56 protein-coding genes (2 of these 56 cut by a window edge) are annotated in these 115,343 nt (G+C 48.4%); 1 reads left to right on the forward strand and 55 read right to left on the reverse strand.

Features of this window, described 5'->3' with window-relative positions; genetic code table 11:
* The 8 genes from ACOMHB_RS05680 to ACOMHB_RS05715 form a co-directional block, all read right to left on the reverse strand.
* Nucleotides 1–1,923, reverse strand: the 5' portion of a protein-coding gene (locus ACOMHB_RS05680; RefSeq protein ID WP_448215826.1) for a hypothetical protein. 162 nt of this gene lie to the left of the window's left edge; only the first 1,923 of its 2,085 coding nucleotides appear in the window; it begins with the start codon at nucleotides 1,921–1,923; its stop codon lies off the left edge, out of view.
* 209 nt (nucleotides 1,924–2,132) lie between these two features.
* Complete coding sequence (locus ACOMHB_RS05685) at nucleotides 2,133–2,441, reverse strand: hypothetical protein (RefSeq protein ID WP_448215827.1); 309 nt, start codon at nucleotides 2,439–2,441, stop codon at nucleotides 2,133–2,135.
* Between the two features lie 52 nt (nucleotides 2,442–2,493).
* Nucleotides 2,494–4,590 (reverse strand): hypothetical protein, encoded by a 2,097-nt coding sequence (locus ACOMHB_RS05690; RefSeq protein WP_448215828.1) that lies wholly within the window; start codon nucleotides 4,588–4,590, stop codon nucleotides 2,494–2,496.
* Between the two features lie 262 nt (nucleotides 4,591–4,852).
* Nucleotides 4,853–6,547, reverse strand: coding sequence for a hypothetical protein (locus ACOMHB_RS05695; RefSeq protein ID WP_448215829.1), 1,695 nt, complete (start codon nucleotides 6,545–6,547; stop codon nucleotides 4,853–4,855).
* 111 nt (nucleotides 6,548–6,658) lie between these two features.
* Nucleotides 6,659–8,890 (reverse strand): C2H2-type zinc finger protein, encoded by a 2,232-nt coding sequence (locus tag ACOMHB_RS05700; RefSeq protein ID WP_448215830.1) that lies wholly within the window; start codon nucleotides 8,888–8,890, stop codon nucleotides 6,659–6,661.
* A 157-nt stretch (nucleotides 8,891–9,047) separates the two neighbouring features.
* The gene (locus tag ACOMHB_RS05705) at nucleotides 9,048–10,436 is read right to left on the reverse strand and encodes a hypothetical protein (protein WP_448215831.1); all 1,389 of its coding nucleotides are present in this window, start codon (nucleotides 10,434–10,436) and stop codon (nucleotides 9,048–9,050) included.
* Nucleotides 10,437–10,789: 353 nt separating this feature from the next.
* Nucleotides 10,790–12,490 (reverse strand): hypothetical protein, encoded by a 1,701-nt coding sequence (locus ACOMHB_RS05710; protein WP_448215832.1) that lies wholly within the window; start codon nucleotides 12,488–12,490, stop codon nucleotides 10,790–10,792.
* A 122-nt stretch (nucleotides 12,491–12,612) separates the two neighbouring features.
* Nucleotides 12,613–13,158, reverse strand: a complete 546-nt coding sequence (locus ACOMHB_RS05715; RefSeq protein ID WP_448215833.1) for a hypothetical protein — start codon at nucleotides 13,156–13,158, stop codon at nucleotides 12,613–12,615.
* Between the two features lie 121 nt (nucleotides 13,159–13,279).
* Between ACOMHB_RS05715 and ACOMHB_RS05720 the strand changes: the two genes are divergently transcribed.
* A complete protein-coding gene (locus ACOMHB_RS05720; RefSeq protein WP_448218589.1) occupies nucleotides 13,280–14,365 on the forward strand; it encodes an IS630 family transposase in 1,086 nt (361 codons plus the stop codon).
* On the opposite strand, the gene ACOMHB_RS05725 is transcribed toward ACOMHB_RS05720, so the two are convergent.
* The 47 genes from ACOMHB_RS05725 to ACOMHB_RS05955 all read right to left on the reverse strand — a co-directional run.
* Nucleotides 14,362–14,637, reverse strand: a complete 276-nt coding sequence (locus ACOMHB_RS05725) for a hypothetical protein (RefSeq protein WP_448215834.1) — start codon at nucleotides 14,635–14,637, stop codon at nucleotides 14,362–14,364. The two genes, ACOMHB_RS05720 and ACOMHB_RS05725, sit on opposite strands and share 4 nt — an antisense overlap.
* 21 nt (nucleotides 14,638–14,658) lie before the next feature.
* Nucleotides 14,659–16,428, reverse strand: coding sequence for a hypothetical protein (locus tag ACOMHB_RS05730; protein WP_448215835.1), 1,770 nt, complete (start codon nucleotides 16,426–16,428; stop codon nucleotides 14,659–14,661).
* Between the two features lie 160 nt (nucleotides 16,429–16,588).
* Nucleotides 16,589–18,712, reverse strand: a complete 2,124-nt coding sequence (locus ACOMHB_RS05735) for a hypothetical protein (protein WP_448215836.1) — start codon at nucleotides 18,710–18,712, stop codon at nucleotides 16,589–16,591.
* 217 nt (nucleotides 18,713–18,929) lie between these two features.
* Nucleotides 18,930–21,707, reverse strand: a complete 2,778-nt coding sequence (locus tag ACOMHB_RS05740; RefSeq protein WP_448215837.1) for a hypothetical protein — start codon at nucleotides 21,705–21,707, stop codon at nucleotides 18,930–18,932.
* A 584-nt stretch (nucleotides 21,708–22,291) separates the two neighbouring features.
* Nucleotides 22,292–24,331 carry a hypothetical protein gene (locus ACOMHB_RS05745; RefSeq protein WP_448215838.1) on the reverse strand — a complete coding sequence of 680 codons (2,040 nt, stop codon included), beginning with the start codon at nucleotides 24,329–24,331 and terminating at the stop codon, nucleotides 22,292–22,294.
* A gap of 218 nt (nucleotides 24,332–24,549) precedes the next feature.
* Nucleotides 24,550–26,541 carry a hypothetical protein gene (locus ACOMHB_RS05750; protein WP_448215839.1) on the reverse strand — a complete coding sequence of 664 codons (1,992 nt, stop codon included), beginning with the start codon at nucleotides 26,539–26,541 and terminating at the stop codon, nucleotides 24,550–24,552.
* 161 nt (nucleotides 26,542–26,702) lie between these two features.
* Nucleotides 26,703–28,166, reverse strand: a complete 1,464-nt coding sequence (locus ACOMHB_RS05755) for a hypothetical protein (protein WP_448215840.1) — start codon at nucleotides 28,164–28,166, stop codon at nucleotides 26,703–26,705.
* Between the two features lie 494 nt (nucleotides 28,167–28,660).
* On the reverse strand, nucleotides 28,661–29,674 hold the full coding sequence (locus ACOMHB_RS05760; RefSeq protein WP_448215063.1) for an IS110 family RNA-guided transposase: 1,014 nt from the start codon (nucleotides 29,672–29,674) through the stop codon (nucleotides 28,661–28,663).
* A gap of 242 nt (nucleotides 29,675–29,916) precedes the next feature.
* The gene (locus ACOMHB_RS05765; RefSeq protein WP_448215841.1) at nucleotides 29,917–31,944 is read right to left on the reverse strand and encodes a hypothetical protein; all 2,028 of its coding nucleotides are present in this window, start codon (nucleotides 31,942–31,944) and stop codon (nucleotides 29,917–29,919) included.
* Between the two features lie 123 nt (nucleotides 31,945–32,067).
* On the reverse strand, nucleotides 32,068–34,365 hold the full coding sequence (locus tag ACOMHB_RS05770; RefSeq protein WP_448215842.1) for a hypothetical protein: 2,298 nt from the start codon (nucleotides 34,363–34,365) through the stop codon (nucleotides 32,068–32,070).
* 232 nt (nucleotides 34,366–34,597) lie between these two features.
* Nucleotides 34,598–36,661, reverse strand: coding sequence for a hypothetical protein (locus ACOMHB_RS05775; protein ID WP_448215843.1), 2,064 nt, complete (start codon nucleotides 36,659–36,661; stop codon nucleotides 34,598–34,600).
* 241 nt (nucleotides 36,662–36,902) lie between these two features.
* Nucleotides 36,903–38,510, reverse strand: a complete 1,608-nt coding sequence (locus tag ACOMHB_RS05780; RefSeq protein WP_448215844.1) for a hypothetical protein — start codon at nucleotides 38,508–38,510, stop codon at nucleotides 36,903–36,905.
* A gap of 198 nt (nucleotides 38,511–38,708) precedes the next feature.
* The gene (locus ACOMHB_RS05785) at nucleotides 38,709–40,532 is read right to left on the reverse strand and encodes a hypothetical protein (RefSeq protein WP_448215845.1); all 1,824 of its coding nucleotides are present in this window, start codon (nucleotides 40,530–40,532) and stop codon (nucleotides 38,709–38,711) included.
* A 167-nt stretch (nucleotides 40,533–40,699) separates the two neighbouring features.
* Nucleotides 40,700–42,355, reverse strand: a complete 1,656-nt coding sequence (locus ACOMHB_RS05790) for a hypothetical protein (protein ID WP_448215846.1) — start codon at nucleotides 42,353–42,355, stop codon at nucleotides 40,700–40,702.
* Nucleotides 42,356–42,561: 206 nt separating this feature from the next.
* Nucleotides 42,562–45,066 carry a hypothetical protein gene (locus tag ACOMHB_RS05795; protein WP_448215847.1) on the reverse strand — a complete coding sequence of 835 codons (2,505 nt, stop codon included), beginning with the start codon at nucleotides 45,064–45,066 and terminating at the stop codon, nucleotides 42,562–42,564.
* 125 nt (nucleotides 45,067–45,191) lie between these two features.
* Complete coding sequence (locus tag ACOMHB_RS05800) at nucleotides 45,192–47,543, reverse strand: hypothetical protein (protein WP_448215848.1); 2,352 nt, start codon at nucleotides 47,541–47,543, stop codon at nucleotides 45,192–45,194.
* Nucleotides 47,544–47,654: 111 nt separating this feature from the next.
* On the reverse strand, nucleotides 47,655–49,361 hold the full coding sequence (locus tag ACOMHB_RS05805; RefSeq protein ID WP_448215849.1) for a hypothetical protein: 1,707 nt from the start codon (nucleotides 49,359–49,361) through the stop codon (nucleotides 47,655–47,657).
* A gap of 180 nt (nucleotides 49,362–49,541) precedes the next feature.
* Nucleotides 49,542–51,845, reverse strand: a complete 2,304-nt coding sequence (locus ACOMHB_RS05810) for a pentapeptide repeat-containing protein (RefSeq protein WP_448215850.1) — start codon at nucleotides 51,843–51,845, stop codon at nucleotides 49,542–49,544.
* Nucleotides 51,846–52,025: 180 nt separating this feature from the next.
* Nucleotides 52,026–53,468 carry a hypothetical protein gene (locus ACOMHB_RS05815; protein WP_448215851.1) on the reverse strand — a complete coding sequence of 481 codons (1,443 nt, stop codon included), beginning with the start codon at nucleotides 53,466–53,468 and terminating at the stop codon, nucleotides 52,026–52,028.
* A 128-nt stretch (nucleotides 53,469–53,596) separates the two neighbouring features.
* Complete coding sequence (locus ACOMHB_RS05820; protein ID WP_448215852.1) at nucleotides 53,597–55,504, reverse strand: hypothetical protein; 1,908 nt, start codon at nucleotides 55,502–55,504, stop codon at nucleotides 53,597–53,599.
* A gap of 184 nt (nucleotides 55,505–55,688) precedes the next feature.
* Complete coding sequence (locus tag ACOMHB_RS05825) at nucleotides 55,689–57,998, reverse strand: hypothetical protein (RefSeq protein WP_448215853.1); 2,310 nt, start codon at nucleotides 57,996–57,998, stop codon at nucleotides 55,689–55,691.
* A 175-nt stretch (nucleotides 57,999–58,173) separates the two neighbouring features.
* On the reverse strand, nucleotides 58,174–59,097 hold the full coding sequence (locus ACOMHB_RS05830) for a hypothetical protein (protein ID WP_448215854.1): 924 nt from the start codon (nucleotides 59,095–59,097) through the stop codon (nucleotides 58,174–58,176).
* Nucleotides 59,098–60,175: 1,078 nt separating this feature from the next.
* Nucleotides 60,176–62,224 (reverse strand): hypothetical protein, encoded by a 2,049-nt coding sequence (locus ACOMHB_RS05835; RefSeq protein WP_448215855.1) that lies wholly within the window; start codon nucleotides 62,222–62,224, stop codon nucleotides 60,176–60,178.
* A gap of 219 nt (nucleotides 62,225–62,443) precedes the next feature.
* Nucleotides 62,444–64,432: a hypothetical protein gene (locus ACOMHB_RS05840; RefSeq protein ID WP_448215856.1), complete on the reverse strand. Its 1,989-nt coding sequence runs from the start codon at nucleotides 64,430–64,432 to the stop codon at nucleotides 62,444–62,446.
* Between the two features lie 33 nt (nucleotides 64,433–64,465).
* Complete coding sequence (locus ACOMHB_RS05845; RefSeq protein ID WP_448215857.1) at nucleotides 64,466–67,018, reverse strand: hypothetical protein; 2,553 nt, start codon at nucleotides 67,016–67,018, stop codon at nucleotides 64,466–64,468.
* 718 nt (nucleotides 67,019–67,736) lie between these two features.
* The gene (locus ACOMHB_RS05850) at nucleotides 67,737–69,836 is read right to left on the reverse strand and encodes a hypothetical protein (RefSeq protein ID WP_448215858.1); all 2,100 of its coding nucleotides are present in this window, start codon (nucleotides 69,834–69,836) and stop codon (nucleotides 67,737–67,739) included.
* 117 nt (nucleotides 69,837–69,953) lie between these two features.
* Complete coding sequence (locus ACOMHB_RS05855; protein WP_448215859.1) at nucleotides 69,954–71,822, reverse strand: hypothetical protein; 1,869 nt, start codon at nucleotides 71,820–71,822, stop codon at nucleotides 69,954–69,956.
* A gap of 159 nt (nucleotides 71,823–71,981) precedes the next feature.
* Complete coding sequence (locus tag ACOMHB_RS05860) at nucleotides 71,982–74,603, reverse strand: hypothetical protein (RefSeq protein WP_448215860.1); 2,622 nt, start codon at nucleotides 74,601–74,603, stop codon at nucleotides 71,982–71,984.
* A 161-nt stretch (nucleotides 74,604–74,764) separates the two neighbouring features.
* Nucleotides 74,765–77,245 (reverse strand): hypothetical protein, encoded by a 2,481-nt coding sequence (locus ACOMHB_RS05865; protein WP_448215861.1) that lies wholly within the window; start codon nucleotides 77,243–77,245, stop codon nucleotides 74,765–74,767.
* Entirely contained in the window at nucleotides 77,205–79,364 is a 2,160-nt protein-coding gene (locus ACOMHB_RS05870) for a hypothetical protein (protein WP_448215862.1), read from the reverse strand. The genes ACOMHB_RS05865 and ACOMHB_RS05870 overlap by 41 nt, the downstream gene beginning before the upstream one ends.
* Before the next feature lie 162 nt (nucleotides 79,365–79,526).
* Nucleotides 79,527–81,560: a hypothetical protein gene (locus tag ACOMHB_RS05875; RefSeq protein WP_448215863.1), complete on the reverse strand. Its 2,034-nt coding sequence runs from the start codon at nucleotides 81,558–81,560 to the stop codon at nucleotides 79,527–79,529.
* A gap of 322 nt (nucleotides 81,561–81,882) precedes the next feature.
* Nucleotides 81,883–84,015 (reverse strand): hypothetical protein, encoded by a 2,133-nt coding sequence (locus tag ACOMHB_RS05880; RefSeq protein WP_448215864.1) that lies wholly within the window; start codon nucleotides 84,013–84,015, stop codon nucleotides 81,883–81,885.
* 162 nt (nucleotides 84,016–84,177) lie between these two features.
* A complete protein-coding gene (locus ACOMHB_RS05885; RefSeq protein WP_448215865.1) occupies nucleotides 84,178–85,842 on the reverse strand; it encodes a hypothetical protein in 1,665 nt (554 codons plus the stop codon).
* A gap of 150 nt (nucleotides 85,843–85,992) precedes the next feature.
* Nucleotides 85,993–88,119 carry a hypothetical protein gene (locus tag ACOMHB_RS05890; protein WP_448215866.1) on the reverse strand — a complete coding sequence of 709 codons (2,127 nt, stop codon included), beginning with the start codon at nucleotides 88,117–88,119 and terminating at the stop codon, nucleotides 85,993–85,995.
* A 282-nt stretch (nucleotides 88,120–88,401) separates the two neighbouring features.
* Nucleotides 88,402–89,865, reverse strand: a complete 1,464-nt coding sequence (locus tag ACOMHB_RS05895; protein WP_448215867.1) for a hypothetical protein — start codon at nucleotides 89,863–89,865, stop codon at nucleotides 88,402–88,404.
* A gap of 147 nt (nucleotides 89,866–90,012) precedes the next feature.
* Complete coding sequence (locus tag ACOMHB_RS05900) at nucleotides 90,013–91,833, reverse strand: hypothetical protein (protein ID WP_448215868.1); 1,821 nt, start codon at nucleotides 91,831–91,833, stop codon at nucleotides 90,013–90,015.
* A 178-nt stretch (nucleotides 91,834–92,011) separates the two neighbouring features.
* A complete protein-coding gene (locus ACOMHB_RS05905) occupies nucleotides 92,012–93,886 on the reverse strand; it encodes a hypothetical protein (protein ID WP_448215869.1) in 1,875 nt (624 codons plus the stop codon).
* Between the two features lie 178 nt (nucleotides 93,887–94,064).
* On the reverse strand, nucleotides 94,065–96,149 hold the full coding sequence (locus ACOMHB_RS05910) for a hypothetical protein (RefSeq protein WP_448215870.1): 2,085 nt from the start codon (nucleotides 96,147–96,149) through the stop codon (nucleotides 94,065–94,067).
* Nucleotides 96,150–96,344: 195 nt separating this feature from the next.
* Nucleotides 96,345–98,894: a hypothetical protein gene (locus ACOMHB_RS05915; protein ID WP_448215871.1), complete on the reverse strand. Its 2,550-nt coding sequence runs from the start codon at nucleotides 98,892–98,894 to the stop codon at nucleotides 96,345–96,347.
* Between the two features lie 178 nt (nucleotides 98,895–99,072).
* A complete protein-coding gene (locus ACOMHB_RS05920; protein WP_448215872.1) occupies nucleotides 99,073–101,055 on the reverse strand; it encodes a hypothetical protein in 1,983 nt (660 codons plus the stop codon).
* A 178-nt stretch (nucleotides 101,056–101,233) separates the two neighbouring features.
* Nucleotides 101,234–103,666, reverse strand: a complete 2,433-nt coding sequence (locus tag ACOMHB_RS05925) for a hypothetical protein (protein ID WP_448215873.1) — start codon at nucleotides 103,664–103,666, stop codon at nucleotides 101,234–101,236.
* Nucleotides 103,667–103,844: 178 nt separating this feature from the next.
* Nucleotides 103,845–105,698 carry a hypothetical protein gene (locus tag ACOMHB_RS05930; protein WP_448215874.1) on the reverse strand — a complete coding sequence of 618 codons (1,854 nt, stop codon included), beginning with the start codon at nucleotides 105,696–105,698 and terminating at the stop codon, nucleotides 103,845–103,847.
* A gap of 179 nt (nucleotides 105,699–105,877) precedes the next feature.
* Entirely contained in the window at nucleotides 105,878–107,506 is a 1,629-nt protein-coding gene (locus ACOMHB_RS05935; protein WP_448215875.1) for a hypothetical protein, read from the reverse strand.
* A gap of 160 nt (nucleotides 107,507–107,666) precedes the next feature.
* Nucleotides 107,667–109,778 (reverse strand): hypothetical protein, encoded by a 2,112-nt coding sequence (locus ACOMHB_RS05940; RefSeq protein ID WP_448215876.1) that lies wholly within the window; start codon nucleotides 109,776–109,778, stop codon nucleotides 107,667–107,669.
* A 175-nt stretch (nucleotides 109,779–109,953) separates the two neighbouring features.
* Nucleotides 109,954–111,753 (reverse strand): hypothetical protein, encoded by a 1,800-nt coding sequence (locus tag ACOMHB_RS05945; RefSeq protein ID WP_448215877.1) that lies wholly within the window; start codon nucleotides 111,751–111,753, stop codon nucleotides 109,954–109,956.
* A gap of 136 nt (nucleotides 111,754–111,889) precedes the next feature.
* Nucleotides 111,890–113,917 carry a hypothetical protein gene (locus ACOMHB_RS05950; RefSeq protein ID WP_448215878.1) on the reverse strand — a complete coding sequence of 676 codons (2,028 nt, stop codon included), beginning with the start codon at nucleotides 113,915–113,917 and terminating at the stop codon, nucleotides 111,890–111,892.
* A gap of 210 nt (nucleotides 113,918–114,127) precedes the next feature.
* A protein-coding gene (locus ACOMHB_RS05955) for a hypothetical protein (RefSeq protein WP_448215879.1) crosses the window boundary here: on the reverse strand, nucleotides 114,128–115,343 show its 3' portion. It continues 887 nt past the right edge of the window; 1,216 of the gene's 2,103 nt are visible here — the last part of the coding sequence; the start codon falls outside the window, past its right edge; it ends in the stop codon at nucleotides 114,128–114,130.

The following is a 115,343-nucleotide window of genomic DNA, read 5'->3' on the forward strand; positions in this document are numbered from 1 at the left end:
TCCTCTTATGTGTTCAAGCAGGGTCAGGGCACTCTTGCAGACCTTCCCGCACGGCCTGGGCTGACCATCCTCTGCGATCACTATTGTTTCACAGGTTTTTTGCTCGCTGTGATTTCTTCTTTTATGATCCGACAGGGCCCTGGCATTGCTGAGGATCTTCCCGCATGACTGCAGCTGGCCATCCTCCCTGACCACTCTGAAGTCACAAGTTTTTTGCCCGGTGTGTTTTCTTCTTTTATGATCGGAAAGAGCTTTAGCGCTCTTGCAAACCTTTCCGCATGGCTGCGGCTGGCCATCCTCTCCGGTTACGGTCGTGTTACAGGTTTGTTGCCGACTATGCCCTCTTCTTTCGTGATCCAACAGGGATTTATAAGACCTGCAGACCTTACCGCATGGTCGTTTCTGACCATCCTCCCTGACCACGGTCATGCTACAGGTTTGTTCTCCGGTGTGTTGGCTTATTTTGTGATACGACAGGGCTTTAATATTCCTAAAGACCATCCCACATGCTCGCTGCTTGCCATTCTTACCGACCACGGTCAGATAACAGATTTTTTGCCCCCTGTGGATTCTGTTTTTATGAGATGACAGATATTTAGCATTCGTGAAAACTTTTCCGCATGGCTGTGGCATATTATCCTGACCGATTACTGTCAAGTCACATATTTCCTGCCCGGTGCGGATGTTGCCTCTGTAATTCAACAGGTTGTATTGGCAATGTTCAGCCAATGACGTGGTGAACCAGTTAGTAACCGAAGCAGTGGCTCCTTCGAGAAGATTATTTGGGTCGAGTGACCTGCTAACGATTGCAAAACCGTCAGCGCCGGAAGACAAATTCCCTGCCATATCATCATGGAGTGGTGCGAGAGTCTTGGTTGCACAGATTGCTCCAGCAACCATTGACTCTGAGGTGACCTCGATTAAGGCGACTTCGTTTGTATAGTTGCTGCTATTGTCGGGCTTGCCACTAATGTCGTGGAGCAGTGGCTCTGATAGTGGGGCAGAATCGAATGGGAGTTGGATGTCAGGGAGATAGTTTGACGTGTAGAAAAGCGAGTTTTGTTCGGGATGTATAGCGTCTTCAGAATATGAATAGTCTATGCAACCAAGACAGTTTCCATCAGCTAAATGAGGGCATGAGCTTTGTCCTGGTATTGCTCCTGTTTGGCCTGCTGCACTCTCTTTGGAATTCATCATCCATTCAGCGGGCCATCTGCTATCGGATGGTAGTCGCAATCGACAAACACCGAGGCAGGGATAGACGAAACAATTAAAATCCAAAGTATGCAGCTGTTGGTCAGGACCTCCGTTATCGCCGCCATACTTGTTATTCAGTGGGGTGGTCGAATAGCCCGCAGGGTGGCTAGTGGCTTGCGGGGCATCCTGCCTCGATGATTCTAATGGTTGGCATTTTTGTTGGTCATGTCCGGAGCCAAACGTCATCATGGCTGAAAACGGCTGTCCCCACTGTGTCAACATAGAAGTCGACTGTAGTTCAATCGGGTTAAGCAGTGGTGAATCGGGGTGCCAATAGTTTTTTATAATCCAGATCGCCGCTATAGTCGCCTCTGCGGGTATCCATGAATAAGGTGTGGTGCTCAGGGGGGTGTTTTTAGTAGTCAGGATCAGTTTGTAGGTAGCCAGCAGCTCGTTGGCAGAAAGCAACTGCCAGAAAATCGACTCAATAAGTGTTGTTTTCAGACTGTAACTGTAGTTATTGTATCGTTTAATTTCGGGTGGCAGATCTGGTTCTGCATAGTGGTTTCTGACGGCAACATTTGAAGGTTCATTTGGTAATATATGCCAGACCTGTCCGATAGAAAAGCTCTCATTTGGAGAACCTGAATCTTGTACAAACTCGACAACGAGAGGTCCTGACCACGGGCCAGTCTGGCTGATGACGGGCAACGACAATAGCAGCAACAGCGTTGCCGCAAGGAGTGAGAGATTAATAATCCTATCCTTGCATCATGGTTTTTCAGAAAGGAAGAATAGATCAAGAAAATAAACGTGTTCATCTGTCAAAGTCTTTCCGTCAGAAAAACTCTGTCAAAAACCAAAGATTGTAACGGGAAACACCACTCTTGCAGACTTTCCCCCATGGACTCTGCCCCCATCCTGTCCAACTTCAGTCAAGTCACGGATTTATTGTTGGGAGTGATATTTTTTTTGTGATACGACAGGGCTCTGGAGTTCTTACAGACAGTCCCGAATGACTTCGGTTGTTCATCCCCTCTGACCAGGAGCACGTCACAGATTTTTTTCCTGATGTGGGGTCTTCTTCTGTGATCAAACAGGGCTCTGGCATTGTTGAAGACTCTGCCGCATGACTGCTGTTGACCGTCCTCTCTCAACAAGATTAAGTCACAGATTTGTTGTCCGCTGTGGGTGCTTCTTTTGTGATCCGTCAGGACGCGAGCATTCTTGCAAAATGGGAGCATGAGTCTTGTCCGAGTGTTGCTCCTGATTGAGAGGACTGCATTGAAGCCATTACTAATCCAGATCAAAAGGCTTGTGTTTTAGATGTATTCTTTTGTGATCCGACAGGGCACCTTTGCTTTCGAAGGCCATTCCGCATGGTCGCTGCTCTCCATCCTCCCCAACTACGGTTATTTCACAGGTTTGTTGCCCTCTGTGGTATCTTCTTTTGTGAACCGCTAGAGATCTGAGATTGTTGCTTATTTTGCCGCATGGCTGCCGTTGACCATCCTTTCCCACCAAGCTTAGGTTACAGGTTTGTTGCCCGCTGTGGTCTTTTACTTTGTGATAGTACAGGGTTCTCGCATTTTTGCAGACCATTCCGCACAGTCTTTGTTGGCCATCCTCCCCGACCATGTCCAGGTCACAGGTTTTTTGTCCGCTGTGATAACCACTTTTGTGAGCCGACAGGGCATGAGCACTCCTGCAAACCAATCCGCATTGCCTTGGCTGGCCATCCTTCCCGGTCACTATTACCTCACAGGTTCGTTGCCCGCTGTGGGTGCTTCTTTTGTGAGTCGACAGGCTATTAGGGTTCTTGAAGACCTTCCTGCATTGCTGTGGCTGGCCATCTTCTCCGACTATTTTTACGTAGCAGATTTGCTGCCCGCTGTGCTCTCTTCTTTTGTGCTCTAAAAGGAACTGATAGTTCTTGCAGACTAGCCCACATGGCTGCCGCTGGTTATTTGCACCAAGCATTGTTGCCGAGCAGGTTTTTTTCCCTGAGTGGACTCTTTTTCTGTGATTCGACAAGGTTTTGGCATTCTTGAAGACCTTCGCGCATGGTTTCTGCTGGCCATCCTCCTTGACCACGTTCACATCACAGACTTTTTGTCCGGTGTGGCCTTTGCTTTTTGGATCTGAAGGGGCCTGTTCAGTGTCTGTCGAGGTAAGATGAGGTTGGCGTTGACTCAATGGGGAAGATTCAGCATTGGTTTGTTGTGTTTCTGAAGTTCCCACTGGAGGTGGCAGGTGCGGGAGCATAGAGGAAAACCCGGCTTCTTCGGGAAGACTCTGCAGACAGGATCCACTAACAACCGCAGAATGATGAGCGTTGGATGGCCAGTAGCCGGGTATTGGCAGATCATCATTGAGTGGCCCGGTCACATTAGTTGTTGAGTCTGGCCCTGCATTCATTAAGTCTATAGAGTTGAAGCTATGGGTCGGGCTGCTATCAATGTCATAGGCCTGTAAGTCAAACTGTCGACCAGAATCGAATGGGCATTCAATGTCAGAAAGATCGTCTAATGTTACGAAAGTCGAGTTTTGTTGGGTATCTATAGTATTTACAGGAACAAAACAACAGGTGCAAGTCAGACAGTATCTATTAGCGAAATGAGGGCATGAACTCTGTTTGGATATTGCTTTTGAGTGACCTGTGGAACTTTCTCCGGAATTCAGCGGCCATTCAGCGGGACCGCTGTTATCGGAAGAGGGACGGAATTGACAAACGCCATTACAGGGATAAACGAGACAATTTACACCAAAAGTGTGTAAGTGTTGTTGAGGGTCTTCGTTACCGTCGCCAGAGTCAGAGGACAGTGGATCAGTAAAATAGCTCGCAGGTTGGGTGGTGGCTTTTGGGGTCTGCTGCCCCGGTGATTCTGATGGCTGGTATTGTGGTGGGTTACGTTCGGAGCCAAACATCGTAGTGATGGTTGCAAAGGGCTGATCCTGACTCGACTCATGTTGTTCAATCGGGTTAAACATTGGTGAATCAGGGTTCCAGGCGCTTTTTAGAAGCCAAGCGACAACAATAGTCGTTTCTAAAGGTGGCCATGAATAAGGCTCTGACTTAAGAAGAGCGTCCTGAACGGTCAAGATCAGTTCGAAAGCAACCAGCAGGTCAGCAGCGTAAAGCCATTGCCATGAAATTAATTCAATAATGCTCGAATCGCCATGCCTGTGTCGTTTTTCATCTGGTGGTGAAGCTGCTCCGGTATAGCCGTCTATGTCGACAGTGTCTGACGGGTTTCCCGCTAGTGTTAGTCGGTTACGCTTTATGGAAAAGCTCTGTTTTGCCGAACCTGAATTCTTTTCAAGTTCAACAGCAAAGCATCCTGTCCACAGTTTAGCCTGACAGGCGAGAGACAGCGACAGTAGAAGCAACAAAGGTGCCGCAAAGAGTGAGTGTTTAATAATTCTATTCTTGCATTCTGACTACAGATAGGAAGGATAGATCAATAAAATAAGTGCGCTTTCCTGTCAAAGTTTTTTTACAAAAAAAAAACAAAGGTTGCACCGGTTAAAATCTCATGAAAGGGCGGGTGTCAGACTAAGGACCGCCATCGTCCCGATCGACATCAACATGTTTGCGTTTTAGATGCTCTCTTTTGATTTTCTCCAGAAATTTGGCGTTCTTGCAGAGTCTGTCTCAGGAACTCTGCAGGTTACCCTTGCGGACCAGGCTTGTGTTACAGGCTTTTTGCTTTCTATGTTTTTTTCTTTTGTGATCCGACAGGGTTTGAACACTTTTGCAGATTTTACCGCATGGCCGTCGCTGGCCATCAGAACCGATCAGGATCACGTCACAGATTTTTTGCTCGCTATGGCTTCTTCTTTTGTGATTCCAAAGAGCTCGAGCATTTTTGCAGACTCGATCGCATGGCCGATGCTTGCCATCCGCCCCTAACACGATCACGTCACAGGTTTGTCGCTCGCCATGTGTTTTTCTTTTGTGATCCGACAGGGCTCGAGCATGCTTGCAGATCTTCCCGCATGGCCTTGGCTGGCCATCTTCTCCGGTCACGGTCACGTTACAGGTTCTTTGCCCGCTGTGGACTCTGCTTTTGTGATCTGAAAAAGCTTGTGCGACACCTGTTTGGGAATGACGAGCTGTGCTTTGATTCAATTGTGACGATTCAGTGGTGTTTGGTTGTGTTTCTGAATTTCCCATTGGAGGAGGCAGTTGGGTGAATGTCAGGGAGCCCCCTGCTTCTTGAGAAAGACCGTGTGGATCGGGTGACCGATTAATGACCGGAAACTCAAGCGCGTTGGACGACAAACTTCTGTGGGATAGCACTTCATCATTGAGTAGCCCGTTAGTATTCTTTGTAAAGGCCACTCCTGCACTCATTAAGTCTGAAAAGCTGAAGCTATTGATCGGGTCGTTATCAAAGTTATACGCCTCCAGATCAAATAGAGGCCTGGAATCGAACGGAAATTCAATGTCAGAAAGATCGTCCAATGTTCCGACAGCCGAGTTTGGTTGGGAATCTTTAGCGCTCAAAAGATCAAAGTGACCTATGCAACTAAAGCAGCGCCCGTCAGCCAAATGGGGGCATGAGTTTTGTTCGGGTGTTGCTTTTATGTGAGCTCGCAAGTTTTCTATAGAATGCGACGGCCATTCATCAGGATCACTGCTATCGGATGATGGTCGGAATTCACAAGCGCCACGACAGGGATAGATGAAACAATTTAAACCTAGAGTGTGTGAATGTTGTTGTGGATCTTCGTTACCGTCGGCAGATTCAGAATACTGGAGATGAGTAAAATAGCCTGTAGGCTGGCTGGTGGCCTGTGGAGTACGATGCCTTGATGATTCAGCTGGCTGATTTTGGGGTGGATTATGTCCGGAGCCAAGTGTCATAGTGATGGTCGCAAACAGTTGATCTCTCTGTGTCAAAATAGATGTCGACTGTAGTCTAATTGGTTTAAATAACTGTGAATCATGATTCCAAAAGCTTTTTAAAAGCCAGCAGGCAGTGACAACCGCTTCCAAAGGTAGCCAAGAATAAGGGGTGGAGCTATGGGAGTCGTCTTGGGTGGTCAGGATGAGTTCGTAAGCAATCAGCAGGTTCGAGACGTAAAGCCATTGCCGCGAAATCGGCTCAATGATAGACGAACAGACACGACTTTGTCGCTTTCTATCCGATGGCGAATCTGATCCTGTATAACCGTTTGTGTCGGCAATGTCTGAGGAGGGCGGCAGTGTACCTCGGCTACGCTTTATAAAAAAGCTCTGTTTTTGAGAACCCGAATTCTGTTCAATCTTAATAGTAAAAGGTCCTGTCCAGGTTTTGGCCTGACAGACGACAGAAAACGACAGAAGCGGCAAAAGCAGTGCCAAAGAGAGAGTATGTTTAATAATTCTATCCCTGGAATCTAGTTCACTGGCAAGAAGAATAGATCACCTAACGAAAGAGCGGAGGTCAGATCATTACTTATTTACTCAATCTTTTTAAGGGCTGAGGTCATCTTCCTGCTCCTCGGCGGTATGCTTGCGTTTTCGATCTATTCTTTTATGTTGCAACAGGGTTTCAGCATTACTGCAGCCCCTGGCGCCCGGTTGCGACTGGCTGTTCCCTCTGTCTATGGTTGAGTCACAGATTTGTTGCCCTGTATGCTCTTTTCTTCTGTGAGTCGACAGAGACTGAGGTCTCCTGTAGACCTTCCCGCATGGTTGCAGCTGGCCATTCTCCCCGACTATTGTCACATCACAGATCCATTGCTGGTTATGAAATTGGCTTTTGTGAGTCGATAGACTTAGAGCACTCTTAAAAATCTTTTTGCATGGCTGAAGCTGTCCATTCTCCCCGACTATTGTCACGCGACAGGTTCTTTGCCCGCTATGATATTGGCTTTTATGAGTCGATAGTGACTGAGCATTCTTACAGATCTTCCCACATGGATGCGATTGATCATCCTCGCCGATTGTTATCATATCACAGGTCTTTTGCCCAGAATGATATTGGCATTTATGACTTGCCAGAGATTGAGCACTCTTAAAAATCTTTGCGCATGGCTGAAGCTGTCCATTATTCCCGACTACTGTCACATGACAGGTCTTTTGCATGCTGTGAGCTTTGCTTTTGTGAGATGACAGGGCGACAACACTCGTTGAGACCTTTCCGCACGGTTGTGGCTGGCCATCCTTCCCGACCACCTTCACGTGACAGACTTGTTGCCTGGGGTGGATTTTGCTCTTGTGACATGACAGGACTCGAGCATTCTTGCAGACTTTTCCGCATGGTCGTTGCTCACCATCCTCTCCGATCACTGTTGAATCACAGGTTTTTTCACCGCTATGTTCTCTGCTTTTGTGTTCCGACAGACTTTGAATACGCTTGTAGCTCTTTCCACAAAGTTGTTGCTGGCCATCCTCCCCGATCACTATTAAGTTACAGGTAGTTTGCCCGGTGACGATTATGCGATCTGAAAGGGCTGATGCTGCGGCTGTCGGGGGACGATCAGCCTGGCTTTGACTCAATTGGAATGATTCATGGGTTGTTTGTTGTGTTTCTGAAATTCCCGTCGGAAGAGGGGATTGGTTAAGTGTCAGGGAAAATCTGGCATTTTCGGCAAAACTCTGAAGATCGAGTGACCCGTTAGTGGCCGGAAATTCATAGTCGTTGAAAGAAAAATTCCTGAACGTCAGCTCTTCATCATTGGGTGCTCCTATAGCATCCGATCTATAGGCTGCTCCTGCATTCAGTAAGTCAATAGAGTTGAAGTTATTGGCCGGGTTGCTACCAAAGTCGTTCACCTCTCGATCAAATAGTGGGCCAGAATCGAATGGCAATTGAATTTCAAAAAGCTCATCCAATGTTTTCAAGGTTGAGTATGCCTGGGAGGCAGAGGCGCATGCAGGATCAAGATAGCGCATACAACTGAGGCAGTGTCCATGGGGCAGATGAGGACATGTTTGTTGAGGTGTTACTGCGTTGTCTATCGAACTATTTGGAGAATTCAGCGGCCTTTCAACTGAATCGCTGCTATCGGATGGTGGTCGGAATTGACAAACGCCATTGCAGGGATAGACGAAACAATTTAAACCTAACGTGTGTTGGTGTTGTTGAGAGCCTCCGTTGCCATCGGCAGAGCCGGAGTAAAAGATGCTGGTGAAAAAGTCTGTAGCCTGGTTACTGGTCGCAGGGGTGGGTTGACCGGATGATTCTGATGCCTGATAGGGGGGTGGGTTATGTCCAGAGCCAAACATAGTGGTGATGGTTGCAAATCGGTGATCCCCCTCTGTCAACATAAGTGCCGCCTGTTGTTCAATTGATTTAAACAGCGGTGAATCGGGATGCCAAAAGCTTTTTAAAAGCCAGCTGACAGCTATAATCGCCTCCAAAGGTAGCGATGAATAAGGAGTGCAGCTCAGAAGAGCGTCTTGAGTGGTCAGGATCAGCTCAAAAGCCATCAGCAGATTCGTGGCGTAAAACCATCGCCACGAGATCGACTCAATAATGGTCGAACCAGCATGTCTGTGTTGTTTGTCATCGGTTGACAAAGCTGATCCTGGGTAGCTTTTTGTGTCGGTAGTGTCTAGCGGGTTTCCCGACAGTGTTGGCCGGTCAGACTTTATGGAAAAGCTCTGTTTTGAACTTGCATTCAGTTCAAGCTCAACACTAAAGCGTCCTTTCCACGGATTGGCCTGACAGACGGCAGACAGCCACAGTAGCAGCAACAACGGTGCCGCAAAGAGAAAGTGTTTAATAATTCTGTCTCTGGATCCTGATATACAGAGAGGAAGGATAGATCAAGAAAATAAACATGTTTTTCTGTCAAAAACATTCTCTTTAAAGCCGATGGTTTCTGCCGGAAAAAAGCATGGAAGGTTGGGTAAATCAGAGGCCGAGGTCAGAGTCCAGACTAACAGGCTTGTGTTTTCTATGTCTTCCTTTGTGGTCCCACAGGGTTTTAGCATTCTTGCAGATCATACCGCATGGTTGTTGTTGGCCATCTTCCCCAACTACCATCACATCACAGGTTTGTTGTCCGGTGTGCACTCTGTTTTTGTGATTCGACAGGGCATTAGCATTTTTGCAGACCCTCCCGCATGGCCACTGTTTGCCATCCTTCCTGACCACTGTTTTGTCACAGGTTTTTTGCCCGCTGTGGCATTTACTTTTATGCTCCGCCAGAGAGCGGGCATTCTTGCAGACCATACCACATGGCCACTGCTGGCCATCTTTCCCGACCAGATTCACATCACAGGTTTGACGTCTGCTGTGGTATCTTCTTTTGTGATCCGACAGGGCTTGAGCATTTTTGCAGAATTTCCCGCACAGCCCTGGCTGGCCATCTGCTCCGATCAGGGTCACGTCACAGATTTTTTGCCCGGTATGGTATCTGCTTTTGTGAACCGAAAGGGCTTTAGTATTTTTGCAAACCCTTCCGCATAGCTGCGGCTGATCATACTCCCCGCCCCGGAGCTCGTTGCATACCAGGTTCCCAACGTAGCATTTGCTTTTGTGATTTGTCATGAGTTCTTGTGTCTGAGTCAATTGGTCAGAATCGAATGGGCGGTGAATTTCAGGGAGTTCATTCAATGTTTCAAGAGCTGAGTGTTGTTCGGAATATGCTTCGTTTGCCGGATCAAAACCTATGCAACTAAGGCAGTATCCATTAGTCAAATGAGGGCATGAGCTTTCAATGAAACTCAGCGGCCATTCAGCGGGTGCTCTGCTATCGTGTGATGATCGGAATTGACAAACCCCAATGCAGGGATAGACGAAACAATTTAAACCCAGAGTGTGCAGGTGTTGTTGAGGATCTCCTTTACCGTCGCCAGAGCCAGAATACACAGGGTTGGTTAATGAACCAGCCATGCGGGTGATGGGTTGTGGGGCTTTCTGGCTGGACGATACAGATGGCTGGTATTCTTGCTGGTTACTTCCAGAGCCAAACATCGCTGCGATGATCGCAAAAATCGCTTTTACAGATAGCCATGAAGAAAAGTTCGAATATAGAGGGAAGGGGTCGGTTGTCAGGGTCAGCTCGTAAGCAAGCAGTAGCTTTGTGACATGAAGCCATTGCCACGAAGTTGACTCAAAGGTGGTCGTTTTCACTTCGTAACGGCAAAGTTTTTGGCGTTTGTCATCGTGGGGCGAAGCTGATCCTGAACAGCCGTTTGTGTCGGCAATATCTGACGGGTTGTCTGGTAATGTCTGACGGTCATGCTTTATGAAAAAGCACCGGTTTGAAGAACCAGCATCCTGTTCATACTCGATCATAAAACGTCCTGTCCACGGTTCGGCCCAGACGACAGATAGTGACTGAATCAGCAAAAGCAGTCCCGCAAAGAGTAAGTATCTAATAATACTGTCCTTGCTTTCTGGCTACAGAGAGGAAAGATAGATCAAGAAAATAAGTGTGTTTTTGTGCCTCCTTCATAAATGATGGGTATCATATCCATACCACTTATTCATTTACCTTTTTGTGGAGTGGAGTCATCCTCCCGGCGTTCATCAACAGGCTTGTGCTTTCGATGTATTCTTCTGTGATTCGAGGGGTCCATAGAAAGCTGGCAGACCTCCCTGCATGGACGCAGCTGACCATCCTCTGCGAGTATTTTTACGTCACAGGTTTATTGCCTGCTGTGAGCTGTTTTCTTGTGATACGTCAGGGTACAAATATTCTTGCAGACTTTCCCGCATGGCCATTGCTGGCCATCGTCCCCAATCAGGGCTGTGTCACAGGTTTGTTGTCCGCTATGGTATCTTTTTTTGTGATCAGACAGAGCTTTGGAGCCCTTGCAGATCGCCTCGCATGGCTGCAGTCGGCCATCCTCCCTGATCATTATTTCGTCGCAGATTTGTTGCCTGCCGTGAGCTGCTCTTTTGTGATCTGACAGGGTCTTAAGACTCTTGCAGATCTTCCCACATAGCCGCTGCTGACCATCTTCCCCGACCATTCTCACGTCACAGGTTTGTTGCCCGCTGTGGTATCTTATTTTGTGATCCGACAGGGCTCCAGCATTCTTACAGACCCTCCCGCAGAGGTGCTTCTGGCCATTCACTCCGATGACTCTTGCGTCACAGGTCTTTTGCCCGGAGTGTACTTTGCTTTCGTGAACGGATAGCGATAGAGCATTCTTGCAGACTTGCCCGCATGGTTGCCGCTGGCCATCCTCTCCAACCAGGGTCATATAACAGGCTTTTGGCCCGGTGTGGGCTCTTCTTTTGTGATTCACCAGGGCTTGAATATTCTTGCAGACCATCCCGCATGGCCGCTGCTGACCATCCTCACGGACCACTGTAACTTTGCAGGTTGGTTGCTCGCTGTGATATTCGCTTTTGTAGTCCGGGGCCATTCCTTCTGAGGCAACCCCGTCTGTAACGTTGTCGTACACGTTATGCGGCTTAAGCTCAACTAGTTGGCCAGAATTATATTGGAGATGAATGGAAGTGGGATCAATCCATGTTTCGATAGGTGGTTTTTGTTGGAAATATGTTGCGCCTGCAAGATCAAAATCACCTATACAATTAAAACGGCATTCATTCACCAAATGGGTGCATGAGCTTTGTCCTTTCGAACTTTCTTCGGTACTCAATGCCCATTCAGTGGGCTCACTGCTGAAAGATAATGGTCGAAATCTGCAAACGCCACGACAGGGATAGATGAAACAATTTAAACCCAGGGTGTGTGACTGTTCTTGAGGGCCTCCATTACCGCCGCGATAGTCAATATTCACGAGACTGTTGAAAGAGCCTGTAAGGTGATTGGAGGCTTTCTGGAATTGCTGACCGGATGATGCTGATGGCTGGCATTGTTGTTGGTTATTTCCGTAGCCAAACATTGCATTGATGGTCGCAAACGGTTGATTCTGATTCGCCTCTTGCTGAGCCACTTTTGGTTCAATCGGGTTAAACATCGGTGAATTGGGGTTCCAGTAGCTTTTTAAAAGCCAACAGAAAACTATAATTGCTTCTGGAGGTAACCATGAATAAGGATTGGAGAACAGAGGAGCGTCTCTGGTGGTCAGGATAAGTTGGTTAACCGCCAGCAGATGAGTGGTATAAAGCCATTGCCACGAAATCACATTAATGATGGTTGTTTTAACTCCATAACTGCAAGATTTTTGAGGTATATCATCAGGGGGCGAATCAAATCCTGAATGGTCTGAAGTACAGATAATGTCTGACGGGTTTTCTGACAATGTGTGCTGGTCTTGTTTTAAGTAAAAGCCCTGATCTGGAGAACCAGTATCCTGTTCAAGCTCGACAATAAAACATCTTGTCCGGAGTTCAGCCTGACAGGGGAGAGACAACGTCAGAAGTAAAAACATCACTGCCGCAAAAGGTGAGTGTTTGATAATTCTATCCTTGCTTTCTGGTTTACAGAGAGGAAGGATAGATCAAGAGAATCAGCATACTTTTCTGCCAAAGATATTCTGTTCATAAACCTTTGCTAAAACCAAAGGCTACACGGGGCAAAAAGTCGCTGCGTATTGGTCAGACCATTGCCAAACATATTAAGGATCGAGGTTATTGTCCAGATCCACATCAACAGGCTTGCGTTTTCCATGAATTCTTCTGTGAACACTGTCACCTCACAGGTTTTTTCTCCGCTGTGGTATCTGCTTTTGTGAGCTGCCAGGGACATGGTATTCTTGAATACGGTTCCGCACACTCGAGGTTGGCCATCCTCCCCGACCAGGGTCAGGTTACAAATTTTTTGTCCGCTGTGGAGTTTGTTTTTGTGAGTACACAGAGATTGAACATTCTTGCAGACTGCACTACGTAGCTGCTTCTGGCGATCCCTTCTGGTCACGGTGATATTGCATATTATTAGATTTTTGTCGTGTATTATTTCTTGCCCGGACAAGGTTTGTTGGCAGTGAGTAGCTCCTTTAGCTGATGTTCCTTCGGGAACAAGGCAATCATTCCCGGGTATTGACGCATCATCGCTGAGTAACCCGATAAGAGCTTCTGTAAAGGCTGTCGCTGAACTCATTAAAAGCCAACTGAAAAATGCAACCGCTTCTGCTGCTAGTGTAGTGCGACCTAATTAACAGTACATAAAGACTCCTAACGGTCTACTATGGATGTTATTCCAACCACTGCCTGTTTTTACTATGCGAGTTGCCACAGAGATAATACTTGATGCTTCTGAAGAAATACGACTCAGAAAGATTACTTCATCAAATACTTGCCCTCTTCGCTTGGCCCGCCGTGCCCAGATTGTTCTTCTCTCTGCAGAAGGAAAAAGCAATCTTGAGATTGCGCAAATACTGAAGATCGGTCGTCATCAGGTCAGCCGCTGGCGTGACCGATATGCTCAGGAAGGCTTCTCCGGGATTGAACAGGATCGAGCTCGCAGTGGCCGTAAAAAGAAGATTGATGCTGCTGAGATTGTGAGTCTGACCACAAACACCCTTCCGGAAAATGCCACTCACTGGAGCACCCGAACTATGGCTGCTGTTAGCGGTATCAGTGAGAGAAGTGTTCGCCGGATATGGCATGCATATGGCCTCAAGCCTCACCTGGAAAAGACATTCAAGGTGTCCCGAGACCCGAAATTTGTGGAGAAGCTTGAAGATATTGTCGGACTCTATCTGTCTCCTCCTGAACATGCGTTGGTGCTGTGCTGTGATGAAAAAAGTCAGGTTCAGGCACTCGATCGAACACAGCCTGGCTTACCGTTGAAGAAAGGGCGTGCCGCAACAATGACTCATGATTATAAACGACATGGTACAACCACTCTCTTTGCAGCACTGAATGTACTTGATGGTGCTGTCATCGGTCAGTGCCAGCAGCGTCATACCCATGTGGAATGGTTGAAGTTTCTTAAACAGATAAATAGGGAAACGGCAAAAGACAAAGAGCTGCACCTGATTTGCGACAACTATGCGACTCACAAACACCCGAAGGTGCGAGAATGGCTGGAAAAACATCCTCGTTTTCATATGCACTTTACGCCAACGTCAGCATCATGGTTAAACATGGTTGAGAGATTTTTTCGGGATCTCACGAGTCAGCGTTTACGCCGTGGTGTGTTTGTCAGTGTGCCACAGCTAGTCAGTGCGATTGATGAATATATTGAAAAGCATAATCAAAATCCAAAGCCGTTTATCTGGACTGCTAAGGCAAATGATATCTTAGAAAAAGTCGTTCGGGCTAATCGCCGGTTAAGTTGCAAAAAGAACGACGCACTACACTAGCCATGAATATTGAGTGGTGCCTGAAGAGGCGTCTTCAGTGTGTAAATGCAATGTTTTCGTCGTTTTTTATCAGGTAGAAAACCTGATTCATTGTGGTCGTTGGTGACGCTAATATCTGAAGGGTTGCCCGACAATGTGCCCCGGTCAAATTTTATAGAGAAAGTGTCGCTTGGAGAACCTGCACCCTGTTCAAGCTCGACATTAAAGCGTCCTGTCCACGGTTTGGCCTGACAGACGACAGTCAGCGACAGTAGCACTCGGAAAAAAACCATGAAAGGGTGCCAGACAAGGGATTAATCGCCCTGTTTCACATTCACAGGCTTGCGTTTTCGGTGTACTCTTTTGTGATTCGAAAGTTCCAGAGCATTGTTGCAGACCTTCCCGCATGATTGCTGCTGGCCATTCTCACTGATCACGATCACTTCACAGGTTCTTTGCCCGGTGTGGTATTTTCTTCTGTGATCTGACAGGGCTTTGGAACTTCTGCAAACCGCCCCGCATGGCTGCTGCTGGCCATTTTCTCCGATCACTGACAGGTTACAGGTTTTTTGCTCGCTGTGGTCTCCTCTTTTGTGATCCGACAAGGCTTGAGCACTCTTGCAGACCTTCCCGCATGGGCGCGGCTGTCCATCCTTCCCGACTATGTTCTCTTCACAGGTTTGTTGCCCTGTATGGTATCTGCTTTTGTGAGATGCCAGGACTCGAGCATTCTTGCAGATTCTTCCGCATGGTCGTTGCTGACCATCCTTGTCGATCACTTTTTTGTCACAGGTTTGTTTGCCGGTGTGGAATCTGCCTTTGTGATTCATCAGGACTTGAGCATTCTTGCAGACCTTTCCACAGGGTTGCTGATGGCCGTCTTCAAGGACCAGGGTCGCGTCACAGGTCTTTTCGCCGGTGTGGTATTTGCTTTTGTGAGATGACAGGGCTTGAGCATTTTTACAGACATGCCCGCATGGCCGCTGCAGGCCATCTTCCATGACCAGGGTCACGTCACAGGTTGGTAGTCTGCTCTGGTCTCTGGCTCGTATTTTACCACGCATACTGAGTAGCCCATCGATTATAACAATGTCATCAGCGGTGACAGGCAAATGCCCGGACATTGGTACATTACAATTGACTGGCCCGGCAGGGTCATTATTTGCTGCCCCTGCATTCATTAAATGTCTGGCGATTATAGAATCAACATGACTTCTGCAGCTCAAGCTGGGACCATTAGCTAAACAGGCGTGTGAGTTTTGTCCTGTTTGACCTGTCGAATGGTCTAAGGGATTTGGCGGCCATTCATCGTGTTCATTGCTATCGAATGATGGTCGAAATTGACAAACGCCATGGCAGGGATGGAGGAAACAATTTAAACCTAACGTGTGTGAGTGTTGCTGAGGATCTCCTTTACCCTCGCCAGAGTGTAGAAAACTCGTGAAAGAGCCTTTAGGATGGGTGATAACTTGTGGGGCTTGCTCACCAGAAGATTCTGATGACTGATGCTGATATTGTGCCGGGTTATGTTCAGGGCCAGGCATCATAATGGTGATCGCAAACGGGCGATTTTGGCTCGCTTCCTTTTGTACAATCGGGTTAAACAGCGGTGAATCAGAGTTCCAGAGGCTTTTTAAGAGCCAACCGACAGCGATAGTTGCTTCCAGAGGTATCCAGGAATAAGAAGGTGTCGCAAAACTCCAGTAACCCTTTCTCAACCCGGAGCAGATGAGTATTTTTGTGACAGCCTGATAAAGGGTCGGGCCCAGGGGCTTGTCTTTGTTGGTCAAGATCAGTTCATAAGCAACCAACAGCTTTGTTGCGTATAGCCATTGCCACGAAATCAACTCAATAAAAGTCTTTTGTATCTCGTAACTATAAATCTTTTGTCGTTTGTTATCAGGTGGCATACCCGCTTCTGCGCAGCCGTCAGTGTTGTCAATATCTGAGGGGGTGCGCGACAATCTGCGCCGGTCAAGTTTTATAGAAAAATTATGGTTTGGAGAAGCTGCATCCTGTTCAGGCTTAACAATAAAACGTCCTGCCCAGGGTCTGGCCTGGCAGACGACAGACAACGACAGCAATAGCAGTGCAGCCGGGACTATGTGTTTGATAATTCTATCCTTGCATTCTGGTTTACAGAGAAAAAGGATAGAACATGAAAATAAGGGTGTTTTTCTGGCAAAAAGCCTCTCTTGAAAAGCAAAAGTCGCATCTGGAAAAATCTCATGAAAGCTTGCCAGACTAGTCGTTCAGGCCCGTATCCATACGCTTGCGTTTTCGATGAAGTCTTTTGTGCACCGACAAGGCGTGAGCATTCAGGCAGATCTTTCCGCATCGCCGCTGCTGATCATACATCACGGCCACGGTCTCATCACAGGCTTGTTGCCCTGTGTGGTCTCTTCTTTTGTGAGATGACAGGTCTTGGGCATTCTTGAAGAACTTTCCGCATGGCCGCAGCTTGGTGTCCTCCCCGACCACGATCGCGTCACAGGTTTTTTGCCCGCTGTGGACCTTGCTTTTATGAGACGACATAGATGGAGCATTCTTAAAGATGATTCCGCATGGTCGCAGCTGGCCATCTTCCCCAATTACGGTTACGTCACAGATTTTTTGCCCGGAGTGGAATCTACTTTTATGAGTCGACAGGGCCTGAGCATTTTTGTAGAGCTTCCCGCATGGCCGAGGCTGGCCATCATCCCCGATTACAGTCCGGTCACAGGTTTTTTGCCCGCTATGCCCTCTGCTTTTGTGACATGACAGGGCTTTGGCATTCTTGCAAATCATTCCGCATGGCTGCTGCTGGCCATCCTGCCCGGGCTCTATTACCTCACAGACTTGCTGCCCGCTGTGGTCTCTGCTTTTGTGATCACCCAGGGCACGGTTATTCTTGCAAACCTTCCCGCATGATTGCTGCTGGCCATTCTCATTGATCACGTTCACTTTGCAGGTTTGTTGTCCCTTGTGGTATCTGTTTTTGTGAGATGACAGAGCGTTGGCGTTTTTGCAGACAGTTCTACATGGTCGCTGCTGGCCAGATTTCCCGGGCACAGTCTCTTGACAGATTCGTTGTCTCGTGTCGTCTGTTCTTTTGTGATCCGTCTGGGCCTGATCACTTTTGCAGGACTTCCGGCATGATCGCATTCGGTCATTCTTTCCGATCATGGTCACATGACAGATGTTTTGCCCGCTGTTGTCTGTGGCTTGTATTGCTTCTGTCTGGAAAAGATCAGGTTGGCTCTGAACCGATTGGGATGATTCAGTGGTTATGTGTTGTGTTTCTGAATGGGTAGACGTGAAGGAAATCCCGGTTTCTCCGAGAGGATTCTGGCCACGTAGCTTGAGTAAACCGTTAACTATAACCAAATCATCAGCAGTGATAGGTAAATGTCTGCGCATTGGGATATCATCATTGACTGGCTCCATAGGGGCAGTATTTGCCACTTCAGCACTCATTGAACATCCAGGGTTGCAGCCATTCAGGTTGCCATCAAGGCCATGGAGCTGATGCTGATCAGCCTGTTGCTCAGAAGGTTGGCCAGAATCACACTGGAGATGAATGTCAGGGGGATTAATCCGTATTTCGAAAGGTCGGATTTCTTGGAAATCTTTAGCGTTTACAAAACCAGAATGATCCGAATAACCAGGGCTGTATCCATTGGCAGAATGGGGAGGTGTTTTTTGACCGGGCTTAACTCCTGCGTGATCTGACGAACCGTCCTCGGAATTCGGTGGCCATTCACTGGGCTCTGTGCTGTTGGGTGAGGGTCGGAATCCGCAAACACCATGACAGGGATAGACAAAACAATTTAAATCCAAAGTATGAAAGTATTGCTGAGGGCTCCGGTTACCCCGGCCAGAGGCAGAGTACAGAGGGCGAATTATAGAACTTGCAAGAGAGGGGGTGGCTTGTGAGGCCTGCAGGCCGGATGGTTCTGATGGTGGGTGTTGTTGTTGGTTACGCTCGGAGCCAAACAGCGCAGTGATGATCGCAAACGGGTTATTTTGACTCGCTTCTTGCGGTGCCTCTTTTAGTTCAATCAGGTTAAACAGTGTTGAGTGGGGGCGGCAATAGCTTTTTAAAAGCCAGCTGAAAGCGATAACCACTTCGACAGGTATCCATGAACACGGGGTGGAGCACGCAGAGGCGCCTCTGATAGTCAGGATCAGTTCGTAACCAGACAGCAGATGATTGGCGTAAAATAGTTGCCAGGAACTCGACTCAACAGGGGTCGTATCTACCCCGTAATGATTGTCAGCAGTGTCTGACGGATTGTCGGACAATGTATGCTGGGCACGCTTTATAGAACAGCTCCGGCTTTGAGGACCTGCATCCTGCTCAAACTCAACAATAAAAGGTCCTGTCAAAGGCTCGGCCTGACAGACGACAAACAACGACAGCACCAACAGTGGTAACGAAAAGAATGAGTGTCTAATAATTCTATCCTTGTGTTCTGGTTTACAGAGAGGAAGGATAGGTCAAGAAAGTAAGAGTGTTTTTCTGTTAAAAACCTTCTGTTAAAAACCTTCTGTTAAAAAACCAAAGCTGCACCGGAAAAAAACTCATGAAGGGACAGGTGCCAGATCAGGGGACACCTTGGTCCAAACTAACAAGCTTGCGTTTTCGATGCACTCTTTTGTGCTCCGACAAGGCTTGAGCACTCTTGCAGACCTTCCCGCATGGGCGCGGCTGACCGTCCTTCCCGACTGTGGTCTCTGCACAGGTTTTTTGCCTGGCATGGTCCCTTTTTTTGTGATCCGACAGGGCACTGGCATTCTTGCAGGTCTTCCCGCATTGTTGCTGCTGACCATCCCCCCCGACCATGATTATGCTACAGGTTTTTTGTCCGGTATGGTTTCTGCTTTTGTGATCCGAAAGGGATCTGATATTTTTGCAGACTTGCCCGCATGGCAGCGTCTGACCATCTTCTCCGACCACGGTTGCGTCGCAGACTTGTTGCCCGGTATGGTGTCTTCTTCTATGATCCGACAGAGCACTGGGATTTTTGCAGATCTTCCCGCATGGTTGCTCCTGGCCATTCTCTCCAAACACTGTTTCGTCACAGGCTGGTTGCTTGAGATGGTGTTTGATTTTGTGAGATGACAGGGCTTTAGCACTTTTGCAAACCGCCCCACATGGTTGCTGTTGGCCATCCTCTTTGACCACCGAAACCTCGCAGGTTTTCTGCCCGGAGTGGTTTCTGCTTTTGTGATATGACAGGGCTTTGGCATTCTTGCAGACTATCCCGCATGGCTGCGGCTGGCCATCTTCCTCGACCACGGTCACGTCACAGGCTTGTTGCCCGCTGTGTTGTCTGATTTTGTGATCTGAAAGGGATTGAGAGCTCTTGCAGACCTTCCCGCATGGCCGCTGATGACCATCCTCCTCGACTACTGTTATGTCACAAATCTGTTGCCCGCGGTGGTTTTTGCTTTTGTGAGATGACAGGGCTCGAGAATGTTTGCAGAGCTTCCCGCATGGCCGTTGCTGACCATCCTGTCCATACACGGTCACATTACAAGTTTGTTGCCCGCTGTGGTATTTGCTTTTGTGAGACGAAAAAACTTGAGAGTTTTTACAGACTCTGCCGCATAGCTGCTGCTGGCCATCCTCCCCGACCACGGTCAGGTCACAGACTTGTTCCCTGGAGTGGATTTTGCTCTTGTGAGATGACAGGGCTCGAGCATTGCTACAGACTGATCCGCATGGTCGCTGCTGGCCATCCTCCCCGACCACGGTCAGGTCACAGACTTGTTCCCCGGAGTGGATTTTGCTCTTGTGACATGACAGGGCTCGAGCATTCCTGCAGACTGATCCGCATGGTCGCTGCTGACCATCCTCACCAATCACGGTCACTTGACAGGTCTTTTTTAGGGTGTGGTATCTGCTTTTGTGAGCCGAAAAAATTTGAGAGTTTTTACAGACTCTGCCGCATAGCTGCTGCTGGCCATCCTCCCCGACCACGGTCAGGTCACAGACTTGTTCCCCGGAGTGGATTTTGCTCTTGTGACATGACAGGGCTCGAGCATTCCTGCAGACTGATCCGCATGGTCGCTGCTGACCATCCTCACCAATCACCGTCACTGGACAGGTTTTTTGTCCTGTATGGTATTTGCTTTTGTGAGACGAGAGGGCTCTGGCATTCTTGCAGATTGCTCCGCATGGCCGTTGTTGGTCTTCTTTCCCAGCTAGGCTCAGGTTACAGGTTCTTTGTTTGCTGTGATCTGTAGTTTGCGCCTGATCTGTCCGGGAATGGCGAGGTGGGCTTTGACCCAATTGGTATGATTCTGTTGTCGTTTGTTGTGTTTCTGAAGTCCCCATTGGGGTAAGTGTAAATGGAATTTCGTTTCTTTCGAGAAGAATGCGCTTGCCCAGATTCAGCAGAGCGTTGACTATCACCCAATCATCAGTGTTGATAGGCAAATGCTCATGCATTGACACATCATCATTGAGTGTATCGGTATGGTCAATATAGGTAGTCCCTGTACTCGAGTTTGCATGGTTGCAGCTGTCGGTCGGGTTGCTGCTCATGCCCTGGGAGTCTGGCTGGTGCGCCCGTGGCTGAAGGAGTTGGCCAGAAATGCATTGCAGTGGTATGCCAGGGGTGGGAGCCCATGTTTCGACAGGCGGATTTTGTTGGCAATTGGTAGCGTATACAGAATCAGAATGACCCACACAATCAAGGCAGTAAGCATTGGTACATTGAGGGCGTGAGTTTTGTTCGGGTGTCGCTCCTCCTTGATCTGTAAAGCTGTTTTTGTAATTCAGCGGCGATTCATCGGATACCCTACTATCGAGTGATGGCCTGAGCCTGCAAACGCCATTGCAGGGATAGACGAAACAATTTAAATCGAAACTATGTGAGTCTTGATGAGGGCTCTGGTCACCACCGCCAGAGTCAGAATACAGGCAATTAGTGAAATAGTTTTTAGTGTCTGTGATGGGTTGTGGGGCTTGCTGCCCCGATGACTTTGATGGCTGGTATTGCGATTGGTCATGTCCAGAGCCAAGCAGCATAGTGATGGCCGCAAGAGGGTGATTCTGACTCGCTTCCTGTTGCTCAATCGAGCTGAACAGTGGCGAATCGTTGCTCCAATAGTTTTGTAAAAGCCAACCGGCGGCGACAACCGCTTGTATCGGTAGCCATGAATAAGGGGTAGAACCCGGAGTGGCTTCTCTGGTGGTCAGGTTGAGTTCGAAGGCTACCAGCAGATAAGTGGCGTAAAGCAACTGCAAGGAAATTGACTCTATGTTGGTCCTTTTTAACCCGTAACTGAATGAACTGTGTCGTTTGTTATAAGACGGTAATTCTGATTCTACATAGCCTTTTGTTCCGGCAATGTCTGACAGCTTGCCCGGCATTACATGCAGGTTATGCTTTATAGAAAAGCACTTGCCTGTATAAGCTGAATCCTGTTCAAGCCCGATAATAAAATGTTTTGTTATCAGTTCAGCCTGACAGGCGACGGATAACGACAGTAGTAGTAACAGTGGTGCCCAAAAGAGTGAGTGTTTAATAATTCTATCCCTGTATTCTGGTATACAGGGAGGAAGGATAGATCAATAAAGTAAGGGGGTTTTTCTGTTAATAAACTTCTGTTGAAAGCCAGAGGTTGCAACGGGCAAAAAGTTGCTGCGAAATGGCCTGCCTTGTAAGGGGTGTATTAAAGATCCTGATCGGGATTCTACTGTGCCATTCAATAGTTCAAGAAGCGATTTTTCTTGGGAATCTGGAGCATCTTCAGATTCAAAATACCCCATGCAACCATAGCAGTATTGGTTAGCCGAAAGAGGGTATGAGCTTTGTCCCGGCGTGACTCCTGCGAGGCCTGTCGAATTTTCGCTAAAAAGAGTGAGTGTTTAATAATTCTATCCTTGCGTTCAGATACACAGAGAGGAAGGATAGATCAAGAAAATAAGTGTGTTTTTCTTTTGAAAATTTTCTGTTAAAAACCCAAGGCATCACCGGTCAAAAAATCGCTGCAAATAGCTCTGTCTTCCTGAGGAGTGAAGTCATCATCCCGGTTTATATCAACAGGCTTACGTTTTCGATGTATTCTTTTGTGGCTTGACAGGGCGTTAGCATTCTTGCAGATCTTTTCGCATGGCTGCGGCAGGCCATCTTTCCCGATCACTGTTTTGTCACAGATTTGCTGACCGCTGTGTTCTTTTCTTTTGTGTGTCGAAAGGGCTTGAGCATTCAGAAAGACCATTCCACATGGCTTCGGCAGGCCACCTTCCCCAAACAGACTCTCGCCACAGGTTTTTTGCCCGGTGTGGACCCTGCTTTTGTGAGACGACAGGACACGAGTATTCTTGCAGACTTTGCCGCATGGCTGCTTCTGGTTATTCTCCCCGATCACGGTTACGTTGCAGGTTGCTTGCCTGCAGTGATTTCTGTTTTTGTGATCCGAAAGGGCTTGTATACTCTTGCAGAGCTTGCCACATGGCTGCGGTTGACCATCCTCCCCGACCACGGTTGCGTCACAGGTTTGTTGTCCGCTGTGAGTGCTTCTTTTGTGAACCAACAGAGTTTTGGCATTCCTGCAGACTTTACCGCATGGCTGCGGTTTGCCATCTTTGCTGACCACAACTTCGTCACAGGTTTGTTGTCCACTATGAATGCATTTTTTGTGAATCTTCAAATATTGATTATTCTTGCAGATCTTCCCGCATGGCCGTAGCTGGCCATTCTTGCCGACCACAGTCAGGTCACAGATTTTTTTTTCGCTGTGTGAGTCTCTCTTGTGATACAACAGATTTCTGGCACTATTGCAGACTTTCCCGCAGGGTCTTGGCTGGTTATCCTCTCCGACCACTATCATGGCACAGGTCTTTTGCCCGGTATGGAGGTTGCCTTTGTGGTCCCACAGGGCTCGCTTATTTTTGCAGACTTTCCCACATGGTCGCAGCTGGCCATTCTTTCCGACTACGGTCACCTCACAAGTTCTTTGCCCGCTGTGGATGCTGCTTTTATGAGATGACAGTGATCGAGAGTTCTTGCAGATCGCCCCACATGGCTGCAGCTGTCCATCCTTCTTTACCACGGCCACATCACAGGTGAGTTGCCCGACAGCGTCAGTGGTATCGACAGGTTCTGAACTCATTGAGTTTGAGGCGACCCCACCTGCAGGGTTGCAGTTATTGGCCAGGTTGCCACCCATGCCATGGGCCCGGAGTAGAGGATCAAGTTGGCTCATGTAACTTAATCTGTATCTATTTGCCAAATGATGGAGTGCGTTTCGTTCGGCTGTTTCTCCTGTGTAATTCAGAGGACTTTCACCGTCATTCAGAGACCTTTCAGCGTAACTTCTGCTATCGGATGATTGTCGTAATAGACAAACGCCAAAACAGGGAAAGATGTAGCAATTTAAGCCCATAGAGTGTAAATGCCGTAGGGGGTCTTTGTTACCGTCGCCATAGTCAGTATTCAGGGTGCTGGTGAAAGAATGTATGCGGTGGCTGGTTGTCTGCGGGGCTGTCTGGGTGGATGATTTTGATGACTGGTCTTGTGGTTGGTCATGTCTGGAGCCAAACATCATGGTGATGGTTGCAAACAGGTAATCCACCTGTGTTAATATATATGCCGAATGTCGTACAACTGGTTTAAACAGCGTTGAGGCTGGGTTCCGGTAGCTTTTTATAAGCCAAACGGCAGTGATAGCTGCTTCTGTAATGGGTATCCATGAATAAGGACTGGAGTACAGAGGTGCACTTCTGGTTTTCAGTTTCAGTTCGCAATCAACCAGCAGGTGAGTGGCGTAAAGAAATTGCCACGAAATCGACCCGGTGAGGGTAGTTTTCACTCTGAAATAGAAGGGCTTGTGTCGTTTTATTTCGAATAGCCAATCCTGTTCTGTATAGCCGTTTATGTCGGCAATGTTTGAAAGATCGTCCGACAATGTAGGCTGTTCAAGCCTTATAGAAAAGTTCTGTTTTAGAAAACTTGCATCCTGTTCAAACTCAACTAAGTGACGTCTCGTCAAAGTTTTGGCCTGACCGATGACAGAAAACGACTGTAGCAGCAACAGAAGTACCGTAAAGAATGAGTGTTTAATAACTCTATCCCTGCATTCTGGTTTACAGAGAGGAAGAATAGATCAAGAAAACAGGCGTGTTTTTCTGTTATGGTGTTGTGTCATAAAACGGTTATTAATGACCAAAGTCTGCATCGGGTAAACCTCATGAAATGGTGTTTGCCAGGTCAGGGTTTGAAAACATCGTCCTGTTCAGGATTAACAGGCTTGCGCTTTCGATGTATTCCCTTGTGATCCGACAGGACTTGAGCATTCTCACAGACCTTTCCGCATCGTCGTATCTTTCCATCCTCTTTGATCACTCTCGCTACACAGGTTTTTTGCCTGGAGTGTTCTTTTTTTTTGTGAGTCATCAGCGATCCATTGTTCTTGCAAACTGCCCCGCACAACTTTGGTCGACCATCTTCCCCGGTCATGGACACATCACAGGTTTTTTGCTCGCTGTGCACTCTGCTTTTGTGAGACGAAAAGGCTTGAGCATTATTGTAGACTTTACCGCATGGCCGCTGCTGGTTATCCTTGCCGAGCACCGGCATGTTACAGGTTTTTTGCACGCTGTGTTCCCTGTTTTTGTGGACCCAAAGGGCCTGGTTATTCTTGTAGACCCTTCCGCATGGTTGCTGCTGACCATTCGCATTGACCATGGTTATGTCACAGGTTTTTTGCCCGGTATGGTATTTGCTTCTATGAGATAACAGGGCCTTAGCATTCTTGAAGATCCTCCCGCATGTTTGCAGCTGGCCATCTTCTGCGACCAAGGTTTCTCCACAGGTTTGTTGCCCGGTGTGGGTTCTTAGTTTGTGATCCGCCAGGGCTTGAGCATTCCTGCAGACTGTCCCGCATGGCTGCTGGCCATCCTCAGAGAACAGAGTTACATCACAAACTTCTTGTCCGCCGTGGTTTCTTCTTCTGTGACCGGTCAGGGAGTGAAGACTTTTGAAGATCCTCCCGCATTGTCGCTGCTGGCCGTCGTCCTCTACTATGGTTGCGTCACAGATTTCCAGTCCACTGTAGTCTACGGCTTGTGCTGCTCCTGTTTGGGAAAGGTGGGGTGGGTTTTGATCTGCCTGGGTTAGTCTTGTTGGTTGTTGTGTTTCTGAAGTCGCCACTGGAGATGTTAAATGGTTGAGCGTAAAGGAAATCCTTGTTGCTTCTGAAAGACTATGACCACGTAAATTGAGCAACCCGTTGATTATGATCAAGTCATCATCGGTGACGGACATATTCCGAGGCATTCGTAAATGAACATTAAGTGCCCCGCTGTGGCCAGTATATGCTGCCCCTGTGGTCATTGTGAGTGAATGGTTGCAGCACTTTGTCGGGTTGTCATCCGTGCCGTGATGCTGAGGTTGCTGTGCCCGCGGCTGAAAGGGTTGATCAGAAGCGCATTGGAGTTGGATGGCAGGGGAATCATTCAATGTTTCCAGCGTCCATTCAGCGGGCTCCTTGCTATCGGATGATGATCGGAATCTACAAACGCCATTACAGGGACGGACGAAACAATGTAAACCCAGAGTGTGTAACTCTTTTTGAGGATTTCCGTTACCGCCGCCACCGTTAGTATTCTGGAGTCTGATAAGAGAGTGCTTAAGGCGGGTAGTTGTCGTTGGGGCTTGCTGGCTGGATGATTTTGATGGCTGGTATCCTCGTTGGTTACGTCCGGAACCAAACATCAGAGTGATAGCCATAAATGGGTAATCCTGACTCATCTGCTGTTGTTCAATCGTGTTAAACAGCTGGGAATCGGGGTTCCAATAACATTTTAAAAGCCAGCCGACAGCGACAGCCGCTTCTAAAGGTATCCATGAATAAAAGCCTGAGCCCAAAGGCGCAACTTTGGTCGTCAGGATCAGTTCGTAAGCAACCAGCAGATGAGTGGCGTAAAATAATTGCCACGAAATCGGCTCTATAAGGAAAGTTTTTAGTCTTTGATTGCAAGGCTTTTGTCGTATTTTATCAGGAGGCCAATCTGGCCCTGCGTAGCCGTCTGTGTCGGCAATGTTTGACGGGTTTTTCAGCAATATATGCTGGTCATGCTTTATAGAAAAGCTCTGTTTTAGAAAGTCTGCATCCTGCTCAAACTCGACTGTAAAACGTCTTATCAGAGGTTTGGCTGGACAGATGACATTCAACGACAGTAACAGCAGGAGAATTGCCATAAAGAGTGGGTGTTTAATAGTTCTATCCCTGCATTTTGGCTTACAGAGAGGAAGGATAGATCAAGAAAATAAGTGTGTTTTTCGATCAGAGACCTTGATTAAAAAAACTCTGCCATAGACCCGAGGCACACAGCGCAGAACTTGATGAAAGGAGTGTCAGATCAAGGACCGGGAGCATTGTCCCGCTCGACATCAACAAGCTTGCGTTTTTGATGTTTTCTTTTGTGATCCGACAGGGCGCTGAGACTCTTGTAGGTCTTTCCGCATTGCTGTGGTTGGCCATCCACCCCAACCACTGTCACGTCACAGATTTTTGGACTGCCATGCACATTCCTTTTGTGACTCGACAAAACTTGAGAATTCTTGCAGACTGCTCCGCATGGTCGCGGCTGGCCATCCCCCGCAGTCACGGTTACGTCACAGGTTCTTTGCCCTGTGTGGATTCTGTATTTGTGATCCCAAAAGGCTCGAATATTCTTGCAGACAGCCCCGCATGGCCGCAGTTGACCATTCTTTTCGAGGATTGTCGCGTCACAGATTTTTTGTTTGGAGTGGGCTTTACTTTTGTGATCCCAAAATGCCCGAGCATTCTTGCAGACAGCCCCGCATGGCCTCTGCTGCCCATCCTCCCCGATGATTGTTAAGTGACAGTTTTTTTGCCCGGTGCGGATTCTGCTTCTGTTATCCAACAGGGTGTGAACATTCCTGTAGACCTTTCCGCATGGTCGCTGCTGGAAATCCTCTTTGTCTATGCTAGCGACACTATCTGTATTTCCAACAGGATCTATTTCATAAGCTCTTCCTTCACCTATTGAGTCTGAGGCGATCCAGTCTGAGGCGACCCTATCTATAGGTTTGCAGCTGTGGGCCGGGACACAGTCAATGCTATAAACCTCTGGCTTAAATAATGGCTCAGAATTGTATTGGAGCTGAATCAATGTTTCAAAAGGCGAGTTTTGTTGGATATCTGCAGTGTTTAAAGGATCAGTTTGAACCAGGCAACTAAAGCAATATCCACTGGCCAAATGAGGACACGAGCTTTGTCCGGGTATTAATTCTGTGTCGCCTGATAAATTTTTTTCAGAATTCCGCAGCGGTTCAGCAGTCCCTCTGCTGCTGGATGATGGTCGGAATTGACAAACGCCACGACAGTGATGGACGAAACAATTGAAACCCAAAGTATGCAGATTGCCTTTGGGGTAGTCGCTACCGTCACGATAATCAGTATTCAGGAGAAGGGTGAAAGAGTTTGTAATGAGGGAAGTGGTTTGTGAGGCTTGCTGCCCCGATGATCCTGATGGCTGATATTGTTGTGCGTGATGTTCGGAGCCAAACATGGTAAAGATGGCAGCAAACAGGTGAACTATCCGTGTCAGGGGCGGTGACGTGTCTTGTGTCTCGATAATGGTCGTTTTAACTCTGTAACCGTAAGAAATATGTCGTGTATTCTCAGGCTGAGAATCTGATCCTGGGTAGCCATTGGTGTCGACAATCTCTGATCGGCGATCCGGCAATATATGCCGGGCAGACGTTATAGAAAAGTTCTGTCCTGGAAAACCTGTATCCTGTTGAAGCTCAACAATAAAGCGTCTTGTCAACGTTTCGGGCTGACAGACGATAGGCACCGATAGTAGCAGTGCGACAAAGCATGAGTGTTTAATAAATCTGTCCTTGCATTCTGGGTTACAGAAGAGGAAGGATAGATCAAGAAAATAAGCACATTATTCTTTTAAAAAATTTCTGTTAAAAGTTGAGTTGCACTGGGATTTCGCTACTTTTGTGCAGCCCCGCTACCGGTTGGCCATTCTCTGCGACCAAGCTCCTAGGAGCCTTATATGGTCCGCCCCGTTTTGCAAGAGCCTGTTTTGTTAATTAGCAAACAAAGATAACTGCAATCATATATACGGCCTATTCATGAGGTCTAACCCTCTGGCCCTGATGGGTATCCGCGCAACCTGGCCTTATCAGTCCGACGGCCTCAAGGGTCAAGGCTCCTATCAGGTTTCAGGTTGCCGGTTTTTACCTGTTTGCCATCAACTGTACATGCTCATCGCAATCTGCGGGGGGGTCCCCTTTGATTAAGCTTATGCTTTACTTTGCCGCTGCCGCCTTTACTTCATTATGCAGCCTTGTAAACTTCATTTCGGGTCATGATGACCCAGACAATCCGAGCCATTTTATTAGCCAGACCAACGGCGGCAACGTTGTGATTGCTGCGCTCATTAAGTTGGCTAACCCATTTTTTACAGCGGTCATCCTTATTTTTGAGGCAGTGGAGTACCGAACGTGCGCCGTGTATCAATAATGTGCGCAGGTATTTATCACCCCGTTTACTGATGCCCAGCAGGACTGACTTACCGCCTGTGGAATGCTGTCTTGGAACTAATCCCATCCATGCGGCAAGGTGTCGACCAGATTTAAAATACGTCGCATCACCAATGGCTGCCTTCAATGCTGTGGCAGTGATGGCTCCGATACCCGGCATAGTCATCATTCGACGACATTCGTCGTCGTTTTTTGCTAGCTCCTGAATTTTCTGGTCATACTGTTGAATACGCTTGTCAAGACTGGCCAACTCTTCTGATAAACCATGTAGCAGCTCACGAGTCAGCGAATGGAGTCCATTTTCAGCATCTTCCAGAATTCGTGGAAGCTGTGCACGAACTTTACCAATACCCTGGGCAACTACAATACCTTCTTCCAATAGTGACCCCCGGATCTGGTTAACCAGGGCAGTTCTCTGATCAACCGCTTGTTGACGATAGCGGTGCAGAAGTTGCCAGGCCTGCTGCTCTGATGTTTTAACAGGTACAAAACGCATGCTGGGCCGTGAAGCTGCTTCTGCAATCGCTTCAGCATCGTTGTAGTCATTTTTGTTGGTCTTGACATAAGGCTTGACAAATTGAGGTGAAATCAGCTTGACAGTATGCTCATAGTTCTTGAATAACCGAGCCAAATAGTGAGCACCACCACAAGCTTCCATAGCGATAATGCATGGCTCCAGATTTGCCACGTACTCTAGAAGGTTCTTCCTGGACGACTTCTTTCTGATGACTTTGCTACCCTGCTCATCAACACCAAACAGGTGAAAGTTGTTCTTGCCAATATCGATACCAAGTACTGAAATAGTCATGGGTGGTTCGCTCCGGTTAATCCTGTTTAAATGGTTAACTCCATTTTGGCTCATTTGAAGCCGTTTAGGAGGGGCGGACCATCCCATTAGACCGAGAATAGACTGCCCTACTGCGGCGGCAGCAAATTGGTCTGAAAATCCGCTTTTGTTCGTCAAATAGCTCGCTATTCTCCTCACAAAACCGAATTTTCATCCTCAATTTTCTGCCGTCCTCGCTACGGGCGCTATTCTCGGTCAGGCTCCTAGTCGAAGGTTTTCTCCTTCCTGTGGTATCTGCTTTTGTGGATAATCAGAGCTTGAACATTCTTGCACACCGTTCCGCATGGCCGCAGCTGGTCGTCCTCCCTGGCCACAGTCACTTCACAGATTTGTTGTCCGGTGTGAGCTCTTCTTTTGTGATCGGTTAATTTTTTAGCACTCTTGCAGAGCTGCCCGCATGGTTGCAGCCGACCGTTCTCCCCGGCTACGGGCACGTCACAGTTTCTTTGTCGGGTGTGTGCGCTTCTTTTGTGTTCCGAGAGGGCTTGAACATTCTTACAGATTTTCCCGCATGGCCGTGGCTGGCCATATTCTCCATCCACTTTGATATCACATTTCTGTTGCGCAGTGTGGATGTTTCTTTTGTGATGCCAAAGGCTATCAGCATTCATATAAATCTTTCCGCATGGCTGCAGCTGGCCATTTTCCGCAATCACTGTTACGTCACAGGTTTGTTGCCCGGTGTGTTCCCTTCTTTTATGATACGACAGGGCTTGGATATGCGTGCAGACCTTCCCGCATGGACGACGCTGGCCATCTTCCCCGACCACTATCACGTCACAGGTTTTTTGCCCGCTGTGGCATCTCTTTTTGTGAGCCGACAGGGTCTGTGCATTCTTGCAAACCTTCCCGCATGGCCGATTCTGGCCATCCTCGCCGGTTTCGTTTATGTCACAGGTTTGTCGCCCTCTGTGGTATTTGCCTCTGTGATTCCAAAGAGCCGCGACGTTCTCGCAGATCATTCCGCATAGCTTCGGCTGGCCATCCTCTCCGACCACTTTGACGTCACAAATGTGTTGCTCAGTATGGGCCTTGTTTTTGTGAGTTGAGAGATGTTGGGTACTTTTGCAGACTATCCCGCAAGGATATGACTGGCCATCTCTTGCGATCACTCTGACATTACAGGTTTTTTGGTTATCTGACGGGGAGTGTTGGAAATGTGCAGTTCCAGAGGGAGGCATTCCTATGGGAGGAAAAAAACCATACCCGGGCAATGATTCAACATAGTTGAGTGGTCCGGTAGCTTCAGCTACGTGAGCTGCCATTGCATTCAGTGAGCCCGGGGCGGTCCCTTGTATGACGACTTCTTCTATGGCGACTCTTTCTAAAGGGTTGTCGCCATTAGCTGGATTACCATTAACCTCATGCGTCTGTAGGTCAAATAGTTGACCAGAATTAGAATGATCTATGCAACTGAAGCAGTATCCGCTAGCCAAATGGAGGCATGAGCTTTGCCCGGGTGTAGCTTCAGTCTGACCTGTTGAACTTTCCATAGTATTTAGCAGCCATTCAGCTTGCACTGTGCTACACGGTGTTGTTCGGAGTCTGCAAGCGCCATGACAGGGATAGACGAAACAATTTAAACCTAAAGTATGGGAGTTTTGTTGAGGGCCTCGGTTGCCGTCGCCAGAGCCAGGGTACAGCTGGTTGGTGAAATAGCCCGTAATATGGGGGCTCGCTGCCGGGACTTGCTGGCCGGATGATTCTGATGGCGGGTACTGTTGTGGATTGTCTCCAGAGCCAAACATCGCAGTGATGATCGCAAACGTAAAATTTTCTTGTTTCAATACCGATGCTGCCTGTTGTCCAATTGGGTTAATCAGGAAGAGGAAGGAAGCGGGGTTCCAATAGCTTTTTAAAAGCCAGCCGACAGCGACAACCGCCTCTACCGGAAGCCATGAATCAGGGCTGGAGTTTAGAGGATTGTCTTTGATAATCAGGGTCAGTTGGTAAGCAACCAGCAGGTTCGTGAAATAAAGCCATTGCCACAAAATCGACTCACTAATGGTCGTTTTAACTCTGTGACCATAAGGTCTGTGTCGTTTTTCATCTGATCCTGCATAGCTGTCTGTATCGGCAATATCTGAAGGGTTGTCCGGCAATGAATTCAGTTCGCATTTTATAGAAAAACCATGATTCAAGTAGCCTGCAATCTTTTCAAACTCAGCAGTAAAATGTTCTGTCCACAGTTCTGCCTGACAGTCGAGAGACAGCAAAAGTAGAAGTAACACTGATACCGAAGAGAGTGAGCGTCTAATGATTCTGTCCTTACAGTCAGGTTTAAAGAGAGCGGGATAGATCAATAAAATTAGCGTGTTATTCTTTTAACAGAGGACGGATATCAGAACATATCATTACTTATTCACTTTGCTTTTTTGAAGACCGGGGCCATCGTTCTGCTCTGAATCAATATGCTTGCTTTTTCGATGTCTTCTTTTATGAGCCGTGAGAGCCTGGGCATTCCGGCAGATCTTTCCGCATGGCTGTGGCTGACCATCCTTACCGACCACGATTACGTCACATTTTTTTTGACCCGTGTGAGCAATTCTTCTGTGAGTTGATAAAGCCCGTATATTATCGCAGATCTTTCCGCATGGTTGCTGCTGGCCATCCTCTGTGACCACTGTCTGTTTACAGGTTTGCTGCCCGGTGTGGTATCTGTTTTTGTGATCTGACAGGACTCGGGAATTCTTGCAGATCTTTCCGCATGGTCGTTGTTGGCCATCTTCTCCGGTCATTTTTAAGTAACAGATTTTTTGCTCGGAGTGGCATCTGCTTTTGTGGTAAGACAGGGCTTTAGAATTCATGCAGACCCTTAAGCATGGTCGTTGCTGGCCATCCTCCCCAATCATTGTTACTTCACAGATTTTTTGTTTAGTGTGGGCTCTGTTTTTGTGATCCGACAGGGCTTGAGCATTCTTGCAGATTTTCCCGCATGGTCCTGGCAGGCCATCTCCTCCGATCACGTTTACGTCACAGGTTTTTTGACCGGTGTGGAAGATTCTTCTGTGAGACGCCAGGCTCAGAGGACTCTTGCAGATTTTTCCGCATGGTCGCTGCAGTCCGTCTTTCCCGATTATTGACAGAGTGCAGGTTTGTTCCCCGATATGTTCTCTTCTTTTGTGTTGCGACAGGGCTTGAGCATTCTTGCAGACTGCGCCACATGAACGCTGCTGGCCATCTTCCCCGACCAGTGTCAATCCGCAGGTTTGTTGCCCGGAGTGGTATCTGCTTTTGTGAGAAGACAGGACCCGAGCATTCTTGCAGACTTTTCCGCATAGTCGTTGCTGACCATCCTCCCCGGTCATGGTTACATAACAGGTTTGTTGCCTGGAGTGGTATCTGCTTTTGTGATCCGACAAGGCTTCAGAATTCTTGCAGAGCTTTCCGCATGGCCGTGGCTGACCATCCTTCTCTGTCACGGGTAAGTTACAGATTTGTGGTCCTGTGTGGGCAGCTCTTTTGTGAGACATCAGAGCCTGAATATTTTTGCAGATTTTCCCGCATGTCTGCTGCAGGCCATCCATCCCGACTACTGGCAGACCACAGGATTGTTGCCCGCTATGGTCTCTTCTTTTGTGATCCGTCAGGGCTTGAGCATTCTTGCAGACTGTCCCGCATGGTCGCTGCAAGCCATCCTCTGAGACCAATTTGACGCCACAGATTCGTTGATGATCTGAGAGGGATTTTTGACGATGTATCGTTCTTTCGAAAGGAAGATAGCTATTCCTGGTTATTGATCCATCATGATTGGGTGGTCCGGTAGCGTCAGCTGTATGAGTTGCCCATGGACTCATTTGGCCTGAGGCGACCCCGTCTGCAGGGTTGCTGCTATTAGCTGGATGGCGATAACTGTCATGCACCTTTAGCTCAAATAGTTGACCAGAATCAAGATGATCTATGCAACTGAAACAGTGTCCATCAGCCAAATGAGGGCATGAGCTTTGCGTGGGTGTTGCCTGTTTGTGACCCATTGAACATTCCAGGGTATTCAGCAGCCATTCAGGTGGCTCTGTGTTATCGGGTGAGGGTCGGAATCTACAAATGCCACGACAAGGATGGACGAAACAATTTAAACTCAAAGTGTGTGAGTGGTGATGAGGGCCTTCGTTACCGTCGCCAGAGCGAGAATACAGTGGGTTGCAGAAAGAGCTTGTAAATTGGGTGATTGCTGCATGGGCTCGACGGCCGGATGATTTTGATGGCGGGTGCAGTTTTTGATTGTCGCCAGAGCCAAACATCGTAGTGATGGTCGCAAAAGGCAGATCCCCCTGTGTCAACATAGGTGTTACCTGTTGTTCAATCGGGTTTAACGCTGAGGAATCGGGATTCCAATACTTTTTTAGAAGCCAGTCGATAGCGACCACTTCCACCGATAGCCATAAATCAGGATTCGAGATCAAAAGATTGCCTTTGGTGATAAGGATCAGTTCGTAAGCAGCCATTAAATTGGTCGCATAAAGCCATTGCCACGAAATCGACTCAATGGCAGTGGTTCTGACTCTGTAACCATAATGTCTATGTCGTTTTTCATCTGATCCTGCGTAGCCGTCTGTGTCGACAATATCTGATGCGGTGCCCGGTAATGTATTCGGTTCGTGCTTTGTAGAAAAGCTATGGCTTGGGTAGCCTGCATTCTTTTCAAACTCCACAGTAAAACCTTCTGTCCACGGTTCTGCCAGACAGACGACAGATATCAATAGTAGAAGTAACAGCGGTGCCTCAGAGAGTGATCGTTTAATAATTCTATCCTTGCAGTATGGTTTCCAGAGAGAAAGGGTAGATCAAGTAAATATGCATGTTTCACTGTTAAAAATCTTCTGCTAAAAACCAAAGCTTGCACCGGGCAAAACCTTATGAATGGAAGAATATCAGACCGGATCATTAGTTGTACGGTCTTCTTTTTTTGTGGGCTGAGTCATCGTCCTGTTCCACATTAACAGGCTTGCGTTTTCGATGTTTTTTTTTGTGAATCAACAGGGCTTGAGGGTTTTCGCAGATCATCCCGCATGATCGCGCCAGGCCATCTTCCCCGGTCACGTTCACATCGCAGGTTTGTTGCCTGGTGTGGTATCTTCTTTTGTGACTCCACAGGGCTCGAGAATTTGTGCAGATCATCCCGCATGGCTGCGGCTGGTCATCCTTCCCGATCAGGATCACGTCACAGATTTTTTTCGCGGTGTGGTAGTAACTTCTATGAGTCGTCAGGGCTTGTAGATTCATCGTGACCATCCCACATGGCCGCTCCTGGCCATCCTGCCCTAAAACGGTCATGTTACAGGTTTGTTGACTGCTGTGGACGGTTCTTTTGTGATCCGAGCGGGCTTTAGTGCTCTTGCAGACTGCTCCACATGGACGCAGCTGGCCATCCTCCCCAATTACGTTTACGGTACAGACTCGTTGCCCGCTGTGGACTCTGGTTTTGTGATTCGTCAGGGAATTAGCATTCTTCCAGACCGCTCCGCATGGTCGCTGCAGGCCATCCTCCCCAACCACGATCACTTCACAGGTTTTTTGTCCTGAGTGCTGGCCGCTTTTGTGTGTTGCCAGGGATTGAATATTCTGGAAGAGCCTTCCGCATGGCCGCGGTTGGCCATCCTCTCCGACCACGATCAGGTCACAGGTTTGTTGTCCGCTGTGTTTTTTTCTTTTGTGATTTCGCAGGGCTTGAGTATCCTTGCAGATAATTCCGCATGGCCGCTCTTTGTGATCCTTCCCGACCACAATCGCATCACAGGTTTTTTGCCTGTTGCGGTATTCAGGTTGTATTGCCGCTGTCTGTATGTGATGAGGTTGGTACTGATCCCATTTGAATGATTCAGTGGTTGTTGTTTGTGTTTCTGAATGGGCAAGTGTAAATATAATCTTATCTTCTCCGGGATGGCTCTGCATATCGAGTGAGCCGTGAAGCGCAGAATTATTATCGGTGGTAGTCCGTTCTTCCGGTATTGGTGCGTCATAGTTGACTTGCACGATGGCGTTAGATGTACAGGCGCCCCCGTCTATGGCGACCCCGTCAGAGTTGCTATCAATGCCAACGGGTTGTGGGTCGTAGTTGTATGAGGGTTCAGTCTTTGAAAGATCATTCGGTGTTTTGAAAGGTGAGCTTTTCTGGAAGTCTGTAATGTGTAGAGGATCCAGATGACCTATACAGCTCAGGCAGTGCCCATTGGCCAAGTGGGGGCATGAGTTTTCTTCGCAATCCATTGTCCACAGAGGGGGCTCGGTGCTATCGGATGATGATCGGAATCGACAAACGCCATTACAGGGATAAACGTAACAATTTAAATCCAAACTGTGTGAGGGTTGCTGAGGATCTCCGTTGCCGTCGGCATAGTCTGTATTCAGCGAGGGCGCGAAAGAGGCTGTATGGGGAGTGGTTGTCGGCGGAGCTTTCTGGCAAGAGGATTTTGATGGCGAATATTGTTCCTGGTTTTGTCCAGAACCAGACATTATAGTGATGGACGCAAACGGGAGACCCTGACTCGCCTGTTGTTCAATCGGGTTAAACAGCCATGAATCGGGATTCCAGTAGCTTTTCAAAAGCCAACTGACAACCACTTCTAATGGTAGCCATGCGTAAGGGTTGGAATTCAGAGGTGGGCCTTTGGTGGTCAGGATAAGTTCGTAAGCAACCAGCAGATTTGTGGCGTAAATCAGTTGCCATGAAATCATCTCAGTGATGTTTTTTTTTACTCGAATAGCGCCAGGCTTGCGGCATTTTTTTTCAGGTGGCAGATCTGATCCTGAATAGCCTTTTGTGTCGGCAATATTTGACGGGTTGCACGGTAATGCACGACGGTGGATATTTATAGTAAAGTTCTTTATTGGAGCGTCTGCATTCTGTTCAAGCTCAACAATAAAACGACTTGTCGATTCGGTCTGACCGATAACAGACAACGACACTAGCATTAATAGCAGTGCCGCGAAGAGTGAGAGTTTAATCATTCTATCCTTGTATTCGGTCTACAGAAAGACAAGGATAGATCAGGTCATGCAACGGTGTGGCCGACCGATTAGTGGATGAGGTCGCCGTCAAGGTCGACATCAACAGGTTTTCGCTTTTGATGTATTCTTGTGTGATTCGACAGATAGCATTCTTGCAGAGCGTCCCGCACGAATAAGCGTGTTTTTCTGTATAAAATCTTTTGAAAAAGAACCAATATTTAAATCTAAAGATTGCTCCTGATTAATTTTGTGGAAGGCTGGGTGTCAGATCATGAGTGAAGTTATTGTCCTGATCCGCATCAACATGCTTTCGCCTTCGATGTCTCCTTTTGTGTTCCGTCAAGGCATGTGAACTATTGCAGACCTTTCCGCATGCCCTTAGTTGACCATTCTCCCCGACCACTTTCAGGTCACAGGCTTGTTGCCCGGAGTGGTATCTTCTTTTGTGATCCGACAGGATTTTAGTACTCTTGCAGATCCTACTGCACGGCTGCGACACTCCATCCTCCCCGACTACTTGCACGTCACAGGTTCTTTGCCCGGAGTGGTGTCCGCTTTTGTGATCCGACAGGGCACCAGCATTTCTGCAGACCCTTCCGCATGGCTGTAGCCGACCATTCTTCCTGAACACTAACACATCACAGGCTTTTTGCTCGGTATGGTTTCTGCTTTTGTGAGCCGACAGGGCTTTGGCACTCCTGCAAACTTTCCCGCATGGTCGCAGCTGGCCATGACCCTCGACTACGCTTACCTCACAGGTTTGTGGCCCTGTGTGGTTTTTTCTTCTGTGATCCCACAGGGTTCTGGCACTGTTGCAAACCTTTCCGCATCGCCTTTCCAGGTCATCTTCCCCGACAAGGGTCATTTCACAGGTTGGTTGCACACTCTGGTCTGTCGCTTTTATTGAGGTTATCCGGGAAAGATGAGTTGTGCCTGAGGCCGGTCGGGATGGTTCTGTTTTTGTTTCTTGTGTTTCTGACGTTCCCATTGAGGGGTTGGAATGGAAAGGCGTAAAGGAAATACCGGCTTGTTCTGGAAGACTGTGACCACCCAGACTGAGTAACCCTTTGATTATAACCCAATCATCAGCGGTGACAGTCGAACCCTGGAGCGTTGGTGCATCATCACTGATTGGCCCAGAAGGATTAGTAATTGCTGCCTCTGCAATCATTGAATGTGTATTATCGGGTGATGGTCGTAATCTACAAACGCCATGACAGGGATGGATGAAACAATTTAAACCCAAAGTATGTGAGTCTTGTCGAGGATCACGGTAACCATCGGCAGAGCCAAAATACAGAGACTGAATGAAAGAGCTTGTAAAATAGGCGGTGGTTTTTGGGGCTTGCTGGTCGGATGTTTCTGTTGGTTGGCCTTGCTGTTGGTAATGTCCAGCGCCAGGCGTCATAGTGGTGATCGCAAATGGGTGATCGCCCTGTGTCAAAATAGATGCCGTAATCTGTCCGTTCGGGTTAAACAGAGGCGATTTGAGGTTCCAATAGCTTTTTAAAAACCAACCAGCAGCGATAGCCATTTCCACAGATAGCCATGAATAAAGGGGGAAGTACGGGGAAGGGTCTCTGGTATTCAGGATCAGTTCGTAAGCAATCATCAGGTTTGTGGCGTAAAGCCATTGCCACGAAATCGACTCAGTATCGGTCGTCTTTACTCCGTATGTAATAAGTCTGTGTCGTTTGTCATCGGGTGGCAGGTCAGGCTCTGTATAGCCGTCTGTGTCGGTAATGTTTGACGGGTCTTCCGAAAATGTATGCCACCCGGGCTTTATAGCAAAGTTCTGTTTTGGAGAACCAGCATCCTGTGCAAGCTCAACAACAAAATGACTGGTCAAAGGTTCAGCCCGACAGGTGACAGACAATGACGGTAGCAGCAAAAGCGATGTAGCATAGATTAAGTGTTTAATAATTCTATCCTTGCATACTGGTATTCAGAGAGGAAGGATAGAACAGGAAAATAAGTGTGTTTTTCTGTTAAAAATTAAAGGCTGCACTGGGCAAAACTTCTTGAAAGCTCAGATAAGCGTAGCTACTTATTTCAGTTTATCTGACTGAAGGCTGAGGTCATCTTTCTGGTTCACATCATCAGGTTTGCGTTTTCGATGTATTCTTTTGTGATTCGACAGGTCTGGAGAATTTTTGCAGACCTTCCCGCATGGCTTTGGCTGGCCATCCTCCGCTAGCACGGATACGTTGCAGGTTTTTTGCCCGCTGTGCTCTCTGTTTTTGTGAGATGACAGGGCTTTTGTATTCTTGCAAACCTTCCCGCATGGCTGCTGTTGACCGTCGTCACCGATCAGGGTTACGTCACAGGCTCGCTGTCTGCTATGGTATCTGCTTCTGTGATCCGACAGGGCCTGAGCGTTCTTGCAGAGAGCCCCGCATAACCGCTGCTGGCCATCCTTTTCGATGACTGTCTGGGCGCAGGTTCGTTGCCCGGTGTGGACTCTGCTTTTGTGAACCGACAGAGCTTGTGCATTTTTGCAGAACCTTCCGCATGGCCGCTGCAGGCCATTTACTCCGACCACTGTTATGTCACAGGTTTGTTGTCTGGTGTGGTACCTTCTTATGTGATTCGACAGGCTTTTCGCATTCTTGCAGACAGCCCCGCATGGCTGCAGCTGGCCATCTTTCCACATCACAGTTGCATCACAGATTTGTTGGCCGGTGTGATCTCGTTTTTTGTGCTCTGACAAGGCTTTTGCATGCTTACAGACTGTCCCGCATAGCTGCTCCTGACCATCCTCTTTGATCACTATCACGGTACAGGTTTTTTGCCCGGTGTGGTATCTGCTTTTGTGAACCGACAGGGCGTGAGCATTCTTGCAGGTCTTCCCACATGGTCGATGTTGGCCATCTTCCCCGATCAGGGTCACCTTACAGGATTGTTGCCCGCTGTGGACTGTTGCCCGGTTTGTGCCTGTCCTGGAAAGATAAGGTGGGCTTTGATCCAATTGGGTTGATGCCGTTGCTGTTGGTAGTATTTCTGAAGTCCTGATTGGGGGGGTGAAATGGCTAAGTGTAAAGGGAATTCCGGTTTCTCCGAGAGGACTACGATTACGCAGATTGAGTAACCCGCTGATTATAACCAAATCATCAGAAGTGACAGACGCATTCCCTGGCATTCGCACATGACCAGGTAACGATTGAGTCGGCTCTCTGTTATCGGATGATACACGGAATCGACAAACGCCCTGACAGGGATCGACGAAACAATTTAAACCTAAAGTGTGTGAGTGTTGTTCAGGCGCTTCGTCACCGTCACCAGAGTCAGAATGCAAGAGATAAGTGAAATAAACTACAGTCTGGGTGGTAGCTTGCGGAGCATGCTGGGCGGAAGAGTCTGGCGGTGGGTATTCTGGTGAGTTATGTCCAGAGTCAAGCATTGTCGTGATGGTCACAAACGGGTGGTTTCCATGTGTCAACATAGACTTTGCCTGTTGTTCAATCGGATTAAACAGCAGTGAATCCTGGTTCCAATAGCTTCTTAAAAGCGAGTCGGCAGCAAACAATACTTCTACAGGCAGCCATGAATCAGAATTTAAGTCTGGGTTAGCTTTTCTGTTGGTCAGGATCAGTTCGTAAGCAAGCAGCAGGTTCGCGGCGTAAAGCAATTGCCATGAGACAGACTTGATGATGGTTGTTTTTGCCTCGTAATAACCGGACCTGTGTGGTTTGTTATCAGACTGTGAGCATGGTCCTGAGTTGCCGTTTGTGTCAGTAATGTCTGATGGATGGCCTGACAATGTATCTGACAATGTATCGCCTGAAAATGTATCCGGGTCACGATCTATTGAGAAGGAATGTTTTGGAGAACCTGCATTCTGTTCAAGCTCGACTATTAAACTTCTTGTCAACACTTCGGCCTGACAGAAGACGGATAACGAAATTATCGGCAGCAGCAGTGCCGCAAAGAGTAAGTGTTTAATAATTCTATCCTTGCTTTCTGGTATACAGAGAGCAAGGATAGATCAAGAAAATAAGCGTGTTTTTGTGTCTTTCTTATGAAAGGACAGGTGTCAGATCAAGGGGGGCAGTCATTGTCCCGGCCTGCATCAACAGGTTTGCGTTTTTGATGTACTCTTTTATGCTCCGCAAGGGTTTGAGCATTCTGACAGACCGTTCCGCATGATCGTTTCAGACCATCCTTACCAACTACTGGAACGTCGCAGGTTTGTCGACTGTTATGCTCTCTGAATTTGTGAGATGACAGGGCTTTAACATTCTTGCAAACCTTCCCGCATGGCCGCTGCTGGCCATTTTCACCAGTTATGTTTATGTCACAGGTTTTTGGCCCGGTGTGGTGTCTTCTTTTATGATCCGACAGGGCTTGAGCACTTTTGCAGAACGCCCCACATGGTCGCCGCTGACCATCCTTTGCGACTAAGGTCAGGTTACAGACTCTTTGCCCGGTATGATGTCTTTTTTTGTGATCGGTCAAGGCGCTAGCATTCTTACAGAGTATTCTGCATGGCTGCGGGAGACCATCCTCCCTGACCACGGTTACGTCACAGGTTTGCCGCTCGTTGTGGTGATTGTGTTTGTGATTAATCAGGGCTTTAGCATTCCTGCAGATTTTCCCGCATGGCCGCCACTGACCATTCTCCCTGATCATTCTGACTTCACAGATTTTTTGTGCGGTGTGGACGCCGCTTTTGTGAGAGCACAGTGAATCTCTGTTCTTGAAGACCTTCCCACATGGCCGCTGCTGGCCATCTTTCCCGACCAGGGCCAGGTCACAAATTCGTTGCCTGCTTTGGACTGTGGCTTGCTTTGGGCGTAAATGGACAAGAGGACTCAGGCTTTGACCTAATCGTGATGACCCTGTTGTTTGTTGTGTTTCTGAAGTCCCTATTGGCGGTGTTGAAAGGGCAGGCGTGAAAGAAGTTCCGGTTTCCTCAAGAGGCTCAGTGTTACTTAAATTGATTAACCCATTGATTATGCTGAAATCATCTGAGAAGGAAGACTCATTCCAGGGCGTCTGCGCATCATCAAGTGGCCATTCAGCTGCCGTTCCGCTAACTGCTCTGAATTGGCAAACACCACGACAGGGATCAACAAAACAATTTAAAGCTAAAGTGTGTGAGTGTTGTTCAGGGCCCTCGCCACCGTCGTCTGAATCAGAAAAAAGGAGACGGGTGAAATAGCCGATAGTCTGAGTGGTGGCTTCTGGTGCTTGCTGGCTGGATGATTCTGGCGGCGGCTGTTGTGGTGGGTTGCACCCTGAGCCAAACATTGTTGTGACGGTCGTAAACGGGCGATTCTCATGCGTTAAAATAGAAGTCGACTGTTGATCAATCGGGTTAAACAGAAATGAATCCTGGTTCCAATAGCTTTTTAAAAGGCAGCCGACAGCCGCAGCCACTTCTGCAGGTAGCCATGAATAAGGGTTGGAGTTCAGGGGAATGTCTTTGGTGGTAAGGCTCAGTTCGTAGGCAATCAGTAGAGTCGTGATATAAAGCCATTGCCGTGAAATTGACTTAATGAGGTTCGTTTTAACGTAGTAACCGCAGGTTTTTTCTAGTTTGTTATCAGGCGGCGTGTCTGATCTCACATAGCCGTTTGTTTCAGCAATGTCTGAATGGCAACCCGGCAATGTATTCAGGTCAGGCTTTATAGTGAAGTTCTCTTTTGGAGAGCCGACATTTTGTTCAAGCTCAATTATGAAATTTCTTGTCAATAATTCCGCCTGACAAACGACAGATGACAAAAGCAACTGTAAGAGCAGTACAACAAAGAGTGAGTGTTTAATAATTCTATCCTTGTTTTCTGGTTTAAAGAGAGGAAGGATAGATCAAGAAAATAATCGTGTTTTGCTATCAAAACTTTCTGTCAGAAATTAAAGGCCGTGAAGGGCAAAATCATTATGAAAGGGCAGGCATCAGATCAAGGGCTGGGGTCATTGTCGAGGCCTGCATCAAAAGGCTTGCGTTTTCGATGTATTCTTTTATGTTTTGACAGGGTTTGAAAATTCTGACAAACCGTTCCACATAGCCGCTGCTGACCGTCTTCCCCGACCACTTTTTGGTTACAGGTTTTTTGCCCGCCGTGCTTTCTTCTTTTGTGATCCTGCAGGCTGCCAAGATTCTTGTATAATTTTCCGCATGGCTGCTGCTGGCCATTCTTCCCGACCGCAATCACGTCACAGGTTTGTTGTCCGGTATGGACTCTGTTTTTGTGATTCGACAGCACTTTGACACCTTTGCAGACACTCCCGCATGGTCGCAGTTGGCCATCATTACCGACTATGATCACGTCACAGATTTGTTGTCCACTATGGATTTTGCTTTTGTGATCCGACAGGGCTTTGACACTATTGCAAACACTTCCGCACGGTTGCTGCTGACCATCATTACCGACTATGATCAGGTCACAGGTTCGTTGTCCACTATGGAATCTGTTTTTGTGATCCGACAGGGCTTTGGCACTTTTGCAAATAGTTCCGCATGGTCGCTGCTGGCCATCCTCCTCGACTATGATCATGCTACAGGTTTGCAGTCCGGTGTGGGCACTTCTTCTGTGTTCCATGAGGCTTACAGCACTCTTGCAGACTCTCCCGCATGGTTGCTGATGACCATCCTCCCCGACTATGGTCACGTTGCAGGTTTTTCGCCCGCTGTGAACTCTGCTTTTGTGATCGGACAGGGCTTTGGCATTTTTGTAAACTCTTCCGCATGGTCGCTGCTGGTCGTCATTCCCGACTACGGTAATGCTACAGGTTTGTGGTCCGGTGTGGGCGCTTCTTCTGTGTTCAAAGAGGTGTCTGGCATTCTTGCGGACTGCCCCGCATGGCTGCTGCTGACCATCCTTCCCGACGATGAGCACTCTGCAGGTTTGTTTTTGTTGTCTGGCGTGGGCGCTTCTTTTGTGCTCCAGGAGACTTAGCGTATTCTTGCAGACTTTTCCGCACGGCCGCTTAAGACCATTCCCCAAAAACAGGGTCAAATCACAGACTTTTTGTCCTGTGTGGGTTCTGCTTTTGTGATCCGACATCGCTTGAGCATTCCTGCAGATCTTTCCGCATGTCTGCTGCTGGCCATCCTCCCCGGGCACTGCCACGTCACAGGTTTTTTGCCCGGAGTGGTATTTGCTTTTGTGAGCCGACAGGGCTTGAGCGTTCTTGAAGATCTTTGCGCATGGTTGCCGCTGGCCATTCTTCCCGACTATGGCCATGCTACAGGTTTTAAGTCCGGTGTGGTCCTTTCTTCTGTGCTTCTGGAGGTATAGAGCATTCTTGCAGGCTGTCCCGCATGGCCGCTGCTGGTCAACCCCCATGGTCACGTCACAGGTTTTTTCCCCCGTCTGCCGTTTACTTTTGTGATTCGTCAGGGTTCGTCGGCAGTGGGTATCTCCTTTAAAAGGAAAACAACCCGAAGGTGAAGTTCCTGCTAATTCAAGCGTTTCCGAAGCTTGTAATTTGCCTGTCTGGGAAAGATGAGGTGGACTTTGCTCAGATTGGAATGATTGTCTTGTTGGTTGTGCTACCGAAGTCTCTGTTGAAGGGATAGGTATACAGGAAATACCGGTTTCTTCAGGAAGACTATGACCACGTAGATTGAGTAACCCTCTAACCATAGCCCAGTCATCAGAGGAGATAGGCAAATGTCCTGACATTGGCGCATCATCATTGAGTGGCCACTTATTGGCCCCTCTGTTTTCGGGTGATGATCGGAATTGACAAATGCCATGACAGGGGTAGACGAAACAATTTAAACCTAAAGTATGCAGGATTTGTTCAGGATCCCCGTTACCGTCGCCAGTGCCAGAATATAGCGGATTAGTGAGAGAGCCTATAGGCAGAGGAGTGGTTTGTGGGGGTTGCTGGCCGGATGACTCTGGAGGCTGATATTGCGGTGGGGTATATCCAGAGCCGTAGACAGTGATGATGGACGCAAACGGATGGTCCTGCTGTTTCAATAAAGATGTCGTCTCTTGTTGTTCGCTCAGACTGAGTTGTTCCAACGGGTTAAACAGGGCTGAATCGAGGTTCCAGTAACTTTTCAAAAGCCAGCCGACAGCAACAACCACCTCTACAGGTACCCAAGAATAATTGCTCGAGCTCAGTGGGGAAGTTTTGGTTGTCAGGATCAGCTCGAAAGCAACCAGCAGATTCGTGGTGTAAAGCCAGTGCCACGAAATTGACGCAACGATGGTTGTTTTTACCCGGTAACCACTCGAATTGTGTTGTTTTTTATCAGGCCGTGTATACGATCCTCCATAGCCGCGTGTGTCAGTGACGTCTGACGGGTTGCCCGGCAATGCCGACAATGTGGACCGGTCAGGTTTTATAGAAAATTTTTGTTTTTTAAACCCCGTATTCTGTTCAAACTCAACAGTAAAGCGCCCTGTCCATGCTTTGGCCTGACAGGCGAAAGACAGCAACGGTAGCAACAGCAGTGCCGCAAAGAGTGAGAGTTTAATAATTCTATCCTTGCGTTTCGGGATATAGAGAGGAAGGATAGATCAAGAAAATAAGCGTGTTTTTTTGTCTTCCTCATGAAATGGCTGCTGTCAGATCAAGGGTTGAGGTCTTTGTCCCTGTCTGCATCAACAGGCTTGCGTTTTCGATGTATTCTTTTATGATCCGAAAGGGCTTTTGCATTATTCAAGAGCTTCCCGCATGAATACATCTGGCCATTCTCACCGACCAGGGTCGCGTCACAGATTTGTTGTCCGGTGTGGTATCTTTTTTTGTGGTTAGTCAGGGAATTGGCATTCTTCAAGGCCATTCCGCATTGCCGGGGGAGACTATCCTCTCCGACCACGGTCATATGACAGGTGTGGTACCCGCTGTGATATTTGTATTTGTGATCCGCCAGCGAGCTTGCATTCTTGCAGACCTTCCCGCATCGCCGCTGCCGACCATCCTTCCCGATCACGGTCACGTAACAGGTCTGTTCTGAAGTGTGTTGTCTTCTTTTGTGATTCATCAGGGAGTTAGGATTCTTCCAGACAGTCCCGCAATGTCGTCGAAGGCCATCCTCTCCGACCACAGTCATATAACAGGTTTGCTGCCCGCTGTGGTGCTTGTATTTGTGATCCGCCAGCTTACTCTTGTTGCTGCAGACTTTTCCGCATGGCCGCGGCTGGGCACCGTCTTCGGTCACTGGCAGCATACAGGTTTGTCGTCTGGTATCGCAGGCGCTTTTGTGAGTCGACAGAGCTTTGGCATTCATGAAGACCTTCCCACACTTCTGTTGGCCATTCTCGCCGATCACGGTCATGTCACAGGTTTGTTGTCCGGTATGATACCTTCTTTTGTGATTCATCAGTGAATTAGTATTCATACAGACCGTCCCGCACGGCCGCGAGAGACCATCCTCTCCAACCATGGACATAGAACAGGTTTGTTGGCCGCGGTGATATTTGTATTTGTGATCCGCCAGCGCGAGGGCATTCTTGAAAACCTTTCCGCATGGCTGCTGCTGACCATCCCTCCCGACAACGGTCGCGTCACAGGTTTGTTGACCGGTTTTGTGTCTTCTTTTGTGAGTAGACAGGGTATCGGCATTCTTACACACCGTCCCGCATAGTCGTGTACGGCCATCTTCCAGGACCACCGTTACGCCACAGATTTGTTTTCCGGTGTGTTCTCTTCTTTTGTGATTTGACAGTGCACTGGCATTCTTGCAGATCTTTCCGCATTGCTGTTGCAGGCCACTTTCCCCGACCACCATCACGTAACAGGCTCTCTGTCCGGTGTGGTATCTGCTTTTATGAACCGACAAGGCATAAACATTCTTGCAGATTTTCCTGCACGGCTGCGGCTGGCCATTCTCGCCAACTATTGTTAAGCCACAGGCTAGTTGTTCGTTATTGTTTATGGCTTGTACTCTGTCTGTCCGGGAAATATGAGATGAGCTTTGATCCAATTGGGATGAGTGAGTGACTGTTTGTTCTGTTTTTGAAATCCCCGCATGGGATGTGAGATGGCTAAGCGTGAAGGAGATTTCGGATTCTTCGGGACAACTTTGATTACGTAGATTGAGCAGTCCGTTGATTATAACCAAATCATCAGTGTTGAGCGTTGTTGCATCATCAGGCTGATGCGCTTGTCGTTGGGAGGGGTTATGTTCATTGGCAAAATGAGGGTATAAGCCTTGTCCGGGGTGGGTTTCTGTGCAGTTTGACGAGATTTCCTGGTAATTCAGCGTCCATTCAGCGGGCCTTTTGCCATCGGTTGATGGTCTGAATCGACAAACGCCGTTACAGGGGTGAGCGAAACAATTTAAACTTAAAGTATGTGAGAGTTGTTCAGAGCCCCCGTTACCGCCGTCAGTGTCAGAATAAAGCGGGTTAGTGAGAGAGCCTTTTGGGAGATTAGTGGTTTGTGGGGTTTGTTTACCGGATGCTTCTGATGGCTGGTGTTGTGTTGGATTTTGTCCATAGCCATACATAGTAATGAGGATCTCAGACAGATAATCCTCCTGTGTCAACATGGATGTCGTCTGTTGTTCGATTGGGTCAAATAAAGGTGAATCGGGATTCCAATAGTTTTTTAAAAGCCAACCGACAACGACAACCACTTCTGAAGGTACCCACGAATAAGGGCTGGAGTTTAGAGGGTTGTTTTTGGTGGTCAGGAGCAGTTCGTAAGCAACCAACAGATGAACCGCACAAAACCATTGCCACGAAACTGACTCAATGATGGTCGATTTAATCTCGTATCTGCCCGATCTTTGTCGTTTTTCACCAGACGGCGAAGCTGATCTTGTGCAGCCGTTTTTGTGAGCAATATCGGATGGATTGCCTGACGATGTATGTTGATTATGCTTTATAGAAAAGCTCTGGCCCGGAGAATCTTTATCCTGTTCAAGCTCGACAGTAAACCGTCCTGTCCAGGGTTCGGCCTGACAGACTGCAAACAACGAAAGCAGCAATAACAGCGGTGTCGCAAAGAGTAAGTGTTTAACAATTCTATCCTTGCCTTTTGGTTTACAAAGAGGAAGGATAGATCAAAAAATAACTGAATTTTTCTGTCAGAGACCTGAGTTATCGTCAGGCACTGGTTTGCGTTTTCGATGTGTTCTTTTTTGACTGTAAAGGACCTGGGTCGTCTTGTCGGCCATCGCGCATGGCCGCCGCTGACTATCCTTCCACACCACTGTTACGTCGCGGGTTTTTTGCCCATTGTGGTTTTTTCTTTTGTGATCCGACAGGGCTCTGGTACTTCTGCAGACTCTCCCGCATAGTCGCTGCTGTCGATTCTTTCCGATCACTATCCAGTCACAGGTTTTTTGCCTGGTGTGGTGTCTACTTCTATGATCCGCCAGGGCGCGAGCATTCGCCACTGTCAACCCACATTGCCGTTGTTTGCCATCCTCTGTGACCACGGTCAGGTTACAAGTTTTGCGACCGGTGTGGTATCTGCTTTTATGGCATGAAAGCGCCTGAATATTCTTGCAAATCTTCCCGCATAGTCGCTTCTGGCCATCCTCTGTGACAACGATCTTGTCGCAGGCCTGTTGCCCGGAGTGGTCTTTTCTTTTGTGATCCGACAGGGCTTTAGGATTCTTGCAGACCATCCCACATCTCTGCTGCTGACCATCCTTTCCGACTCTGGTCAGGTAACAGATTTTTTGTTCGCCGTGCTCTCTTCTTTTGTGTTCCTGCAAGGCTTTCGCATTCACGCAGAGCACCCCACATAGTTGCTTCTGACCCTCCTTCCTGACCAGGATCACTTCACAGCTTCGCTGCCTGGAAGGGTTTACTCTACAGGTTAACCTGGGACCTATTGTGGCTGGGTCAACTTTTTCTTCGTCGATTTCGTCTGAGTCAACCTTTTCTACGTCGATTTCGTCTGAGTCGATCTTTTCTACGTCGATTTCGTCTGAGTCGGCCTCCTCTATATTGACCTCACCTGAATCAACCTCTTCTTTATAGTTGCAGCTTCTGGTTGGGTTGATAACAATGCTATGCGCCTGAAATAGTTGGACAGATGTACATTGGAGTTGAATGTCAGAAAAAAACTCCATGCTCTCGAAAGGCAAACCTTGTCGGAAGTCTGTAGCGTTTAGAAAATCAAAATGACCTATACAACTAAAGCAGTATCCATTAGCCAAATGAGGGCATGAACTTTGTTCAGGTAACGCCCTTGTGTGGTCTGTCGAGCTTCCAACTGAACCCAGAGGCCACCCGGCGGATGCTCTGCTATCGAATGATGATCGGAATCGACAAACGCCATAACAGGGATAGATGAAACAATTTAAGCCCAAAGTATGTAAGTGCTGTTGCGGGCCTCCTTTACCGCCGCCAGAACCAAAATACAGAGGGCTAATGAAAGAGCCTGCAGGTTGTTTGTTAGCTTGTGATGCTTGATGGCCAGATGATTTTGATTGTTGGTATTGTGGTGGGTTTTGCCCGGAGCTAAACATCGCAGTGATAGTCGCAAGCGAGTAATCTCCCTGTGTCAGCATAGAGGTCGCCTCCATTTGTTCAATAGGGTTAAGCAGGGCTGAGTCCGGATTCCAATAGCTTTTTAAAAGCTGGCCGACATCAACAAAGGCTGCTATTAGTACCCATGAATAGGGCCTGGAGCTCAAAGGGAACGTTTTCACGCCATAACTGGTGGCTCTGTATGGTTTCTTATCAGGTGGAAAGTTTGTATTCTGTTCAAGCTCGATAATAAAATGTATTGTTAACGACTCAGCCCGGGAGATGAAAGGGAAGGACAGGAGCAACAACAACAACAACGCTGCTGAAAAGAGTGAGTGTTTAATAATTCTATCCTTGCATTCTGGTCTACAGAGAGGAAGGATAGATCAAAAATAAGTGTGCTTTTCTGTCAAAAAACTTCTTGTAAAAAACCTCTGCCATAAATCAGAGGTTGCGGCGGGTAAAACCTCATTGAAGTCGTCTAATGGTCGTTACTTTTTCTTCTTACTTTCAGGTGCACTGAGGTCACCGGTCTGGTTCACATTCACAGGCTTGCGTTTTCGATGTATGCCTTTGTGATACATTAGAGCTGCATTATTCTTGCAGGCCTTACCGCATGGCCGCTGCTGGCCGTCTTCCCGGACGACGGGTTCGTCACAGGTTCTTTGCCCACTATGGATCCGGAGTTTGTGAGATTTCAGGGATTGAAGATTCTTGAAAACTCCCCCGCATTGCCCCGTTTGGCCATCCCTCCCGACGACTGTTAAGTTACAGGTCTGTTGTCCGGTGTGGGCAATTCTTTTGTGATTCTGCAGGGCTCCGGGATTCCTGCAGACCTTCCCACATGGCCTCCGCTGACCATCCATGCTGACCAGGATCACACCACAGGTTTGTTGCCTGGCATGTTTGCTTCTTTTGTGATTCGACAGAGCAATAGCATTTTTGCAGACCTTCCCGCATTGTCGCTCCTGACGATCCTCCCCGACGACGGTCAAGACACAGGTCTGTTGCCCGCTGTGGCATAGGCTTCTGTGAGTGTAGAGGGATTTTGCATTCTCGCAGATCTTCCCGCATGGACGCCGCTGGCCACCCTCCGCAACCACTGTCACGGCACAGGTTTGTTGCCCACTATGGATTTTGCTTTTGTGAGAGATCAGGCTTTCTTTGTTCTTGCAGACCGTTCCGCATGGTCGTGGCTGGCCATCCTCTCCGACCACGATCACGATACAGGTTTGTTGTCCGGTGTGGGCAATTCTTTTGTGAGTCCGCAGGGCTTCAGGATTCCTGCAGACTGTCCCACATGACTTCTCCTGGCCACCCTCCCCGACCACTGTCATGTCACAGGTTTTTTGCCCACCGTGGCATTTGCTTTTATGAGTTGACAATGACCGGGCATTCTTAAAAAGCCTCCCACATGGTTGTTGCTGGCCATCCTTTCCAACTGTGGTTACAGCACAGGTTTGTTGTCCGCTGTGGGCTGCTTTTTTGTGTTCTGTCATGGCTTTAGAACTCTCACTGACCATTCCGTAGCGCCAATGTTGATCATTATTCATGGTCCCTATTTCGTTGCAGGCTTCTTGTTTGACCAGGGCTGTGGCTGTCCTTACACCCATTGAGACCGGGGCGAGCCCGTCTAAGGCAGCCCCGTCCAGGGCGACCCCGTCCAGGGCGACCCCGTCAAAGGCGACCCCGTCTAAGGCGACCCCGTCTAAGGCGACCCCGTCTAAGGCGACCCCGTCTAAGGCGACCCCGTCTAAGGCGACCCCGTCTAAGGCGACCCCGTCTAAGGCGACCCCGTCTAAGGCGACCCCGTCTAAGGCGACCCCGTCAAAAGAGCTGCGATTATAGGGTCGGATGCCATCAGTGTCGTGTGTCCGAATGAGTTGTCCAGAAGTATATTGCAATTGAATGGCGGGGGGATTATTCAATGCTTCCAAAAGTGAGTTTTGCTGGTCATGTCCAGTGCTTTCAGTCTGAGAATGACTGAGGCAACCATAGGAAGGTCTATTGGCCAATTGTAGGTATGAGCTTTGTCCGTATGTCAATTCTGTGTCGTCTGTCCAACTGTTCAGGAAATCCAGCATTCCGCTTTCGGATGATGGTCGAAATTTGCAAATGCCATTACAGGGGTAGACGAAACAGTCTAAATCCAACGTATGTTGGTATTGCTGAGGGTCTCCGTTCCCTTCCTCAGAAGAGGAAAACAGTATGCTGGTGAAATGGCCTGGAGGGCAGATGTGAGTGGCGGGGGTTTGCTGAACAGATGATTCTGATGATTGTCCTTTTTGTTGGTCATGTTCACAGCCTGCCATCACAGTGGTGATCGAAAATGGTTGATACCGCTTTTTCAATATAACTGCCGATTGTCTTTCAATTGTGTTTAACAGCAGTGAATTGGGGGGCCAATAGCTTTTTAAAAGCCAGCCGATAGCGACAACCACGTCCACAGGCAGCCGTGTAAAAGCGGGGTAGCTTAGAGGAACGTCTCTGGTCGACAGGGTCAGTTCGTAAGCAATCAGCAGATTAGTGGCATGAAGCCACTGCCAGGAAATCAACTCATTGAGGGACATTTGAACTCCATAGCCATCTTCTCTTTGTCGTTTGTCTTCGGCTAGAGAGTCAGATCCTGCATAGTTGTTTGTGTCAGCAATGTCGGACGGGTTTCCCGGTAATCCAGGTTGGTCACGCTTGATGGAAAAACTCAGATTTGGACAACTTGCATTCAGTTCAAGCGCGACAATAAAATGACCTTTCCAAAATTCAGCCTGACCAACGACAGAAAACGACAGTGTCATCAATATAAGTATTGCAAAGAGTGAGTGTTTAATAATTCCATCCTTGCATTCTGGTCTACAGAGAGGAAGGATAGATCAAGAAAATTAGCTTGCTTTTCTGTCAAAGAACTTTTTTTTAAAAAACGCTGTTAAAAATCAAAGGTTGCACGTGGTAAAACCACATTGAAGCCATACTGGTCGTTACTTTCTCTTCTTACCTTTCGGAGGACAGAGGTCATCCTCCTGTTCAAAGTTAACAGGCTCGCGTTTTCGATGTTTTCTTTTGTGATTCGCCAGAACTCCGGCATTTTTGCAGACCTTCCTGCATAGTCGCCGCTCGCCATCCTTCCCGACCACGGTCACATCACAGATTTGTTGCCCTCTGTGGATTCTGGATTTGTGAGATGACAGAGATTGAAGATTTTTGAGTACTACCCCGCATAGCCTCTGTTGGCCATTTTTCCCGACCACTGTCACGTTACAGGTTTGTTGACCAGTGTGAGCACCTCTTTTGTGAACCCTCAGGCTGGCAGGATTCGCGAAGACCTTCCCGCATGGCCGCTGTTGGCCATTTTTTGAGACCAGGGTCATATCACAGGTTTGTTGTCCGGCGTGGTCTCTTGTTTTGTGATCCGAAAGGGTTTTAGCATTCCTGCGGATCATCCCGCATTGCTGCAGCGGGTAATCCTGCTTGATCACCATCATGTTGCAGAATGCATTCCCGGCAGAGGCGTTTGTATGGGTTGCCACTGCACCCATTGATTTTATGGCGACTCCGTCTGAGGTAGCCTCGTCTAAGGCGACCCCGTCTAAGGCGACCCCGTCTGAGGCGACCCCATCCATTAAATTGCAACGATAGCAGTTTTTATTGGCAAAATGAGGGCATGGCCCTTGTCTGAGTGCTGATTCTATTTGGCAAATCAAACTCTCCACGGAATTCAGCGCTCCGCTGTCCGATGGAGGTCGGAATCTGCATAGACCATAACACGGATGAACGAAACAATTTAAATCCAACGTATGTTGGTGTTGTCGAGGACTTTCGTTACCGTCGCCATAATCAGAAGACAGATGACTGGAGAAATAACCTGAAGGGCGGGCAGGTGTTTCGGGAGCTTGCTGGTCAGATGATTCAGATGGTTGACCTTGCTGTTCATGTTTATAGCCAGGCATCGTAATGGTGATTGCAAGCGGGAGCTCATCCTGTTTCAACATAGATACCGCTTGCAGTTTAATTGGATTAAACAGCGGTGAACAGGGGGGGCAGTAGCTTTTTAAAAGCCAGCCGACAGCGACAACCACTTCTACGGGTAGCCGTTTTGAGCCTGGAGGAGCGTCTCTGGTAGTCAGGATCAGTTCGTAGGCAATCAGCAGCTTGGCAGCGTGGAGCCATTGCCAGAAGATCGACTCAATGAGGGTCGTTTTTACCTGATAATCGTCAGGTATGTGTCGTTTGTCATCAGGCGGCGAATCGGATTTTGCATAGTCGTTTGTGTCGGTGATGTCTGGCGGGTTTCCAGATAATGTGAGTTGATCGCGCTTGATAGAAAAACTCGGGTTTGGAAAACCTGAATTCTGTTCAAGCTCGATAATAAAATGTCCTGTCCATGGTTCAGCCTGACAGACGAAAGAAACCGGTAATACCATCAATAGTGTCAGAGCAAAGAGCGAGCGTTTAATAATTCTATCCCTGCATTTTGGTTTACAGAGAGGAAGGATAGCCCAAGAAAATAAGCTTGCACCCGGTAAACCTGATTGAAGCCATGTACTGGTCGTTACTTTTTCTTTTTACTTTCTGGATGACTGAGGTCATCGCCCTGGTCCACATCAACAGGCTTGCGTTTTCGATGTCTTCTTTTGTGATCCGACAGGGATCCTGCATTCTTGCAGACCTTCCTGCATGGGCGCTGCAGGCCATTCTTCCCGACGACGGTCATGTCACAGGTTTTTTCCCGAGTGTGGTATCTGTTTTTGTGAGATAAAAGAGATTGAAGATTTTTGAAATTTACCCCGCAGGGTCTTGCTTGGCCATCCTTTCCGATTAGTGTAGTGTCGCAGGTTTGTAGACCGGTGTGGGCTCTTCTTTTGTGAGCCTGCAGGGCTCCAAAATTCCTGCAGACCTTTGCACATGGTCGCTGTTGGCCATCTTCTGAGACCAGGGTTTTATCACAGGTTTTTTGTCCTGTATGGTCTCTTCTTTTGTGATTCGAGAGGGCTTTAGCATTCCTGCAGACCTTGCTGCATTGTTGCTCCTGCCCATCCTCCCCGACCACGGTCAGGCAACAGGTTTGCTGCTCGCTGTGGTAATTGTTTTTGTGAGTGTAGAGGGTTTGTGCATTCTTGAAGGTCTTCCCGCATCGCTGCTGTTGGCCATTCTTTCCGACTACTGTTTCGTCACAGGCTCTTTGCCCGCTGTGGTATTTGCTCTTGTGAGAGTAGAGGGTTTCTATATTCTTGAAAGTCTTCCCGCATGGCCGCTGCTGGCCATCCTCCCCGACCATGATCGCGACACAGGTTTGTTGCATGCGGTGGTCTCTTCTTTTGTGTTCTTTCAGGGTTTTAGAATTAATGCAGGCCTTCCCGCATGGCTGCAACTGGCCATTCTCACCGACCAGATTCACATCACAGGTTTTTTGCCCGCTGTGGTATCTGTTTTTATGACATGACAGGGCGTGAGCATTCTTACAGAGCTTCCCGCATGGTCGCTGCTTGCCATCCTCACCGATCAGGGGCATGTCACAGTTTTTTTTCCCGGTATGGTATCCGCTTTTGTGAGACATGAGGGCTTTGGCATTCTTAACGGCCGTCCCGCATTGCCTTAGCTGGCCATCCTGCCTGACCATAATCACATTGCAGACTACTTTCCCGGCAGAGGCGGTTGTATCGGCAAAATGCGGGCATGAGTCTTGTCTGGGTGTTGCCTCTGTGTGTCCAGTCGAACTCTGTAAGGAGTTCAGAGTTCCGTTGTTGGACGAATCGGACAATGGTCGGAATCTGCATAGGCCATGACAGGGATGGATGAAACAATTCGAATCCAACGTATGTTGGTGTTGTTGAGGGCCCTGGTTACCATCGCCAAAGTTGGAAAACAAAAGACTGGTCAGATGGACTAAAGGATGAGTATATGTTTGGGGGGCTTGCTGGTCAGATGATCCTGATGGTTGACCTTGTTGTTGGTTACGTCCATAGCCAGGCATCATGGTGATGATCGCCAAACATTGATCCTCCTGTGTCAATATAGATAACACTTGTCGTGCAAAAGGATAAAACGGCGATGAATCCGGTTTCCAATAGCTTTTTAAAAGCCAGCCGCCAGCGACAATCACTTCTACAGGTAGCCATGAGTAACAAATGAAGCTTGAAGGAGCATATCTGGTGCTCAGGGTCAGCCCATAAGCAACCATCAGGTGAGTGGCGTAAAGCCATTGCCACGAAATGAACTTGATGAAGGTCGTTTTTTCTCTGCAAATGTAAGTTTGCTGTCGTTTGATATCAGAAAGCGAATCGGATTCCGTATAGTCTTTTTTTTCGGCGATGTCTGATGGGTTGACCGGTAATCTGTGTTGGTCAGAAAAGCTGCGGTTTGGAAAACCTGAATTTAGTTCAAACTCGATAATAAATCGTCCTGTCCATGGATCAGCCTGACAGACAACAAAAAACGACAGTGATATCAAAAGAGTCATTGCAAACAGTGAGCGTTTAATAATTCTATCCTTGCATTCTGGTCTTCAGAGAGGAAGGATAGATCAAGAAAATGAGTGTGCTTTTCTGTCAAAGAATTTCCTTTAAAGACCCACTGTTAAATAAACTTTGTTAAAAACCAAAGGTTGTAACGGGTGAAACTTCATTGAAACGCTTTACTGGTCGTTACTTTTTCTCTTTACCTGATGGATGATCGGGGTCATTGTCCTGGTCCATATCAACAGGCTTGCGTTTTCGATGTTTTATTTTGTGATTCGACAGGACGCCAGCATTCTTGCAGATCTTCCCGCATGGTCCCGGCCGACCATCCTTGCCGACGACGGTCACGTCACAGGTTTGATGCCCGCTGTGGATTCTCGATTTGTGAGATGACAAAGAATTGAAATTCTTGAAGATGATCCCACATAGCCTTGGTTGGCCATTTTTCCCGACTACTTTTGCATCACAGCTTTGTTGCCCGCTGTGGGCAATTCTTTTGTGAACCGCAAGGGCATGAGGATTCTTGCAGACTATCCCGCATGGCCGCTGTTGGCCATCTTCTGAGACCGCCGTCAAGCCACAGGCTTGCTGCCCGCCGTGGTAATTGTTTTTGTGATTGTAGAAGGCCTTTACATTCTTGCAGGTCTTCCCGCATGGTCGCTGTTGGCCGTCTTTCCCGGTCACTATTGCGTGACAGATTTGTTGCCCGGTGTGGTCTCTTTTTTTGTGATTCGCCAGAGCATTTGCATTTTTTAAGACCACCCCGCATGGCTGTGACTGGCCGTCTTCCCTGACCAGGGTCAGGCCGCAAGTTTGTTGCCCACTGTGGACTCTATTTTTGTGATCCAACAGGCTTCCAGTATTTTTGCAGATCTTCCCACATGGCTGTTTCTGCCCCTTCTTACTGATTACAGTCAAGTTACAAATTCTTTGCTCGGTGTGGTATCTGTGCTTGTGAGATGACAGCGATTTAGCATTCTTGAAGACTGATCCACAAGGCCTCTGCTTGCCATCCTCCCCGACCACGTTCACGTTGCAGGTTTTTTGCCCGGTGTTGATTTTGCTTTTGTTATCGGCCCCTTCTACGCCTGTCCAGGAAAGATGAGGTTGGCTCTGAACCGAATGAGATGATTCAGTGGTGTTTTGTTGTGTTTCTGAAGCTCCTTTCAGGGGGGAGAACTTGATAAATGTAGGGGGAAAAATGTTTTCTTCGAGAAAACGATCTGGTCCAAATGGACTGTCAATGACCGAAAATTCATTAGTGATGGAAGACCAATTTCTGGATATTGACATTTCATGGTTGAGTGACCCGGCGGGGAATGTGCTAAAAGCAGCCACAGTACCCATTGAGTCTATGGATACCTCGTCGAAGGAGGCTCCTTCCAGGGCGCCTTCGTCTGAGGTGAACTCGTCTAAGACGACCCCGTCTGAGGCGACCCCGTCTGAGGCGACCCCGTCTGAGGTGACCCCGTCTAAAGAGTTAATGCTATTGGCCAGATGACCATTAATGTCATGCGGCTGTGGCTCAAATAATTGGTCACTATAAAATGGCGGGTAAATGTCAGAAAAATCATTCCATAGTTTGAACAGTGATTTTTGTTCGGAATGTGTAGCTTTTACAGAATCAGAATGGCCTATGCAACTGAGGTAGTGTCTATTCTCCAAATGAGTAAACAGTCTTTGTCCGGGTATTGCTTCTGGTTCAGCGGCTTGTTTTTCTGTCATTGCATCCGAAGTCTTTATCGGGGCAGAGGTCTCCCCAAAGTGTAATTCAGCTCGCTCCTTGCTATTGGATGATTGTTGGAGTTTACATACGCCACGACAGGGATGAACAAAACAATTTAAACCCAAGGTATGCAGGTTTTGTTCCGGACTTTTGTTACCGTCGCCAGAGTTAGAGTACTGGAGACTGTTTAAATCGCCTGTAGACTGGTGGCTGGCTTGTGAAGCTGGCTGTTCCGATGATTCTGATAGCTGATATTGTTGTTGATTATCTCTGGAGCCAAACGTCATAGTGATGGCTGAAAACGGTTGGTACCTCTGTGTCAACATACATGTCGCCTCCTGTTGTTCAAACGGGTTAAGCAGCGGTGAGTCCCGGTTCCAATAGCTTTTTAAAAGCCAATCGATAGCGACAACCACTTCTGCAGGTAGCCATGAATAAGAGATGGAGTCTGAAGGTGTGTTTTTGTTAGTCAGGATCAGCTGATAACCGACCAGAAGATGACTGGCGTGAAGACATTGCCATGAAATCGACTCAATGATGGCCTTTTTTACTCCATAATCACCAGGTCTTTGTCGTTTTTCATCAGGCAGAGAATCTGATTCTGTATAGCCATTTGTGTGGGCAATGTCTGAGGGACTTCCCGGCAATGTTTGACGGTCAAGCTTTATAGAAAAGTTCCGTAGTGGAGAACCTTTATTTTGTTCAAACCTGATAATAAACGGTTCTGTCCATGGATCTGCCTGACAGACAACAAAACACGACAGTATCATCAACAGAGGTATTGCAAACAGTGAGTGTTTAATAATTCCATCCCTGCATTCTGGTCTAAAGAGTGGAAGGATAGATCAAGAAAATAGGTGTGCTTTTTTGTCAGGGAACTACCGTAAAAAAACCTGGACCAAAGATGGCACCGGGTAAAACCATTATGAAATGGCGGGTAGCAGATCAATCGCCCTGATCTACATCAACAGGTTTGCGTTTTCGATGTTCTCTTTTATGGTCCGATAGAGCGCTGGCACTCCAGCAGACTTTTCCGCATGGCTGCTTCAATCCATTCAACCCGACCACGGTAAAGTCACAGATTTTTTGTCCGGTGTGGTCTCTTCTCTTGTGATCCTTCAGTGCTTGAGCATTCTTGCAGACTTTTCCGCATTGTCGTTGCTGACCATTCTCTCCGAGCAGAGTCAGCTCACAGTTTTGTTGTCCGGTGTGGTCTCTTCTCTTGTGATCCATCAGGACTTGAGTATTCTTGCAGATCTTCCCGCATTGTCGTTGCTGACCATCCTCTCCGACTAATAACACGACACAGGTTTTTTGCCCGCTGTGCACTCTGCTTTTGTGAACCGTCAGGGCTCGGGCATTCTTGCATACCGCCCCGCATGGCCGCTGCTGACCATCCTCCTCAACCAGGGGCACGTAACAGGTCTGTTGCCCGGTGTGGTGTCTTATTTTGTGATCCGACAGGGTTTTAACATTTTTACAGGCTATACCACATGGCTGTTGCTGACCATCCTCCCCGACCACGGTTACCTCACAGGTTTTTTGCCCGGTGTGAACCCTTCTTTTGTGGTCCGTCATAGCGAGAGCATTCTTGCAGGCTTTCCCGCATGGCCGCTGCTGACCATCCTCACCGACCACTGTCAAGATACAGGTTTGTTGCTCTGTGTGGCTTCTTTTTTTGTGATCATACAGGGCTTGAGCATTGTTGAAGGCCTTCCCGCATGGATGCGGCTGACCGTCATCTCCGACCAATGTCATGACACAGATTCGTTGCCCGCAGGGGTCTCTTCTTTTGTGATTCGACAGGGTTTGTTGGCAATGTCTAGTTTCTTCGGAGGGAAGACAATCCGAAGGTGAAATTCCTGTCAATCCAAGCGTTCCCGTTTTTGAGGTTCTTTGGTTTGATGTCGTGAATATAGCTACTGCTGTTGGGGGTGACTGGGAAAGATGAGGTGTGCTCTGATCCCATTGGGATGATTCTGTTGTTGTCTGGTTTGTTTCTGAAGTCTCCATCGGGGGGAAAGAGCGGGTAAGCATACAGGAAATCCCGGTCGCTCCGGGAAGGCTCCGACTTTGCAGTTTGAGTAGCCCGTTGATTATAACCACGTCATTAACGTTGACAAACATTTGCCCGGGCCTAGTCACATCATCATTGAGTGATCCTGTTTGGTCTGTCGAACTGCCTTCAGAGTTCAGCGGCCATTCGGCGGGCTCGCTGCTAAAGGATGATGACAGGAATATGCAAACACCATGACATGGATAGGCGAAACAATTTAAACCCAAAGTATGTTGATGTTGTTGAGAGCCTCCGTTACTGCCACCAGAGCCATAATACAGAGGGCTAATGAAAGAGCCTGTAGGGTGATTAATTGCTTGTTGGGCTGGCTGGCCAGATGATTTTGATGGCGGGTATCGTTGTTGGTTATGTCCAGGGCCAGGCATCATAAGGGTGATCACAAACGGGGGATTTTGACTCATCTTTTTTTGTTCAATGAGGTTAAACAGTCGTAAATCGGAGTTCCAATAGCTTTTTAAAAGCCAGCAGACAGCAACAACCATTTTTACAGGTAGCCATGAATAAGGGGTTGAGCGAAGAGAAGCGTCGTTGGTGGTCAGGATCAGACCATAAGCAATCGGCAGGTCACTGGCGTAAAGCCATTGCCAGGAAGCCGACTCAATGATCGTGGCTTTTGCCTGATAACCCGCTCCGTAGCGTTCGTAATCAGGCGGCGGATCCGGTTCTGTAAAACGTCCTGTCCATGGTCTTGCCTGACAAACGACAGACAGCGACAGTAGCAGAAAAAGCGATGCCGAAAAGAGTGAGTGTTTAATAATTCTATCCCTGCGTTCAGGTCTACAGATAGGAAGGATAGATCAAGAAAATAAGCACGTTTTTCCGTCAAAGGCCTCCTCTTGAAAAGCTTCTGACAGGACTGGAGTCAGATCGTTACTTGTTCACTTTAGTTTCTTGACGACTCAAGTCATTGTCCGGTTTAACATCAACAGGCTTGCGTTTTCTATGTGCTCTTTTGTGTTCATTCAGGGCACCAGCATTCTTGCAGGCTTTTCCGCATGGTTGCAGCTGTCCATCCTCTGCGACTATTTTCACTTCACAGGTTTTTTTCCCGCTGTGGGTTCTGAGTTTATGGATCGACAAGGCTTGAGCATTGTTGCAGATCTTCCCGCATGGCTGCGGCTGACCATCTTTCCCGACCACGGGTAAGTCACAGGTTTTCGGCCCGCTGTGGGCGAATCTTTTGTGATCATAATAGCTTTTGGCGTTTTTGCAGATGACCCCGCAGGGTTTTGGCGAACCATCTTCACGGATCACTGTCATGACACAGGTTTTTTGCTTGCTGTGGTCTTTTATTTTGTGATCTGTCAGCCCTCGAGCGCTCATTAAGACCCTTCCACATGGCCGCAACTGGCCATCCTCCCCGGTGACTGTCACGTAACAGGTTTTTTGCCCGGAGTGGTCTCTGCTTTTGTGAGATGACAGGGCTTTAGTATTCTTGCTGACTTTCCCGCATGGCCTTGGCTGGCCGTCTTCCCCGATGACTGTCACACCACAGGTTTGTTGTCCGCTGTGGTCTTTTCTTTTGTGTTTCGACAGGGCTTGATTATCTTTGCAGACCTTCCCGCATGGCCAATGTTGGCCATCCTCCCCGATCACGTTTACTTTGCAGGTTGATTGTCTGGTACGGTTGTTGCTTTTTTGATCCAACAGGCTTGTTAATGTTGCTGTCTGGTAAAGATGAGGTTGGCGCTGATCCAAAAGGGATGATTCAGTGGTTGTCTGCTGTGTTTCTGAATGGCCCATTGTAAGGAAAACCTCGTGCTGTTCGAGAAGGCACTCTGCAGAGGGTGAACCATTGATGACTAAAAAATCATTATCCGTGGAAGGCAAATTCCCGGATATTTGCACGTCATCGTTCAGTGACACACTGGCGTCAGTTGTATAGTTAACCCCGTCTGAGGCAGCCCACTCTGAGAGACTGAAGCTATTGAATAGTTTGTCATCCATGTTCTGAGTCTGTAGCTGAGATGATTGCCCGTAGCCCAGGATTTCAGTGTCAAAGAGATCATTCAATGTTTCGAAAATCGGCTCAACTTGAGAATCTGTAGCGCTCACAGAATTAAAATGACCTATGCAACTATGGCAGTGTCTATTCAACAAATCAGATAAAAAGCTTTGTTGGAGCATATCTCCTGTTTGGCCAATTGAAATCTCCGTAAAATTCAGCGGCGATTCAGCGAACTCTGTGCTGTCGAATGAGGGTCGGTGCTGACAAACGCCATGACAGAAATTGAAGTAACAATTTAAATCTAAAGTATGTTGATGTTGTTCGGGGTCTTCGTCACCGCCACCAGAGCCAGAGTAAAGAGTGCCACTGATAGAGCCTGCAGAGTGGGTAGATATCAGTGGGGCTTGCTGGCCATAGGATTCTGATGATTGATATTGTTGGTGCTGCTGCTGTTGCTGCTGTTGGTTATCCCCGGAGCTGAACGTAATTGTGATGGCAGTATACGGGGGATTCCCCCGTGTCAACATAGACGTTGACTGCCGTGCGATCGGGTTAAACAGCGGTAAATCCGGGTTCCAATAGCTTTGTAAAAGCCAACCGACACTGGCAACGGCTTCTACAGGTAACCATGAACAGGGGGGGGCGATTAGAGGGGCATCTCTGCTGCCCAGGGTCAGTTCGTAAGCGATCAGCAGATTCGTGGCGTAAAGAAACTGCCAGGAAATCGACACAAAGAGGGCCGTGTTTATCCTGTAAACGTCAGGTCTGTATCGTTTGTTATCCGGTGGTGAATCTGATTCGGCATAGTCGTGTGTTTGGTCACTGTCTGACAAGTTGACCGATAATGTGTGTCGATCAGGTGTCATGGAAAAGTCGTAACTTGGAGAGCCTGAGCTTTGTTGAAACTCCACAATATAAGGTTCTGACAATGGTCCGGTCTGGCCAGTGTCAGGCAATGAAAGTGGCAGCAACAGAAGTAACGTAAAGAGTGAGTGTTCAATAATTTTATCCCTGCTTTCTGGCTTACAGAGAGGAAGGATAGATCAAGAAAATAAGGGTGTTTTTCTGTTAAAGGCCTTTTGTTAAAAACCAAAGTTTGACCAGGTAAACGTCATAAAGCGGCTCTGTCGTTACTTATTCATTTTACTTTCTCGAAGTCTGAGGCGTTTCCCCTTGTCTGCATCAACAGGCTAGTACTTTCGATGTATTCTTTTGTGATTCGTCAGGGCTTCAGCATTCTTGCAGGTCTTTCCGCATGGTTGCAGCTGGCCATCCTCTGTGATCACTGTTTCGTCACAGATTTGCTGTCCGGTATGATCCCTTCTTTTGTGTTCTGAGAGGGCTTGAGCACTCTTGCAGATTTTCCCGCATAGGTGCAGCTGGCCATTTTCCCTGATCACGGTTACCTGACAGATTTTCTGCCCGGTGTGGTCTCTTCTTTTGTGATCCGTCAGGCTTCTTTGACTCTTGCAGACTCTTCCGCATGGCTGCCGCTGGCCGTCCTTCCCGACCGTGGTCGCGTCACAGGTTTTTTGCCCGGAGTGATCTCTTCTTTTGTGATCCAAAAGGACTCTAATAGTCTTAAAGGCCTTGCCGCATGGCTGCTGCTGATCTTCCTTTCCGACCACTGTCACATCACAAATTTGTTGCCTTTCGCGCTCTCTGTTTTTGTGATTCCTCAGGATTCTGACATTCTTGAAGGTCTTCTTGCGTGGACGCAGCTGGCCATTCTCCCCGATCATGGTCATTTCAAAGTTTTTTTGCCTTCCATGGGTTTTGTATTTGTGAGTCGCCAGAATTGCAGCATTCTTGCAGACTTTCCTGCATGGACCCGGCTGGCCATTCTCACCGACCACGGTCGCATCACAGATTTTTTGCCCACTGTGGATTTTACTTTTGTGAGACCAGAGAGATGGGGCATTCTTGCAGAGTTTCCCGCACGGCTGTGGTCGGCCATCCTTTCCGACCACAGTCACCTCACAGGTTATTTCACCGGAGAGGGCTCTTTTTTTATGATACGTCAGGGATTGAACTTTGTTGTAAACTCTTCTGTTAGGTCGCAGTTGGTCAACCACCCCAGCCAGTGTCAGGTTGCAGGTTGGTCGCCCGGCAGGATCGTTTGCACAGGCTGCCTCAGCGCTTATTGAGTCTATGGTCAATCCTCCCAGAGGGCTGCCATCAATATCATATGGCTGAAATAGTTCATCAGAATCGCACAGGAGCTGAATATCATCAGGGAAATTATTCAATATTTCTGTAAGCTGGTTTTGTTCGCGAAGTATAGCTTCTGAAGAATCAGACTCAATCATGCAATGAAAACAGTATCCTTGAGTCAAATGTGGGCATAAGCCTTGTTCGGGTGATGCTTCTGTTTGAGAGATTTGCATTCCTGTTATTGTCTCTGGAATCTGTATTGGCATGAAGGGCCGCTCACAGTGTAACTCAGCGGTCCCGGTATTATCGGGTGACAGTCGGAATTGACAAATTCCATTACAGGGATAAACAAAACAATTTAAACCTAAAGTGTGCAAATGTTGTTGAGGGCCTTCGCCACCGCCGCCAGAGCCAGGTTGCAGAGGGCTAATGACAGAGCCTTCAGAGTGCCTGGTGGCTTCCGGGGCATGCTGCTCCGATGATTTTGATGGCTGGTAGGGTTGTTGGTGATGCTCGGAGCCAAAAATCATTTTCATGATCGCAAACGGTTGACTCCTCTGTGCCAACATAGATGTCACCTGTTGTTCAATCGGATTAAACAGCGGTGAATCGGGGTTCCAACTGCTTTTCAAAAGCCAATTGACAATCACAATGGCGTCCAGAGATAGCCACAAATGAGACATGGTGCATGCGGGAGAGTACTTGGAGATCAGGATCAGTTGGTATGCAATCAGCAGATTCGTGGCATAGCGCAATTGCCACGAAATCGACTCAATAATGGTTGTTTTCACCTCGTAATCATACGTTCTCTGTGACGGGTTCCCCGACGGTGTATTCAGGTCTCGCCTCATAGAAAAGTTCTGGTTTGGATAACCTGTGCTTTGTTGAAGCTCAACTATAAAACGACTTGTCAACGGTTTGGCCTGACAGACGACAGACAATGAAAGCAATAGCAGGGTCAGATAGAGAGAGTGTTTAATGATTCTATCCTTACTTTCTCGTATACAGATAGGAAAGTAGGTCAAAAGAATGACAGGGTAGGGATAAGATGGAGATATTTACTTGTCCCCATCATCAGGCTTGCGTTTTCGATGTACTCTTTTGTGATAAGACAGGGCCATAGCATTCTTACAGACCTTTCCACATGGACTCGGCTGACCATCCTCCCCGTGTACTGCTATTTTGCAGGTTTGTTCTCCGGAATGTTCTTTCATTCGGTGATTCGACAGGCCTTTAGAATTTTTTAATGTCTTTCCGCATGGTCGCGGCTGGCCATCCTCTCCGACCACTGTCGAGTAACAGATTTTTTGCGTGCCGTGGAATCTGCTTTTGTGCACCGAAAGGTTTTGAATATTATTGAAGGTCCTTCCGCATAGCCGCTGCTGGCCATCCTTGCCAACTATATTTGCGTCACATATCGCCTGCCCACTGTGGGCTGTTCTTTTGTGATTTACAAGGTCTATAGCACTTTTGCAAACCCTCCCGCATGACTGGCGCTGACTCTGTTCGCCAACGACTTCATAGAAACAGACTTTTGGTTTGGTGTGGTCGCTTCTATGGTGATTTCGCAGGGCTTGAGCGTTCTTGCAGACCTTTCCACATGGCCGTTTCTGACCATCTTCTGCGAACACTATTGCACTGCAGGTTTGTTGCCCTGTGTGGTCTCTGTATTTGTGATACCGAAGGGCTTGAGTATTCTTACAGACAAATCCACATGACCGCTGCTGGCCATCCTTTGTGAACACGCCAACCTTACATATTTGTTGCCCGCTATGGTCTTTTTTATTGTGGTATTTCAGGGCTAGAAGATTCTTGCACACCATTTCGCAGGGCCGCAGCTGGCCATCCTGCCCGATAACGGTTTCGTCACAGATTTGTTGATTGCTGTGAACGTTTCTCTTGTGACTCTTCAGGGCTTTACTATTTTTGAAGAATTTTTCGCATGGTCGCTGCTGGCCGTCTTCGTCGGACACTGTAAAGTCACAGTTGTGCTCAGTGCTATGGAATCTGGTTTTGTGATTTGCAAAAGCTTTGGCATTTTTGCAGGGAAACGCACATGGCTGCGGTTGGCCATCCTCACTGATCAGAGTCAGATTACAGATTTTTTCACCGCTGTGCTCTTTTCTTTTGTGATCTGACAGGGCTCTCAAACATTTGAAGACCAACCCGCATGGCCGCTGCTGGCTGTCGTCCCCGATCACCATGACCTGACAGGCTTTTTGCCCTGAGTGGTTTTTGCTTTTGTGATCTGACATAGACTTGGCATTCTTACAAATGGCCCCGCATGTCCGCAGCAGACCATCCACACCGATCACGGTGACATAACAGGTTTGTTGCAGGGTGTGCTCTCTTCTTTTGTGTTCCGAGAGGTCTTCAGCATGCTTGCAGAGCCTCCCGCATGGCCGCCGACGGCCATCCTCCCCAACCACGGTCACGTCACAGGCTTTTTGCCCGGAGTGGTATTTGCTTTTGTGAACTGACAGTGCCTTTTTCCTCTTGGAGATGACTCCACATGTCACCGGCTGGCCATCCTTCCCGGTTATGGTTACGTCACAGATTAGTTGCCTGTCGGCGGGGGGGATATTGGTCGTCACGATAGTTACTGAGTCTGAGGTAAGTTCGTCTGTAAAGTTGTAGCTATTGGCAGGGCTGCTATCAGCGCCATGCATCTGTGACTGATTTGTATCTGGCTTAACCAGTTGACCATAGTCGTTTTGAGGTTCAATGGCAGGGGAATCATTCGCTGTTATGAATAGTGAGCTTTGTAGGGGATTTATAGTATCTAAAGGAGCCAATTGACTGATGCAAATAAAGCAGTATCCATCAGCCAAATGGGGGCATGCACTTTGTCCGGGTGCTACTCTTGCGTATCTTGTCGGGCTTTCTTCGGGGTTGGGCCACCATTCAGCAGGCCCGAGGTTATCAGATGATGATCGAAATTCACAAACACCATGACAGGGAGAGAGAAAACAATTCAAACTCAGAGTATGATGGAGTTGTTGAGGGTCTCCGTTGCCGTCAAAAGAGCCAGAATGCAGGAGTTCAGTTAAATTGCCTGTAGGTTGGGTGGAGGTTTGTGGGGCTCGCTGACCAGATGATTCTGACGGCTGGTATTGTGGAGGGTTATGTCCAGAGCCAAACATAATAGTGATGTTTGCAAACGGGTAGTCGCCCTGTGTCAAAATAACTGCCGCCTGTTGTTCAAACGGGTTAAACAGCTGTGAATAGGGGCTCCAATAGTTTTTTAAAAGCCAGCCGACAACGACAGCTAATTCTAGAGGTAGCCATGAATATAGTTTGGAGCTCAAAGGGGCGGTGGTCAGGATCAGTTTGTAAGCAACTGTTAGATGAGAAACGTAAAGGTACTGCCAAGAAATTAACTCAATGATGGTCGTTTTTACCTCGTAACCACCTGCTACTTGTCGTTTGTCATCAGGCGGCGAATCGGGTCCTGTATAGCCGTTTGTATCAGAAATATATAACGGGTTGTCCGGCAATGTTTGCAGGTCACTTTTAATGGAAAAACTCCAGTTTAGCGAAATTGCATCCTGTTCAAACTCAGCAATATAGCTTCCTGACCATGGTTCGGCCTGACAGACAAAAGAGGACAATATTAGCAGTATTAGCAGTGCTGCAAAGAGTGAGAGTTTAATAATTCTATCCTTGCATTCCAATATACAGAGAGGAAAGATAGATCAAGAATATAAGTATGTTTTTCTGTCGAAGACACTTTGTTAAAAAACACAGTTAAAAACCAGAGGCCGCACCGGACGATATCTTATCGAATGAGCGTAAAACCCCGTACTTTGAGGACGGGGATGTAAGCTCGGCTTGCAAAGCAAGCCCCTTGTACTACTTTGCTATCCGTCAGGTGTTTTTTGCGATTACGCTACCTGACAGGAAAAGTAAAATACCTTCCGCTTTCTGCCCGTGTTTGTTAACGGGGTCGCCTAGACAATCCGAAAGGTAGAGCAGATTGTCGAATAAGGTGTATGCCGCTACTGGGTAAGGTATACACTGCGGTCGGGCATGACCGTCTGGTGGTAGGAATCCCCGTCCTTTAGAGGGTGTCGCAAAACTCTCTCCGGCGTGGGAACGCGTTGACTCCCGTCATTGTCGGCTTCATTCTCGTCATTCCCGCGAAGGCGGGAATCCACACTGACTCTCCACCAGAACCATACTGCCCGGTGTCCCCCTGGCCTTGTCACCCCCGAGAAGGCAGAGATCCACCGTTGGCGCTGGATTCCCGCCTTCGCGGGAATGACGACTTCAGAGCGTGAGAACGAGCTGTTGAAGTTTTGCGACACCCTCTTTAGGGCGGGGAGGATGTCAATACCTGTTGGTTTTAGTTCTTGGAGCACTGAGGTCATCATCCTGGTTCACATCATCATGCTTGCGTTTTCGATGTCTTTTTTTGTGACTCGAGAGAGCATCAGCGTTTTTGCAGACCCTCCCGCATAGCTTTGGCTGGCTATCCTCTGAGATCAGGGCCACGTTGCAGGTTTGCTGCCCGGTGTGGTCTCTTCTTTTGTGATATGACAGGGCCAGGGCATTATTACAGGTCGTCCCACATGGCTGCAGCTGGCCATCCTCCGTGACCAGAATCGCGTTGCAGGTCTGTTGCCCGGTGTGGTCTCTTCTTTTGTGATATGACAGGGCCAGGGCATTATTACAGGTCGTCCCACATGGCCGCTTCAGACCATCCTCCGTGACCAGATTCACGTTGCAGGTTTGTTGCCGGGTGTGGTTTTTGATTTTGTGATAATACAGGGCTTGGGCATTTTTACAGGTCGTCCCGCATGGCTGTGGCTGGCCATCCTCCCCGACAAGGGTCAGTTCACAGGTTTGTTGCCCGCTGTGCTCTTTTCTTTTGTGATATGACAGGCTATAGGCATTTTTACAGATTTTCCCACATGGCCTCTGCTGGCCATCCTCTCCGACCATAATTAGCTTACAGGTTTGTTGACCGCGATGCTCTCTGACTTTGTGATAAGACAAGGCTTGAGTATTATTGCAGACCAATCCGCATAGCCGCAGCTGGCTATCTTCACCGGCAACAGTCAGGTCACAGGATTTTTGCCCGCTGTGGATGTTTCTTTTGTGCTCCGACAGAGCTATTGCGTTCTTGCAGACCTTCCCGCAAGGTCGCTGCCGACCATCCTTCCTGACCACTGATGTGTCACAGATTTGTTGCCCGGAGTGATCTTTTCGTTTGTGCTTCGTCAGGGCGTTAGCATTGTTGCAGACTTTTCCGCATGATCGCTCTTTACCATCCTCCCCGACCACAGTCACGGCACAGGTTCTGTGCCCGCTGTGGTATCTGCTTTTGTGAAGCGACAGGGCATGAGAAGTCTTGCAGACCTTTCCGCATCGTCGCTGTTGAGCATTCTCACCGGACAGGGTCAGGTCACAGATTAGTTTCTCGCTTTGTTCAGTGGCCTGCCCGGTGACTGTCCGGGAAAGACCAGGTGGTCTTTGACCCCATTGAGGTGTTTCTGTAGCGGTTTGTTGTGTTTCTGAAGTCACCATTAAGGGGGTAAAGTGAGCAGGTGTAGAGGAAATTTCGTTTTCATTGTCAGTTCCTTGCTGACCCAGAATGAGAAGCCCCTGGATTATAATCCAGTCATTAGCGCTGGCAGGCAAATTCCCGGGTATTGTTGCTTTATTACCGGGTGGTCCGATAGGGTCAGCACAAGCAGTCCATGCACTCATTGAATAGGTATGATCCGATAATGATCGGAACTTGCAAACGCCATGACAGGGATGGACGAAACAATTTAAACCCAAAGTATGTGACTGTTGTTGAGAGTCTCCGTTACCGTCGGCAGAGCCAGAATACAGGGTACTGTTGAAAGCGCTTGCAGGTTGGCTGCTGGCTTGTGGGGCCTGTTTGCCAGTTGATTGTGATAGCTGGCCTTGTTGTTGCTGTTGTTCAGAGCCAGGCACCATGGTGGTGATCACAAACCTGTGATCTTCCAATGTCAATATAAACGACATATGTATACCAAATGGTTTAAACAGCAATGAATCGGGGTTCCAATAACTTTGTAAAAAACAGCCGACAGCGACAGCCATTTCTATCAGTAGCCATGAATAAGGAGTGGGGCTCAGTGCTGTACCTCTGGTGGCCCGGGTCAGTTCGTAGGTAACCAGCAGATCAGTGGCGTAAAGCCATTGCCAGAAAATGGACTCGATAAGGGGTGTTTTTACCCTGTTACTGTCAGGTCTTTGTCGTTTGTCATAAGGTGGAAAATCTGATCCTGAATAGCTTTTGGTGATGACTGACGGTTTGCCCGACAATGTAAGCGGGTCTGAGTTTATAAAAAAACTCTGGTTTGGAGAGCCAGGATCCTGTTGAAGCTCGACGACAAAACCCCTTGTTAACGATTCGGCCTGAGCGATGACAGATAACAACAGTAGCAGCAACATTGATGCCGCAAAGAGTGAGTGTTTAATAATTCTATCCTTGTGTTCTGGTTTACAGAAAGCAAGGATAGATCAGGAAAATAAAGATATTTTTTTGTAAAAAAATTCTTGTAGTGATCATTACCTTTTGGTTTTACCTCCTGGAGCACTGAGGTCATCATCCTGGTTCACATCATCAGGCTTGCGTTTTCGATGTATTCTTTCAGGATTCGAGAGAGCTTTAGCACTTATGCAGACCTTCCCGCATGGCTGTGACTGGCCATCTTCCCCAACCACGGTCGAGTCGCAGCTCTTTCGCCCGCTGTGGAATCTGCTTTTGTGAGTTGACAGGGCCTGGGAACTCTTAAAGATTTTTCCGCATTGCTGCGGCGGGCCATCCTGTCCTACCACTGTTAAGTCGCAGGTTTTTGGCCCGCTGTGGGTGTTTCTTTTGTGATCCAGAAGGGTGCGAGCATTCTGGCAGACCTTCCCGCATAGTCGCTGCTGGCCATCCTTTTCGACCACTCTTGAGTCACAGGTTTGTCGCCCGGTATGGTCTCTTTTTTTGTGATCCGTGAGGGCTTGAAGATTGTTGCAGACCTTTCCGCATGACCGCTGCTGGCCATCCTCCCTGACTATTGTCAACTGACAGGTTCTTTGCCCGGTATGGTATCTGCTTTTGTGTATCGACAGGGTAGGAACATTCTTGTAGATCTTCCCGCATGGTCCCTGCTTGCCATCCTTTTTGACCACTGTTACGTCACAGATTTGTCGCTCGCTGTGGTCTCTTTTTTTGTGCTCCCACAGTGCTTGAGCATTGATGCAGATCTTTCCGCATTGTCGCTTTCCACCATCCTCTCCAACCACGGCCGTGTAACAGCTTCTTTTCCCGCTATGGTATCTGCTTTTGTGAACCTTCAGGGCCGAAGTACTTTTGCAGATTTTACCACATGGTCGCTGCTGACCATTATCCCCCGACAGGGTCTCGTAACAGGTTCGATTCCCGCTGTGGTCAGTGACTTGTCTGGTGCCTGTCCGGGAAAGACGAGGCGGGCTTTGGCCCCATTGGGGTGATTCTGTTGTTTGTCGGGTTGCTGAAATCGCCATTGGGAATGTGATATGGACAGGTGTAAAGGAAATTTCGGTTTCTTCGTGAGGTTTGTATTTACTCAGACTGAGTAACCCCTCGACTATAATCAGATCTTCAGTGCTGGCAGGCAAATTCCCGGGCGTTGGAACTTCATCTCTCAGTGACACTACAGGGTCAGCACATGCAGTCCCTGTAGTCATTGAATGTGTAGGATCGGATGAAGTTCGTAGCCTGCAAACGCCATGACAGGGATGGACGAAACAATCTAAACCCAGAGTATGTGAGTGTTGTTTAGAGTCTCCATTACCATCGCCGGGGCAGGAATAGAGGGCGTGGCTCATAGCGCTTGCAGTTTGGCGGGTTGGCTGTTTGGTCTGTTGGTCAGCTAATTGTGATAGCTGGCCTTGTTGTTGCCCTTGTCCAGAGCCTGGCTCCACAGTGGTGATCGCAAATATGTGCCCTCCCTGCGTCAATATAGATGACGGCTGTAGTTCAATTGGTTTAAACAGAGGTGAATCGGGGTTCCAAACACTTTTTAACATCCAGTCGACAGCGAGAACCGTTTCTATCAGTAACCATGAATAAGCGGTGGGGGCCAGCGGTGTGCATCTGGTGGTCAGGGTCAGTTCGTAAGCAACCAGCAGGTTAGTGGCATAAAGCCGTTGCCAGGAAATCGACTCAATGATTGTTGTTTTTACTCTGTAACTGTTATTTTTGTGTCGTATACTATCCGTTGATAAATCTGGTCTTGCATAGCTGCTTGTTTCAGCAAAGTCTGACGGGTTATCCGACCATGTACTTTTGTCTGGTTCTATAAGAAAGCTCTGGCTTGGAAGACCTTTACTCTGTTGAAATTCGACAGTAAAACATTTTTTCAACGATTCGGCCTGGCCGATGACAGGCAGCAACGCTAACAGCAAGATCGATGCCGCAAATGAGTGTTTAATAATACTATCACTGCGTTCTGGTTTACAGAGAAGAAGAATAGATCAAGAAAATAAGGACGTATTCTGTCAAAGTCTCTCTGTTAAAGATCATTACTGATTCGTTTTAGCTTCTGGATGAGTGAGGTTATTGTCCTACTTATCAACAGGCTTGCGTTTTCGATGTACTCTTTTGTGACTTGAGAGATCTTGAGCATTTTTGCAGGCCATCCCGCATAGCTCTGACTGGCCATCCTCTGTGATCAGGATTTCGTTGCAGGTTTGTTGTCCGCTGTGCTCTTTTCTTTTGTGATACGACAGAGCTCCAGAGTTCCTGCATATCATCCCGCATGGCTGCGGCTGGCCATCCTTCGCAATCACGGTCGAGTCACAGGCTCTTTGCCCGCTGTGGAATTTGCTTTTGTGAGTTGACAGGGCTTGAGCACTCTTGCAGACCTTAGCGCACAAACGCGGTTGGTGATCCTCGCCAACCATGGTCACGTCACAGGTTTTTTGCCTGGTGTGTTGGCATCTTTTGTGATCCCACAGTGCTATGCGGTTGTTGCAGACCTTCCCGCATGGTCGCGGCTGGCCGCCTTTCCCAACGACGGTAAAGTCACAGATTTTTTGCCCACTGTGCGATTTGCTTTTGTGAATTGACAGGGCTTGAGCATTCTTGCAGACCTCTCCACATGGCCGCGATTGGTGATCCTCATCAACCAGGGGAAAGTCACAGGTTTGTTGTCCGCTGTGGTATCTGCTTTTGTGAACGGAGAAGTCAAAGGCACTCTTGAGGACTCTACCGCACGGCTGCTGCCGACCATCCTTTTCGACCACAGTTAGTTCACATACCTTTTGCCCGGTGTGGAGTCTTCTTTTGTGATTCGAAAAATCTTTAGCATTCTTGCAGACTGTCCTGCATGGTAGTAGCTGGCCATCTTCACCAATCACTGTCGTATAACAGGTTCTTTGCCCACTGTGGAGTCTGCTTTTGTGACTTGACAGGGCTTGAGGACTTTTGAAGACCTTTCCGCACAGCCGCAGTTGTTGATCTTCGTCTACCACGGTCAATTGACAGATTTGTTGCTCGGCGTGGAAGTTTCTTTTGTGATCCGACAGAGTTTCGTAATTCTTGCAGACCATCCCGCATGGCCTCGGCTGGCCATCCTTACCTACCACAGCTGAGTCACAGGTTTTTTTCCCGCTGTGCGATCTCTTTTTGTGACTTGCCAGGGCTTGAGCATTCTTGCAGACCTTTCCGCATGGCTGCGGTCTTTGATCCTCGCCAAAGAAGGTAAAGTCACAGGTTTTTTGTCCGGTGTGGTATCCGCTTTTGTGAACGGAGAGGGCACAGGCACTTTTGCAGACTTTCCCGCATGGCTTCTGCTGACCATCCTTCCCGACCAAGGTCACGTCACAGGTTTGTTGCCCGCCATGCAATCTTCTTTTGTGATCCGAAAAAGCTTTAGCGTTTTTACAGATTGCCCTGCATGGCAGCAACTGGCCATTTTTTCCGATCACTGTAACGTCACAGATTTGTTGTTTGCCGTGGACTCTGTTTTTGTGAAGCGACACTGCATAAGCATTCTTGAAGACCTTCCCACATGGCCGTGGCCTGCCATCTTCCCCGACAATTTTCTCTATACAGGTTGTTTGCCCGTTGTGGAATTTGCTTTTGTGAATTGACAGGGCTTGAGCACTCTTGCAGATCTTTCCGCATGACAGCTGCTGGCCATTCCCCCTGGTCACGGTAACATCACAGGTTTGTTGCCCGGTGTGGAAGCTTCTTTTGTGAGACGACAGAGAATTAGCATTTTGGTAAGCCTTTCCACAGGGGCGCAGCTGGCCATCCTTCCTGAATACGATCACTTCACAGATGTTTTGCCTGGTATGGACTCTTCTTTGGTGATTCGACAGGGCTTTGGCACTCTTTAAGACTCTCTTGCATTGTCGAAGCAGACCATCTTTCCCGACCAGCATCACGTTGCAGGTTGATTGCCCGGCAGGGGCTGGTGTATCGGTTGCCCCTGCAGCTATTGAGTTCTGGGCGACCCCGTCTGAGGCGACCCCGTCTTCACAATTCAGAGACCGTTCAACTGGTTCCATGCTTTTGGGAGATGGTCGGAATTTACAGACGCCACAACAGGTTTGGACAAAACAATTTAAACCCAAAGTATGCTGCTGTTGTTGAGGGTCTTCGTTACCGTCAACCGAGCGAAAATACAGGACGCTGGTGGAGTAGCCTGTGGCCAGCGTGGCATGCTGGCCGGAAGATTCTGTTGTCTGGTCCTGTTGCTGACAAGGTTGTTGGTTATGGTCGGAGCCAAACATTATAACGATGTTGGTAAATGGTTGATCCCCTTGTCTCAGGATGGATGTCGCCTCTTGATGCTTCATCAGGTCAGACAGCAGTATGCCGGGGCTCCAATAGTCTTTTAAAAGCCAACCGAAAGCTATAGCCGCTTCCACCGGTAGCCATGAACAAGATGTTGAACTCAGAGGAGAGACTCTGGTGATAAAGATGAGTTCGAAGGCAGCCAGAAGATTCGTGGCGTAAAGCCATCGCCAGGAAATCGACTCAATAATGGTTGTTTTTACTTCGTAATTGTTAGTTATCTGTCGTCTATCGTCGGGTGGTAAATCTGATCTTGCATAACCGTTTGTGTCGGCAAGGCCTGAAGGGTTATCTGACCATTTACTCTGGTATGGCTTTATTGAAAAGCTCTGGTTTGGAAGACCTGCACTCTTTTGAAGCTCGACAATAAAATGCTTTGTCAACAGTTCGGCCTGACTGAAGACAGATAACAACGGTAGCAGCAACAGTGCTGCAGAGAGTGAGAGTTTAATAATTTTATCCTTGGCGATCGGGTTTACAGAAAGGAAGGATAGATCAAGAAAATAAGGGTGTTACTCCATCAAAAACCTTCAATTAAAGATCATTACCTGTTGGCTTTACCTTCTGGAGCACTGAGGTCAGCGTTCTGGCTCACATCAACAGGCTTGCGTTTTCGATGTGTTCCTTTGTGATTCGAGAGATCTTGAGCACTTTTGCAGACCTTCCCGCATCGCCGCTGCTGGCCGTTTACCCCAAGCATGGTCGTGTTACAGGTTTGTTGCCCGCTGTGGTATCTGCTTTTGTGAACGGAGAGGGCACTGGCATTCTTGCAAATTTTCCCACATGGCTGCTGCTGACCCTCCTTTCCGACCAGGATCTCGTCACAGGTTTTTGGCCCGGTGTGGTCCCTTCTTTTGTGATTCGACAGAGTTCCATAACTCCTGCAGACCATCCCGCATGGCCGCAGCTGGCCATCCTCCCCAATCACGCTAGAATTACAGGTTCTTTCTCCACTGTGGAATGAACTTTTGTGAGTTGAAAGGGCTTTAGCATTCTTGTAGATATTTCCGCATGGTCGCAGTTGGCCATCCTCCCCAATCACTTTAGAGTTACAGGTTTTTTGCCCGGTGTGGTGTCTTCTTTTGTGATCCGAAAGAGCTCGAGAACCCCCGCAGACTGACCCACATGGTCGCGGCAGGTTATTCTCCCCAATCACGATAGAGTTGCAGGTTTTTTGGCCGCTGTGGAATTTGTATTTGTGATTTGACAGGGTTTGGGCACTCCGGAAGACCCTTCCGCATGGCCGTGATTGCTGATCCTCGCCAACCACGGTCACGCTACAGGTTTTTTGCTCTCCGTGGAATTTGTTTTTGTGATACGTCAGGCTAGCGCTCCTGCAGACTGTTCCGCATGGCTGCTGCTGGCCATTCACCCCGATCACAGTGACGTCACAGATTTGTCTCCCGGTGTGGAAGTTTCTTTTGTGAGACCATAGAGAATGAGCATTTTTGCAGACTTTTCCGCATGGCCGCATTTGGTGATCCTCGCCAACCAGGGGAAAGTCACAGATTTTTTTCCCGCTATGGTATCCGCTTTTGTGAACGGACAGGGCAAGGGCATTCTTGCAGACTTTCCCGCATGGCCGCTGCTGACCAGACTCCCCGATTGTGGTTAAGTCACAGGTTTGTTGCCCGGTATGGTATCCGCTTTTGTGAACGGAGAGGGCAAGGGCATTTTTGTAGACTTTCCCGCATGGTTGCGACTTACCATCTTCCCCGATAATGGCCAGGTCACAGGTTTTTTGCCCGCTGTGTAATTTACTTTTGTGAATCAACAGGGCTTGAGCACTCTTGAAGACTCTCCCGCATTGCTGAAGCTGGCCACCCTCCTCAACTACTACTTCTACATTGCAGGTTATCTGCCCGGCAGAGGCTCTTGTCTCGGTTGTCCCTGCACACATTGAGTTCGGGGCGACCCCGTCTAAGGCGACCCCGTCTAAGGCGACCCCGTCAAAGACGAACTCGTCTAAGGCGAACTCGTCTAAGGCGAACTCGTCTAAGGCGACCCCGTCTAAGGCGACCCCGTCAAAGACGAACTCGTCTAGGGCGAGCTCGTCTAGGGCGAACTCGTCTAGGGCGAACTCGTCTAGGGCGACCCCGTCTTCACAATTCAACAACCATTCAGCTGGCCCCGTGCTTTCGGAAGATGGTCGGAATATACAAACGCCATAACAGGGCTGGACGAGGCAATTTAAACCCAATGTGTGCTGCTGCTGTTGAGGATCTTCATTACCGTCCCCCGAGCGAGAATACAGGACGCTGGTAAAATAGCTTACGGCCATCGGGGTCTGCTGCCCGGTTGATTCTGATCGCTGGTCCTGTTGCTGACAAGGTTGTTGGTTATTTCCAGAGCCAAACATTATAGCGATGTTGCTAAATGGCTGATTCTCCTGTTTCAGGATGGATGTCGCCTCTTGTTGTTCCTCTTGATGTTCTATCGGGTTAAACATCAGTGAATTGAGATTCCAATAACTGTTTAAAAACCAACCGACAGTTACAGCCGCTTCTACCGGTAGCCATGAACAGGGTGTGGAGCCCAGAGGTGTGAGGTCTCTGGTAATTAGGGGCGGGTCGAAGGCAGCCAGCAGATTCGTGGCGTAAAGCCATTGCCAGGAAATCGACTCAATGATAGTTTTTTTTACTCCATAATTGGGGGTTATTTGTCGTTTGTTATCGGTGGCTAAATCTGGCCTTGCATAGCCGTTTTGGCAGGCAGGGCCAGACGGGATATACGACCATGTACGCTGTTCCGGGTTTATTGAAAAGCTCTGTTTTCGAAGGCCTGCACTCTGTTGAAGCTCGACAATAAAATGGCTTGTCAACGGTTCGGCCTGGCCGATGACGGGCAATAAAGCTGACAGCAACTGCAGTGCCGCATGGAGTGAGAGTTCAATAATTCTACCCTTGCGTTCTGGTTTACAGAAAGGAAGGATAGACCAGAAAAATAAGGGTGTTACTCTGTCAATAACCTTCAGTTGAAGACCGTTATCTGTCGGCTCTACCTTTTGGACCACTGACATCATCATCCTGTTTCACATCAACAGGCTTGCGTTTTCGATGTGTTCTTTTGTGATTTGAGAGATCTTTATTATTTTTGCAGACCTTCCCGCATGGCTGCGGCTGGCCTTCCACCCCAATCACGGTCGTGTTACAGGTTTTTTGTCCGCTGTGGCAATTGCTTTTGTGATTTGACAGGGCTCGAGCACACTTGAAGACTTTTGCGCATGGTCGCGGTTGCTGATTCTCACCAATCACGGTCACGTCACATTTTTTTTGCCCTGTGTGGTATCCGCTTTTGTGAATGGAGAGGGCACTGGCATTCTTGCAGACTTTCCCGCATGGACGTGGCTGGCCATCCTCCCAGACCAGTGTCACGTCACAGATTTTTAGCTTGGTGTGGTTTCTTCTTTTGTGATCCGACAGAGCTCCATAATTCCTGCAGACCATCCCGCATGGCCGCAGCTGGCCATTATCCCCAACCACGGTTGAGTTACAGGTTCTTGGTCCACTGTGGAATGTGCTTTTGTGAGTAGACAGGGCTTTAGCATTCTTGCAGATGTTTCCGCATGGCCTCAGTTGGCCATCCTCCCCAATCACGTTAGAGCTACAGATTTTTTGCCCGGTGTGGTCTCTTCTTTTGTGATCCGAAAGAGTTTGAGAATCCTTGCAGACTACCCCGCATCGCTGCGGCAGGTCATTCTCCCCAATCAGGGTCGAGTTACAGGCTTTTTGGCCGCTGTGGAATTTGCGTTTGTGATTTGACAGGCTTTGAGCACTCTCGCAGACCCTTCCGCACGGCCATGATTGGTAATCCTCGCCAACCACGGTCACGTCACAGGTTTGTTGCCCTCTGTGGTATCTGCTTTTGTGAGCCGACAGGGCAGGAGGATTTTTGCAGACCTTCCTGCATTGTCGAAGCTTGCCACCTTCCCCAACGACTATCATGTCACAGATTTGTTGCTTGCCGTGGAATCTGTATTTGTGGGACAACAGGGTGTGGGCATTCTTGCAGACCGTCCCGCATGGTTGCGGCTTGCCGTCTTCCGCGATCATTGTCACGTCGCAGGTTTTTTGCTCGCTATGGAATATTTTTTTGTGATACGACAGTTCTTGATTATTCCTGCAGGCTCTTCCACATGGCTGCTGCTGGCAATTCTCCCCGATCACTTTGACGTCACAGATTTGTTTCCCGGTGTGGAAGTTTCTTTTGTGGGACAACAGAGAGTTAACATTTTTGCAGACCTTTCCACATAGCTGCAGCTGGCCATCCTCCCTGAACACGGTCACGTCACAGGTTTTTTGCCTGGAGTGGACTGTTCTTTTGTGATTCGACAAGGTTTGAGCACTCTTGAAGACTTTCTCGCATTGCCGAAGCTGGCCATCCTTTCCGACCACTATCATGTTGCATGCCTGCCAGGCAGGGGCCGATGTATTGGTTGCCCCTGAACCCATTGACTCCGTGTTGGCTTGATCCAAGGCGACCCCGTCTTCACAATTCAACGACCATTCAGCTGGCCCCGTGCTTTCGGAAGAGGGTTGGAATTTACAGACACCGTAACAGGGTTGGACGAAGCAATTTAAACCCAGAGTATGTTGCTGTTGTTGAGGGTCTTCGTTACCGTCACCCGAGCGAGAAGACAGGACGCTGGTAAAATAACTTATGGCCACCGAGGTCTGCTGGCCGGTTGATTCTGAGGGTTGGTCCTGTTGCACACAGGGTTGTTGATTATTTCCAGAGCCAAAGGTTATAGCGAGGTTGCTAAATCGCTGATCCCCCCGTCTCAGGATGGATGTCGCCTCTTGATGTTTCTCTTGACGTCCCAGAGGGTTAAACAGCAGTAAATCGATACTCCAATAACTTTTTAAAAACCAACCGACAGCTATAGCCGCTTCTACCGGTAGCCATGAACAAGGTATGGAGCTCAGAGGCGTGGCGTCCCTGGTAGTAAAGGTCAGTTCGAAGGCAACCAGCAGACTCGTGGCATAGAGGCATTGCCAGGAAATCAACTCTATGATGGTTTTTTTTACTCCGTGATTGTTGGATATTTGTCGTTTTTTATCGGGCGGTAAATCTTGTCTTGCATGGCCATGTTTGTTGGCAGGGCCTGCACTCTCTTGAAGTTCGACAATAAAATGCTTTGTCAACGGTTCGCCGTGGCCGATGACGGGCAACAACGGTAGCAGCAACAGCAGTGCCGCAGAGAGTGAGAACTTAATAACTCTATCCTTGCGTTCTGTTTTACAGAAAGGAAGGATAGACCAGGAGAATAAGGATGTTACTTTATGAAAACCTCCAGTTGAAGACCATTACCTGTCGGCTTCGCCTTTTGGATTACTGAGATCATCATCCTGTTTCACATCAACAGGCTTGAGTTTTCGATGTGTTCCTTTGTGACTCAAGAGATCTTTAGCACTTTTGCAGACCTTCCCGCATGGCTGCGGCTGGCCGTCCAACCCAACTACGATCGTGTTACAGGTTTGTTGCCCGTTGTGGTATCTGCTTCTGTGAACGGAGAGAGCACTGGCATTCTTGCAGACTTTCCCGCATGGCTGCGGCAGGCCATCTTCCCCGACCACGGACACGTCACAGTTTTGTTGCCCTCTGTGGTATTTGCTTTTGTGAACCGACAGTGCCAGAGCATTTTTGCAGACCTTTTTGCATTGTCGCTGCTTGCCATCTTCCCCTACTGTTATCGCGTCACAGATTTTTTGCTCGCCGTGGACTCTGTATCTGTGGTACAACAGGGTATAAGTATTTTTGCAGATCCTCCCGCAGGGTTGCGGCTGGCCATCTTCCCCGATAATGGCCTCGTCACAGGTTTTTTGCTCGCCGTGGAATTTGTTTTTGTGTTCCGACAGGTTTTGAGCACTCCTGCAGACTGTTCCGCATGGCTGCTGCTGACCATTCCCCCCGATCACATTGACGGCACAGATTTGTTTCCCGGTGTGGAAGTTTCTTTTGTGAGACGACAGAGAATGAGCATTTTTGCAGACCTTTCCACATGGCTGCAGCTGGCCATTCTCCCCAACCACGGTTGAGTCACAGGTTTTTTGCCTGCTGTGGAATATGCTTTTGTGTCGTGACAGGGCTGCAGCATTCTTGCAGACTTTCCCACATGGTCGCGACTGGCCATTATCCCCAACCACGGTTGAGTCACAGGTTTTTTGCCCGCTGTGGAGTGTGCTTTTGTGTTGTGACAGGGCTGCAGCATTCTTGCAGACTTTCCCACATGGTCGCGGCTGGCCATTATCCCCAACCACGGTTGAGTCACAGGTTTTTTGCTCGCTGTGGAATGTGCTTTTGTGATGTTTCAGGGCTGCAGCATTCTTGCAGACTTTCCCGCACGGCTGATGACCATCCTCCCCGACCACGGTCACGTCACAGGTTTGTTGCCTGGTGTGGTAGAGTCTTTTGTGAGACGACAGAGAATCAGCATTTTTGTAGACTCTTCCGCATGGCTGCGGCTGGCCATCTTCCCTGAACACGGGCACGTCACAGATTTTTTGCCTGGAATGAACTCTTTTTTTGTGATTACGCAGGGCTTGAGCAGTTTTGAAGATTCTCTTGCATTGCAGCAGCTGCCCGACCTCCCCAACCACTACCACGTTGCAGGTTGCCTGCCCGGTAGAGGCTCCCCTATCGGTTGTCTTTGTAGCCATTGAGTTCGGGGCGACCCCGTCTGAGGCGACCCCGTCTTCACAGTTCAGCGACCATTCAGCTGGCTCCGTGCTTTCGGAAGATGGTTGGAATTTACAGACACCATAACAGGGTTGGACGAAGCAATTTAAATCCAGAGTATGTTGCTGTTGTTGAGGGTCTTCGTTACCGTCACTCGAGCGAGAAGACAGGACGCTGGTGAAATAACTTATGGCCAGCGAGGTCTGCTGGCCGGATGATTCTGATGGCTGCTCCTGTTGCTGACAGGGTTGTTGATTATTTTCAGAGCCGAACATTATAGCGATATTGGTCAATGGCTGATCCCCCTGTCTCAGGATGGATGTCGCCTCTTGCTGTTCCACCGAGTTAAACAACAATGAATTGATACTCCAATAACTTTTTAAAAACCAACCGACAGCAAGAGCCGCTTCTACCGGTAGCCATGAACAAGGTGTGGAGCTCAGAGTCATGGCATCTCTGGTGGTAAGGGGCAGTTCGAAGGCAGCCAGCAGATTCGTGGCGTAAAGCCATTGCCGGGAAATCGACTCAATGATGGTTTTTTTTACTCCATAATTGGCGGATATTTGTCCTTTGTTATCGGGCGGTAAATCCTGTCTTGCATGGTCATTTTTGTTGGCATGGCCTGCACTCTCTTGAAGCTCGACAATAAAATGCTTTGTCAACGGTTCGCTGTGGCCGATAACGGACAACAACGTTAGCAGCAGTAGTGCCGCAGAGAGTGAGAACTTAATAATTCTATCCTTGCGTTCTGGTTTACAGAAAGGAAGGATAGACTAGCAGCCTGTCGGACTTAAGACTGTCCTACTGCGGTTGCAATAAATTGGTCTAAAAATCTCTGTTTCTTCGTCAAATAGCTCGCTATTCTCCTCAGAAACAGAGATTTTTATCCTCAATTTCTTGCAATCCTCGCTACGGACGCTCAAGTCCGACAGGCTGCTAGGAGAATAAGGATGTTATTTTGTGAAAACCTTCATTCGAAGACCATTACCTGTCGGCTTTGCCTTTTGGATTAATGAGATCATCATCCTGTTTCACATCAACAGGCTTGCGTTTTCGATGTGTTCCTTTGTGACTCAAGAGATCTTCAGCACTTTTGCAGACCTTCCCGCATGGTCGCGGCTGGTCGTCCACCCCAATCACGGTCGTGCTACAGGTTTTTTGTCCGCTGTGGTATCTGCTTTTATGATTTGACAGGGCCCGAGCACACTTGAAGACCTTTGCGCATGGTCGTGGTTGCTGATTCTCACCAAACACGGTCACGTCACAGTTTTTTTGCCCTGTGTGGTATCCGCTTTTGTGAACGGAGAGGGCACAGGCATTCTTGCTGACTTTCCCGCATGGCCTCGACTGGCCATCCTCCAAGACCACGATTACGTCACAGATTTTTAGCTTGGTGTGGTGTCTTCTTTTGTGATCCGACAGGGCACGAGCATTCTTGTAGACCTTCCCGCATGGCTGCTGCTGACCATCCTCCCCAACCAGGGTCAAATGACAGGTTTGTTGTCCGGTGTGATAGCTGCTTTTGTGAGCCGACAGGGCAGCAGCATTTTTGCAGACCTTCTTGCATTGTTGCTGCTTGCCACCTTCCCCGACGACTGTCGCGTCACAGATTTGTTGCTTGCCGTGGACTCTGTATTTGTGGAACAACAGGTTATAAGTATTCTTGCAGATCCTCCCGCAGGGTTGCGACTGGCCATCTTCCCCGATAATGGCCACGTTACAGGTTTTTTGCTCGCCGTGGGCTTTGATTTTGTGTTCCGACAGGTTTTGAGCACTCCTGCAGACTGTTCCGCATGGCTGCTGCTGGCCATTCCCCCCGATCACATTGACCTCACAGATTTGTTTCCCGGTGTGGGAGTTTCTTTTGTGAGACGACAGAGAATGAGCATTTTTGTAGACCTTTCCACACGGCCGCAGCTGGCCATTCTCCCCAACCACGGTTGAGTCACAGGTTTTTTGCTGACTGTGGAAGCGTCTTTTGTGAGACGACAGAGAATCAGCATTTTTGTAGAGCTTTCCACATGGCCGTAGCTGGCCATTCTCCCCAACCACAGTTGAATCACAGGTTTTTTGCCCGCTGTGGAATTTGCTTCTGTGATTTGACAGGGCTAGAGCATTCTTGCAGACTTTCCCGCATGGTCGCAGCTGGCCATTCTCCCCAATCACGGTCGAGTCACAGGTTTTTTGCCCGCTGTGGAATTTGCTTTTGTGATGTGACAGGGCTACAGCATTCTTGCAGACTTGCCCGCATTGCTGCTGACCATCTTCCCCGATCACGGAGACGTCACAGGTTTTTTGCCCGGTGTGGAAGCGTCTTTTGTGAGACGACAGAGAATCAGCATTTTTGTAGACTTTTCCGCATTGCAGCAGCTGCCCAACCTCCCCAAACACTACCAGGTTACAGGTTGCCTGCCCGGCAGAGGCCCCTCTATCGGTTGCCCTTATAGCCATTGAGTCCGGGGCGACCCCGTCTTCACAATTCAGCGACCATTCAGCTGGTCCCGTGCTTTCGGAAGAGCGTTGGAATTTACAGACACCATAACAGGGCTGGACGAAGCAATTTAAACCCAGAGTATGCTGCTGTTGTTGAGGACCTTCTTCACCGTCCCCCGTGCGAGAATACTGGACACTGGTGGAATAGCCTTTGGCTGCCGGAGCTTGCCGATCGGGTGATGCTGATGGCTGGTCCTGTTGCTGACAGGGTTGTTGATTATTTCCAGAGCCAAACGTTATAGCGATGTTGCTAAATAGCTGATCTCCCTGTCTCAGGATGGATGTCGCCTCTTGCTGTTCCACCAAGTTAGACAACAATGAATTGATACTCCAATAACTTTTTAAAAACCAACCGACAGCCAGAGCCGCTTCTACCGGTAGCCATGAACAAGGTGTGGAGCTCAGAGTCGTGGCGTCTCTGGTGGTGAGGGTCAGTTCGAAGGCAACCAGCAGATTCGTGGCATAAAGCCATTGCCGGGAAATCGACTCAATGATGGCTTTTTTTACTCCATAATTGGTGGATATTTGTCGTTTGTTATCGAGCGGTAAGTCTTGTCTTGCATGGCCATTTTTGTTGGCATGACCTGCACCCTCTTGAAGCTCGACAATAAAATGCTTTGTCAACGGTTCGCCGTGGCCGATGACGGGCAACAACGTTAGCAGCAACAGCAGTGTCGCAGAGAGTGAGAACTTAATAATTCTATCCTTGCGTTCTGGTTTACAGAAAGAAAGGATAGACCAGGAGAATAAGGATGTTATTCTGTGAAAACCTTCAGTCGAAGACCGTTACCTGTCGGCTTTGCCTTTTGGATTACTGAGATCATCATCCTGGTTTGCATCAACAGGCTTGCGTTTTCGATGGTCACATTTTTGTTGCCCTCTGTGGTATTTGCTTTTGTGAACCGACAGTGAAAGAGCATTTTTGCAGACCTTCTTGCATTGTCGCTGCCTGCCACCTCCCCCGAAGACTATCGCGTCACAGATTTGTTGCTTGCCGTGGACTCTGTACTTGTGGAACAACAGGTTATAAGTATTCTTGCAGATCCTCCCGCATGGCTGCGGCTGGCCATCTTCCCCGATAATGGCCTCCTCACAGGTTTTTTGCTCGCCGTGGAATTTGTTTTTGTGTTCCGACAGGTTTTGAGCACTCCTGCAGACTGTTCCGCATGGCTGCTGCTGGCCATTCCCCCCGATCACATTGACGTCACAGATTTGTTTCCCGGTGTGGAAGTTTCTTTTGTGAGACGACAGAGAATGAGCACTTTTGCAGAGCTTTCCACATGGCCGCAGCTGACCATTCTCCCCAGCCACGGTTGAGTCACAGGTTTGTTGCCCGGTGTGGAAGTTTCTTTTGTGAGACGACAGAGAATTAGCATTTTTGCAGAGCTTTCCACATGGCCGCAGCTGGCCATTCTCGTCAACCACGGATGAATTACAGGTTTTTTGTCCGCTGTGGAAGTTTCTTTTGTGAGACGATAGAGAATCAACATTTTTGTAGACTTTTCCGCATGGCCGCAGCTGGCCATCTTCCCTGAACACGGCCACATCACAGATTTTTTGCCCGGTATGGACTCTTTTTTTGTGATTACGCAGGGCTTGAGCAGTTTTGAAGATTCTCTGGCATTGCTTCAGCTGCCCGACGTCCCCAAACACTACCACGTTGCAGGTTGCCTGCCCGGCAGAGGCCACCCTATCGGTTGCCCTTGTACCCATTGATTTCGAGGCGACCCCGTCTTCATAATTCAGCGACGATTCAGCTGGCCCCGTGCTTTCGGAAGAGGGTCGGAATTTACAAACACCATAACAGGGCTGGACGAAGCATTTTAAACCTAAGGTATGTTGCTGTTGTTGAGGGTCTTCGTTACCGTCACACGAGCGAGGATACAGGACACTGGTAGAATAGCCCGTGGCTACCGGAGCGTGCTGGCCGGATGATTCTGATGACTGGTCTTGTTGTTGACAGGGTTGTTGGTTATTTCCAGAGCCAAGCATTATAGCGATGTTGGTAAATGGTAGATCTCCATGTCTCAAAATGGATGTCGCCTCTTGTTGCTCCTCTTGATGCTCCATCGGATTAAACTGCAGTGAACTGGGGCTCCAATAGCTTTTTAAAAACCAACTGACAGCAATAGCGGCTTCTACAGGTAGCCATAAACAGGGCGTAGAGTTCAGATTGGAGACTCTGGCGGTAAAGATCAGTTCGACGGCAGTCAGCAAATTCGAGGCGTAAAGCCATCGCCAGGAAATTGACTCAATGATAGTTGTTTTTACTTCGTAATTGTTAGATATCTGACGTACATTACAGGATGGTAAATCTAGTCTTGAGTAAATGTCGATGTCGGCAACGCCTGACGGTTTATCCGACCATTTACTCCGGTATGACTCGATTGAAAAGCTCTGTTTTGGAAGACCTGAATTCTGTTGAAGCTCGACAATAAAACGACCTGTCAACGGTTCGGCCTTGCCGATGGCAGGTAAGAAGAGTAGCAGAAAAAGCGGTGTCGAAAAAAGTGAGTTTTTAATAATCCTGTCCTTGCGTTCCGATATACAGAAAGGAAGGATAGATCAAGAAAGTAAGCGTGTTTCCCTGTCAAAAACCTGCTATTGAAGATCGTTACTTATTTGCGTTATCTTTTGGGGGCTGAAGTCACCGTCCCGGTCAACATTTTCAGGCTTGCGTTTTCGATGTGTTCTTTTGTGATTCGACAGGGCGATAGCATTCTGGCAGACCTCTCCACACGATCGCCACTGGCCATCCTTCCCGACCACTCTAGCGTCACAGATTTGTTGCCCGGTATGGTCTTTTTTTTTGTGATCCGAGAGGGCTTGAATATTGTTGCAGACCTTTTCGCATGGTCGTTTTTTACCATCATTGCCGACCACTATCACATCACAGGTTCTTTGCCCGGTATGGTATTTGCATTTGTGATCAGAGAGGGCTCTGGCACTATTGTAGACCTTACCGCATGGCCGCTGCTGGTTATCCTCTCCGACCACGGTTGCTTCACAGGTTTTTTGTTCACTGTGGTTTCTGATTTTATGAGTCAACAGGGCCGCAAAATTTTTGCAGATCTTCCCGCATGTTCGCTGCTGGCTATCTTCTCCGACCAGTTTTATGTCACAGATTTGTTGTCCGGTGTGGTACCTTCTATTGTGATCCCGCAGGGTTTGAAGATTCCTGCAGACCTTTCTGCATGGCTGCTCCTTGCCGTCATTCCCGAGCAATGTCGCGTCACAGATTTGTTGTCCGGTGTGGTACCTTCTATTGTGATCCCGCAGGGCTTGAATATTCCTGCAGACCTTTCCACATGGTTGCTCCTTGCCGTCATCCCCGAGCAATGTCGCGTCACAGGTTTTTTGCCCGGTATGGTATTTGCCTTTGTGATCAGACAGGGCTCTGGCGCTACTGTAGATCTTCCCGCATGTTCGCTGCAGGCCATCTTTTCCGATCACCATCAGATCACAGGTTTGTTGTCCGCCGTGGATTTTTCTTTTGTGATTCGTCAGGGCGCGAGCATTCAGGCAGACCTTTCTGCATGGTCGCCGCAGGCCATTTTCTCCGGTCACCATCAGAGTACAGGTTCTTTGTCCGCTGTGGGCTTTTCTTTTGTGATCCGTCAGGACGCGAGCGTTCTTGCAGACCTTTCCGCAAGGTCGCCGCAGGCCATCCTTCCTGACCACTCTTGCGTCGCAAGTTCTTTGCCCGGTGTGGTATCTGCTTTTGTGATTCGTCAGGACGGTAGCATTCTTGCAGACTTTTCCGCAAGGTCGCTGCAGGCCATCCTTCCCGACCACTTCTGCGTCGCAAGTTTTTTGCCCGCTGTGGTATCTGCTTTTGTGGGCCGACAGGGAGTGAATATTGTTGAAGACCTTCCCGCATGCTCGCCGTTGGCCATTCTCCTCGGCCAGCATCCAGTCACAAGTTCGTTTCCCGCTGTGGCTTCTGGCTTCACTTGTGCCTTTCTGAGAGAGATGGGGTGGGCTTTTCCCCCATTGGGATGGTTCTGTCGTTTGTTCTGTTACTAAAGTTTCCATTGACGGGGTGAAATGCACAGGCGCACAGGAAATTACGGTTTCTTTAAGAGGGCCTTGATTACGAAGACTGAGTAATCCGTTGATTATAATCAAATCATCAGAAGTGACAGACACACCCCCGGGCATTCGCAGATTATCAGGTTGATGTGCCTGAGGCTGAAAGGTTTGGCCAGAAGCCCATTGGCGCTGAAGACTATTCATTGATCGAAATCTGCAAACGCCATGACAAGGATAGATGAAACAGTTTAAATCTAATGTGTGTTGGTGTTGTTGAGGGGCTTCGTCACCATTACCAGAGCCCGAATACTGAACGCTGATGAAATAGCCTTTAGAGCGTTTAGGTGTTTCGGGTGCTTGCTGGTCAGATGATTCTGATGGTTGGCCTTGTTGTTCATCTCCGGAATCTGGCTCCATAGCAGTGACCACAAACGGGAGTCCCTCCTGTGTCAATATAGATTCAGACTGTCGTTCAATCGGTTTAAACAGCAGTGAATTGGGGTTCCAATAGCTTTTTAAAAGCCAGCCGACGGTGACAACCGTTTCTATTGGTAGCCATGGATAAGGGGTGGGACTCAGAGGGATGTCTTTGGTGGTCAGGATCAGCTCATAAGCAAGCAGCAGGTTAGTGGCGTAGAGCCATTGCCAGGAAATTGACTCAATGAAGGTCATTTTTATGTCATAATTATACGTCATTTGACGTTCTAAATTTGTGTCAGCAACGTCTGACGGGTTACTCGCCAATTTAAGCCCGTCCGGCTTCATAGTAAAATTCTGGTTTAGAGTACTTGTATCCTGTTGCAGCTCAACTATAAAACGCTTTGTCAAGGGTTCGGCCTGACTGATGACAGACAACCATAGCAGTAACAGCGCTGCCGCAAATAGTGAGTGTTTAATAATTCTATCCTTGCCTTCTGGTATACAGAGAGGAAGGATAGATCAAGAAAATAAGCGTGCTTTTCTGTCAAATAACATTTCCTAATCCTGATCCACAACAACAGGCTTTCGTTTTCGATGTATTCTTTTGTGATTGGACAACGCAATGGCATTCTTGCAGACCATTCTACATGGCCGTAGCTCTCCATCATCCCCGATCAGGATCTCGTCACAGGTTTTTTGTCCTGTGTGGTATTTGCTTTTATGATCTGACATTGCTCTGGCATTCTTGCAGAGAATTCCGCATGCTTGCGGCTGGCCATCCTCTCTAACCACTGTCGCGTCACAGGTTTTTTGTTCGGTGTGGTCTCTGATTTTATGATTCGATAGAGCCCCGGCATTCTTGTACAGGGCACCGCATAGCCGCTGACGACCATCCTCCCCGACCAGTTTTTTGTTACAGGTTCGCTGTCCGGTGTGAACTCTACTTTTATGAGACGACAGAGATTTAGTATTCTTAGTGGCCTTCCCGCATGGCCGCTGTAGGCCATCTTCTCCAATCACTGACGCATCACAGGTTAGTTTCCTGCTGTGATCACTGGCATGCCTGATACCTGTTGAAAGATGACGTGGTTTTTTAACCCATTGGTATGATCCTGTTGTCGTTTGTTGTGTTACTTTAAAAGAGCTTTGATTTCGAAGATTGAGTAACCCGTTGATGATAATCAAATCTTCAGTGGTGGCAGATTCATTCCCGGGCATTTGCGCATTATGGTGTTGAATGTCAGGTAGACTGTTCAATGTTTCAAAAAGTGGGTTTTGTCGGAAATCCGGAGCGCTTAAAGCATCAAAATCATTGATGGATCTCAAGCAGTGTCCTTCAATCAAGTTGCAGTGTGGGCCCGGTCCGGCTGCTGATCGAAATCTACAAACGCCATTGCAGGAATAGACAAAACAGTTTAAATCCAACGTGTGTTGTTGGTGGGGGGCTTTGTCACCATCACCAGAGCCGGAATACTGAAGTCTGTTAAAATAGCTTATAGGATGTGTGGTTGTAACGGGGGTTTGTTGGTCAGAGCATCCTGATGGTTGGCCCTTTTGTTGTTCATTTTCAGAGCCAGGCATCATAATAGTGACCGAAAAAGGATGCATCCCCAGTGCCGAAATAAAAGCCGACTGTAGTTTAATTGGTTTGAACAGTGGTGAACAGAGGTTCCAGTAGCTTTTTAAAAGCCAGCCGACAGCGACAACTGTTTCTAAAGGAAGCCATGAATAAAAGCTGGGGCTCAGAGGAGTACCTTTTGTGGTCAGTATCAGTTCGTAAGTAACCAGCAGGTTGGTGGCGTATAGCAATTGCCAGGAAATCGACTCGATGATGAACGTTTTTATGCGATAACCATACGATCTTTGTCGTTTGAAATAAGGTAGAGAAGGCTCTGAATATCTTTTTAAGCCATTAATGTCTGGCGGCTTACCCGCCAATTTACGTCGGTCAGGCTTTACAGAAAAACCCTGGTTTGGAGAACCTGGATCCTGTTGGAACTCGACAACAAAACGTTTTGTCAACGGTTCGGCCTGACTAACGACAGACAACGATAGCAGCAGTGGTGTCACAAAGAGAGAGTGTTTAATAATTCTATACCTGCGTTCTGGTATACAGATAGGAAGGATAGATCAAGAAAATAAGCTTGTTTTTCTGACAAAAACCTTTTGCTAATTCTGGTCCACATCAACAGGCTTGCGTTGTTGATGTGTTTTTTTGTGACTTGAAAGAGTTTGTGCACTCTTGCAGAGCGTCCCGCACGGCCGCTGCCGACCATCCTTACCATCCACTGCTATGTCACAGGATAGTTGCCTGTTGTGAGTGTATCTTTTGTGATCTCGCAGAGCGCCGACACTCTTGCAGACCTTCCCGCATGACCGCTGCTGACCATCATCATCGGCCACGATTGCAACACAGGTTCTTTGCCCGTTGTGGTTTCTTTTTTTGTGAAGTGACAGGATGTAGGCATTATTGCAGACCTTCCCGCATGGTTGCGGTTTACCATCCTTGCCGACCACGATTACTTCACAGGTTTTATTTTCGTTGTGGTATCTAAGCTTGTGATACGACAAAGCTCTGACGCTCTTGCAGACCTTTCCGCAAGGCCGCTGCTGGCCATCCTCTCGGACCAGTCGCACCTTACAGATTCTTAGTCCGATGTGGGCGTTTCTTTTGTGATTCGACAGGGCCTTGATATTTCTGAAGACCTTCCCGCATAGCCGCTGCAGACCATCCTCTCCGTCCATGGTCAGGCCACAGGTTCTCTGTTCGATGTGAGTGTTTTTTTTGTGATCCGACAGGGCGATGGCATTCTTGCAGACCTTCCCGCATGGCCGTCGCAGACCATCCTCCCCGAGCAAGGCAAGATTACAGGTTCTTTGGCCGGTGTGGGCGTTTCTTTTGTGATCCGACAGGGCCATGGCATGCCTGCAGACCTTCCCGCATGGCCTTTCCATGCCATCCTCTGTGACCAATGTTACGTCACAGGTTTTTTTCCCGGAGTGCGACCTTCTTTTGTGATCCGACAGGGTCTTGGCATTCTTGCAGAGCTTACCGCATGGTCGCTGTTGGCCATCCTTCCCGACCACGGGCACGACACAGGCTTTTTCACCGGAATGGACTTTTCTTTGGTGATCCAAAAGGGATTTAGCGCTCTTGTAGACTCCCTTGCAATTCCATAGCCGGCCATACTGATCGACCGTTGTCAGGTTACAGTAGACTGGCGCTGCAGGAGCGGTTGTATTGACCGGGTTGTCATTAATGCCATGTGCCTGAAGTTGAATGGCAAAGGGATCATTTGACCTTTCGTTTGCCGAATCAGAATGTAATCGGAATTTACAAACGCCATGACAGGGGTGGACGAAACAATCTAAATCCAAAGTGTGTGAGTCTTGTTGAGGGTCTTCGTAGCCGTCACCGGAGCCGGAAGACAGAGAGCTGGTGAAAACGCTTGTTGGCTGGCGGCTGGCTTGCAGGGCCTGTTGGCCAGATGACTCTGGTAGCTGGCTTTGTTGTTGTGGTTGTTGTTGGTCATATCCGGAGCCTTGAATCATAGTAGTGATCGCAAAGGGCTGACTCCCCTGTGTCAACCTCATTTCTGATTGTTCATCCGGTTTAAACAGCGGTGAGTCGGGGTTCCAATAGCTTTTCAAAAGCCAGCCGACCGTGGCAATCCCTTCTATCGGTAGCCATGAATAAGAGGTAGCACCCAGAGGAGAGGCTTTGCTGGTCATGGTCAGTTTGTAGGCAACCAGCAAATTTGTGGCATAAAGCAACTGCCAGGAAATCGATTCAATGAGGGTTGTTTTAACTTCGTAACTGAATAATCTTTGTCGTTTATCAACAGAGAGTAAATCTGATCTTATAAAGCCGTTTTTGTCGGCAATGCCTGACGGATTCTCCGACAATGCACGTTGCTCTGGCTTTATAGAAAAAATCTGGTTTGAAAAAACTGCATCCTTTTGAAGCTCGACAATATAACGTCTGGTCAAGGTTTCAGCCTGACAGGCGACAGTCAGCGAAAGTAGTAGCAGATGTGCCGCAAAGAGTGAGTATTTAATGATTTTATCCTTGTCTTCGGATATACAGAGAGGAAGGATAGATCAAGAAAGTAAGCGTGGTTTTCTGTCGAAAACTTTTTGCCAAAGGTGGTTACTTATTCATATTACCTTATGGAGGGCTGAGACCGTCTTTCTGGTTCGCATCAACAGGCTTGCGTTTTCGGTGTGTTCTTTTGTGCCTGGACAGGGTACATGTATTCTTGTAAACCTTTCCACATGGCCGGGGCTGACCATTCTTCCCGACCACTGTCACATCACAGATTTGTTGCCCGGAGTGCTCTCTATTTTTGTGATCTGACAGGCTATAGTTACTCTTGCAAACCTCTCCGCATGGCCGTCGCTGGCCATCATCCCCGACCATCATAACGTCACAGGTTTGTTGCCCGGTGTGGGTGCTTCTTTTGTGGTGCCTCAGACCGTTGGCATTCTTGAAGACCGTTCCGCAAAGTCGCGGCTGGCCATCCTCTCCGACCAGGGTCACGTCACAGATTTTTTGCCCGCTGTGGGATCCAAGCTTGTGAGACGACAGGGCTCTGGCGCTCTTGCAGACCTTTCCGCAAAGCTGCGGCTGGCAATTCTCTACGACCACAGTTACGTCACAGGTTTTTTTCCCGGTGTGTTCTCTGAATTTATGACTCGAGAGAGATTGAGCACTCTTCCAGAGTTTCCCGCATGGCCGCAGCTGACCATCCTCCCCGATCACGGTCACATCACAGGTTCTTTGTCCGGTGTGGGTATTTTTTTTGTGATTCGACAGGGCGCTGGCATTAATGCAGACCTTTCCGCATGGCCGTTCCTGACCATCCTCTGTGACTATTGTGACTTGACAGATTTGATGCCCGGTGTGGTCCCTTCTTTTGTGACCCGACAGGGCTACGACATTTTTCCAGACCTCCCCGCATGGTCGCAGCCTGCCATCCTTACCGACCACGGGCATGAGACAGGTTTTTTTACCGGTGTGGAGTTTTCTTTGGTGATTCAAAAGGGATTGAGTACTCTTGTAGACTCTCTCGCAATTCCGTAGCTGGCCATACTTATCGACCATTTTCAGGTTACAGGGGACTGGCGCTGGAGGGGCGGTTGTATTGACCGGTTTGCCATCAATGTCATGTACCTGAATAAGTTGGCTGGAAGCGCATTGGAGTTGAATGGCAAAGGGATCATTTGATGTTGCATTTGCAGGATCAGAATGCCTGATGCAACGATAGCATTGACAATTATGGGGGCATGGGTTTTGTCCGGGTGTTGCTCCTGTAGGGCTTGTCAGACTTTCTTCAGAATTCAGCGACCTTTCATCTGGCTCCATGTTTTCGGAAGGTGGTCGGAATTTACAAACGCCATGACAGGGGTGGATGAAACAATCTAAACCCAAAGTGTGTGCGTGTTGTTGAGGGTCTTCGTAACCGTCACCGGAGCCAGAATTCAGAGGTTTGGCGAAAGCACTTGCTGGTTGACTGGTGGCCTGTGGGGCTTGTAGGCCAGATGATTTTGATAGCTGGCTTTGCTGTTGTGGTTGTTGTTGGTCACAGCCGGAGCCGTGCATCATAGTAGTGATCGCAAAAGGTTGATTCCCCTGTGTCAAGCTCACTTCTGATTGCTCAACCGGTTTAAACAGCGCTGAGTCGGGGTTCCAATAGCTTTTCAAAAGCCAGCCGACAGTGACAATCCCTTCTACCGGTGGCCATGAATAAGAGGTAGCACCCGGAGGAGGGGCTTTGCTGATCATGGTCAGTTTGAAGGCAACCAGCAAATTTGTGGCATAAAGCAACTGCCAGGAAATCGACTCAATGAGGGTTGTTTTTACTTCGTAACTGAAAAAATTCTGTCGTTTATAATCAGGGTCTAAATCTGGTGTTTTAAAGCCGATTTTGTCGGCAATATCTGACGGATTATCCGACAGTGAACGTTGGTCCGGCTTGATAGAATAACTCTGGTTTGAAAAAGCTGCATCCTGCTGAAGCTCGACAATATTACGTCTGGTCAAGGTTTCAGCCTGACAGGCGACAGTCAGTGAAAGTAGCAGCAGAGGTGCCGCAAAGAGTGAGTATTTAATGATTTTATCCTTGCCTCCAGATATACAGAGAGGAAGGATAGATCAAGAAAGTGAGCGTGTTTTTCTGTCAAAAACCTTCTGCCAAAGGTGGTTACTTATTCACATTACCTTACGGAGGACTGAGACTGTCTTTATGGTCCGCATCAACAGGCTTGCGTTTTCGATGTGTTCTCTTGTGCCCAGACAGGGTTTTGGCATTCTTGTAAACCTTTCTACATGGCCGCTGTTGACCATCCTCCCCGACTATCATAACGTCACAGGTTTGTTGCCCGGTGTGGCCGTTTTTTTTGTGATCCGCAAGGATCGACTTATTCTTATAGACCTTCCCGCATGGTCGTCGCTGGCCATCTTCCCCGACTATCATTACGTCACAGGTTTGTTGCCCTGCGTGGGTATTTCTTTTGTGATTATAAAGGGCTCGGCGATTCTTGCAAACTCTTCCGCATGGCCGTCGCATGCCATCCTTACCGACCATCATAACGTCACAGGTTTGTTGCCCGGAGTGAGTGTCTCTTTTGTGCTCCTGTAGAACGCAGGCACTCTTGCAGGCTTTCCCGCATGGCCACTCCTGGCCATCCTCATCGGTCACGATCACATCACAGGTTTTTTGCTCGCTGTGATTTCTTTTTTTGTGATCTGACAGGGTACAGGCATTCTTGCAAACCTTTCCGCATGGCCGTCGCTGGCCATCCTCCCCGACCATCATAACGTCGCAGGTTTGTTGTCCGGTGTGGGTGCTTCTTTTGTGATACTGCAGAGCGCCGACATTCTTGCAGACCGTTCCGCAAGGTCGCGGCTGGCCATCTTCTGCGACCATGGTTACGTCACAGGTTTTTTTCCCGGTGTGTTGTTTGAATTTATGACCTGAGAGGGAGTCAGCACTATTGCAGAGTTTCCCGCATGGCTGCGGCTGACCATCCTCCCCGACCACGATTACATCACAGATTCTTTGCCCGGTGTGGGCGCTTTTTTTGTGAGTCAACAGGGCGCTGGCATTCATGCAGACCTTTCCGCATGGCCGCTCCTGACCATCCTCTGTGACCATTATGACTGCACAGATTTGTTGCCCGGTATGGGCCTTTTTTTTGTGACCCGACAGGGCATCGGCATTTTTCCAGTCCTCCCCGCATGGTCGCAGTCGGCCATCCTCCGCGATCACGGGTGCGAGACAGGTTTTTTTGCCGGTGTGGAATTTTTTTTGGTGATTCAAAAGGGATTGAGCACTCTTGTAGACTTTCTCGCAATTCCGTAGCTGACCATCCTCATCAAGTATTGTCAGGTTACAGGGGACTGGCACCGGAGCGGTTGTATTGACCGAATTGCGGTCAATGTCATGTACTTGAAAAATTTGGCCAGAAGCGCATTGGAGTTGAATGACAAAGAGATTATTTGATGTTTCATTTGCAGAATCAGAATGCCAGTTGCAACGATAGCAGAGACAATTATGGGGGCAGGGGTTTTGTCCGGGTGTTGCTCCTGTTGGGTTTGCCAGACTTTCTTCAGAATTCAGCGACCTTTCAGCTGGCCCCATGTTTTCGGAAGATGATCGGAATTTACAAACGCCATGACAGGGGTGAACGAAACAATCTAAACCTAAAGTATGTGCGTGTTGTTGAGGGTCTTCGTAGCCGTCACCGGAGCCAGCAGACAGAGGGCTGGTGAAAGCACTTGTTGGTCGGCCTTTGGCTTGTTGGCCTGATGACTCTGGTGACTGGCTTTGCTGTTGTGGCTGTTGCTGTGGTTGTTGTTGGTCATAGCCGGAGCCGTGCATCATAGTAGTGATCGCAAAGGGCTGATTCCCCTGTGTCAACCTGATTTCTGATTGCTCAATCGGTTTAAACAGAAGTGAGTCGGGGCTCCAATAGCTTTTCAAAAGCCAGCCGACAGTGACAATCCCTTCTACCGGTAGCCATAAATAAGAGGTAGCACTCAGAGGAGGGGCTTTGCTGGTCATGATCAGTTCGAAGACAACAAGCAAATTCGTGGCGTAAAGCAACTGCCAGGAAATCGACTCAGTGAGGGTTGTTTTTTCTTCGTAACTAAAAAAGTACTGTCGTTTATAGTCGGAGGATAAATCTGGTCTTTTAAAGCCGTTTTTGTCGGTAATATCTGACGGGCTATACGGCAGTGAACGTTGGTCTTTTTTTATAGAAAAACTCTGGTTTGAAAAAACTGAATCTTGTTTAAGTTCCACAATAAAACGCCTGGTCAAGGTTTCTGGCTGACAGGCGACAGTCAGCGAAAGTAGCAGCAGAGGTGCCGCTAAGAGTGAGTATTTAATGACTTTATCCTTGCCTCCGGGTATACAGACAGGAAGGATAGATCAAGAAAGTGAGTTTTTTTTCTTTCAAAAACCTTCTGCTAAAGGTCGTTATTTATTTACTTTATCTTATGGAGGGTTGAGACTGTCTTTCTGGTTCACATCAACAGGCTTGCGTTTTCGATGTGTTCTTTTGTGCGCAGTCAGGGTTTTGGCATTCTTGTAAACCTTTCCACATGGCCGCTGTTGACCTTCCTCACCGACTATCATAGCGTCACAGGTTTGTTGCCCGGTGTGAGCGTTTTTTTTATGATACTCCAGAGCGTTGACATTCTGGAAGACTATGCCGCATGTCTGAGGTTGGCCATTTTCCCCAGTCACGGTTACTTCACAGGTTTGTTGCCCGGAGTGGTATCTTCTTTGGTGATTCATCATGGCAGGACTCTTGCAGATCGTCATGCATGGCCGTTGCTGGCCATCCTCCCCGGCCATCATAAGGTTACAGGTTTGTTGCTCGGTGTGAGCGCTTTTTTTGTGATACCGCAGAGCGTTGACATTCGTGCAGATCTTCCCGCATGGCTGCTGCTGGCCATCCTTATCGGCAATGAGCATACTGCAGGTTTTTTGCCCGCTGTGGTATCCAAGCTTGTGAGACGACAAGGACCTGGCGCTCTTGCAGACTCTTCCGCAAGGTCGCTGCAGGCCATCCTCCCCGACAACGGTTAAGACACAGGTTTTTTGCCCGCTGTGGTGATCGAATTTATGACACGAGAGAATTTGAGCAGTCTTGCAGAGTGTCCCACATGGCTGCGGTTGACCATCGTTCCCGACTATCATAGCTTCACAGATTTGTTGCCCGCTGTGGGCGTTTTTTTTGTGAGCCGACAGGGCGTAGGCATTTATGCAGACCGTCCCGCATGGTTGTGGTTTATCATCCTTGCCGACCACAATGACTTCACAGGTTTTTTGCCCGCTATGATATCCACGCTTATGAGACGACAAGGCTTTGGCGCTCTTGCAGATCGTTCCGCAAGGTCGCTGCTGGCCATCCTCTCCGACCAGGATTGAGTCACAGGTTTTTTGCCCGCTGTGTTGATTGAACTTATGAGAAGAGAGAGAGTGATTGCTGTTGCAGAGTTTCCCGCATGGCCGCAGCTGACCATCCTCACCGACCACGGTTACATCACAGGTTCTTTGCCCGGTGTGGGCGCTGTTTTTGTGACTCGACAGAGCGCTGGCATTCTTGCAGAACTTCCCGCATGGTTGCGGTTTACCATCTTTGCCGACCACAATGACTGCACAGGTTTTTTGCCCGCTGTGGTATCCAAGCTTTTGATCTGACAGGGCTTTGGCGCTCTTGCAGACCGTTCCGCAAGGCCTCTGTTGGCCACTCTCTCCGACTACGGTCACATCACAGGTTCTCTGCATGTCGTGAGCTCTCTTTTTGTGATTCGCCAGGGAGTTGGCGCTCATGCAGACCCTTCCGCATGGCCGTTCCTGACCATCCTTTGTGACCATTATGACTTCACAGGTTTTCTGCCCGGTGTGCGTTCTTCTTTTGTGGCTCGACAGGGCACCGGCATTTTTCCAGACCTTCCCGCATGGTCGCAGCCGACCATCCTGCCCGACCACGGGCGCGAGACAGGTTTTTTTACCGCTGTGAACTTGTTTTTTGTGATTCAAAAGGGATTGAGCACTCTTGTAGACTTTCTCGCAATTTCGTAAGTGGTCATCCTCATCGACCATTGTCAGGTTACAGGCGAATTGCTCTGCAGGGGCGGTTGTATTATCCGGGTTATCATCAATATCATGTACCTGGAATAGTTGGCCAGAAGCGCATTGGAGTTGAATAGCAAAGGGATCCTTTGATGTTTCATTTGCAGGATCAGAATGCCTGGTGCAACGATAGCAGAGACAATTATGGGGGCACGGGTTTTGTCCGGGTGTTGCTACTGTGAGGCTTGTCAGACTTTCTTCAGAATTCAGCGACCTTTCAGTTGGCTCCATTTTTTCGGAAGATGGTCGGAGTTTACAAACACCATGACAGGGGTGGACGAAACAATCTAAACCCAAAGTATGTGCGTTTTGTTGAGGGTCTCCGAAGCCGTCACCGAAGCCAGAAGAAAGAGGGCTGGTAAAAGCGCTTGTTGGCTGGCAGTTGGCTTGTGGGGCTTGTTGGCCAGATGACTCTGGTAGGTGGCTTTGTGGTTGCTGTTGGTCATAGCCGGAGCCGTGCATCATAGTAGTGATCGCAAAGGGCTGATTCCCCTGTGTCAACCTGATTTCTGATTGTTCAATCGGTTTAAACAGTGCTGAGTCGGGGTTCCAATAGCTTTTCAAAAGCCAGCCGACAGTAACAATCCCTTCTATCGGTAGCCATGAATAAGAGGTAGCACTCAGAGGAGGGGCTTTGCTGGTCATGATCAGTTCGAAGGCAACCTGCAAATTCGTGGCGTAAAGCAAATGCCAGGAAATCGACTCAATGAGGGTTGTTTTTACTTCGTAACTAAAAAAATTCTGTCGTTTATAATCAGGGTCTAAATCTGGTGTTTTAAAGCCGTTTTTGTTCGCAATATCTGACGGATTATCCGACAGTGAACGTTGGTCTGGCTTGATAGAATAACTCTGGTTTGAAAAAGCTGCATCCTGCTGAAGCTCGACAATATAATGTCTGGTCAAGGTTTCAGCCTGACAGGCGACAGTCAGCGAAAGTAGCAGCAGAGGTGCCGCAAAGAGTGAGTATTTAATGATTTTATCCTTGCCTCCAGATATACAGAAAGGAAGGATAGATCAAGAAAGTAAGCGTGTTTTTCTGTTAAAAACCTTCTGCTAAAGTTGTTTACTTAATCACATTACCTTATGAAGTGCTGAGAGTGTCTTTCTGGTTTGTATCAACAGGCTTGCGTTTTCGATGGGTTCTTTTGTGCTTAGAAAAGGTGTTTACATTCTTGTAAACCTTTCCACAAGGCTGCGGCTGACCATCCTCTCCGACCATGGTCACATCACAGGTTTGTTGCCCGGTGTGGGCGCTCCTTCTGTGACCCGACAGAGTTCGTTTATTCTTGCAGACGGTTCCGCAAGGTCGTTGCTGGCCATCCTCGCTGACCAATATAGCGTTGCAGGTTTGTTGTCCGCAGTGGTATCTGCTTTTGTGACATGACAGGTCTTGAACACTCTTGCAGACTTTTCCGCATGGCCGCTGCTGGCGATCCTCATCGGCCACGATCACATCGCAGGTTTTTTGCTCGCTGTGGTGTCTTTGTTTGTGACTCGACAGGATATAGGCATTTTTGCAGACCCTCCCGCATGGTTGCTGTTTACCATCCTCGCCGATCACGATTACTTCACAGATTTTTTGCCCGCTGTGGTATCCACGCTTGTGATCTGACAAGGCTTTGTTGCTCTTGCAGACCGTTCCGCATGGCCACTGCCGACCATCCTCTCTGACCAGGGGCATGTCGCAGGTTTTTTGCCCGGTATGTCGACTGTACTTATGAGTGGAGAGAGATTGAGTACTTCTGAAGAGTTTCCCGCATGGCCGCAGCTGACCATCCTCCCCGACCACGGTCTCACCACAGGTTCTTTGTCTGCTGTGGACGTTTTTTTTGTGACTCGACATGGCGCCACCACTCTTGCAGACCTTTCCGCATAGCCGTTCCCTACCATCCTCTGTGACCATTATCACGTTACAGGTTTGCTGCCCGGTGTGGGCACTTCTTCTGTGATTCGACAGGGCAACTAAATTTTTGCAGACCTTCCCGCATGGTTGCAGAAGGCCATCCTCCCCGACCACGGGAGTGAGACAGGTTTTTTTGCCGGTGTGGACTTGTCTTTTGTGATTCAAAAGGGATTGAACACTCTTGTAGACTTTCTCGCAATTCCGTAGCTGACCATCCTCTTCAAGTATTGTCAGGTTACAGGGGACTGGCACTGGAGAAGGGGTTGTATTGGCGGGGTTGTCATCAATGTCATGTACCTGAAATGGTTGGCCAAAAGCCCATTGCAGTTGTATGGCAATGGGATTATTCGATGTTTCATTTGCGGGATCAGAATGTCGAACGCAACGATAGCAGAGACAATTGTGAGGGCAAGAGTTTTGTTCTGGTGTTGTTCCTGAATGGCTTGCCAGACTTTCTTCAGATTTCAGCGACCTTTCAGCTGGCCCCATGTTTTCGGAAGATGATCGGAATTTACAAACGCCATGACAGGGGTGAACGAAACAATCTAACCCTAAAGTATGTGCGTGTTGCTTAGGGTCTCTGAAGCCGTCACCTGAGCCAGATGACAGAGGGTTGGTGAAGGCGCTTGTTGGCTGGCGTGTGGTTTGTGGGGCTTGTTGGTCAGATGACTCTGGTAGCTGGCTTTGTGGTTGCTGTTGGTCATAGCCGGAGCCGTGCATCATAGTAGTGATCGCAAAGGTCTGATTCCCCTGTGTCAACCTGATTTCTGATTGTTCAATCGGTTTAAACAGTGCTGAGTCGGGGTTCCAATAGCTTTTCAAAAGCCAGCCGACAGTGGCAATCTCTTCTATCGGTAGCCATGAATAAGAGGTAGCACCCAGAGGAGGGGCTTTGCTGGTCATGATCAGTTCGAAGGCAACCAGCAAATTCGTGGCGTAAAGCAACTGCCAGGAAATCGACTCAATGAGAGTTGTTTTTACTTTGTAACTGAAAAAACTCTGTCGTTTATAATCAGAGGCTAAATCTGGTGTTATAAAATTGTTTTTGTCGGCAATATCTGACGGATTATCCGACAGTAAACGTTGGTCTGGCTTTATAGAAAAACTCTGGTTTGAAAAAGCTGCATCCTGTTGAAGCTCGACAATATAACGTCTGGTCAAGGTTTCGGCCTGACAGGCGACAGTTAGAAAAAGTAGCAGCAGAGGAGCCGCTAAGAGTGAGTATTTAATGATTTTGTCCTTGCCTCCAGATATACAGAGAGGAAGGATAGATGAAGAAAGCAAGCGTGATTTTCTGTCAAAAACCTTCTGCTAAAGGTTCTTTCTTATTCACTCTACCTTATGGAGGGCTGAGACCGTCTTTCTGGTCCGCATCAACAGGCTGGCGTTTTCGATGGGTTCTTTTGTGATTAGACAGGGTCGATGCATTCTTGTAAAGCTTTCCGCATGGCCGTCGCTGACCATTCTCCCCGACCACTGTTACATCACAGGTTTGTTGCCCGGTGTGGGCGTATTTTTTGTGACGCCACAAGACATTTTTATTCTTGTAGACCTTCCCGCATGGCCGTTTCTGGCCATCCTCTGTGACCATTATGGCGTCACAGGTTTGTTGCCCGGAGTGGGTACTTCTTTTGTGATAACAAAGGGCAAGGTTATTCTTGCAAATTGTTCCGCATGGCCGTTGCTCACCATGCTCCCCGACCATCATAAAGTCACAGGTTTGTTGCCCGGAGTGAGTGTTTCTTTTGTGCTCCTGTAGAACGCAGGCACTCTTGCAGGTCTTCCCGCATGGCCTCTCCTGGCCATCCTCATAGGTCACGATCACATCACAGGTTTTTTGCTCGCTGTGATTTCTTTTTTTGTGTTCAGACAGGGTAAAGACATTCTTGCAAACCTTTCCGCATGGTCGTCGCTGGCTATCCTCTCCGACAATCATAACGTCACAGGTTTGTTGCCCGGTGTGGGTGCTTTTTTTGTGATACCGTAGAGCGCTGACATTCTTCCAGACCGTTCCGCAAGGTCGTTCCCGGCCATCCTCATCGGTCACGATCAGAGCACAGGCTTTTTGCTCACTGTGCTGTCTTTGTTTGTGATCTGACAGTTTATAGACATTCTTGCAAACCTTTCCGCATGGTCGTTGCTGGCCATTCTCCTCAACCATCATAACGTTACAGGTTTTTTGCCCGGCGTGAGTGCTATCTTTGTGATACCGTAAAGCGTCGACATTCTTGCAGAGCGTTCCGCAAGGTCGCTGCTGGCCATCCTCTCCGACCAGGATTACGTCACAGGTTTTTTGCCCGGTGTGGCGTCTGAATTTATGGCTCGCGAGAGACCTGGAACTCTTGCAGAGTGTCCCGCATGGCTGCGGCTGACCATCCTCCCCGATCACGGTCACATCACAGGTTCTTCGCATGTCGTGGGCTCTTTTTTTATGACTCGACAGGCTGCTGGCGTTCATGCAGACCTTTCCGCATTGACGTTCCTGACCATCCTCTGTGACCCTTATGAGTTCACAGGTTCGCTGCCCGGTGTGCGTCCTTCTTTTGTGGTCCGACAGGGCACCGCTACTCTTGCAGGTCTTTCCGCATGGCCGTTCCTGACCATCCTTTGTGACCATTATAACATCACAGGTTTTCTGCCCGGTGTGTATCCTTCTTTTGTGGCTCGACAGGGCATTGGTATTTTTCCAGACCCCCCCGCATGGTCGCAGCCGGCCATCCTTCCCGACCACGGGCGCGAGACAGATTTTTTTACCGCTGTGGACTTGTTTTTTGTGATTCAAAAGGGATTGAACACTCTTGAAAACTTTTTCACAATTTCGTAGCTGACCATCCTCATCAAGTATTCTCAGGTTACAGGGGACTGGCACAGGAGCGCTTGTATTGAACGGGTTGTCATCAATGTCATGTCCCTGAAACAGTTGGCCAGAAGTGCATTGGAGTTGAATGGCAAAGCGATCATTTGATGTTTCATTTGCAGAATCAGAATGCCTGCTGCAACGATGGCAGAGACAATTGTGGGGGCATGGGTTTTGTCCGGGTGTTACTCCTGTAGAGCTCGCCAGACTTTCTTCAGAATTCAGCGCCCTTTCAGTTGGCCCCATGTTTTCGGAAGATGCCCGGAACTTACAAACGCCATGACAGGGGTGAACGAAACAATCTAAACCCAAAGTATGTGCGTGTTGTTGAGGGTCTCCGAAGCCGTCACCGGAGCCAGAAGACAGAGGGCTGGTGAAAGCGCTTGTTGGTTGGCGTGTGGCTTGTTGGCGAGATGACTCTGGTAGCTGGCTTTGTTGTTGTGGTTGTTGCTGCTCATAGCCGGAGCCTTGCATCATAGTAGTGATTGCAAAGAGCTGATTCCCCTGTGTCAACCTCATTTCTGTTTGTTCAATCGGCTTAAACACTGCTGAGTCGGTGTTCCAATAGCTTTTTAAAAGCCAGCCGACAGTGATAATCCCTTCTACCGGTAGCCATGAATAAGAGGTAGCACCCGGAGGGGGGGCTTTGCTGGTCATGATCAGTTCGAAGGCAACCAGCAAATTCTTGGCGTAAAGCAACTGCCAGGAAATCGACTCAATGAGGGTGGTTTTTATTTCGCAATTGAAAAAGCATCGTCGTTTATAATCAGAGAGTAAATCTGGTGTGATAAAACCGTTTTTGTCGGCAATATCTGACGGATCATCCGACAGTGCACCTTGGTTTGGCTTTATAGAAAAACTTTGGTTTGAAAAATCTGCATCCTGTTGTAGCTCAACAATATAACGTCTTGTCAACGTTTCGGCCTGACAGGCGACAGTCAGCAAAAGTAGCAGCAAAGGTGCCGCAAAGAGTGAGTATTTAATGATTTTATCCTTGCCTCCAGATATACAGAGAGGAAGGATAGATCAAGAAAGTAAGCCTGTTTTTCTGTCAAAAACCTTCTGCTAAAGGTTCTTACTTATTCACTTTACCTTATGGAGGGCTGAGGCCGTCTTTCTGGTTCGCAGCAACAGGCTTGCGCTTTCGGTGTATTCTTTTGTGCACAGACAGGGTTTTGGCATTCTTGTAAACCTTTCTGCATGGTCGCTGTTGGCCATCCTCACCGACTATCATAACGTCACAGGTTTTTTGTTCGGTGTGGGCATTTCTTTTGTGGTTACAAAGGGCTTGGCGATTCTTGCAAACTGTTCCGCATGGCCGTCGCTCACCATCCTTCACAACCATCATAACGTCACAGGTTTTTGTCCCGGTGTGTTGTTTGAATTTATGACACGCGAGAGAATCAGCACTACTGTAGAGTTTCCCGCATGGCCGCGACTGTCCGTCCTCCCCGACCACGGTCAAATCACAGGTTCTTTGCCCGGTGTGAGCGCTTTTTTTGTGTCTCGACAGGGCGCTGCTATTCATGCAGACCCTCCCGCATGGTTGCGGTTTATCATCCTTGCCGACTACGATTACTTGACAGGTTTTTTGCCCACTGTGACATCCAAACTTATGAGACGACAAGGCTCTGGCGCTTTTGCAGACCTTTCCGCAAGGCCACTGGCGTCCATTTTCTCCGACCAGGGTCACGTCACAGGCTTTTTGCCCGGTGTGGGCGTCTCTTTTGTGATCCGACAGGGAACCGGCATTCTTGAAGACCATCCCACAAGGCTGCGGCTGACCATCCTCATCGACCACGGTCACATCACAGGTTCTTTGCCCGGAGTGGGTGCTTGTTTTGTGACTTGACAGGGCGCTGGCATTGCTGCAGACCTTTCCGCATTGACGTTCCTGACCATCCTCTGTGACCATTATGATTTCACAGGTTTGCTGCCCGGTGTGCATCCTTCTTTTGTGGCCCGACAGGGCACCGGCATTCTTGCAGACCTCTCCACATGGCCGTTCCCGACCATCCTCTGTGACCATTATGACGTTACAGGTTTGTTGCGCGGTGTGGGCCTTTATTCTGTGATTCGACAGGGCACCGGCATTTTTCCAGACCTCTCCGCATGGTCGCAGCCGGCCATCCTTCCCGACAACGGGCACGAGACAGGTTTTTTTACCGGTGTGGTATCCTTTTCTGTGTTTCAAAAGGGATTGAGTAGTCTTGTAGACTTTCTTGCAATTCCGTAGCTGGCCATCTTTATCGACCATTGTCAGGTTGCAGGTGAATTCGGAAGATGGTCGGAATTTACAAACGCCATGACAGGGGTGAACGAAACAATCTAAACCCAAAGTATGTGCGTGTTGTTGAGGGTCTTCGTAGCCGTCACCGGAGCCAGAAGACAGAGGGTTGGTGAAAGCGCTTGTTGGCTGGGGGGTTGTTTGTGGCGCTTGTTGGCCAGATGACTCTGGTAGCTGGCTTTGTTGTTGTGGTTGTTGGTCATATCCGGAGCCGTGCATCATAGTCGTGATTGCAAAAGGCTGATTCCCCTGTGTCAACCTCATTTCTGATTGTTCAATCGGTTTAAACATCGGTGAGTCGGGGTTCCAATAGCTTTTCAAAAGCCAGCCGACAGTGACAATCCCTTCTACCGGTGGCCATGAATAAGAGGTAGCATCCAGAGGAGGGGCTTTGCTGGTGATGGTCAGTCCGAAGGCAACCAGCAAATTCGTGGCGTAAAGCAACTGCCAGGAAATCGACTCAATGAGGGTTGTTTTTATTTCGTAATTGAAAAACCATCGTCGTTTATAATCAGAGAGTAAATCTGGTGTGATAAAACCGTTTTTGTCGGCAATATCTGACGGATGATCCGACAGTGCACCTTGGTTTGGCTTTATAGAAACACTTTGGTTTGAAAAATCTGCATCCTGTTGTAGCTCAACAATATAACGTCTTGTCAACGTTTCGGCCTGACAGGCGACAGTCAGCGAAAGTAGCAGCAAAGGTGCCGCAAAGAGTGAGTATTTAATGATTTTATCCTTGTCTCCAGGTATACAGAGAGGAAGGATAGATCAAGAAAGTAAGCCTGTTTTTCTGTCAGAATCTTTCTGTTAAAGGTTGTTGCTTACTTCAGATTACCTTATGGAGGGCTGAGACCGTCTTTCTGGTTCGCATCAACAGGCTTGCGTTTTCGATGCATTCTTTTGTGCACAGAAAGGGTTTTGGCATTCTTGTAAACCTTTCCACATGGCTGCGGCTGACCATCCTTTCCGACCACGGTCACAGCACAGGTTTTTTGCCCACTGTGCTTTCTTTTTTTGTGATCTGACAGGATATAGGCGTTCTTGAAGACCCTCCCACACAGTTGTGGTTTACCATCCTTGCTGACCACGAGTACCGCACAGGTTTTTTGCCCGCTGTGGCATCCAACCTTGTGAGATGAAAGGGTTTTGGCGTTCTTGCAGACCGTTCCGCATGGTCGCTGCTGACCACCCTCTCCGACCACGATCACGTCACAGATTTGTTGCCCGGTGTGGGCGTCTCTTTTGTGACCCGACAAGGGACCGGCATTCTTGAAGACCTTCCCGCAAGGCCGTGGCTGACCATCCTCATCGACCACGGTCACATCACAGGTTCTTTGCCCGGTGTGGGCGCTTGTTTTGTGACACGACAGGGCGCTGGCATTCTTGCAGACCTTTCCGCATTGACGTTCCTGACCATCCTCTGTGACCATTATGATTTCACAGGTTTGCTGCCCGGTGTGCTTCCTTCTTTTATGGCCCGACAGGGCACTGGCATTCTTGCAGACCTCTCCGCATGGCCGTTCCCGACCATCCTCTGTGACCATTATGACGTTACAGGTTTGTTGCCCGGTGTGGGCCTTTAGTCTGTGATTCGACAGGGCAGTGGCATTTTTCCAGACCTCTCCGCATGGTCGCAGCCGACCATCCTTCCCGACTACGGGCACGTGACAGGTTCTTTTACCGGTATGGTATCCTTTTCTGTGGTTCAAAAGGGATTGAGTAGTCTTGTAGACTTTCTTGCAATTCCGTAGCTGGCCATCCTTATCGATCATTGTCAGGTTGCAGGTGAATTCGGAAGATGGTCGGAATTTACAAACGCCATGACAGGGGTGAACGAAACAATCTAAATCCAAAGTATGTGCCTGTTGTTGAGGGTCTCCGCAGCCGTCACCGGAGCCAGAAGACAGAGGGTTGGTGAAAGCGCTTGTTGGCTGGGGGGGTGTTTGTGGGGCTTGTTGGCCAGATGACTCTGGTAGCTGGCTTTGTGGTTGTTGTTGTTGTTGGTCATATCCGGAGCCGTGCATCATAGTAGTGATCGCAAAGGGCTGATTCCCCTGTGTCAACCTCATTTCTGATTGTTCAATCGGTTTAAACAGCGGTGAGTCGCGGTTCCAATAGCTTTTCAAAAGCCAGCCGACAGTGATAATCCCTTCTACCGGTAGCCATGAATAAGAGGTAGCACCCGGAGGGGGGGCTTTGCTGGTCATGATCAGTTCGAAGGCAACCAGCAAATTCGTGGCGTAAAGCAACTGCCAGGAAATCGACTCAATGAGGGTGGTTTTTATTTCGCAATTGAAAAAGCATCGTCGTTTATAATCAGAGAGTAAATCTGGTGTTACAAAACCGTTTTTGTCGGCAATATCTGACGGATCATCCGACAGTGCACCTTGGTTTGGCTTTATAGAAAAACTTTGGCTTGAAAAATCTGCATCCTGTTGTAGCTCAACAATATAACGTCTTGTCAACGTTTCGGCCTGACAGGCGACAGTCAGCAAAAGTAGCAGCAAAGGTGCCGCAAAGAGTGAGTATTTAATGATTTTATCCTTGCCTCCTGATATACAAAGAGGAAGGATAGATCAAGAAAGTGAGCGTGTTTTTCTGTCAAAAAACTTCTGCTAAAGGTCGTTACTTATTCACATTACCTTGCGGAAGGCTGAGACCGTCTTTCCGGTTCGCATCAACAGGCTTGCGTTTTCGATGGGTCCTTTTATGCGCAGACAGGGCCATTGCATTCTGGTAAACCTTTCCGCATGGTCGCAGCTGACCATTCTCCCCGAGCACGGTCACATCACAGGTTTGTTGCCCGGTGTGGGTGCTTATTTTGTGATACCTTAGAGCGCTGACATTCTTGCAGACCGTTCCGCAAGGTCGCGGCTGACCATCCTCTGCGACCATGGTTACCTGACAGGTTTTTTTCCCGTTGTGTTGTTTGAATTTATGAGAGGAGAGAGAACCTGCACTATTGCAGAGTTTCCCGCATGGCCGCAGCTGACCATCCTCCCCAACCACGGTCACATCACAGGTTCTTTGCCCGGTGTGAGCGCTTTTTTTGTGGCTCGACAGGGCGCCGGAATTCATGCAGACCTTCCCGCATGGTTGCGGTTTATCATCCTTGCCGAGCACGATTACTTCACAGGTTTTTTGCCCACTGTGACATCCAAACTTGTGAGACGACAAGGCTCTGGTGCTTTGGAAGACCTTTCCGCAAGGCCGCTGCTGGCCATTCTCTGCGATCAGGGTCACGTCACAGGTTTGTTGCCCGGTGTGGGCGTATCTTTTGTGATCGGAAAAGGCGCTGGCATTCTTGCAGACCTTCCCGCAAGGCCGCAGCTGACCAGCCTCACCGACCACGGTTACATTACAGGTTCTTGGCCCGGAGTGGACACTTGTTCTGTGACTCCACAGGGCGAAGACACTCATGCAGACCTTTCCGCATAGACGTTCCTGACCATCCTCTGTGACCATTGTGATTTGACAGGTTTGCTGCCCGGTGTGTGTCCTTCCTCTGTGGCTCGACAGGGCACTGGCATTCTTGCAGACCCTTCCGCATGGTCGTTCCCGACCATCCTCTGTGACTATTATGACGTTACAGGTTTGTTGCCCGGTGTGGGCACTTCTTCTGTGATTCGACAGGGCAACGGCATTTTTCCAGACTTCCCCGCATGGTCGCAAACGGCCATCCTCCCCGACCACGGGTGCGAGACAGGTTTTTTTACCGGAGTGGACTTTTCTCTGGTGATCAAAAAGGGATTGAACGCTTTTGTAGACTTTCTCGCAATTTCGTAGCTGACCATCCTCATCAAGCGTTGTCAGGTTACAGGGGACTGGCTCTGGAGGGGGGGTTGTATTGGCCGGGTTGTCATCCATGTCATATCCCTGAAAAAGTTGGCCAGAAGCGCATTGGAGTTGAATGGTAAAGAGATTATTTGATGTTTCATACGCAGAAGCAGAATGCCTGATGCAACAATAGCAGAGGCAATCATGGGGGCATGGGTTTTGTTCGGGTGTTGTTGCTGTAAGGCTCGCCAGACTTTCTTCAGATTTCAGCACCCTTTCAGTTGACCCTATGCTTTCGGAAGATGGTCGGAAGTTACAAACGCCACGACAGGGGTGAACGAAACAATCTATACCCAAAGTATGTACGTGTTGTTGAGGGTCTTCGAAGCCGTCACCGGAGCCAGAAGACAGAGGGTTGGTGAAAGCGTTTGTTGGCTGGCGGGTTGTTTGTGGGGCTTGTTGGCCAGATGACTCTGGTAGCTGGCTTTGTGGTTGTTGGACATATCCGGAGCCGTGTATCATAGTCGTGATTGCAAAAGGCTGGTTCCCCTGGGTCAACCTCATTTCTGATTGTTCAATCGGTTTAAACATCGGTGAGTCGGGGTTCCAATAGCTTTTCAAAAGCCAGCCGACAGTGACAATCCTTTCTACCGGTGGCCATGAATAAGAGGTAGCGCCCGGAGGGTGGGCTTTGCTGGTCATGATCAGTTCGAAGGCAACCAGCAAATTAGTGGCGTAAAGCAATTGCCAGGAAATCGACTCAATCAGGTTTTTTTTTACTTCGTAACCGAAAAAGCATCGTCGTTTATAATCAGAGAGTAAATTTGGTGTTATAAAACCGTTTTTGTCGGCAATATCTGACGTATCATACGACAGTATATGCTGGTTTGGTTTTACAGAAAAACTCTGTTTTGAAAAAGTTGCATCCTGCTGTATTTCGACAATATAACGTCTTGTCAACGTTTCGGTCTGACAGGCTACAGTCAGGGAAAGTAGCAGCAAAGGTGCCGCAAAGAGTGAGTATTTAATGATTTTATCCTTGCCTCCAGATATACAGAGAGGAAGGATAGATCAAGAAAGTAAGCCTGTTTTTTTGTCAGAAAGCTTCTGTTAAAGGTCGTTACTTCCCATTATCTTATGGAGGGCTGAGACTGTCTTTCTGGTTTGTATCAACAGGCTTGCGTTTTCGATGCATTCTTTTGTGCACAGACAGGGTTTTGGCATTCTTGAAAACCTTTCCACATGGCCGGGGCTGACCATCCTTTCCGACCAGGGTCACATCACAGGTTTTTTGCCCACTGTGCTTTCTTTGTTTGTGATCTGACAGGATATAGGCATTCTTGAAGACCCTCCCACACAATTGTGGTTTACCATCCTTGCTGATCACGAGTACTGCACAGGTTTTTTGCCCGCTGTGGCATCCAGCCTTGTGAGATGAAAGGGCTTTGGCGTTCTTGCAGACCCTTCCGCATGGTCGCTGCTGGTGACCCTCTCCGACCACGATCACGTCACAAGTTTCTTGCTCGGTGTGGGCGTCTCTTTTGTGACTCGACAGGAGACCGGCATTCTTTAAGACCTTCCCGCAAGGCCGCAGCTGACCATTCTCATCGACCACGGTTACATCACAGGTTCTTTGCCCGGAGTGGGCGTTTTGTTTGTGATTCGACAGGGCGTCGGCATTCTTGCAGACCTTTCTGCATGGCCGTTCCTGACCATCCTCTTTGACCACTATGACGTCACAGGTTTGTTGCCCGGTGTGCGTCTTTCTTTTGTGATACCCAAGGGTGCTGGCATTCTTGCAGACCTTCCCGCATGGTCGCAGCTGACCATCCTTCCCGACCACGAGCGCGAGACAGGTTTTTTTACCGGAGTGGTATGCTCTTTTGTGATTCAAAAGGGAAAAAGCGCTCTTGTAGACTTTCTCGCAATTTCGTAGCTGACCATCCTCATCAAGTATTGTCAGGTTACAGGGGACTGGCACTGGAGCGGTTGTATTGACCGGGTTGTCATCAATGCCATGTCCCTGAAACAGTTGGCCAGAAGTGAATTGGAGTTGAATGGCAAAGAGATTATTTGATGTTTCATTTGCAGAATCAGAATGCCTGATGCAACGATGACAGAGACTATTATGGGGGCATAGGTTTTGTCCGGCTGTTGCTCCTGCAGGGCTTGTCAGACTTTCTTCAGATTTCAGCACCCTTTCAGTTGACCCTATGCTTTCGGAAGATGGTCGGAAGTTACAAACGCCATGACAGGGGTGAACGAAACAATCTATACCTAAAGTATGTGCGTGTTGTTGAGGGTCTTCGAAGCCGTCACCGGAGCCAGAAGACAGAGGGTTGGTGAAAGCACTTGTTGGTCGGCTGTTGGCTTGTGGGGCTTGTTGGCCAGATGATTCTGGTAGCTGGCTTTGTTGATGTGGTTGTTGTTGGTTATAGCCGGAGCCGTGCATCATAATAGTGATCGCAAAGGGCTGATTCCCCTGTGTCAACCTCATTTCTGATTGTTCAAACGGTTGAAACAGCGGTGAGTCGGGGTTCCAATAGCTTTTCAAAAGCCAGCCGACAGTGACAACCCCTTCTATCGGTAGCCACGAATAAGAGGTAGCACTCAGAGGAGGGGCTTTGCTGGTCATGATCAGCTCGAAGGCAACCAGCAAATTCGTGGCGTAAAGTAACTGCCGGGAAATCGACTCAATGAGGGTTGTTTTTATTTCGTAACTGAAAAATTTTTGTCGTTTATCATCACAGGGTAAATCTGGTGTTTTAAAACAGTTTCTTTCGGAAATATCCGATATAATATACGACATTAAGCGTTTATTTGACTTTATAGAAAAGCTCTGTTTTGAAAAAACTGCATCCTGTTGAATCTCGACAATAAAGCGTCTGGTCAAGGTTTCGGCCTGGCAGGCGACAGTCAGCAAAAGTGGCAGCATAGGAGCCGCTAAGAGTGAGTATTTAATGATTTTATCCTTGCCTCGGGGTGTACAGAGAGGAAGGATAGATCAAGAAAGCAAGCGTGTTTTTCTTTCAAAAACCTTCTGCTAAAAGTTTTTGCTTATTCACTTTACCTTATGGAGGGCTGACAGCGTCTTTCTGGTTCGCAGCAACAGGCTTGCGCTTTCGGTGTATTCTTTTGTGCACAGACAGGGCTTTGGCATTCTTGTAAACCCTTCCACATGGCCATTGCTTGCCATCCTCCCCGACCGTCATAACGTCACAGGCTTGTAGCCCGGTGTGAGGCCTTCTTTTGTGATCACATAGAGCGCTGACATTCTTGTAGACCTTCCCGCATGGCCGCTGCAGGCCATACTCATCGACCACGATCACATCACAGGTTTTTTGCTCGCTGTGGTATCCAAGTTTGTGAATCCATAAAGCTTTGGGGTTCTTGCAGACCGTTCCGCAAGGTCGCTGCTGGTCATTCTCTTCGACCACGGTCAGGTTACAGGTTTTTTTCCCGGTGTGCTGGTTAAATTTATGACACGAGAAAGATTGAGCACTCTTGCAGAGTTTTCCGCATGGCCGCGGCTGACCATCTTTCCCGACCACGATCAGGTCACAGGTTCTTTGAGCGGTGTGGGCGTTTCTTTTGTGATGCGACAGGGTGATGGAATTCTTGCATACCCTCCCGCATGGTTGCGGTTTATCATCTTTGCCGACCACGATCACTTCACAGGTTTTTTGCCCGCTGTGGTATCCACGCTTGTGAAACGACAAGGCTCTGGTGCTCTTGCAGACCGTTCCGCAAGGTCGCTGCTGGCCATCCTTTTCGACCACTGTCACGTCACAGGTTTGTTGCCCGGTGTGGGTCCTTATCTTGTGATTCGACAGGGCACCGGCATTTTTCCAGACCGTTCCGCAAGGTCGCTGCTGGCCGTCCTCTTCGACCACTGTAAAGTTGCAGGTTTGTTGCCCGCTGTGGACCCTTCTTCTGTGATTCGACAGGTTACTGGCATTTTTGCAGACTTCCCCGCATGGTTGCAGCCGACCATCCTTCTCGACTACGGTCGCGAGACAGGTTTTTTTGCCGGTGTGGATTTTTCTTTGGTGATTCAAAAGGGATGCAACACTCTTGTAGACTTTCTCACAATTGCGAAGCTCGCCATCCTCATCGACCATTGTCAGGTGACAGCTGACTTGTTCCACAGCGGCGGTTGTATTGACCGGTTTGTCATCAATGCCATGTACCTGAAATTGGTCGCCAGAAGCCCATTGGAGTTCAATGATAGAGGGATCACTTGATGTTTCATTTGCAGGATCAAAATTCCAGATGCAACCATAGCAGAGACAATTATGGGGGCATGAGTTTTGTCCGGGTTTTGCTTCTGTAAGGCTTGCCAGACTTTCTTCAGAATTCAGTGACCTTTCATCTGGCCCCATGTTTTCGAAAGATGATCGGAATATACAAATGCCATGACAGGGATGGACGAAACAATCTAAACCTAAAGTATGTGCTTGTTGTTGAGGGTCTCCGAAGCCGTCACCAAAGCCAGAATGCAGAAGGCTGGTGAAAGAGCCTGTTTGTTGGCTGATGGCTTGTGGTGCTTGTTGGCCAGATGACTCTGATAGCTGGCTTTGTTGTTGTGGTTGTTGTTGGTTATATCCGGAGCCGTGCATCATAGTAGTGATCGCAATGGGCTCATTCCCCCGTGCCAACCTCACTCCTGATTGTTTAATCGGTTTAAAAAACGATGAGTCGGGGTTCCAATAGTTTTTCAAAAGCCAGCCGACAGTGACAATCCCTTCTACTGGTGAGCATGAATAAGAGGTAGAACCCGGAGGGTCGGTTTTGCTGGTCATGATCAGTTCGAAGGTAACCAGTAAATTCGTGGCGTAAAGCAACTGCCATGAGATCGATTCAATGAAGGTTGTTTTTACTTCGTAACTGAAAAATCTTTGTCGTTTATCATCAGAGGGTAAATCTGGTCTTTTAAAGCCGTTTTTTTCGGTAATATCTGACGGGTTATCCGACAATGCACGTTGGTCTTGCTTTAAAGAAAAACTCTGGTTTGAAAAAGCTGCATCCTGTTGAAGCTCGACAATATAGCGTCCGGTCAAGGTTTCGGCCCGACAGGCGACAGTCAGCAAAAGTAGCAACAGAGGTGCCGCGAAGAGTGAGTATTTAATGATCTTATCCTTGCCTCCGGATATAGAGCGGGTCGCAAAACTCTGGTTTCCATGCTCTCAGGCCCTGTGGGTCCCAGCGTGGGAACGATTTGTTGGAGTTTCGTGACACCTTCTATACAGAGAGGAAGGATAGATCAAGAAAAAACCTTCTGCTTAAGGTCGTTGCTTATTCACATTACCTTATGGAGGGCTGAGGCCGTCTTTCTGGTTCGTATCAACAGGCTTGCGTTTGCGATGTGTTCTTTTGTGCACAGACAGTGTTTTGGCATTCTTGTAAACCTTTCCACACAGGCGCTGTTGGCCATCCTCATCGGCCACGGTCACATCACAGATTTTTTGCCCGGTGTGGGCGTTTTTTTTGTGATCCCAGAGGACATGTCTATTCTTGTAGACCTTCCCGCACGGTCGTTGCTGGCCATCCTCATCGGCTACTATCACATCACAGGTTTTTTGCCCGGTGTGCTCGCTTCTTTTATGATCACCAAGAGCTTGGATATTTTTGCAAACCTTTCCGCATGGCCTTCGCTCGCCATCCTTCCCAACCATCATAACGTCACAGGTTTGTTGCCCGGTGTGGGTACCTCTTTTGTGATCATAAAGGGCTATGGTATTCTTGCAAACCTTTGCGCATGGCCGTCGCTCACCATCCTCCCCAACCATCATAACGTCACAGGTTTGTTGCCCGGTGTGGGCGCTTTTTTTGTGATACCCCAGGGCGCTGACATTTTTGAAGACCTTGCCGCATGCTCGAGGTTGGCCATCTTCTCCTGTCTCGGTTACTTTACAGGTTTGTTGCCCGGAGTGGTATCTGTTTCTGTGATTCGTCAGGGCTCCAACATTCTTGCAGATCAGCGTGCATGGCCTTTGCTGGCCATCCTCTCCGAGCATCATAACGTTACAGGTTTGTTGCCCGGTGTGAGCGCTTCTTTCGTGATACCGTAGAGCGTGGACATTCATGCACACCTTCCCGCATAGCCGCTGCTGGCTATCCTCATCGGCAAGGATCATAGTGCAGATTCTTTGCCCCATGTGCTTTCTTTTTTTATGATCTGAGAGGATAATGGCATTCTTGCAGACTCTCCCGCATGGTTGCGTTATACCATCCTCTCCGACCACGATTACTTCACAGATTTGCTGCCCAGTGTGCATTTTTCTTTTGTGGCCCGACAGGGCACTGGCATTTTTCCAGACCTCCCCGCATGGTCGCAGTCGGCCATCCTCTCCGAACACGGGTGCGAGACAGGTTTTTTTGCCAGTGTGGATTTTTCTTTGGTGATTCAAAAGGGATTGAACACTCTTGTAGACTCTCTCGCAACACCGTAACTGGCGATCCTCATCGACCATTGTCCGGTTACAGCTGACTTGCTCTGCAGGGGCGGTTGTATTGACCGGGTTG

The organism is Endozoicomonas sp. 2B-B (genome assembly GCF_053470045.1).

What these genes read in the sequence shown, in the direction of transcription:
- ACOMHB_RS05685 (WP_448215827.1), bottom strand. Translation starts at nt 2,441, where the DNA reads ATGCTCCCATTTTGCAAGAATGCTCGCGTCCTGACGGATCACAAAAGA.
- ACOMHB_RS05705 (WP_448215831.1), bottom strand. Translation starts at nt 10,436, where the DNA reads ATGATCGAGTATGAACAGGATGCTGGTTCTTCAAACCGGTGCTTTTTC.
- ACOMHB_RS05710 (WP_448215832.1), bottom strand. Translation starts at nt 12,490, where the DNA reads ATGTTTTTACTTCTGACGTTGTCTCTCCCCTGTCAGGCTGAACTCCGG.
- ACOMHB_RS05715 (WP_448215833.1), bottom strand. Translation starts at nt 13,158, where the DNA reads ATGAGTTCAGCGACAGCCTTTACAGAAGCTCTTATCGGGTTACTCAGC.
- ACOMHB_RS05720 (WP_448218589.1), top strand. Translation starts at nt 13,280, where the DNA reads ATGCGAGTTGCCACAGAGATAATACTTGATGCTTCTGAAGAAATACGA.
- ACOMHB_RS05725 (WP_448215834.1), bottom strand. Translation starts at nt 14,637, where the DNA reads ATGGTTTTTTTCCGAGTGCTACTGTCGCTGACTGTCGTCTGTCAGGCC.
- ACOMHB_RS05740 (WP_448215837.1), bottom strand. Translation starts at nt 21,707, where the DNA reads ATGCCGGGCAAGCTGTCAGACATTGCCGGAACAAAAGGCTATGTAGAA.
- ACOMHB_RS05750 (WP_448215839.1), bottom strand. Translation starts at nt 26,541, where the DNA reads ATGGCAATTCTCCTGCTGTTACTGTCGTTGAATGTCATCTGTCCAGCC.
- ACOMHB_RS05760 (WP_448215063.1), bottom strand. Translation starts at nt 29,674, where the DNA reads ATGACTATTTCAGTACTTGGTATCGATATTGGCAAGAACAACTTTCAC.
- ACOMHB_RS05775 (WP_448215843.1), bottom strand. Translation starts at nt 36,661, where the DNA reads ATGATTAAACTCTCACTCTTCGCGGCACTGCTATTAATGCTAGTGTCG.
- ACOMHB_RS05810 (WP_448215850.1), bottom strand. Translation starts at nt 51,845, where the DNA reads ATGACACTGTCGTTTTCTGTCGTTGGTCAGGCTGAATTTTGGAAAGGT.
- ACOMHB_RS05815 (WP_448215851.1), bottom strand. Translation starts at nt 53,468, where the DNA reads ATGGTATTACCGGTTTCTTTCGTCTGTCAGGCTGAACCATGGACAGGA.
- ACOMHB_RS05820 (WP_448215852.1), bottom strand. Translation starts at nt 55,504, where the DNA reads ATGACTCTTTTGATATCACTGTCGTTTTTTGTTGTCTGTCAGGCTGAT.
- ACOMHB_RS05825 (WP_448215853.1), bottom strand. Translation starts at nt 57,998, where the DNA reads ATGATACTGTCGTGTTTTGTTGTCTGTCAGGCAGATCCATGGACAGAA.
- ACOMHB_RS05850 (WP_448215858.1), bottom strand. Translation starts at nt 69,836, where the DNA reads ATGTTGCTGCTACTGTTGTTATCTGTCATCGCTCAGGCCGAATCGTTA.
- ACOMHB_RS05865 (WP_448215861.1), bottom strand. Translation starts at nt 77,245, where the DNA reads ATGATGATGTCAGTGGTCCAAAAGGTAGAGCCGACAGATAACGGTCTT.
- ACOMHB_RS05890 (WP_448215866.1), bottom strand. Translation starts at nt 88,119, where the DNA reads ATGACGTATAATTATGACATAAAAATGACCTTCATTGAGTCAATTTCC.
- ACOMHB_RS05945 (WP_448215877.1), bottom strand. Translation starts at nt 111,753, where the DNA reads ATGCTGCCACTTTTGCTGACTGTCGCCTGCCAGGCCGAAACCTTGACC.